Annotated in this window: 94 protein-coding genes and 5 pseudogenes (2 of these 99 running past the window's edge); 31 read left to right on the forward strand and 68 right to left on the reverse strand. The window is 72.8% G+C overall.

Annotation, left to right across the window (positions count from 1 at the left end; translation table 11 throughout):
• Positions 1 to 299, forward strand: the 3' portion of a protein-coding gene (locus ACFYMM_RS27955) for a GNAT family N-acetyltransferase (RefSeq protein ID WP_388391196.1). The gene continues 196 nt to the left of window position 1, outside the view; the window shows 299 of its 495 coding nt (coding positions 197–495); its start codon lies off the left edge, out of view; its stop codon occupies positions 297 to 299.
• A gap of 34 nt (positions 300 to 333) precedes the next feature.
• On the opposite strand, the gene ACFYMM_RS27960 is transcribed toward ACFYMM_RS27955, so the two are convergent.
• Positions 334 to 1,176, reverse strand: a complete 843-nt coding sequence (locus tag ACFYMM_RS27960) for a patatin-like phospholipase family protein (RefSeq protein WP_388391198.1) — start codon at positions 1,174 to 1,176, stop codon at positions 334 to 336.
• 261 nt (positions 1,177 to 1,437) lie between these two features.
• On the opposite strand from ACFYMM_RS27960, the gene ACFYMM_RS27965 reads away from it, so the two are divergent.
• Positions 1,438 to 2,409 (forward strand): asparaginase, encoded by a 972-nt coding sequence (locus ACFYMM_RS27965; RefSeq protein ID WP_388391200.1) that lies wholly within the window; start codon positions 1,438 to 1,440, stop codon positions 2,407 to 2,409.
• A gap of 52 nt (positions 2,410 to 2,461) precedes the next feature.
• On the opposite strand, the pseudogene ACFYMM_RS27970 reads toward ACFYMM_RS27965, so the two are convergent.
• Positions 2,462 to 2,554, reverse strand: a pseudogene (locus ACFYMM_RS27970).
• 326 nt (positions 2,555 to 2,880) lie between these two features.
• On the opposite strand from ACFYMM_RS27970, the gene ACFYMM_RS27975 reads away from it, so the two are divergent.
• Genes ACFYMM_RS27975 through hypE form a run of 7 tightly spaced genes read left to right on the forward strand, consistent with a single transcriptional unit; the run spans position 2,881 to position 10,897 of the window.
• Positions 2,881 to 4,584: an enoyl-CoA hydratase-related protein gene (locus ACFYMM_RS27975; RefSeq protein ID WP_388391202.1), complete on the forward strand. Its 1,704-nt coding sequence runs from the start codon at positions 2,881 to 2,883 to the stop codon at positions 4,582 to 4,584.
• A 33-nt stretch (positions 4,585 to 4,617) separates the two neighbouring features.
• A complete protein-coding gene (locus ACFYMM_RS27980) occupies positions 4,618 to 5,283 on the forward strand; it encodes a hydrogenase maturation protease (RefSeq protein ID WP_388391204.1) in 666 nt (221 codons plus the stop codon).
• Complete coding sequence (gene hypB / locus ACFYMM_RS27985) at positions 5,283 to 5,996, forward strand: hydrogenase nickel incorporation protein HypB (RefSeq protein WP_388391431.1); 714 nt, start codon at positions 5,283 to 5,285, stop codon at positions 5,994 to 5,996. Before ACFYMM_RS27980 ends, hypB begins: the two co-directional genes overlap by 1 nt.
• Positions 5,993 to 8,371: a carbamoyltransferase HypF gene (gene hypF, locus ACFYMM_RS27990; RefSeq protein ID WP_388391206.1), complete on the forward strand. Its 2,379-nt coding sequence runs from the start codon at positions 5,993 to 5,995 to the stop codon at positions 8,369 to 8,371. Before hypB ends, hypF begins: the two co-directional genes overlap by 4 nt.
• A 3-nt stretch (positions 8,372 to 8,374) precedes the next feature.
• Positions 8,375 to 8,698, forward strand: a complete 324-nt coding sequence (locus ACFYMM_RS27995) for a HypC/HybG/HupF family hydrogenase formation chaperone (protein ID WP_388391207.1) — start codon at positions 8,375 to 8,377, stop codon at positions 8,696 to 8,698.
• Positions 8,695 to 9,828: a hydrogenase formation protein HypD gene (gene hypD, locus ACFYMM_RS28000; RefSeq protein WP_388391209.1), complete on the forward strand. Its 1,134-nt coding sequence runs from the start codon at positions 8,695 to 8,697 to the stop codon at positions 9,826 to 9,828. The genes ACFYMM_RS27995 and hypD overlap by 4 nt, the downstream gene beginning before the upstream one ends.
• On the forward strand, positions 9,821 to 10,897 hold the full coding sequence (gene hypE / locus ACFYMM_RS28005; protein WP_388391211.1) for a hydrogenase expression/formation protein HypE: 1,077 nt from the start codon (positions 9,821 to 9,823) through the stop codon (positions 10,895 to 10,897). Before hypD ends, hypE begins: the two co-directional genes overlap by 8 nt.
• Before the next feature lie 3 nt (positions 10,898 to 10,900).
• Here hypE and hypA read toward each other — a convergent pair whose 3' ends face one another.
• From hypA to ACFYMM_RS28055, 10 genes are all read right to left on the reverse strand, one after another.
• Positions 10,901 to 11,257, reverse strand: coding sequence for a hydrogenase maturation nickel metallochaperone HypA (gene hypA / locus ACFYMM_RS28010; protein WP_388391213.1), 357 nt, complete (start codon positions 11,255 to 11,257; stop codon positions 10,901 to 10,903).
• A gap of 18 nt (positions 11,258 to 11,275) precedes the next feature.
• Positions 11,276 to 11,434, reverse strand: coding sequence for a hypothetical protein (locus tag ACFYMM_RS28015; protein WP_388391215.1), 159 nt, complete (start codon positions 11,432 to 11,434; stop codon positions 11,276 to 11,278).
• 16 nt (positions 11,435 to 11,450) lie between these two features.
• Positions 11,451 to 11,657, reverse strand: a complete 207-nt coding sequence (locus ACFYMM_RS28020) for a hypothetical protein (protein WP_388391217.1) — start codon at positions 11,655 to 11,657, stop codon at positions 11,451 to 11,453.
• A gap of 10 nt (positions 11,658 to 11,667) precedes the next feature.
• On the reverse strand, positions 11,668 to 12,285 hold the full coding sequence (locus ACFYMM_RS28025; protein ID WP_388391219.1) for a DUF5947 family protein: 618 nt from the start codon (positions 12,283 to 12,285) through the stop codon (positions 11,668 to 11,670).
• Positions 12,282 to 12,827, reverse strand: a complete 546-nt coding sequence (locus ACFYMM_RS28030; RefSeq protein WP_388391221.1) for a NifU family protein — start codon at positions 12,825 to 12,827, stop codon at positions 12,282 to 12,284. The genes ACFYMM_RS28025 and ACFYMM_RS28030 overlap by 4 nt, the downstream gene beginning before the upstream one ends.
• Entirely contained in the window at positions 12,820 to 14,622 is a 1,803-nt protein-coding gene (locus ACFYMM_RS28035) for a nickel-dependent hydrogenase large subunit (protein WP_388391223.1), read from the reverse strand. The genes ACFYMM_RS28030 and ACFYMM_RS28035 overlap by 8 nt, the downstream gene beginning before the upstream one ends.
• Positions 14,619 to 15,761: a hydrogenase expression protein HypE gene (locus tag ACFYMM_RS28040; RefSeq protein ID WP_388391225.1), complete on the reverse strand. Its 1,143-nt coding sequence runs from the start codon at positions 15,759 to 15,761 to the stop codon at positions 14,619 to 14,621. The genes ACFYMM_RS28035 and ACFYMM_RS28040 overlap by 4 nt, the downstream gene beginning before the upstream one ends.
• On the reverse strand, positions 15,758 to 16,303 hold the full coding sequence (locus ACFYMM_RS28045; protein ID WP_388391227.1) for a hemerythrin domain-containing protein: 546 nt from the start codon (positions 16,301 to 16,303) through the stop codon (positions 15,758 to 15,760). Before ACFYMM_RS28045 ends, ACFYMM_RS28040 begins: the two co-directional genes overlap by 4 nt.
• A complete protein-coding gene (locus tag ACFYMM_RS28050) occupies positions 16,290 to 17,759 on the reverse strand; it encodes a hypothetical protein (protein WP_388391229.1) in 1,470 nt (489 codons plus the stop codon). Before ACFYMM_RS28050 ends, ACFYMM_RS28045 begins: the two co-directional genes overlap by 14 nt.
• Positions 17,760 to 17,950: 191 nt before the next feature.
• Entirely contained in the window at positions 17,951 to 19,003 is a 1,053-nt protein-coding gene (locus ACFYMM_RS28055; protein ID WP_388391231.1) for a LacI family DNA-binding transcriptional regulator, read from the reverse strand.
• Between the two features lie 193 nt (positions 19,004 to 19,196).
• Here ACFYMM_RS28055 and ACFYMM_RS28060 point away from each other — a divergent pair, with 193 nt between their 5' ends.
• Positions 19,197 to 20,249, forward strand: coding sequence for a glycoside hydrolase family 5 protein (locus ACFYMM_RS28060; RefSeq protein WP_388391233.1), 1,053 nt, complete (start codon positions 19,197 to 19,199; stop codon positions 20,247 to 20,249).
• Between the two features lie 102 nt (positions 20,250 to 20,351).
• Complete coding sequence (locus ACFYMM_RS28065; protein ID WP_388391235.1) at positions 20,352 to 21,086, forward strand: hypothetical protein; 735 nt, start codon at positions 20,352 to 20,354, stop codon at positions 21,084 to 21,086.
• Positions 21,087 to 21,122: 36 nt separating this feature from the next.
• Here the strand turns inward: ACFYMM_RS28065 and ACFYMM_RS28070 are convergent, their stop codons facing one another.
• The 3 genes from ACFYMM_RS28070 to ACFYMM_RS28080 all read right to left on the reverse strand — a co-directional run bounded on the left by ACFYMM_RS28070 (position 21,123) and on the right by ACFYMM_RS28080 (position 24,975).
• Positions 21,123 to 22,769 carry an APC family permease gene (locus ACFYMM_RS28070; protein WP_388391237.1) on the reverse strand — a complete coding sequence of 549 codons (1,647 nt, stop codon included), beginning with the start codon at positions 22,767 to 22,769 and terminating at the stop codon, positions 21,123 to 21,125.
• 87 nt (positions 22,770 to 22,856) lie between these two features.
• Positions 22,857 to 24,086 carry a PP2C family protein-serine/threonine phosphatase gene (locus ACFYMM_RS28075; RefSeq protein WP_388391433.1) on the reverse strand — a complete coding sequence of 410 codons (1,230 nt, stop codon included), beginning with the start codon at positions 24,084 to 24,086 and terminating at the stop codon, positions 22,857 to 22,859.
• A gap of 94 nt (positions 24,087 to 24,180) precedes the next feature.
• Entirely contained in the window at positions 24,181 to 24,975 is a 795-nt protein-coding gene (locus ACFYMM_RS28080) for a polysaccharide deacetylase family protein (protein WP_388391239.1), read from the reverse strand.
• A 317-nt stretch (positions 24,976 to 25,292) separates the two neighbouring features.
• Between ACFYMM_RS28080 and ACFYMM_RS28085 the strand changes: the two are divergent.
• Together ACFYMM_RS28085 and ACFYMM_RS28090 are read left to right on the forward strand one after the other, a co-directional pair.
• Positions 25,293 to 25,937: pseudogene (locus ACFYMM_RS28085) on the forward strand (glycoside hydrolase family 11 protein); the annotation flags it as partial.
• A gap of 21 nt (positions 25,938 to 25,958) precedes the next feature.
• A pseudogene (locus tag ACFYMM_RS28090) lies at positions 25,959 to 26,627 on the forward strand (polysaccharide deacetylase family protein); the annotation flags it as partial.
• Between the two features lie 78 nt (positions 26,628 to 26,705).
• Here the strand turns inward: ACFYMM_RS28090 and ACFYMM_RS28095 are convergent.
• The 3 genes from ACFYMM_RS28095 to ACFYMM_RS28105 all read right to left on the reverse strand — a co-directional run bounded on the left by ACFYMM_RS28095 (position 26,706) and on the right by ACFYMM_RS28105 (position 30,278).
• Complete coding sequence (locus tag ACFYMM_RS28095; protein ID WP_388391435.1) at positions 26,706 to 27,821, reverse strand: PP2C family protein-serine/threonine phosphatase; 1,116 nt, start codon at positions 27,819 to 27,821, stop codon at positions 26,706 to 26,708.
• Positions 27,822 to 28,035: 214 nt separating this feature from the next.
• Complete coding sequence (locus tag ACFYMM_RS28100) at positions 28,036 to 29,634, reverse strand: glycerol-3-phosphate dehydrogenase/oxidase (RefSeq protein ID WP_388391241.1); 1,599 nt, start codon at positions 29,632 to 29,634, stop codon at positions 28,036 to 28,038.
• The gene (locus tag ACFYMM_RS28105) at positions 29,631 to 30,278 is read right to left on the reverse strand and encodes a TetR/AcrR family transcriptional regulator (RefSeq protein ID WP_388391243.1); all 648 of its coding nucleotides are present in this window, start codon (positions 30,276 to 30,278) and stop codon (positions 29,631 to 29,633) included. Before ACFYMM_RS28105 ends, ACFYMM_RS28100 begins: the two co-directional genes overlap by 4 nt.
• 47 nt (positions 30,279 to 30,325) lie before the next feature.
• Between ACFYMM_RS28105 and ACFYMM_RS28110 the strand changes: the two genes are divergently transcribed.
• Positions 30,326 to 31,921: an FAD-binding oxidoreductase gene (locus ACFYMM_RS28110; RefSeq protein WP_388391437.1), complete on the forward strand. Its 1,596-nt coding sequence runs from the start codon at positions 30,326 to 30,328 to the stop codon at positions 31,919 to 31,921.
• 93 nt (positions 31,922 to 32,014) lie between these two features.
• Positions 32,015 to 32,896, forward strand: coding sequence for a YegS/Rv2252/BmrU family lipid kinase (locus ACFYMM_RS28115; RefSeq protein WP_388391245.1), 882 nt, complete (start codon positions 32,015 to 32,017; stop codon positions 32,894 to 32,896).
• Between the two features lie 312 nt (positions 32,897 to 33,208).
• Here ACFYMM_RS28115 and ACFYMM_RS28120 read toward each other — a convergent pair whose 3' ends face one another.
• Complete coding sequence (locus tag ACFYMM_RS28120) at positions 33,209 to 33,355, reverse strand: alpha/beta hydrolase (protein ID WP_388391439.1); 147 nt, start codon at positions 33,353 to 33,355, stop codon at positions 33,209 to 33,211.
• Positions 33,356 to 33,995: 640 nt separating this feature from the next.
• Positions 33,996 to 34,382 (reverse strand): annotated as a pseudogene (locus ACFYMM_RS28125) (alpha/beta fold hydrolase); the annotation flags it as partial.
• 163 nt (positions 34,383 to 34,545) lie between these two features.
• On the opposite strand from ACFYMM_RS28125, the gene ACFYMM_RS28130 reads away from it, so the two are divergent.
• Entirely contained in the window at positions 34,546 to 35,400 is an 855-nt protein-coding gene (locus ACFYMM_RS28130) for a DUF6215 domain-containing protein (RefSeq protein WP_388391247.1), read from the forward strand.
• On the opposite strand, the gene ACFYMM_RS28135 is transcribed toward ACFYMM_RS28130, so the two are convergent.
• The 7 genes from ACFYMM_RS28135 to ACFYMM_RS28165 form a co-directional block, all read right to left on the reverse strand.
• Positions 35,315 to 36,133 (reverse strand): SAM-dependent methyltransferase, encoded by an 819-nt coding sequence (locus tag ACFYMM_RS28135; RefSeq protein ID WP_388391249.1) that lies wholly within the window; start codon positions 36,131 to 36,133, stop codon positions 35,315 to 35,317. The two genes, ACFYMM_RS28130 and ACFYMM_RS28135, sit on opposite strands and share 86 nt — an antisense overlap.
• Positions 36,134 to 36,295: 162 nt before the next feature.
• Entirely contained in the window at positions 36,296 to 37,222 is a 927-nt protein-coding gene (locus ACFYMM_RS28140) for an MBL fold metallo-hydrolase (protein ID WP_388391251.1), read from the reverse strand.
• Positions 37,223 to 37,354: 132 nt separating this feature from the next.
• A complete protein-coding gene (locus tag ACFYMM_RS28145; protein WP_388391441.1) occupies positions 37,355 to 37,810 on the reverse strand; it encodes a hypothetical protein in 456 nt (151 codons plus the stop codon).
• Between the two features lie 139 nt (positions 37,811 to 37,949).
• Positions 37,950 to 39,161, reverse strand: a complete 1,212-nt coding sequence (locus ACFYMM_RS28150; protein WP_388391253.1) for a serine hydrolase domain-containing protein — start codon at positions 39,159 to 39,161, stop codon at positions 37,950 to 37,952.
• A gap of 167 nt (positions 39,162 to 39,328) precedes the next feature.
• Positions 39,329 to 40,600, reverse strand: a complete 1,272-nt coding sequence (locus ACFYMM_RS28155) for a sugar ABC transporter permease (protein ID WP_388391255.1) — start codon at positions 40,598 to 40,600, stop codon at positions 39,329 to 39,331.
• A gap of 5 nt (positions 40,601 to 40,605) precedes the next feature.
• On the reverse strand, positions 40,606 to 41,379 hold the full coding sequence (locus tag ACFYMM_RS28160) for an ATP-binding cassette domain-containing protein (protein ID WP_388391257.1): 774 nt from the start codon (positions 41,377 to 41,379) through the stop codon (positions 40,606 to 40,608).
• A 42-nt stretch (positions 41,380 to 41,421) separates the two neighbouring features.
• Complete coding sequence (locus ACFYMM_RS28165) at positions 41,422 to 42,510, reverse strand: sugar ABC transporter substrate-binding protein (RefSeq protein ID WP_388391258.1); 1,089 nt, start codon at positions 42,508 to 42,510, stop codon at positions 41,422 to 41,424.
• Between the two features lie 320 nt (positions 42,511 to 42,830).
• Here ACFYMM_RS28165 and ACFYMM_RS28170 point away from each other — a divergent pair, with 320 nt between their 5' ends.
• The 3 genes from ACFYMM_RS28170 to ACFYMM_RS28180 all read left to right on the forward strand — a co-directional run bounded on the left by ACFYMM_RS28170 (position 42,831) and on the right by ACFYMM_RS28180 (position 46,941).
• The gene (locus tag ACFYMM_RS28170; RefSeq protein WP_388391260.1) at positions 42,831 to 45,365 is read left to right on the forward strand and encodes a SpoIIE family protein phosphatase; all 2,535 of its coding nucleotides are present in this window, start codon (positions 42,831 to 42,833) and stop codon (positions 45,363 to 45,365) included.
• Positions 45,362 to 46,444 (forward strand): sugar ABC transporter substrate-binding protein, encoded by a 1,083-nt coding sequence (locus tag ACFYMM_RS28175; protein WP_388391262.1) that lies wholly within the window; start codon positions 45,362 to 45,364, stop codon positions 46,442 to 46,444. Before ACFYMM_RS28170 ends, ACFYMM_RS28175 begins: the two co-directional genes overlap by 4 nt.
• Before the next feature lie 104 nt (positions 46,445 to 46,548).
• Positions 46,549 to 46,941 carry a hypothetical protein gene (locus ACFYMM_RS28180; RefSeq protein ID WP_388391264.1) on the forward strand — a complete coding sequence of 131 codons (393 nt, stop codon included), beginning with the start codon at positions 46,549 to 46,551 and terminating at the stop codon, positions 46,939 to 46,941.
• A gap of 37 nt (positions 46,942 to 46,978) precedes the next feature.
• Here ACFYMM_RS28180 and ACFYMM_RS28185 read toward each other — a convergent pair whose 3' ends face one another.
• Positions 46,979 to 47,926: a D-2-hydroxyacid dehydrogenase family protein gene (locus ACFYMM_RS28185; protein ID WP_388391443.1), complete on the reverse strand. Its 948-nt coding sequence runs from the start codon at positions 47,924 to 47,926 to the stop codon at positions 46,979 to 46,981.
• A gap of 108 nt (positions 47,927 to 48,034) precedes the next feature.
• Complete coding sequence (locus tag ACFYMM_RS28190; protein ID WP_388391266.1) at positions 48,035 to 48,892, reverse strand: CAP domain-containing protein; 858 nt, start codon at positions 48,890 to 48,892, stop codon at positions 48,035 to 48,037.
• Positions 48,893 to 49,352: 460 nt separating this feature from the next.
• Between ACFYMM_RS28190 and argG the strand changes: the two genes are divergently transcribed.
• Entirely contained in the window at positions 49,353 to 50,807 is a 1,455-nt protein-coding gene (argG, locus tag ACFYMM_RS28195; protein ID WP_388391268.1) for an argininosuccinate synthase, read from the forward strand.
• A 64-nt stretch (positions 50,808 to 50,871) separates the two neighbouring features.
• Here the strand turns inward: argG and ACFYMM_RS28200 are convergent, their stop codons facing one another.
• Both ACFYMM_RS28200 and ACFYMM_RS28205 read right to left on the reverse strand, forming a co-directional pair.
• Positions 50,872 to 51,735, reverse strand: a complete 864-nt coding sequence (locus tag ACFYMM_RS28200) for an ABC transporter permease (RefSeq protein ID WP_388391270.1) — start codon at positions 51,733 to 51,735, stop codon at positions 50,872 to 50,874.
• Positions 51,732 to 52,652: an ABC transporter ATP-binding protein gene (locus ACFYMM_RS28205; RefSeq protein ID WP_388391272.1), complete on the reverse strand. Its 921-nt coding sequence runs from the start codon at positions 52,650 to 52,652 to the stop codon at positions 51,732 to 51,734. Before ACFYMM_RS28205 ends, ACFYMM_RS28200 begins: the two co-directional genes overlap by 4 nt.
• Before the next feature lie 131 nt (positions 52,653 to 52,783).
• Here ACFYMM_RS28205 and ACFYMM_RS28210 point away from each other — a divergent pair, with 131 nt between their 5' ends.
• Both ACFYMM_RS28210 and ACFYMM_RS28215 read left to right on the forward strand, forming a co-directional pair.
• The gene (locus tag ACFYMM_RS28210) at positions 52,784 to 53,977 is read left to right on the forward strand and encodes a sensor histidine kinase (protein ID WP_388391274.1); all 1,194 of its coding nucleotides are present in this window, start codon (positions 52,784 to 52,786) and stop codon (positions 53,975 to 53,977) included.
• Positions 53,974 to 54,636: a response regulator gene (locus ACFYMM_RS28215; RefSeq protein ID WP_388391276.1), complete on the forward strand. Its 663-nt coding sequence runs from the start codon at positions 53,974 to 53,976 to the stop codon at positions 54,634 to 54,636. The genes ACFYMM_RS28210 and ACFYMM_RS28215 overlap by 4 nt, the downstream gene beginning before the upstream one ends.
• Before the next feature lie 48 nt (positions 54,637 to 54,684).
• Here ACFYMM_RS28215 and ACFYMM_RS28220 read toward each other — a convergent pair whose 3' ends face one another.
• The 6 genes from ACFYMM_RS28220 to ACFYMM_RS28245 all read right to left on the reverse strand — a co-directional run bounded on the left by ACFYMM_RS28220 (position 54,685) and on the right by ACFYMM_RS28245 (position 61,973).
• Positions 54,685 to 56,361, reverse strand: coding sequence for an alkaline phosphatase family protein (locus ACFYMM_RS28220; RefSeq protein ID WP_388391278.1), 1,677 nt, complete (start codon positions 56,359 to 56,361; stop codon positions 54,685 to 54,687).
• A 169-nt stretch (positions 56,362 to 56,530) separates the two neighbouring features.
• Complete coding sequence (locus tag ACFYMM_RS28225) at positions 56,531 to 56,731, reverse strand: hypothetical protein (protein WP_388391280.1); 201 nt, start codon at positions 56,729 to 56,731, stop codon at positions 56,531 to 56,533.
• 48 nt (positions 56,732 to 56,779) lie between these two features.
• Positions 56,780 to 57,217, reverse strand: a complete 438-nt coding sequence (locus ACFYMM_RS28230) for a pyridoxamine 5'-phosphate oxidase family protein (RefSeq protein ID WP_388391282.1) — start codon at positions 57,215 to 57,217, stop codon at positions 56,780 to 56,782.
• A 156-nt stretch (positions 57,218 to 57,373) separates the two neighbouring features.
• Positions 57,374 to 59,266: a phospholipase C gene (locus ACFYMM_RS28235; RefSeq protein ID WP_388391284.1), complete on the reverse strand. Its 1,893-nt coding sequence runs from the start codon at positions 59,264 to 59,266 to the stop codon at positions 57,374 to 57,376.
• 209 nt (positions 59,267 to 59,475) lie between these two features.
• On the reverse strand, positions 59,476 to 60,711 hold the full coding sequence (efeB, locus tag ACFYMM_RS28240) for an iron uptake transporter deferrochelatase/peroxidase subunit (RefSeq protein WP_388391286.1): 1,236 nt from the start codon (positions 60,709 to 60,711) through the stop codon (positions 59,476 to 59,478).
• Positions 60,708 to 61,973: an EfeM/EfeO family lipoprotein gene (locus ACFYMM_RS28245; protein ID WP_388391288.1), complete on the reverse strand. Its 1,266-nt coding sequence runs from the start codon at positions 61,971 to 61,973 to the stop codon at positions 60,708 to 60,710. The genes efeB and ACFYMM_RS28245 overlap by 4 nt, the downstream gene beginning before the upstream one ends.
• A gap of 271 nt (positions 61,974 to 62,244) precedes the next feature.
• Between ACFYMM_RS28245 and ACFYMM_RS28250 the strand changes: the two genes are divergently transcribed.
• Positions 62,245 to 63,453, forward strand: coding sequence for a CaiB/BaiF CoA transferase family protein (locus tag ACFYMM_RS28250; RefSeq protein WP_388391290.1), 1,209 nt, complete (start codon positions 62,245 to 62,247; stop codon positions 63,451 to 63,453).
• Between the two features lie 25 nt (positions 63,454 to 63,478).
• On the opposite strand, the gene sbnA is transcribed toward ACFYMM_RS28250, so the two are convergent.
• From sbnA to ACFYMM_RS28290, 8 genes are all read right to left on the reverse strand, one after another.
• On the reverse strand, positions 63,479 to 64,504 hold the full coding sequence (gene sbnA / locus ACFYMM_RS28255) for a 2,3-diaminopropionate biosynthesis protein SbnA (protein ID WP_388391292.1): 1,026 nt from the start codon (positions 64,502 to 64,504) through the stop codon (positions 63,479 to 63,481).
• 36 nt (positions 64,505 to 64,540) lie between these two features.
• Positions 64,541 to 65,611: a 2,3-diaminopropionate biosynthesis protein SbnB gene (gene sbnB, locus ACFYMM_RS28260; RefSeq protein ID WP_388391294.1), complete on the reverse strand. Its 1,071-nt coding sequence runs from the start codon at positions 65,609 to 65,611 to the stop codon at positions 64,541 to 64,543.
• Positions 65,608 to 66,615 carry a TauD/TfdA family dioxygenase gene (locus tag ACFYMM_RS28265; RefSeq protein WP_388391296.1) on the reverse strand — a complete coding sequence of 336 codons (1,008 nt, stop codon included), beginning with the start codon at positions 66,613 to 66,615 and terminating at the stop codon, positions 65,608 to 65,610. Before ACFYMM_RS28265 ends, sbnB begins: the two co-directional genes overlap by 4 nt.
• Before the next feature lie 42 nt (positions 66,616 to 66,657).
• The gene (locus ACFYMM_RS28270; RefSeq protein ID WP_388391298.1) at positions 66,658 to 69,909 is read right to left on the reverse strand and encodes an amino acid adenylation domain-containing protein; all 3,252 of its coding nucleotides are present in this window, start codon (positions 69,907 to 69,909) and stop codon (positions 66,658 to 66,660) included.
• Positions 69,910 to 69,922: 13 nt separating this feature from the next.
• Positions 69,923 to 72,580 carry a Pls/PosA family non-ribosomal peptide synthetase gene (locus ACFYMM_RS28275; protein ID WP_388391300.1) on the reverse strand — a complete coding sequence of 886 codons (2,658 nt, stop codon included), beginning with the start codon at positions 72,578 to 72,580 and terminating at the stop codon, positions 69,923 to 69,925.
• A 264-nt stretch (positions 72,581 to 72,844) separates the two neighbouring features.
• On the reverse strand, positions 72,845 to 73,261 hold the full coding sequence (locus ACFYMM_RS28280) for a hypothetical protein (protein ID WP_388391302.1): 417 nt from the start codon (positions 73,259 to 73,261) through the stop codon (positions 72,845 to 72,847).
• Between the two features lie 191 nt (positions 73,262 to 73,452).
• The gene (locus ACFYMM_RS28285) at positions 73,453 to 74,295 is read right to left on the reverse strand and encodes a tetratricopeptide repeat protein (protein ID WP_388391304.1); all 843 of its coding nucleotides are present in this window, start codon (positions 74,293 to 74,295) and stop codon (positions 73,453 to 73,455) included.
• Positions 74,296 to 74,453: 158 nt separating this feature from the next.
• A complete protein-coding gene (locus ACFYMM_RS28290; RefSeq protein WP_388391306.1) occupies positions 74,454 to 74,684 on the reverse strand; it encodes a hypothetical protein in 231 nt (76 codons plus the stop codon).
• A gap of 412 nt (positions 74,685 to 75,096) precedes the next feature.
• On the opposite strand from ACFYMM_RS28290, the gene ACFYMM_RS28295 reads away from it, so the two are divergent.
• Positions 75,097 to 77,289, forward strand: coding sequence for an MMPL family transporter (locus ACFYMM_RS28295; protein ID WP_388391308.1), 2,193 nt, complete (start codon positions 75,097 to 75,099; stop codon positions 77,287 to 77,289).
• Positions 77,290 to 77,563: 274 nt separating this feature from the next.
• Complete coding sequence (locus ACFYMM_RS28300; RefSeq protein ID WP_388391310.1) at positions 77,564 to 78,670, forward strand: NAD(P)/FAD-dependent oxidoreductase; 1,107 nt, start codon at positions 77,564 to 77,566, stop codon at positions 78,668 to 78,670.
• A 255-nt stretch (positions 78,671 to 78,925) separates the two neighbouring features.
• On the opposite strand, the gene ACFYMM_RS28305 is transcribed toward ACFYMM_RS28300, so the two are convergent.
• On the reverse strand, positions 78,926 to 79,294 hold the full coding sequence (locus ACFYMM_RS28305; RefSeq protein WP_388391445.1) for a winged helix-turn-helix transcriptional regulator: 369 nt from the start codon (positions 79,292 to 79,294) through the stop codon (positions 78,926 to 78,928).
• A 206-nt stretch (positions 79,295 to 79,500) separates the two neighbouring features.
• Positions 79,501 to 82,284, reverse strand: coding sequence for a LuxR C-terminal-related transcriptional regulator (locus ACFYMM_RS28310; protein ID WP_388391312.1), 2,784 nt, complete (start codon positions 82,282 to 82,284; stop codon positions 79,501 to 79,503).
• Positions 82,285 to 82,681: 397 nt separating this feature from the next.
• Between ACFYMM_RS28310 and ACFYMM_RS28315 the strand changes: the two genes are divergently transcribed.
• Together ACFYMM_RS28315 and ACFYMM_RS28320 are read left to right on the forward strand one after the other, a co-directional pair.
• Positions 82,682 to 83,911, forward strand: coding sequence for a hypothetical protein (locus ACFYMM_RS28315; protein WP_388391314.1), 1,230 nt, complete (start codon positions 82,682 to 82,684; stop codon positions 83,909 to 83,911).
• 70 nt (positions 83,912 to 83,981) lie between these two features.
• A complete protein-coding gene (locus tag ACFYMM_RS28320; protein WP_388391316.1) occupies positions 83,982 to 86,213 on the forward strand; it encodes a tetratricopeptide repeat protein in 2,232 nt (743 codons plus the stop codon).
• Positions 86,214 to 86,369: 156 nt separating this feature from the next.
• Here the strand turns inward: ACFYMM_RS28320 and lanKC are convergent, their stop codons facing one another.
• The 16 genes from lanKC to ACFYMM_RS28400 form a co-directional block, all read right to left on the reverse strand.
• A complete protein-coding gene (gene lanKC / locus ACFYMM_RS28325) occupies positions 86,370 to 89,009 on the reverse strand; it encodes a class III lanthionine synthetase LanKC (protein ID WP_388391318.1) in 2,640 nt (879 codons plus the stop codon).
• Positions 89,010 to 89,014: 5 nt separating this feature from the next.
• On the reverse strand, positions 89,015 to 91,981 hold the full coding sequence (locus tag ACFYMM_RS28330) for an AAA family ATPase (protein ID WP_388391320.1): 2,967 nt from the start codon (positions 91,979 to 91,981) through the stop codon (positions 89,015 to 89,017).
• Between the two features lie 187 nt (positions 91,982 to 92,168).
• The gene (locus ACFYMM_RS28335) at positions 92,169 to 92,759 is read right to left on the reverse strand and encodes a GAF domain-containing protein (protein WP_388391322.1); all 591 of its coding nucleotides are present in this window, start codon (positions 92,757 to 92,759) and stop codon (positions 92,169 to 92,171) included.
• Between the two features lie 14 nt (positions 92,760 to 92,773).
• Positions 92,774 to 93,580: a S8 family serine peptidase gene (locus ACFYMM_RS28340; RefSeq protein ID WP_388391324.1), complete on the reverse strand. Its 807-nt coding sequence runs from the start codon at positions 93,578 to 93,580 to the stop codon at positions 92,774 to 92,776.
• Positions 93,577 to 96,687 (reverse strand): adenylate/guanylate cyclase domain-containing protein, encoded by a 3,111-nt coding sequence (locus ACFYMM_RS28345; RefSeq protein WP_388391326.1) that lies wholly within the window; start codon positions 96,685 to 96,687, stop codon positions 93,577 to 93,579. Before ACFYMM_RS28345 ends, ACFYMM_RS28340 begins: the two co-directional genes overlap by 4 nt.
• A 29-nt stretch (positions 96,688 to 96,716) precedes the next feature.
• A complete protein-coding gene (locus ACFYMM_RS28350) occupies positions 96,717 to 96,917 on the reverse strand; it encodes an aroma-sacti cluster domain-containing protein (RefSeq protein WP_388391328.1) in 201 nt (66 codons plus the stop codon).
• Positions 96,914 to 97,609 carry an iron-containing redox enzyme family protein gene (locus ACFYMM_RS28355; protein ID WP_388391330.1) on the reverse strand — a complete coding sequence of 232 codons (696 nt, stop codon included), beginning with the start codon at positions 97,607 to 97,609 and terminating at the stop codon, positions 96,914 to 96,916. Before ACFYMM_RS28355 ends, ACFYMM_RS28350 begins: the two co-directional genes overlap by 4 nt.
• A complete protein-coding gene (locus ACFYMM_RS28360) occupies positions 97,606 to 98,685 on the reverse strand; it encodes a radical SAM protein (protein WP_388391332.1) in 1,080 nt (359 codons plus the stop codon). Before ACFYMM_RS28360 ends, ACFYMM_RS28355 begins: the two co-directional genes overlap by 4 nt.
• 11 nt (positions 98,686 to 98,696) lie before the next feature.
• Positions 98,697 to 100,040 (reverse strand): MFS transporter, encoded by a 1,344-nt coding sequence (locus tag ACFYMM_RS28365; protein ID WP_388391334.1) that lies wholly within the window; start codon positions 100,038 to 100,040, stop codon positions 98,697 to 98,699.
• Positions 100,041 to 100,139: 99 nt separating this feature from the next.
• A complete protein-coding gene (locus tag ACFYMM_RS28370; protein ID WP_388391336.1) occupies positions 100,140 to 100,952 on the reverse strand; it encodes a class I SAM-dependent methyltransferase in 813 nt (270 codons plus the stop codon).
• Between the two features lie 27 nt (positions 100,953 to 100,979).
• Positions 100,980 to 102,110: a glycosyltransferase gene (locus tag ACFYMM_RS28375; protein WP_388391338.1), complete on the reverse strand. Its 1,131-nt coding sequence runs from the start codon at positions 102,108 to 102,110 to the stop codon at positions 100,980 to 100,982.
• A complete protein-coding gene (locus ACFYMM_RS28380; RefSeq protein WP_388391340.1) occupies positions 102,107 to 103,294 on the reverse strand; it encodes a radical SAM protein in 1,188 nt (395 codons plus the stop codon). Before ACFYMM_RS28380 ends, ACFYMM_RS28375 begins: the two co-directional genes overlap by 4 nt.
• Before the next feature lie 124 nt (positions 103,295 to 103,418).
• Complete coding sequence (locus ACFYMM_RS28385) at positions 103,419 to 103,556, reverse strand: hypothetical protein (protein ID WP_388391342.1); 138 nt, start codon at positions 103,554 to 103,556, stop codon at positions 103,419 to 103,421.
• Between the two features lie 59 nt (positions 103,557 to 103,615).
• Positions 103,616 to 103,753: a hypothetical protein gene (locus tag ACFYMM_RS28390; RefSeq protein WP_388391344.1), complete on the reverse strand. Its 138-nt coding sequence runs from the start codon at positions 103,751 to 103,753 to the stop codon at positions 103,616 to 103,618.
• Positions 103,754 to 104,003: 250 nt separating this feature from the next.
• Complete coding sequence (locus ACFYMM_RS28395; protein ID WP_388391346.1) at positions 104,004 to 104,198, reverse strand: hypothetical protein; 195 nt, start codon at positions 104,196 to 104,198, stop codon at positions 104,004 to 104,006.
• 22 nt (positions 104,199 to 104,220) lie between these two features.
• Positions 104,221 to 104,364, reverse strand: a complete 144-nt coding sequence (locus tag ACFYMM_RS28400; RefSeq protein ID WP_388391348.1) for a hypothetical protein — start codon at positions 104,362 to 104,364, stop codon at positions 104,221 to 104,223.
• A gap of 198 nt (positions 104,365 to 104,562) precedes the next feature.
• On the opposite strand from ACFYMM_RS28400, the gene lanL reads away from it, so the two are divergent.
• On the forward strand, positions 104,563 to 107,400 hold the full coding sequence (gene lanL / locus ACFYMM_RS28405) for a class IV lanthionine synthetase LanL (protein ID WP_388391350.1): 2,838 nt from the start codon (positions 104,563 to 104,565) through the stop codon (positions 107,398 to 107,400).
• Here lanL and ACFYMM_RS28410 read toward each other — a convergent pair.
• The 4 genes and pseudogenes from ACFYMM_RS28410 to ACFYMM_RS28425 all read right to left on the reverse strand — a co-directional run bounded on the left by ACFYMM_RS28410 (position 107,341) and on the right by ACFYMM_RS28425 (position 110,843).
• A complete protein-coding gene (locus ACFYMM_RS28410; RefSeq protein WP_388391352.1) occupies positions 107,341 to 109,212 on the reverse strand; it encodes a BTAD domain-containing putative transcriptional regulator in 1,872 nt (623 codons plus the stop codon). The genes lanL and ACFYMM_RS28410 overlap by 60 nt on opposite strands.
• 188 nt (positions 109,213 to 109,400) lie before the next feature.
• Positions 109,401 to 109,535, reverse strand: a pseudogene (locus tag ACFYMM_RS28415) (glycoside hydrolase); the annotation flags it as partial.
• 173 nt (positions 109,536 to 109,708) lie between these two features.
• Positions 109,709 to 109,924 (reverse strand): hypothetical protein, encoded by a 216-nt coding sequence (locus ACFYMM_RS28420; RefSeq protein WP_388391354.1) that lies wholly within the window; start codon positions 109,922 to 109,924, stop codon positions 109,709 to 109,711.
• 109 nt (positions 109,925 to 110,033) lie between these two features.
• Complete coding sequence (locus tag ACFYMM_RS28425; protein WP_388391356.1) at positions 110,034 to 110,843, reverse strand: SGNH/GDSL hydrolase family protein; 810 nt, start codon at positions 110,841 to 110,843, stop codon at positions 110,034 to 110,036.
• A 307-nt stretch (positions 110,844 to 111,150) separates the two neighbouring features.
• Between ACFYMM_RS28425 and msrA the strand changes: the two genes are divergently transcribed.
• A complete protein-coding gene (gene msrA / locus ACFYMM_RS28430) occupies positions 111,151 to 111,654 on the forward strand; it encodes a peptide-methionine (S)-S-oxide reductase MsrA (protein ID WP_388391358.1) in 504 nt (167 codons plus the stop codon).
• Between the two features lie 81 nt (positions 111,655 to 111,735).
• On the opposite strand, the gene ACFYMM_RS28435 is transcribed toward msrA, so the two are convergent.
• Positions 111,736 to 112,206: a MarR family winged helix-turn-helix transcriptional regulator gene (locus ACFYMM_RS28435; RefSeq protein ID WP_388391360.1), complete on the reverse strand. Its 471-nt coding sequence runs from the start codon at positions 112,204 to 112,206 to the stop codon at positions 111,736 to 111,738.
• A 68-nt stretch (positions 112,207 to 112,274) separates the two neighbouring features.
• Here ACFYMM_RS28435 and ACFYMM_RS28440 point away from each other — a divergent pair, with 68 nt between their 5' ends.
• Positions 112,275 to 113,144 carry an MBL fold metallo-hydrolase gene (locus tag ACFYMM_RS28440; protein WP_388391362.1) on the forward strand — a complete coding sequence of 290 codons (870 nt, stop codon included), beginning with the start codon at positions 112,275 to 112,277 and terminating at the stop codon, positions 113,142 to 113,144.
• 41 nt (positions 113,145 to 113,185) lie between these two features.
• A protein-coding gene (locus ACFYMM_RS28445; protein WP_388391364.1) for a YbhB/YbcL family Raf kinase inhibitor-like protein crosses the window boundary here: on the forward strand, positions 113,186 to 113,756 show its 5' portion. Its footprint extends 2 nt past the window's final position; only the first 571 of its 573 coding nucleotides appear in the window; it begins with the start codon at positions 113,186 to 113,188; the stop codon is cut by the window's right edge — 1 of its three bases falls inside, at position 113,756.

Raw genomic sequence — 113,756 nt, forward strand, 5'->3', positions numbered from 1 at the left:
TGTGGTTCCCCCGTTTCTCGACCTGGACCGGCAACCGCGGCATCCACCTGGAGGACCTCTACATCCGGCCGCGGGGCAGGCGCGGGGGACACGGCAAAGCCCTGCTCGCCGCCCTGGCCGCGCACTGCGAGCGGAACGGCTACGACCGCTTCGAGTGGTGGGTGCTGTCCTGGAACGAGCCCGCCATCGACTTCTACAAGTCGCTCGGGGCGGAGTTCCTGGACGAGTGGCGGGTGTGCCGGCTCAGCGGCGCGTCCCTCGGTGAACTCGCCGCCCAGGCCGGGCCCCTCCTGCCCTGAACGGCCCGGCGCGCCGCCCTGCGGCCTTCGCGGATCAGGCGCGGGTCCACCGGAGGGTCAGTGCGCGGCCCTGGTCCCGGCCGGCCCCGGCGGCCGCCGCGCGGGTGCCCGGGTCGAGGGGGTTGGTGCCGACGGCGGCCACTGACGCCTCGTCCGGTACGACGAGCGCGACCTCGGCCCCCTGGGCGCGCAGTCCGTCCAGGGTCCGCTCCAGCGAGGTGTCGCCGGGGAAGGGATCGGTGTCGCCCATGGGCGCGACCACCAGGACGCGGGACGCGCCGGCGGCGTAGTCGGCGTTGACGCCGGAGCGGACGCCGCCGTCGACGTACCGGCGCCCCTGGATGGTCACGGGCGGCCAGACACCCGGAACGGCGCAGCTCGCGGCGACCGCGTCGACCAGGCCGACCCCGTCGGAGCCGTCGAACACGCGGGGCAGGCCGCTCTCGGCGTCCACCGCGACGATCTTCAGCGCCCGGGCGGGCCACGCGTGCGACGGCAGCCGCGACTCGATGACCGCACGGCGCTCCGGCTCCGTCACGGTGGCCGCGCGGAGCGCGACGTCCCCGAGCGCGCGTCGCATCTCCACGACGTCGTCGGACGGGCCCAGCGCCCGGCCCATCTCCCTGGCGAGGCCGTCCACGTCCATCTCCGCCATGATCTCCGCGGCCTGCAGAGCCGGGTCCACCTGACGGGCGTACAGCTCCTCCAGCGACAGTCCGCTGCCCAACTGGGCCGCCACGGCCGATCCGGCCGAGGTGCCCACGATCAGGTCGGTCTTCGTGACGTCCTGACCCGCGTCCGCAAGCCCCGCCAGCAGCCCGGTGATCCAGGCGATCCCGCCGACACCGCCACCGCCCAGTACCAATGCCTCTGTCATGCCGTTCCCTTGATCGCGCCCCGTCGTGGCGACCCTAGCCCGTGCGCGGGGCGGCGGTGGCCCGACGGGTCACGGCCCGGCCACCCCGGGCGGCACGGCCCGGGGTGGGCCGGCCGGCGCGCCCGCCGGTAGGTTGGCGCCCGGACGGGGCGGACCGCGGCGGGCCGTCCCGCGGGATCACGGTGGGCCGGGCCCGGAGAACATTGGCCGGATCGGCACTGCTGGACTCGGCACTGTGGGACACGGGGGAGGGGAACACGGATGCGGGTGGCGCTCTTCGCGCTCGGCGGGACCATCTCCGTCACCGGCGGCACGCCCCGGCTGACGGGTGAACAGATCGCCGCCGGCGTACCAGGGCTGGACGGGCTCGGTGTGCGGATCGACGTCCGGGACGTGGCGGCCCTGCCCAGCTCCGGCCTGACCTTCACAAGGGTCCTCGAGGTGGTGGACGCCGCCTCGCGCGCGGTCGCCGACGGTGCCGCCGGGGCGGTCGTCACCCAGGGCACGGACACGCTGGAGGAGACGGCGTTCCTGGCCGGGCTGGTGTGGCCGCACGACGAGCCTCTCGTCTTCACCGGCGCGATGCGCAACCCCACGCTGGCGGGCGCCGACGGCCCGGCGAACGTCCTGGCCGCCGTGCGGGTCGCCGTCGCGACCCCGGCTCGCGGCCTCGGGGTGCTGGTGGTCTTCAACGACCAGGTGCACGCGGCCCGTCGGGTGCGCAAGACGCACAGCACGAGTACCGCGGCCTTCGTCTCGCCCGACAGCGGGCCGCTCGGGCACGTCGTCGAGGACCGGGTGCGGATCCTGGCCGTGCCGCCGCGCCCCGGGCCGTTGCCCCACCGGCCGTCGCCCGAGCGGCTGGCCGCCACCCGGGTGGCCGTCTACACGGCGGTCCTGGACGACGACGGGACGCTCGTCGACGACCTCGCCCGGGACCGTCAGGGGCTGGTGGTCGCCGGGTTCGGCGTCGGTCACGTCGCGGGCGCCCTCGCGCCCCGGCTGGGAGCCGTGGCCGGCCGGATGCCGGTGGTGCTCGCCTCCCGGACGGGCGCCGGTCCGGTGCTGCGGGCCACCTACCGCTCGCCCGGTTCGGAGACGGACCTGCTGGGTCGCGGCCTGCTCGACGCGGGGATGCTCGATCCGTGGAAGGCGCGGGTCCTGCTGCGTCTCCTGCTGGCCGGCGGCGCGGGACGCGACGAGATCGCGTCGGTCTTCGCCGAGTGGGGCTGACCGGCCCGGCCGGCCTCGCGGACGACCGTGAGGCCGGCCGCACGGCGTCGGGCGGAGAGGGCAGGATTCGAACCTGCGTGGGCCCCGAAGGGCCCGACCGTGAGCTGTGCTCTGGTCCCCGATCAACCACTCCGGGCACCTCTCCCCGTGTCCGGCTCCCGGTCTCCCGCGCCGTTCACGAGAACAACAGTGCCAGGTGGCGCTGACACCCCACTGACGGGTCTGCGACCCGACCCGGCCGGTGGTGTGCCGGGCCGCCGGCGGAGTGCGGGAGCCGGGTGTGCGTCGCGGTGGCGCCCCGCATCCGTCCGGACGAACTTTCGGTATCGGCCCGTTGCGGTCCTTTCCCGCGGACGTGCTCGGGGTGATCCTGCTTGTCCGTCCCGCCAGGGCCTGTCCGGCGGACAGGCCCCAGGGGCCCCTGCCGTGTCACCGGCTCTCCGAACCGTCCGTCCGACAGCAAGGGACCGCATGGACATCCTCCTCGTCGCCAGTGCGTTCAACAGCCTCTGCCAGCGGATGGGCGTGGAACTCGCCGACCGTGGTCACCGCGTGGACGTCGTGCTCGCCTCGCACGGCGACGACGCGATCCGGGATGCGGTGCGCGGGTTCGAACCGGAGCTGATCATCGCTCCGATGCTCAAGACGGCCCTGCCGGAGGACGTGTGGCGGGAGCACACCTGCCTCATCGTGCACCCCGGCCCGCCCGGCGACCGGGGCCCGTCCTCCCTCGACTGGGCCATCGCCGACGGGGCCTGGCAGTGGGCGGTGACCGTGCTCCAGGCCGAGCGGTCGATGGACGCCGGTGACCTCTGGGCCTCGGTCCCCTTCCGGATGCCGGCCGTCGGCAAGAGCGACCTCTACCGCAACGAGGTCTCCGACGCCGCGACGGCCGCCGTCCTGCTGGCGGTGGAACGTTTCGCCGACAATTCGTTCAAACCCCAGCCGCAGACCGACCCGTCGATCCGGGTCACCTGGCGCGACGCCTTCCGGCAGGAGCAGCGGCGCATCGACTGGGAGGGCGACAGCACCGAGACGGTGCTGCGCAAACTGCGCGGCGCCGACTCCCAGCCCGGCGTCCTGGACGAACTGTGCGGCCAGGAACTCTTCCTGCACGGCGGCCATCCGGAGGACCGGTTGCGCGGGGACCCCGGGGAACTGCTCGCCACCCGCGCGGGCGCCGTGTGCCGGGCCACCAGCGACGGCGCGGTGTGGATTCCCGAACTGCGCCCGCGCCGGGGCTCCGGCGACCCCGCGCCCTTCCGGCGCCCCGCGACCGACGTCCTCGGCGACCGCCTCGGCCGGCTGCCGGAGGTCCCGGCGCCGCTGGAGCCCGCCGCCCACCGGCGCACCTGGACGGACATCCGCTACCGCCATCACGGCGACGTCGGCTTCCTGACCTTCGCCTTCCCGGGCGGCGCCATGAGCACGAGCCAGTGCCGCCGCCTGCTCGCCGCCTACCGGTACGCCCTCACCCGGAACACCTCCGTCCTCGTCCTCGGCGGCGCGCGCGACTTCTTCTCCAACGGCATCCACCTCAACGTCATCGAGGCGGCGCGCAGACCGGCCGAGGAGTCCTGGGCCAACCTCAACGCCATGAACGACCTGGTGGAGGCCGTGCTGCGGACCACCGACCGGCTGGTGGTCGCCGCGCTGGGCGGCAACGCCGCCGCGGGCGGGGTCATGCTGGCGCTGGCGGCGGACGAGGTCTGGTGCCGCACCGGGACCGTACTGAACCCGCACTACCGGCGCATGGGCCTGTACGGCTCCGAGTTCTGGACCTACAGCCTGCCCCGGCGCGTCGGGCCCGAGACGGCGGCCCGGCTGATCCAGGAGGCGGTGCCGGTCAGCGCCGCCACCGCCGCCCGCCTGGGCCTCATCGACCGCACGCTCCCCGTTTCCCCGTCCGTGTTCCCCGACGAGGTGACCCGCCTCGCGAGCGAACTCGCCGACTCGCCCGGCCTGCGCGACCGGATCGACTCCAAGGCGGCCTCCCGCGTCCGCGACGAGGCACGTCAGCCGCTCGACGCGTACCGGCAGGCCGAACTCGCCTGGATGCACCACATCTTCTTCGACCGTGACGCGCCCTACCACGCGCTGCGCTCGGCGTTCGTCCGCAAACAGCCGACCGGTTCGCCGCGGCCGCTCGACCCCGCTCTCGACATCACGCCCTGACCCGTCCCCGGCGCACCGTCAGGAGAGCCCGCCGTGACACCCACCCGCCTGCTCGTGGCCGGCATCGGCAACATCTTCCTCGCCGACGACGCCTTCGGCCCCGAAGTCGTCAAGGCCCTCGGCGGACGGCCGCTGCCCGGTGAGGTCCACGTACGGGACTTCGGCATTCGCGGCCTGGACCTCGCCTACCGGCTCCTGGACGGCTACGACGCCGCCGTCCTCGTCGACGCGGCGCCGCGCGGTCACCGCCCCGGCACCCTCTGCCTGATCGAGCCCGAGATCCCGCACGTCACGGACAGCGCCGGCCACGCCCCCGAGGCGCACGGCATGGACCCCGTGAAGGTGCTGGCCCTGGCGGCGCACCTGGGCGACGGCGCGCTGCCCCGCATCGTGGTCCTGGGCTGCGAACCGCAGACCCTGCCCAGCTGCGACGCGGATGTCGCCGTAGGCCTGAGCGCACCGGTCGGCGAGGCCGTCCAACGGGCCGTCACCCTGCTGCACACGGTGGTGCGGGCCCTGCTCCTGGACCCCGCCGCACCCCTGTCCTTCGGCCACACGGACGAATTCGGCGCCGCGCCCCCGGCCCGCCCCCCGGCCGACCCGGCCGGCGCGGACGAGGATCGGCGCACGGAACCCACCCCGCCACCCCGCGACGACGGGTGCCGGGCCCACCCCTCCGCCAGCAAGGAGCACGCATGATGTGCCGGTCCCTGGACGTCCGACAGGCGGTCATGGCGAAGAACGACGGCCTCGCCGACACCCTCCGCGCCGACCTGGGACGGCAGGGCGTCACCACGGTGAACCTGCTGTCCAGTCCGGGCAGCGGCAAGACGGAGCTGCTCGGGCAGGTCCTCGCCCTCGCCGTGCGGCGGCACGTCCCGGTCGCGGCGCTCACCGCCGACCTCGCCACCGAGAACGACGCACGGCGCCTGGCCCGTTCGGGCGCGCCCGTCAAACAGCTGCTGACCGGAGGGCTGTGCCATCTGGAGGCGCAGCAGGTGCGCGGCCATCTGGAGGGCTGGCTGCCGCCGGACACCGCGCTCCTGTTCGTCGAGAACGTCGGCAATCTCGTCTGCCCGGCGGCCTACGACCTCGGCGAGACGCTCCGCGTGGTCCTCATGGCCGTCACCGAGGGCGAGGACAAGCCGCTGAAGTACCCCACCGCCTTCGCCTCCGCCCATCTCGTGGTGGTCACCAAGACCGACCTGGCCGAGCCGGCCGGCTTCGACGAGGACACGTTCCGGGACAACGTCGACCAGGTCAACCCCGGCGTGGACGTCGTACGCACCAGCGCCCGGGACGGCGACGGCGCGGACACCCTCCTGGACCGGGTGCTCGCCGTCCGGGACGGCACGCCGGCGCACCGGCCGCCGCTGGCCGGCCGGCAGGCTCCGGGGCACCTGGCGTCATGACCGCCCCCAGTCCCGTCGCGGTACGGCGCCGGGTCAGCGTGCGGGGCGTGGTCCAGGGCGTCGGATTCCGGCCGTACGTGCACCGCCTCGCCACCGAGCAGGCGCTGACCGGCTTCGTCACCAACCATTCGGGCGGGGTCCTCATCGAGGTCGAGGGCCCGCCCGACGACATCGACCGGTTCTGCGACCGGCTCACCCGCGAGCAGCCCCGGCTCGCGGCGGTCACCGGCGTCGACTGGAGCGAGGTACCCGCCACCGGCGCCGCCTGCGACTTCGCCATCCGGCCCTCCGAGCGGGGCCACGGCCACACCGCGCTGCCCCCCGACACCGCGACCTGCGCCGACTGTCTGCGGGAGCTGGCCGACCCGGCCGACCGCCGTCACCGGCACCCGTTCATCACCTGCACCCACTGCGGTCCCCGCTTCACCATCGTCTCGGCGCTGCCCTACGACCGCGCGACCACCACGATGGACCCCTTTCCCATGTGCCGGGCGTGCGCCGCCGAGTACGGCGATCCCGCCGACCGGCGCTTCCACGCCCAGCCCGTGGCCTGCCCGGACTGCGGCCCCCGGCTGCGCCTCGTACCCGCATCCGGCAGCGGCATCCGGCCGGCCCTCGGCGCCGACGCCCTCGCGGCGGGCCGCCGGCTGCTGGCCGCCGGACGGATCGTCGCCGTCAAGGGCATCGGCGGCTACCACCTGGCCTGCGACGCGGCCGACCCGGACGCGGTGGCCGCGCTGCGCGCCCGCAAGGAACGCGGCGGCAAGCCCTTCGCGGTGATGTGCGCGGACCTGGCGACCGCCGAGGAGATCGCCCACGTCGGCGCGGCCGAGCGGGCGGTCCTCACGGACGCCCGGCGCCCGATCGTGCTGCTGCGCGGCCGGGGCCGCCTGCTGGCACCCTCGGTGTGCGCCGGGAGCCCGCACGTCGGCGTCATGCTCCCCTACACCCCGGTGCACACCCTGCTGTTCGGGCTGCCCGGCGACCCGCCCGGTCCCCGTGTCCTGGTGATGACCAGCGGCAACCGCTCCGGCGAGCCCATCGTCACCGACGACCGCGAGGCACTGACCCGGCTGGCGGGGCTGGCCGACGCCTGGCTGGCCCACGACCGGGGAATCCGGACGCCCTGCGACGACTCCGTGGTGCGCGTCCGCCCCGACGGCACCGAACAGGTCCTGCGCCGCTCGCGCGGACACGTGCCCCGCCCGCTGCACCTGCCGTTCGCGCTGCGCCCGGCGCTCGCGGTCGGCGGTGACCTGAAGAACGCCCCCTGCCTCGGGTCCGGCGAGCAGGCCTGGTTCGGCCCGCACATCGGTGACATGGGCGACCTGGCCACCCTCGACGCCCTCGGCAGGGCCGAGCGGCAACTGCGCGACCTGACCGGCGTCGAGCCCGCCCTGATCGCCGCCGACCGGCACCCGGGCTACCACTCGGCCCGCTGGGCCCGCCGGCACGCCGAGGGCCGGCCGCTCCACCTCGTCCAGCACCACCACGCCCACGTCGCCTCCGCCATGGCCGAGCACGGCGTGGCCCCCGGCGCACCGGTCATTGGCGTCGCCTTCGACGGCACCGGCTATGGCGACGACGGCACCGTCTGGGGCGGCGAGATCCTCCTCGCCGGCTACGACGGCTTCCGCCGCTTCGCCCACCTGGCCCCCGCGCCCCTGCCCGGCGGCGACGCGGGAGTGGCCAACCCCTGCCGGCTGGCGCTGGCCCGGCTGCGTGCCGCCGCGCTGCCGTGGGAGGACCACCTGCCCAGCGTGACCGCCTGCGCCACCGGTGAGCGCGCGGTCCTGGAACGGCAGTTGGCGCGGAACCTGGCGTGCGTGGCGACCTCCAGCATGGGCCGGCTCTTCGACGCCGTCTCGTCCCTGGCCGGTGTCTGCCACCGCGCCGGCTACGAGGCGCAGGCCGCACTGGAGCTGGAGGCGGCGGCCGCCGAGGCCTGGGACGCCGACTCCGGCGCGTACCCCTTCGGCATCCCGCCGGCCGCGGCCGCGGCCCCCCTCCTGTTCGACCCGGCCCCGGCGCTGCGCGCCCTCCTGGCCGACCTGCGCCGAGGCACCCCGGCACCGCTGCTCGCCGCCCGCTTCCACCGGGGCGTCGCCGCCACCGTCACCGAGGTGTGCCGTCGCGCCCGCCGGGCCACCGGCGTCGAGACGGTCGCCCTGACCGGCGGCGTGTTCGCCAACGCCCTGCTGGAGGACGCCTGCTGGACGCAGCTGGCGGCCGACGGCTTCACCGTGCTGCGGCACGGCCAGGTCCCGCCCGGCGACGGGGGACTGGCCCTCGGCCAGCTCGTGGTGGCGGCCCGCGAACGACCCGGCGAGCAATCCGCAACAGTCCCCCGGCACCACGGCGACCCCACGGAGTGACACATGTGTCTGGCAGTGCCCGGCCGCGTACTGGCCATCGAGGAAGACGCCGAACCCCTGACCGGCCTGATCGACTTCGGGGGCGTGCACAAACGCGTCTGCCTGGAGTACGTGCCCGACGTCGAGGTCGGCGAGTACGTGATCGTCCACGTCGGGTTCGCCCTGCAGCGACTGGACGAGGAGTCGGCGCAGGCCTCGCTGCGCCTCTTCGAGGAACTGGGGCTGCTGGAGGAGGAGTTCGGCGACCCCTGGGGACGGGCGGCGGCGGAGGCGGGGGAAGCGCCCGCCGCCACGGAGCCCCGCAAGGCCGAGGAAGGAGCCCTGTGAAGTACATCGACGAGTTCAACGACCCCGACCTGGCGCGGAAGCTGCTGGACGAGATCCACGCCACCGTCACCCGCCCCTGGGCCCTGATGGAGGTGTGCGGCGGCCAGACCCACTCGATCATCCGGCACGGAATCGACCAACTGCTGCCCGAACAGGTCGAGTTGATCCACGGACCGGGATGCCCGGTGTGTGTCACCCCGCTGGAGGTGATCGACAAGGCCCTGGAGATCGCCTCCCGGCCCGAGGTGATCTTCTGCTCCTTCGGCGACATGCTGCGCGTGCCCGGCACCGGGCGCGACCTGTTCCGGGTCAAGGGCGCGGGCGGCGACGTCCGCGTGGTCTACTCGCCCCTGGACGCCCTGGAGCTGGCCCGCCGGCACCCGGACCGTGAGGTGGTGTTCTTCGGGATCGGCTTCGAGACGACCGCTCCCGCCAACGCGATGGCGGTGCACCAGGCCCGCAGCCTCGGCATCACCAACTTCAGCCTCCTGGTGTCGCATGTGCGCGTGCCCCCGGCCATCGAGGCCATCATGACCGCGCCCGCCTGCCGGGTGCGGGGCTTCCTCGCCGCCGGGCACGTGTGCAGCGTGATGGGCACCGCCGAGTACCCCGACCTCGCCGAGCGGCACCGGGTCCCGGTCGTGGTCACCGGATTCGAACCGCTCGACATCCTGGAGGGCGTCCGGCGCGCCGTCCGCCAGCTGGAGCGCGGCGAACACCGCGTGGAGAACGCCTACCCCCGCGCCGTGCGCGAGGACGGCAACCCGGCCGCGCTGCGCATGATCGAGGAGGTCTTCGAGGTCACCGACCGCAACTGGCGCGGCATCGGCCGCATCCCCGACAGCGGCTGGCGGCTGTCCGACGCCTACCGCGCCCACGACGCCGAACACCGCTTCGACGTCACCGGCATCCGCACCGAGGAACCGCGCGTGTGCCGCAGTGGCGAGGTCCTGCAGGGCCTGATCAAGCCCACCGAGTGCGAGGCCTTCGGCACCACCTGCACCCCGCGCAATCCCCTCGGCGCCACGATGGTCTCCAGCGAGGGCGCCTGCGCCGCGTACTACCTCTACCGCCGCATGGACGCGGCCACCGCCTCCCCGGCGCGCAAGGAGATGAACCCCGTTGGCTGACACGACCGCCCCGGCACCACCCGTGGACCCCGCCGCCTGGACCTGCCCCGCCCCCCTGCGTGACCAGCCGGTCGTCGTCATGGGACACGGCGGCGGCGGCGCCCTGTCGGCGGAACTCGTCGAGCACGTCTTCGCCCCGGCCTACGGCAACCCCACCCTGGCCGCGCTGGCCGACTCCGCCGTGGTCGAACTCGGCGGCGCCCGCCTCGCCTTCTCCACCGACTCCCACGTCGTACGGCCGCTGTTCTTCCCCGGCGGCAGCATCGGCGACCTCGCCGTCAACGGCACCGTCAACGACCTGGCCATGAGCGGCGCCGTGCCCGCCTACCTGTCCACCGCCTTCGTCCTGGAGGAGGGCGTGGACATGGGCGTGGTCGACCGGGTCGCCCGGGCCGTCGGCGCGGCGGCGCGGGCGGCCGGCGTCACCGTCGCCACCGGGGACACCAAGGTCGTCGAGGCCGGGCACGGCGACGGCGTCTACATCACCACGGCCGGCATCGGAGTGGTCCCGGCCGGTGTCGACATCCGGCCGCAGCGGGCACGGCCGGGCGACGCCGTCCTCGTCAGCGGCCCCATCGGTCTGCACGGCGTGGCCATCATGAGCGTGCGCGAGGGCATCGAGTTCGGGGCCGAGGTCGCCAGCGACACCGCGCCGCTGGCCTCTCTGGTCGCGGCGATGCTGGAGGTGACCCCCGATCTGCACGCGCTGCGCGACCCCACCCGGGGCGGACTCGCCGCCTCCCTGCACGAGATCGCCCGCGCCTCGGGCACCGGCGTCCGGCTGACCGAGCGGGCCGTGCCCGTCCCGGACGCCGTCGCCAACGCCTGTGGATTCCTCGGCCTGGACCCGCTGTACGTCGCCAACGAGGGACGGCTGGTCGCCTTCGTGCCCCGGCAGGAGGCGGATGCGGTGCTGGCGGCGATGCGCGCCCATCCGCAGGGGACGGGCGCGGTGATCATCGGGGAGTGCGTCGCCGACCACCCGGGGATGGTCGTGGCGTCCACCGGCCTGGGCGGCACCCGGGTCGTCGACCTGCCGCTCGGGGAGCAGCTGCCCCGCATCTGCTGACGCTCAGCCGGCCGCCTCGGCGAGTTCCAGGCCGGTGATCTCCAGTTCCCGCCCGCTGCGCAGCCCCTCGCAGGGCCGGTCGCACAGCGGGCACCAGAAGAACGGGGGAACGCCGACCGGGAACTCGTGGGCGCACGGCCCGCAGTAGGCGCGGGCCGCGACCTCCTCGACCACCAGGTCCGCCGCCGCCAGGCTCGTACCGTCCCGGGCCACCTCGAAGGCGAACATCAGCGCCGCCGGGACCACGCCCGACAGCTCACCGACGCGCACCCTCACGGCGGCCACGGCCTCGGCGCCGTGCGCCCGCGCCGCCTCGTCGGCCTGTTCCACGATGGCGGTGGCGATCGACAACTCGTGCACGGGTGCCCTCCGGCCGGGTCAGCCGACGCGCCGGGCGCCGGAATGCGAACCGGCCATGCGCCAGATCCTCACCTCGCGCACCAGTCCCGGCAGCTCCCGGACCAGCAGGGCCAGCATCATGCCGCCCACCAGCACCGCCTCGGCCGTGAGCACGCGCCGGGCCGTCATCTGTACCATTTCAGCTCCTCGTGACTCAGCCGGGCGGAATGTTCGGCATGGTCTTCATGATCGCGTCATGCTTCTTCCAGTGGATGCCGGTGGAGCGGCGCGCGTCGGCGGTGCCGTCCTTGTGGTGCCCGGCCTGGTGCCCGGAGGGGCCCTTGTTGCCCTGGTGGAGGCCGAAGACGTGGCTGGGCGTGTCGGGCTTCACGTCCGGCCTGCCGACTTTGATGGTGCCCATCGCATGCTCCTTAGGGTCGTCCGGCCGGTTCCGACGGGTGTCGGGCGGCCAGCTCGGCGAAGAACCGTTCCAGCGCCGGCCACACCCGTTGCCCGCCGGACAGGCCCTCCCATTCCCGTCGTACCACCGCGACCATCCGGAAGCAGTCGTCGACGGGGACGATCCAGTGGTGGCTCAGGCCCCGTGCGGTGTTGACCAGCAGCGCCTCCACCTCGGGTGCCACGGTCGCCAGCTCCCCACACCCGGCGACGGCCTGGTGCCAGGCGGCGGCGTCCAGCTCCCACCGGGTGGCCCCCAGCGGGCTCGGGTAGTGGGCGGTCGCCGTGCCGTCGGCGTGCGGGACGAAGAAGGCCAGGCCCACCGGCACGCCCAGCGGCCCGGTGTCCACCGGTGGCAGCCGCAGGCGACGGCCCGGGATCAGCAGGTAGTGGCCCTCGCTCGCCTCCCGGTCGGTGAACAGCAGCGAGCAGGGCCGGCAGGCGCACAGCACCTCCTCCCGCGTGCCGTCGTACAAGTGGCGGTGCTCGTCCGGCACCGGGGCCGCGCACAGGTCGCACAGCTCCGCGTCCGCCGTACGCGGCCCGGCCGGCGCGCGGATCACGCGGGCGAGCGCGCCGCCGGCGGTCACGGGGCGCCCTGCGGCTGCGGGGAGCGGAGCGTGAGCGCGTCCAGGGGGACGAACGCGGGGGCGGCGGCCTCCTGCACCGGCTCCACCCGCTCCAGCTCCGGGGCCACCGCCAGCAGTGTCTCCTCCACGGCGGCGAGCACGCCGGCCGTCGACGAGCCGCAGCCCTTGGCCGACAGGCGCACCCGGGCCACCGCGCCGTCGATGCCCACCAGTTCCAGATCGCCGCCGCGCTCGCGCAGGTCCCGCCGCAGCCGTTCGACGGCCCGGTCGACCCGGGGACCCACCGGCTCGGGGTGGATGCCGTGCAGCACCAGCAGATGGCCGAGGAGTTCGTCGTCGGCCAGCGCACCGGCCAGCGCGGGGCCCGCCCGGTCCAGGGTCCGGGCCAGCGCCTCGCCGTACACCTCGGCCAGCGCCCGTACGGCCTCGACGGCCTCCCGGGCGGTCGGTCCCGGTGTGCGCTCCAGGCGCTCCAGCAGCTCGTCGACGAGAGTCAGCCGCTCGGCGACGGACGCCTCGTCGAGCCGGTCCCCGTCAGCCATGGCTCGCCGCTCCGTACGTCGGCGAGTGGTGGGTGGTCAGCGTGTTGCCCTTGCCGAGGTACATGTGCACACCGCACGGCAGACAGGGGTCGAAGCTGCGCACCGTGCGCATGATGTCGACGCCCTTGAAGTCGTCGGGCCCGTTCTCCTCGAAGATCGGCTGACCCTGTACGGCGTCCTCGTACGGGCCGGGCGTGCCGTAGCTGTCGCGCGGGCTGGCGTTCCACGGCGTCGGCGGGTACGGGTGGTAGTTGGCGATCTTCTTGTCCTTGATGACCAGGTGGTGGGAGAGGACCCCGCGCACCGCTTCGTGGAAGCCGCAGCCGATCGCCTCGTCCGGCACCTCGAAGTTCTCGAAGACCTTGGTCTCGCCGGCCCGGATCAGGCCCGTCGCCTCCTCCAGGAACTGGAAGGCCATCGCGGCGGCGTACGCGACGAAGTAGGGGCGCGCGCGGTCCCGTTCGATGGTGTTGCTCCACTGGGGGATCTTCCACTCCAGCGTCTGTTCGGGCAGCTTCGCGCTCTTGGGCAGCGTGATCCGCACACTGTGCCCGGTCGCCTTGATGTACGGCGTGTCGACGATGCCGTTGAGCGCCGTCGACCACAGCCGCGCGAGCGGGCCGCCGCCGGTGTCGAGGGCGAGGTGCTGGTCGGTGTTCCGGTCGTACCAGCGCGGGCTCATCACCCAGCTGTAGCGGTTGTCGAAGTCCCGTTTCTGCGGCACCGGGACGGTGGTCTGGTTCCACGGGTGGCGCATGTCGACCGGGTTGCCGAGCGGGTCGTGGGTGACGAAGGGCTCCTCGGCCGTCCAGTCCTCGTAGTAGGAGCTGCCGATGAGGATGCGCATGCCGAGGTTGATGTCGACCAGGTTGTTGGTGACGAGCTTGCCGTCGACGATGACGCCGGGGGTGACGTACATCGCCTTGCCCCACTCGTTCATGTTCTCGTACTTGTAGTCGACCACGTCGGGGTTCTGCCAGGCGCCCCAGCAGCCGAGCAGGATGCGGCGCTTGCCGACCTCCTCGTAGCCGGGCAGCGCCTCGTAGAAGAAGTCGAAGACGTCGTCGTTCATGGCGACGGCCTGCTTGACGAAGTCGAGGACGCTCAGCAGCCGGGAGAGGTAGTCGGTGAAGGCGGTCGGGGTCGGCATCGTGCCCACGCCGCCCGGGTACAGCGTCGACGGGTGGACATGGCGTCCCTCCATCAGACAGAACATCTCCCGGGTGACCCGGCTGACCTTCAGGGCCTCCTTGTAGACCTCGCCCTCGAAGGGGTTGAAGGCCCGCATGATGTCCGCGATCGTGCGGTAGCCGTGGACGTCACCGCGTGGCGCGGGGGTGTTCTCGGCCCGCGCCAGCACGCTCGGGTTCGTGGCCTTGACCATGGCCTCGCAGAAGTCCACGAACACCAGGTTGTCCTGGAAGATCGTGTGGTCGAAGATGTACTCGGCCGCCTCGCCCAGGTTGACGATGTGTTCCGCGAGCCGCGGCGGTTTGACGCCGTAGGCCATCTGCTGGGCGTAGTCCGAGCAGGTCGTGTGGTTGTCGCCGCAGATCCCGCAGATGCGGGAGGTGATGAAACCGGCGTCGCGCGGGTCCTTGCCCTTCATGAACACCGAGTAGCCGCGGAACAGCGACGAGGTGCTGTGGCACTCGACGACCTCCCGGTTGGCGAAGTCGATCTTCGTGTAGATGCCCAGGTTGCCGATGATCCGGGTGATCGGGTCCCAGGACATGTCCACGAGCTGCGGGGGTTTGCGCTCGCCCGTCCTGAGCCGGTCCTCGGTCTGTGTCATGTCGTCTTCCTGCCTCGGGTGCCGGCCGCGGTGGGGGTGCGGTGGGGGTGTCCGGGCCGCCAGTACGGGTTGTAACCGCTGGTCAGCTCCGGCTTGTTGTGACGCCACTTCGCCTCGTGGTTCACCATCGCGTTGGTGATGCCACGCATCCTGCGGACGAAGGACCCGTACGGTTTGACGAGCATGCTCGACAAGGTGCCGCCGGGAGGCTCGTCCATGAACGGCATGAACGCGTCGGGGAAGCCGGGCATGGTGCAGCCGATGCAGATCCCGCCCACGTTGGGGCAGCCGCCCACCCCGGCCATCCAGCCCCGCTTGGGCACGTTGCAGTTCACCACCGGACCCCAACAGCCCACCTTCACCTGGCACTTGGGGGCGTTGTAGTCCTTGGCGAAGTCGGCCTGCTCGTAGTACGCCGCCCGGTCGCAGCCCTCGTGCACCGTCTTGCCGAACAGCCACTGCGGACGCAGCATGTGGTCCAGCGGTGGGGGAGGGGCCGCCCCGGCGGCGTGCTGGAGCACCCACACCAGGGTCTCCATGAAGTTCTCGGGCTGGATCGGGCAGCCGGGCACGTTGACGATCGGCAGCGCGCCCTGGGTCTTGAAGTCCCAGCCCAGATAGTCCGACAGGCCCATCGAGCCGGTCGGGTTGCCCGCCATCGCGTGGATGCCGCCGTACGTCGCACAGGTACCGGCCGCGACGATCGCCCAGGCCTTGGGCGCCAGTTGGTCGATCCACCAGTTGAGGGTGTGCGGCTCGCCGGTGACCGGGTCGTTGCCGAAGGAGGTCCAGTAGCCCTCGCCCTCGATGATGTTCTGGTTCGGGATCGAGCCCTCGATCACCAGGATGAACGGCGCGAGTTCGCCACGGGCCGCGGCCCGGTAGGGGGCGAGGAAGTCCTCGCCGCCCAGACTCGGCGAGAGCACCTTGTTGTACAGGTTCACCTTGGGCAGGCCCGGCACGAGGCCCAGGACGACGTCCTCGATCGAGGGCTGGCCGGCCGCGGTGAGCGAGACGGTGTCGCCGTCGCAGCTCATGCCCTCGGAGATCCAGAGGATGTGGATCTCGTCGAAGCCTTCGCGCTCCTCGGACCGGGAGGGGTCCTGGCTGACTTCGGTGGTGCCGCTCTGGGTGGTCATGTCCTCGGCCTCCGCTGCAGTCGGTCCCTGAACCGGTCGTACGCCGCGGCCACCGGCGCGGCGAGGGCGAGCGCGGGCGGCTCCTCCGGGGCCAGGGGGTGGGGACGGGTCGGTGCGCTCTGCCTGGCCTTCGCCAGCAGCTGCCCCAGCTCGTCGAGATCCTGCTGGGGGACGGCCTCGCGCAGGCGGGGCATGAACTCCTCCTCCTCTTCGCGCACGTGCTCGGTCACTTCCTGCCTCAGCCGTGCCACGAGGTCGTCGGTCCTCGCGTCCCCCTCGGACAGCTTGTCCAGGGCGAGGAGCGTTCTCTTGACCGCCAGGTGCTCCTGGAGGTGGTCGTCGATCTCTTCGACAGCGTCGTCGAGGACCTTCTTGGCCAGCGGGTAGATCATCAGCTCTTCCAGGGCCGCGTGCTTGGACAGCTCCCGCACCAGCAGTTCGACGACGCCGCGCCGCTGCCGGTCGGAGGCGGCCGCGTGATAGTCGCGGAACAGCTGTTCCACCATGCGGTGGTCATGGGTCAGTGCCTCAAGGGCGTCCATCGCACCCTCCCTCCGCGGCGGTGGCGGTCGCGGTCGCGGTCAGTGGCTGCAGTTCGTGGGGGCGGAAGTAGAAGTAGCGGCCGTACCAGCTGTTGAGTTCTGCGGCGGGGTCGTCGTCGAGCGTGACGGCGAGGTGGGTGCCGCCGTCCACGTCCTGGAAGACGGCCGCCACCCGGGCGGTGCGGCCGGCCAGGAACATGTCCTGCGCGTCCGCGCCCCGGCCCGCCGGGCGCAGCCGTACCGCGCTGCCGGCCGCCACCGGCACGTCGCCGACGAGCACGCTGTCGGTCGTCGGGGACAGCCCGTCGGTGCGCCGCTCGTGCCACCAGGGAACCGAGGCGCGCGGCGCCGCGCGAGCGGGGGAGCGCACCTCGGACGGGACCGGGTCCAGTGAGCGGATGGCCCCGTGCAGCCGCGAGACGACCTCCCTCGGCAGGGACTCGACCCGGTCGAGGATGTCGGCCGCGCGCTGGTCGGTGGCCCGGGCCTCGCGCTTCTCCTCGTCCGTGAGCAGCAGGGTGCGCAGGGTGAGGATCTCGTCGATCTCGGCGGCGTCGTGCAGGTCGCCCGGGCTCTCGGGAGCCACCTGGGGATGGTCGGACAGGATGATCGGGGCGGAGAGGACGGCCCGGGCACCGCCGAGAACCGGGAAGGTGTGCAGGTTCCGGCACTCGCGGGCGTGCCGCTCGTACGCCTCCGGGGGGTCGATCAGCGACAGGAACTCGACGCCGTCGCCCTCGATCAGGGTGTGGGTGGCCATGAGCGAGTGACGCAGGGCCTGCGCCCGGGAGACCGTGGTGGCCGGCGAGGGGCCGGTGTTCTCGGTGCGCACCCGCAGCCGGTAGGCGGGCGGACCCGCCGCCCCGCCCTCCACCCGCTCGGCGCGCAGGACCGTCACCGCCTCCACCGGATCCCGTCGGCGCACCACCAGCCCGGCGCCGTCACCGACCGCCTCGGTGCTCTCACCGGCGGGAGATCCCACCGCCGTACGGTGCTCCGCCTCCAGCAGCCGCGCCAGCGGCACCTCGACGAGCGCCTCGCACGGCACCGCCTCGTCGAAGGTCAGATGGACGGTGTCGCCGGTCCGCAGGGACTCCACCGGACGACGGCCGCCGTCGGGCTCCAGCCGCTCCACCTGCTTGCGCTGCAGCTGCAGATAGCGCACACCGACCCGTACGACCGCCTCCGGGGACGCCAGCAGCAGGCACTCCGTCTGCTGGTACCAGGAGTCGACGGAACCGGAGACCCCCGGGGTGACCGGACCGTCCCGTTCGGCCCACTCGCGGGGAGTGAGGACACCGAACTGCCAGCGCACCCGGTTCTTCGGGGACGACCGGCGGTACGGGTACAGGAGATAGCCCTCGTAGAGGACGGCGTCGGCCACCGCGCGCAGCTGTCCCACGGCGTCGTCGCCGGGCGCCACCGAGGCGGGTCCGCGCTGCGCGGTCCGCTCCACCTCTCACCTCCGATCACGGCGCGGCCCCCGGGAAGGACACCCGACGGCACACGTCCGCCATGCCTTCCACCAGGCTCACACCGCTCACACCAGGTGTCCTCCGGTCGCGCAGCGGGCTACGGCACTCGGGTGACGCGACCGCTCCGGCCGCCCCGACCGGACGGGCGCGTGGCGGCCACGGCGATGCCGCCTCAGCCGCGCCGGGTCGGCGCCGCCGTGCTGCGCCTGATCACCAGGCTGGTCGGGACGAGATCGGTGCCGGGCCGGGAGCCGCCCCGGGTGCGGATCTGCTCCAGCACCCCTCGCACGCAGCGCCGGCCCACCTCGGCGAAGTCCTGGTGGACGGTGGTGAGGGGCGGCACGAAGAAGGCCGCGTCGGGGATGTCGTCGAAGCCCACCACGCTGATGTCCGCGGGGACGGACAGACCGCGCTCGTGCAAGGCCCGCAGCAGGCCCAGGGCCATCTGGTCGTTGGCCGCGAACACGGCCGTGCAGTCCGGCTCCGCGGCGAGCGCCAGCCCCGCCGCGTAGCCCGACTCGGCCGACCAGTCGCCGTGCAGCGGCGGCGGCACCGGGCGGCCGGCCTCCTCCAGTGCCGCACGCCAGGCCTGGGTCCGGCGCTGGCCGGCGTACGACGCCTCGGGCCCGGTGACGTGCCACACGGTGCGGTGGCCCAGGTCGAGCAGATGCCGTACGGCCTTGCGGGTGCCGTCGGCCTGGTCGGTGTCGACCACGCTGTAGCGGTCGCCGGCGTCCGAGTCGACGACCACGACATGGACGCCGGGCGGCAGTTGGACCGTTCCGGTGTCCAGGAGATGGATCTCCATGATGACGACGACCGCGTCCACGGCCAGCTCGCCCATGCGGGTGAAGGCGCCGAGCACATTGTCCTGGGTCGGCACGTCGATGGGGATCAAAGTGATCGCGTACCCCTCGGCCGCCGCGTGCGTCGCGATCGCCTCGACCGTACGGCTGTTGCCCGTCGAGGAAAGGCTGAACAGGATCACGCCGATGGTGTTGAACCGGCCGTAACGCAGGGCGCGCGCCGCGCTGTTGGGGCGGTAGCCCAGCTCCCGCATCGCGGCCAGCACCTGCTCCCGGGTCGAACTGATCACCCCGGGGTGGCCGTTGGAGACCCGCGAGACCGTCTGTGACGAGACACCGGCGACCTTGGCGACGTCGGCCATGGACACCCGCTGCTTGCGGCGTCCGCCGGGCACGCCGGAACCGCCCCGTTCCACCACTGGTGCCTCCTTCGACCCGCGCCCGGGACCCGCCGCATGACGCACCGGATGTTACGCGTGAGAAACCTTGACTGCCGCTGGAGCTGATGCCACGATTCCGGCGCCGCCGAGTTTACGTAAACATCCGAGCCGACGGTATGCGATGTTTACGTAAACATGCGGGCGCCGAGCCACCTCTTGAAAGGGCACGTCGATGCGCAAGACCCCCGCCAGTAACCGCCTCACCTCCCGGCTGCGCGCCACCTGTGTGGCGGTCGCGATCGCCGCGGTCAGCGGCGCGACCCTGGCCGGCAGCCCCGCCTCCGCCGCGCCGACCGGCACGACCCAGTTCAAGGGGGTCAACTGGGCGGACCCGCGCGACAACTACGCCGACGACTACCTCCAGCTGTCCGGCCTGTCGACCTCCGACAGCTACGCCCGGACGTACGCCAAGGCGAGCCGGATCATCTCGGCGTTCCGCGCCAACCTCGGGGCCAACACCGTCCGGCTGCCCATCAACCCGTACACGGTCAACGGCGCGTACTGGAAGTCGTACCGCGGGGTCATCGACGCGGCCTCGGACCGCGGCTTCAAGGTCATCCTGTCCTACTGGGAGGGCACCGGCGCCCAGAAGGACGGCTTCATCGACGACGAGTCGACCTACTGGCCCATGTGGAAGACCGTGGTCACGGCCTACAAGCACGACCCGAAGGTCTACTTCGAGCCGATGAACGAGCCGCACGGCTACACCGACGCCCAGTGGGCCGACATCGCCGCCAAGTGGCTCGCCACCTACCCCTCCGTGCCTCGCGACCGCGTCTTCGTCAGCGGCGCCGGCTACAACGACCACGTCACCTCGGTCTGCGCCGACCCGCGCCTGAAGGGCACCTACCTGTCGCTGCACCACTACGGCTTCTGGAAGGACTACGCGACCTACGACCAGTGGGTGGCCGACCTCAAGGTGCGCATCGGCGACTGCGCGAGCCGCACGGTCGCGGACGAGTTCGGCGCCCCGATGACCACGGGCCTGAACTACGACGTCCCCACCCCCGACAACAACTCCATCAACTTCATCCAGGCCGACACCGACACCTTCCGCAAGCTCGGGATGGGCTCCGTGTACTGGCCCGGCCTGCGCACCGACGACACGTACTCGATCCAGAAGCTGACCGGCGACACCGCGCGGCCGTGGCTGACCACCACCAACCAGTCCGGCGCCGACCGGCTCGCCTGGGGCTGGGGACGCGGCAGGCCCGTCCGTCCCTGACCGGTCCCGGACCCGACCGCCGGCCGGCCGCCGCGCCCGTGCGCCGCGGCCGGCCGGACCCCGTTACCGCCCCCGAGGCGCGGACCGGCGACAATCGTCGTCATGAGCGAGGGTACGGACGACGCCGAGAGCCGTCTGGGCAGGATCGAGCGGCTGCTGGAGACCGGCGAGCGTGAGGCGGCACCGGCGTGGCGCCGGGCGACGCGTGGCGAGCCGCGCTGGGCGGTGACCGCGGTCATCCTGGTGGCGGTCGCCCTCCAGTTGATGCTGCCGCACCGGCTCGCCCTCCAGCCGTTCTGGCTGCTGCCGGCGCTGGAGCTGGCACTGCTGGCCGGCCTCACCGCCGCGAACCCCCGGCGGGTCGAGCCGCGCACCCGGTGGCTGCGGCTGCTCGGCCTGGCCCTGATATGCCTGGTCAGCCTGGCCAACGGCTGGTCGGCGGCGCGGCTGGTGGTGGGCCTGGTGGACGGCACCGAGGGCACGGACGCCGGACCGCTGCTGCTGACCGGCGGCGGCATCTGGCTGACGAACGTCATCGTGTTCGCCCTCTGGTACTGGGAGTGGGACCGCGGCGGACCGATGGCGAGGGCCTGCGGGCACCAGCAGTTCGCCGACTTCCTCTTCGTCCAGATGCAGAGCCCGGAGGTCGCGCCGCCGGACTGGGAGCCGAGGTTCCTCGACTACCTGTACCTCTCCTTCACCAACTCCACCGCCTTCAGCCCGACCGACGTGATGCCGCTGTCGCGCTGGGCCAAGATGCTGATGATGCTGCAGTCCTCGGTCTCCTTGGTGACGGTGGTGCTGGTCGTCGCCCGGGCCGTCAACATCCTGCACTGACGCCGGGCCCGCGTTCGTGGGGTGAGCGGGGGCGGGTCAGTGGAGGTCGGCTTCCTCGGGTACGACGACCTGGTCGATCATCCGCTGGATCTGCTCGGCGGGCAGCGCCACCGCCATCGCCCAGTAGTAGATGACGAGGCTGAACACCGCGACCGCGACCATGTCCCACCACAGCGGGAACCAGGGGTGCTTGAGCGGCCCGAAGTCGCTGAGGTAGACGATGAGGCCCATGCCGATCAGGTAGACCGGCAGCCACTGGGCGGCGCGCAGATCGAGCTGCGGGGTGATCGGGTTCATCTTGAAGACCCGGTTGGCGACCAGGATGACGTAGCCGATGAGGATGGCGACGCCCAGCTTCCAGTCGGTGGCCCAGCCCGACCACAGGATCAGGAGGTTGGCGACCACGAAGGCCAGCGGAGACATCCAGCTCCCGCCGGGCAGCCGGTAGGGGCGGTCGGCGTTCGGCAGACGGTCGCGGAAGACGCCGAAGGACAGCGGCGCACCCGCGTACATCAGCACGCTGGCGCTGGTGATCAGGCCGACCAGTGACTGCCAGCTGGGGAACGGCAGGAAGCAGACGCAGCCGGTCACGAAGGCGGCGATGAGGCCGGGCCAGGGGACACCGGTGCGGTTGGTCTTCTCGAAGACCGAGGGCACGTAGCCGTTGCGGCTGAGGCCGTACGACACCCGGGAGGACCCGGTGATGTAGATCAGGGCCGTACCGCCGGGGGAGACCACCGCGTCGAGGTAGAGGATCGCGGCCAGCCAGCCCAGGCTGAGGAGCGTGGCGAGCTGGGCGAACGGACCGGTCAGGGTGTTGAACGCGGCAGTGGTCCAGGTGCCGTGGAGCTGTGAGGCGGGCAGTGCGCCGAGGAAGGCGACCTGCAGCAGGATGTAGATGATCGCGCCGATCACGATGGAGCCGATCACCGCCCGCGGGATGTCGCGCTTCGGGTTCGCGCTCTCCCCGGCGAGTTGGTCGGCCTGTTCGAAGCCCAGCAGCGCGAAGATGATGCCGCTCGTGGAGACCGCGGTCAGGATGCCCTTCGCGCCGTAGGGGTTGAAGCCGTCGGCGGCGGTGAAGTTGCTGGTGTGGAACTGGGCGATGGCCAGCACGAAGATCGTCAGCAGCGGGATGCCGACCTTCCACCAGGTCGCCGCGCTGTTGGTCCGGGCCAGCAGCCGGATGCTGAGGAAGTTGACGGCGGTGACGACGGCCATCAGCCCGACCGCCACGGCGATCCCGGAACCGGTCAGGACGTCCTGGCCGCCCTTGATGGCGAGCCAGCCCTTGGCCCAGGAGTAGTGCTGGCCGTACGTGATCATCGCCAGCACCTCGATCGGCGCCACCGTGGCCGCCTGCAGCCAGGAGAACCAGCCGAAGGACGCCCCGGCGGCTCCGCCGAAGGCGTAGTGCGGGAACCGGGCGGTTCCGCCGGAGACCGGGTACATCCCGCCCAGCTCGGCATGGACCAGCGCCAGGATCAGGATCGCGACGCTGCCGATCACCCAGGAGATGATCGCGGCGGGGCCGGCCACACCCAGCGCCTTCTGGGCGCCGAACAGCCAGCCGGACCCGATGATCGACCCTTCCGAAGCCCAGATCAGGCCGACGAAGCCGACCTCTCGCCTCAGGCCGGGCCGGTGCGCGTCCGCGGCAGAGGATGCTTCGGAGACGTCCATGGTCCACACACCTTCACTCAAAGGTGAGGTACATCACAGATCGTATCGCGGGTGGCAGGTGTGCGCCCCGCGCCGTGCGCCACCGCGTCAGAGCCGGATGATGACCAGGGCGGTGTCGTCGGTGGCGCCGCTGAGGGGGAGCAGGTCGAGGAGGAGGGCGTCGGCGAGCTTCTCCGGGTCGGACCGGCGGTGGCGGGTCAGGGCGGCTGCGAGGCGGTCGAGACCGGTGTCGATGTCCTCGCGCCGCCGTTCGACGAGCCCGTCGGTGTACAGGACCAGGGTGTCGCCCTCGGCGAAGGGGACGACGGCCTGGGGGCGGGGTGTGTGCTCGGGGCGCGCTCCGAGCGGCGGGTCGGTGGCCCGGTCGAGGAAGGTGACCGTACCGTCGGCACACAGCAGCGCCGGCGGGAGGTGTCCGGCGCTGCTGTAGGCGATCGTGTGGCTGTCCCAGTCGACGCAGGTCTGCACGACCGTGGTGTTCTCGGCGCCGTCGACCGAGCGGGCGTACAGGCCGAGCACCTCCAGGGCCCGGGCGGGCCCGTCCGCGACCCGGGAGGCGGCGCTCAGGGCGCTGCGCAACTGCCCCATCACACCGGCGGCGGCCAGCCCGTGTCCGACGACGTCACCGACGGCGACCCCCATCCGGTCGCCGCCGGGCAGGTCGACGATGTCGTACCAGTCGCCGCACACGTTCAGGGCGCCGGTGGCCGGCTGGTAGCGCACCGCCGCCTGGTGGTGCCGGACCGGGCTGGGGGCGGGCAGCATCGCCTGCTGCAGCGCGAGGGCGACCTCGCGCTCGCGGGCGTGGGCCTCGCGCAGGCGCTCGTTGACCTCCTGCAGTTCCCGGGCGCGGGTGTACAGCTCGGCTTCCAGGACCCGGTCCCGGTCACCGGGGGGACGGCTGCGGGCGTGGATCAGCTCGGTGACCTCCTCCACCCGGTTGACCAGCAGCACCACCTGCCCGTCCGGGTCCAGGACCGGGGCGTTGACCGGGCTCCAGTACCGTTCCTCCCACTCGCCCGGCCGCACCGCCGACTGGACGTCGTACCGCTGGAGTGCCATGGCGTCGCGTTCGCCGGTACGCGCCACCCGGGTGAGCGAGGCCGCCAGGTTCCGCATGCCGCTGGCGGCCGGATCGTTCGGGTTGTCGGGGAAGACGTCGAACAGGTACCGGCCCACGACCTGTTCACGGGTGCGGCCCGACATCCGCAGGAACTCCTCGTTCGCGTCCGCGTACACCAGGTCCGGGGTGAGCAGGGCCACCATGCCGGGCAGCGCGCGGAACACACCGCCGTAGTCGATCACCGCATCCGCCATGGTCGCCGCCTCAGCGTCCGTCACCCGTGCGCCCTCAAGCTTATGAGCCCGGCCCTGGTCACGTCGGGAAGCGGAGAGCGGGGGACGGGCCGGGTCAGCGCACCGGGAACCCGAAGGTGTACCCCTGCTGCTTCAGCCACGGCAGGACCTCGCGCAGCGCGGCCACCGTCTGGGAGCGGTCTCCCCCGGCGTCGTGGAAGAGGAGGGTGGGACCGTTGGGGATCTCCCTCTTCACGGTGGCGACGACGGCGGCGGTGCCGGGGCGCTCGAAGTCCTTGGAGTCCACGTTCCAGCCCAGCGGCCGCATTCCGTGCGAGGCGGCGAGCTGCCTGCTGTACGGGGTGAAGGCGCCGCCCGGAGCCCGGTAGTACTGCGGCCGGACACCTCCCGAAGCCTTCGTGATCATGCGCTCCGCGTCCAGGATCTCCCGCGACTGATACGCCTCGGGCTTGTGGTCCATGGTGGTGTCGTGGGACACCGTGTGGTCGCACAGCCGGTGCCCGGCCGCCACCACGGCCTTGACCAGAGCGGGATGGGCCCGGGCCTGCGGACCGATCATGCAGAACGTCGCCTTCACGCCGTTCTCCCGCAGGACCTGGAGCACCTGCGGCGTCCAGACCGGGTCGGGGCCGTCGTCGATGGTGATGTTGACGCCCCGCGGGCCACGGTCCGAGGCGTGGGCTATGTCCACGGACACGGTGGTCTTCGCGGGGTTCTCCGCTCCGGAGCCCGAGGCGGCGCCGTGCGCCGAGGTGTCCGTGCGCGCGTGTCCCCCGCCGACCGAACCGGCCTGCGCCGTCCATACGGAGGTGGCGGCGGCCACCGCCGTCACCCCGACCGCCGCCGCGAGCACCCGGCCGTACCATCCCCGCCCGCCATGCCGTGCCATGTCCGCCCCGTTCCTCGTCCCTCTGCTGGTCTGCCTGCAACTGTCAGGACGAGGAAGGCAGGCTACGGGATCCGTCCGTTACGGATCACGGACAATTCCGTAAGCAAGATTCGGATAGATCATCGAAAGTTTCGCTCGCATTACCGGTGGTGAGGAACGCCTTTGGCCTCGCAACCCTCTGGCTAGGAGTCGCCCCGAGGCCTATTTACGGCCCCGAACCGGCCGCCGAACGTTTCGGGATCATCGTCGAAACTGTTGACAGTTGACAGGGGCAGACCAACACTGTTCGCCGTCCCCACCGGAGAGGAAGCACGGGCATGAAAACCTTCGTCAGAGCTGTCTGCGCCCTCGCGCTCGCCGTCGTGGCCGCGCTGGCCCTGCCGGGCAACGCCGGCGCCGCCACGGTCATCACGACGAACCAGACCGGCACCAACAACGGCTACTACTACTCGTTCTGGACCGACGGCGGCGGCTCGGTGTCCATGAGTCTGGGAGGAGGCGGAAACTACGGCACCTCGTGGAACAACGTCGGCAACTTCGTCGCGGGCAAGGGCTGGAGCACCGGCGGACGCCGGAGCGTGAACTACTCGGGCAGCTTCAACCCGTCCGGCAACGCCTATCTTTCACTCTACGGGTGGACCACCAACCCGCTCGTCGAGTACTACGTCGTCGACAACTGGGGTACCTACCGGCCCACCGGAACGTACAAGGGAACCGTCACCAGTGACGGCGGCACGTACGACATCTACGAGACGACGCGCTACAACGCCCCCTCCATCGAGGGCATCCGGACCTTCAACCAGTACTGGAGCGTCCGGCAGTCGAAGCGGACGGGCGGAACCGTCACCACCGGGAACCACTTCGACGCCTGGGCCCGCCACGGAATGAACCTGGGCGCCTTCAACTACATGATCCTCGCGACGGAGGGTTACCGGAGCAGCGGAAGTTCCAACATCACCGTCGGGTGACCCAGGAGGACTCGCATGTCGTTACGTTCCCCCGCCGTCGGCCTGGCCGTCCTGGCGATGGCCGTGACCGGTACGGCCGCCGTCCACGCCGCCCCGGCCCGGGCGGCCGGCTGCGCCGGCTACGTCGGGCTCACCTTCGACGACGGCCCGTCCGCCGGCCACACGCCGAGCCTGCTCGCCGCGCTCCGGCAGAACGGGCTGCGGGCCACCATGTTCAACGAGGGCCAGTACGCCGCCGCCTACCCCGCCCAGGTCCGGGCCGAGGCGGACGCCGGGATGTGGATCGGCAACCACAGCTACACCCACCCCCACCTCACCGGGCTGAGCCAGGCGCAGATGGACTCGGAGATCTCCCGGACCCAGCAGGCCGTCGCGAACGCGGGCGGCGGCACACCGAAGCTGTTCCGGCCGCCGTACGGGGAGACCGACTCGACGCTGCGCGCGGTCGAGGCCAAGTACGGACTGACCGAGATCATCTGGGACGTGGACTCGCAGGACTGGAACGGGGCGAGCACCGACGCCATCGTGCAGGCCGTCTCCCGGCTCACCAACGGGCAGGTCGTCCTGATGCACGAGTGGCCCGCCAACACCCTCGCCGCCATTCCCCGCATCGCCCGCACCCTGGCCGCCAAGGGCCTGTGCCCGGGCCGGATCTCACCGCAGACCGGTCGAGCTGTAGCCCCCTGAGACCACGTGAACGCCGTTGGGCCCTGTCGTCACATTCCCGCCTGTCCGGCGACGACAGGACCCAGGGGGCGGCGTTCACGTGACGGCCACGTCCTCCTCGTCGTCGGCCTCGTCGTCGGCCTCCCGGCCGGGCAGCAGACAGGCGGTGAGCGCGGCGGTGTCGTCCCGCAGCCGGTTGCCGCTGAAGGCCAGCAGATCGTGGTGGAGCCGCTCCAGGAGTTCCTGGGGCGGGAGCGGAGCCCAGGAACGCAGGCGTTCGACCAGGGGATAGAAGGCGCCGTCCGGGTCGCGGGTCTCCGTGATGCCGTCGGTGTACAGCAGCAGTTGGTCACCCGGGCGGAAGGGATAGACGTCCAGGGGGTACGGCTCGCCGACGAGCATGCCCAGGTTCAGCGGCGGGGCCGACCGTCCGCTGTCCAGTTCGCGCACCTCGCCGTGGCGGATGCGCAGCGGTGGCGGATGGCCGCAGTTGACGACCCGGACGGCGTGTTCGTCGGCCCGGATCTCGGCGAAGACGGCGGTGACGAACCGTTCGCCCACCTCGCTTCCGGCGAGTTGCTCGGCCCTGCGGTTCATGCTCGTCTCCACCCGGTCCGCCAGGGTGGGCAGGTCGGACTCGTCGTGCGCGGCCTCGCGGAACGCGCCGAGCAGGGCCGCCGCGGTCTCCACGGCCAGCAGCCCCTTGCCGCGGACGTCCCCGATGAGCAGCCGCACCCCGTGCGCGGTGGGGACGGCCTCGTAGAGGTCGCCGCCGATACGGGCCTCGGCGTCCGCCGACAGGTAGAAGCTGTCCACCAGGAGGTTCCCGATGCGCTGCGGCACCGGTCTGAGCAGGACGCGCTGAGCGATCTCCGCGACGAAACGCACGTCGGCGAGGGTGCGTTCACGCCGGGTGCGGTGCGCGGCCAGGATCGTGCCGAGGGCGCCCACCAGGGCCGTACACACATAGTCGGCCACGTAGTGCCGGTCCCACAGATAGCCGACCGAACGTCCCGCGCAGCACGGGGTGCCGGCCAGGACGCCCTCGAAGACCACGGCGAACACGGACGCGCCGGCGACGACGGCGGGGCCGTGGGCGAAGGCGGTGACCAGGGGCAGGGCGACCAGGAGGAAGCTGATCGGCCACTCCACCGGTGTGATGGGTTCCAGCAGCAGCACGCCCGCCACGTACAGGACCGGAAGCCAGCGCAGCCACCGGGGAGGCGCCGGCAGCTGGGTCCGTGCCGAGTTGCCCGCCGGGATGCCGGGGGGAGGACCCGCCGGACGGCTGGACCTGTGCAGCCTGAACACACGGAACTCCTGGCACACGATGCCGACAAGAGGTCCAGCCTGCTGCCCCGGGGTGCGGCACACCGGCGATTGCTCCACTCAACGGCATGTTCGGCCGCAACGGCGCGGGGTGTGTTCAGGCCTGCTCCGCGAGGGCCGCGCCGAGGATCTCGCGGGCGGCCGGCAGCGCCTCGGCGCGGTCCGCGGGGACCAGGCCGATCCGGGTGCGCCGGTCGAGCAGGTCGGCGGCGTCGAGCGCGCCCTCGTGACGTACCGCCCACAGCAGCTCGGCCCGGGTCACCGGGTGGCCGGGCAGAACCGGTTCGCCCATCCGGCGGTCGTCCTCGGCCAGGGCGCGGACGGCCACGGCCTCGGTCCCGTGGCGCCGGACCAGGCGCCGCGGAGCGGGCAGGGCGGCGAGCCGGGCCGGCGCGGCGGCGCCGACCAGCGGAAGCGCGGCGGTGGGGGAGGGGCCGGCGGGCAGACGGCGGCCCAGGACCGCGGCGTCCACGGCGTCCTCGGCCATGCGCCGGTAGGTGGTGAGCTTGCCGCCGACCACGGTCACCACACCGTCCGGCGAGGTCAGCACCGCGTGCCGGCGTGAGATGTCGGAGGTGCGGGCCGGCTCCCCGGGGCCGGCCGGCGCGGTGTCCAGCAGCGGGCGCAGCCCGGCGAAGGCGCCCACGACGTCGGCGCGGTGGACCGGGACCTCCAGGACGGAGGCGAGGACGTCGAGCAGGAAGCCGATGTCCGTCTCCGGTACCTCGGGCACATCGGGGACCGGGCCGTCCACTGGTTCGTCGGTGAGGCCGACGTACACCCGGCCGTCGCCCTGCGGCAGGACGAGGACGAAACGGTTGGTCTCGCCGGGGACCGGGATGTGCAGTCCGGCCGGCAGGGCGCCCAGCCGCTCGGCGCGCAGGACCAGATGGGTCCCCCGGGAGGGCCTGATGCGGATGCCGTCGACCAGGTCGCCGGCCCAGACCCCGGAGGCGTTGATCACCGCCCGGGCCCGGATGCCGCCCTCCTCGCCGGTGAGTTCGTCGCGCACCCGGGCGCCCGTACCGGACAGCTCCAGGGCCCTGACCCGGGTGAGGATCCGGGCGCCGTGCGCGGCCGCCGTACGGGCGAGGGCGGTCACCAGGCGGGCGTCGTCGGTGAGCCGGCCGTCCCAGGAGAGCAGGCCCCCGCGCAGGCCGTCGCCGCGCAGGGCCGGGGCCAGCCGGCGGGTCTCCACCGGGGACAGCCGGCGCGGGCCGGGCAGGGTGGCGCGGGCCGTCCGGGCGGCCAGCCGCAGCGTGTCGCCCGCCCGGAAGCCGGCCCGGGCGAGGGCCGCCTGGCCACGCGAGACCAGCGGGGTCAGGGGCAGCACGAACGGCTGCGCGGACACGAGGTGGGGCGCGGTGCGCTCCATCAGCACCCCGCGTTCCACGGCGCTCTCGTGGGCCACGTCGAACTGCCCCGAGGCGAGATAGCGCAGTCCGCCGTGGACCAGTTTCGAGCTCCAGCGCGAGGTGCCGAAGGCCAGGTCGTGGGCGTCGACGGCGACGACCGACAGCCCCCGTGCCGCCGCGTCCAGGGCGGCTCCTGCGCCGGTGGCGCCGAGCCCGACCACCAGGACGTCCACGACCGGTCCGCCGACGGACTCGGCCAGTTCACGCGAGCGGCGGGCGGCGGACAGCGAGGAGCCGGGGACCGGTACGGTCGCGCCCGCCGGACTGCTGGTGGGGCTCATGGGGTGAGGGTCCTCTCCAGGATGGTCCGCAGCTCCCCGAGGAAGGCGGCGGAGGTCAGGTCCGGGTCGTCCTCGTCGGTCATGGTGCGCAGCGACAGCGTGAACGACTGGACGATCAGCAGCAGGGACCGCGCCTGCAGAGCGGCGGGGCGCACCCGCACCGACCCGTCGGCGTGGCCGTCGGCGAGACCGGCGGCCAGCAGCTCCAGCAGGGCCTCCTGGCTCGCCCCCCGGCGGTCGAGCACATAGGGAAGGAGCAGTTCGGGATCCACGTCGACGATCTTGCGGAAGAGCGGGTGGGCGCGGAACGCCTCGACCCCGGCCACGAGTCCGTCGACGACGAGAGCGCGCGCCGGTTCCCCCGGCCGGGGCCCGGGCATGGCACGCGTCGCCGCGTCGACCCACTCACGCGTCATCAGGTCGCCGACCAGGGTGCGGACGTCGGGCCAGCGCCGGTAGAGCGTCATGCGCGAGACGCCCGCGCGGCGGGCCACGTCGGTCAGGGTCGTGCGGCGGACACCGACGGCCAGGACGCAGTCCCGCACCGCGTCGAGGACCGCGTCGCCGTCGCTCTGCCGGCTGCCGTCCCGCCGGCCGCCGCCACGCGGGCCGCCGTCCTGCTGGTTGTGACGAATAGGCGTCATGTGTAACAGTGTAACGCCCCCTGGAGCTACCGATGAGGACGACCGTCATGGACATGTTGTGGAGCGGCTGGGGCGACCCCGCCAAGGCGGCACCGCTGCCCGAGACGGTGACCGGGCTGCTGCGTGACCTGCTGGGAGTCAAGCCACGCGGTACCGAACGGCTCGGGCTGGACGACGTGCCCGTCCCCGCCTCACCCCTCGACGCCGCCGCGCTCCGGGCCCTGTCCGCCGCCGTGGGCGGCGACCCGCACGTCCGTACGGACGCGGAGGCCCGCATCCGGCACACCCGCGGCAAGTCCACCCCCGACCTGCTGCGGATCAGGGCCGGAGACCTCAGCGACGTGCCCGCCGCCGTCGTCCTGCCGGCCGGGCACGACGACGTACTCGCCGTGCTGCGGGTGTGCGCCGAACACCGGCTGGCCGCCGTGCCGTTCGGCGGCGGCACCTCCGTCGTCGGGGGCCTCGCCCCCGCCCGGCGCGGCCCCTTCGTCGCCGTCGACCTGCGCCGCATGGACCGGCTGACCGCCGTCGACCCGGTCTCCCGCACCGCCACCCTGCAGCCCGGTCTGCGCGCCCCCGACGCGGAACGGCTCCTGGCCGAACACGGGTTCACCCTCGGCCACTTCCCGCAGTCCTTCGAGTGGGCCACCATCGGCGGCTTCGCCGCGGCCCGCTCCAGCGGACAGGCCTCCGCCGGTTACGGGCGCTTCGACGACATGGTGCTCGGCCTCACCCTGGCCACCCCCGAGGGCACGGTCGAGGTCGGCCGCGCACCACGCTCCGCCGCCGGCCCGGACCTGCGCCAGCTGATCCTCGGCTCGGAGGGCGCGTTCGGCGTGATCACCTCCGTCACCGTCCGCGTGCGACCGCGGCCCCGCGTCCGCCGCTACGAGGGCTGGCACTTCGCCTCCTTCGAGGAGGGCGGCGCCGCCCTGCGCCGGCTCGCCCAGGACGGCCCCCGGCCCACCGTGCTGCGCCTGTCCGACGAGACCGAGACACTGATCGGACTCGCCCAGCCCGACGCGATCGGAGCCGACGGCCCGCGGCAGAACGCCGGATGCCTCGCCATCGTCGGCCACGAGGGCACCGAGGAGGACACCGCCCACCGCGCCGAGCGGGCCGGCGCCGTCCTGCGCGACGCGGGCGGCACCTACGCCGGGACGGAGCCGGGCGAGCGCTGGGCGCACGGCCGCTACTCGGCGCCGTACCTGCGCGACGCCCTGCTGGACGCCGGGGCCTTCGCCGAGACACTGGAGACGGCCGCGTTCTGGTCGCGGATCCCGCGGCTGTACGCCTCCGTCCGCGACGCGCTGACCACGGCCCTCACCGAGGCCGGCACCCCACCCCTGGTCATGTGCCACATATCCCACGTCTACGAGAACGGCGCCTCGCTGTACTTCACCGTGGTCAGCGCCCAGGGGGACGACCCCGTCGCACACTGGACCCCGGCCAAGGAGGCGGCCAACGAGGCGATCCTCGCCGCGGGCGGCACCATCAGCCACCACCACGGGGTGGGCACCGACCACCGCGACTGGTACGTCCGGGAAGCCGGCCCCCTCGCGGTGGAAGCCCTCCGGGCCGTCAAACGGCGGCTGGACCCGGACCACCTCCTCAACCCGGGTGTCCTCCTGCCCACCGACTGACCCCCTCCCCTCCCCAGCCCGCTCCCTCCCTCCCCGCCCGTCCCGTCCGATCCCGCTCACCGGTTCCCGCACCCCCGCCCCGGAGGCTCACCCATGCGACAGTTCACCGCCGTCGTCAACCCCGCCGCGGGCGGATCCACCGCGGCGGCCGCCCTGCTCCGGGTGGCCCGGGTGCTGCGCGAGGCCGGGGCCACGCTGGAGACGGAGTACAGCCGCAGCCTCGCCCACGCCCAGGACATCGCACGCGGCGCCGGGGAGCGCGGACGGGTGGTCCTCGCCGTCGGCGGCGACGGCATCGCCGGCGGCATCGGCGGGGCGCTGAGCGGCACCGACACCGTCCTCGGCCTCGTCCCGGCCGGCCGGGGCAACGACTTCGCCCGGGCCCTGGACCTGCCCGCCGAGCCCGCCGCCCTGGCCCGGATCCTGCTCGACGCGAAACCGCGCCCGGTCGACACCGTCGAGGTGTGCTCCGCCGTCCACGACCGGACGGTCGTCCTCGGCAGCGTGTACGCGGGCGTCGACGCGCTGGCCAACCGCCACGCCAACCAGGCCCGGCTGCTGCGCGGCGCCGCCTCCTACTACGCGGGCGGCCTGCGCGCCGTCACCACCTGGCGCCCGGCCGTCTACCGGGTCACCGTCGACGGACGCGAGCACACCCACCGCGGCTACACCGTCGTGGCCGCCAACTCCCCCTACTACGGCTCCGGCCGCATGATCGCCCCAGGGGCCCGCGTCGACGACGGCCTCCTGGAGGTCGTGATGATCCGCGAGGCCCCGCGCCGCCTGTTCTTCACCCTGATGAACGAGCTGAGGTCGGGCGCGCACGTCGAGCGGCCCGAGGTCACGATCGTGCGGGGCCGCGAGATCCGCGTCGAGGCCGACCGCCCGGTGCCCTACGGCGCCGACGGCGAGGTGGAGGCGACGCTGCCGGTGACCGTCAGGGTCCTGCCGGGCGCGCTGAGGATGCTGCGCTGACGGCGCCGGCCAAGGCGGTGGCGTCCTGGTACTGCCGGCGGACGTGGCGTCCGGCACCGCCGAGGCACCACCGCCCGGGGGCGAGGCGGCATGCCGTGCCGCCTCGCCCCCGGTCCCCCGCCCCCCCCGGCCGCCGACCCTGGCCCCGTCGCACAGTCGGTCGGCGGCCCCCGGCCACCAGCAGGGCCACCCAGCTCCCCCGCACACCGCCGGTGTTGCCTCTCACCCGGTCCTTCGACCCGTTCACGTCCTTCGGATCCACGACCGTAGGGGTTGGCGGCCGAAGGGGCCTCGGTGAAAACACGTAGCCCGCTACGGATTCCGCACCGGCCGCTCGCAGGTGACGTCGGCGGCCGGCAGGCGGCCGGTGGCGAGGTAGGCGACGACCGTGGTGTCGACACAGGAGCTGCCGAAGACACCGAACACGGCGTGCTGGTCCGCGCCGCGCAGGGTGACCAGGCGGGAGGAGGGCCACCGGCGGTGCGTCGCCCGCCCGCGCGCCCCGGTAGGTGGTGCGCGGGTCGCCGGTCGCGTTGACGAGCAGGGCCGACAGGTCGTCCCGGATCATGGTCGGGCGCTCGCGCGGCGGGTCCCAGAACGCGCACGGTCCGATGTCGTCGGCCACGGGAGCGAACAACGGGTCCTCGGCCCGGGAGCGTTGCACGTCCCGCCAGTAGACGTCCGGGTCGCGCGGCGCGGCCCGGTCGCCGTACAGGATCGACGTCTGCGCACTGCCGTAGGAGGAGTCGGAGCCGGTCAGCAGGAAGCCGAGGGAGTCGGCCAGCCAGGGCGACGGGGTGACGGGGTGGCCGTCCGCCGCGCGGCGCATGTCGCGCACCGCCCGCGCGAGATCGCCGTAGGCCGCGTCGTTGTCCTGCGAGAGGCCGTTGAAGACGAGCACCGGCACGATCCGGTCGTCCACCCGGTACCCGCCGAGCCGCAGCGGCGTGTGCCCGGCGGCCACCCGCACTTGGTCGACGGCCGCCAGCACCGCGCCGCGGGTGCGGCCCAGCCCGTACGTCGCGTCGCGGGCGGCGGCCCACGCGGCCCAGTCACCGAGCGCGTGCCGGTTGGCCGCTTCCGTGCCGTGCAGCAGCCGGGGGCCGTAGCGGTCGGGGTCGATCACACCGTCGAGGACGACCCGGCCGGTACGCTCCGGGAACATGGTGGCGTACACCTCGCCGAGGTAACTGCCGTACGAGTAGCCGAGATAGGAGATGCGGCGCTCGCCGAGCGCGGCCCGGACGACGTCCATGTCCCGCGCGGTGTTCCGGGTGGTGGCGTACGGCAGCAGGTCGCCCGCGTAGGCGCGGCAGCGGCGGGCCAGGTCCTCGGCGAAGGCGGTCGTACGGTCGAAGGCGGCCCGGTCGCGGCCCGCGCCGCGGAACGCGGAGCCGGTGGGCCAGTGGCAGTTCAGCGGGGTGCTGCGGCCGACGAAGCGCGGGTCCACGCCCACCACGTCGTAGCGTCCGCCGGTGTCCCGCATGGCCTCAGCCCCCGTGGCGAGGTGGTGGGTCCCCCCTCCCGACGCCGACGTCCCTCGCCGCAGGGCCGCGCCGGGCACGAACCCGATTCCCGCTGTGCCGCGAACCGATCACCGGTTACGCTCCCTCCGCGCGCAGGCGGCGCGCAGGGTCGGGGTGGGGGAGATGGTCGACGGTTTCGCCGAATCCGGGCAGGGCACGAAGGCCTGGGCCCAGGCGGTCGCGGCGGTGGTACTGGTCGGAGGACTGGCGGGGGTCTTCTGGGCCCTGCAGAAGGCCGACCGGCAGAAGGCCGCCGAACCCGCTGTCTGTTCGAGCACGCATGACAGGACCGTGCCGGCGCGGTACGTCTCGGGAGCCCGGCTGTGCGAGGCGCTGAACCGCGCCGACCTGCCCGTGCTGCTCGGCACGCCGCTGGAGCACGCGGAGACCGCCGACGGCAGCGAGAGCTGGACCACGCTCGCCGGTGGCACCAAGTACGCCACGCCCGAGGCCGACGTCACGCTCAAGACGTACTCGGTCAGGCTCTCGGCGTCCTACGACGACCTCCCGGTGGCCGACGCGGCCCGACTGCTCGGCGGTTCCGCCCAGAGGAGGACGGTCCTGGGGCACCCGGCGGTCCTGTACTCGGACCGGACCATCGCCCTGTCCTTCCACGACGGCAAGGCCGACTCGGGCCCCGGCGGCATCGCGCGCGGTGTGCTGGTCTCCAGGGACACGAAGGACGGCGGGGGTTGTTTCGAGGTGGTCATCTGGCGCCAGGACGATGTGCCGCCCGACGACACGGCGCTGCTGCGGCTGGCCGAGCGGGTGCTGCCGACGATCCCCGGCTGGACCGGCGGCGAGCGGCCCCCGGCGGGCGGCCAGGACTCCCGGAAGGGAACCTCGGCCGCCTGGACCAGGGCACTCGCCGCCGGCGGGCCGCCGCGGCCGTTCAGGCGTCCTTGCGGGCCACCCCGCCGTAGATGCCGATCGGCGGGGTGCCCCGCGGCGCGGGCTGCTCCGGGCGCCAGTCCGTGACCTTGACCAGGCCGGGGTCGACCAGCGTGAAGTCGCCGAAGAAGTCCAGTACCTCGGCGTGGGTGCGGAGGTTCAGACTGGCGGTGGCGGCGTTGTACACGGCCGCCGCGTCCTCGCGGTGGTCGTCGTGGACGTCCCCCGTCGCATGCGACAGGACCAGGTAGGAGCCGGCCGGCAGCGCGTCGCGCAGGGTGGCGACGACCGCGTACGGGTCGTCGCCGGCGGCGAGGAAGTGCACGACGGCCACCAGCAGCACGGCCACCGGCCGGCCGAAGTCGATGGCCCGGCGCACCTCGGGGTGGTCGAGGACGGCCCGGGGGTCCCGAAGGTCGGCCAGGACCACGGAGGTGTCGGCACGGTCCATCAGGGCCATCGAGTGGGAGCTGACGATCGGATCGTTGTCGACGTAGACGACGCGGGTCTCGGGAGCGATGGCGTGCGCGATCTGGTGCACGTTGGGCTCGGTGGGCAGGCCCGTGCCCACGTCGAGGATCTGCCGCACGCCGCCCTCGGCGACCACGTGCCGGACGGCCCGGTGCATGAAGTGCCGGTTGGCCCGGACGCCGGCCCGCACCTCGGGGGCCACCTTGATGAACTGCTCGGCGGCCTCCCGGTCGACCGGGTAGTTGTCCTTCCCGCCGAGGAAGTAGTCGTACATCCGGGCCGGGTGCGGCTTGCTGGTGTCGATCCGGTACGGGTGAGCGCCGCTGCCGTCGCTGCTGGGGGAGGTCATGATGCCTGGCTCCGTCCTGGACTCGTCCCGCGACCGGATGAACCGCAGTGACTGACTGTCGAACATCATCTTGGCATGTCCGGGAGGCGGCCCCCGCCCCCGGCATAGCCCCAAGTGGGCGCGTGTGCCCGGTAGTTCGCGGCTCGGCAGCGGCGGCTCCCGTCACGCCCCGCAGCGCAGCGGACCCCCGTTGAAGGTCACCGCGTCGGTGAGCGCCGCCACCAGGTCAGGCTCCTTGCCGTCGGCGTCGGCGTAGGCCCGGTGCAGGTTGAGCACGATCCGCTCGGCGTCCGGCCAGGCGGCGAACTCGCCCAGGTCGCAGGTGCGGGCTGCTTCCAGCGGGCTGAGGCCCTCGCGCCGGCCGTGCCTCGCGGTGTCCTCGACCAGGCGGTAGTAGCGGGCGTGCGCGTCCAGCACGCCGTCGATCAGGTCACCGGTCACCAGCGGCCCGTGTCCTGGCACGAGGTGCTCGGCCCCGAAGTCCGCCATCCAGTCCAGCGACCGCAGCGCCCCCTCCAGCGAGCCCATGAGGATCATCGGGGTGACCTGGTGGAAGACCAGGTCGCCGGTGAACAGCACGCGTTCCTCCGGCAGCCAGGCCACGAGATCACCGGCCGTGTGCGCGGGGTGGCCGGGGTGGCGGACCACCACCCGGCGGTCCCCGGTGTGCAGCGTGAGGTCGCCGTCCGGGACCACCGTCGGCGCCCGGTGCTCCCGGATGCCCCACACGGGGGTGGGCGCCCAGACCGGCGGGGTGGCGGTGAGGAGCGTGTCGGCGAGAATGCCCCGCCTGGTCTCCTCGTGCCCGACGATCAGCGTGGTCTCGGGCAGCAGGGCGTTGCCGTGCGTGTGGTCCCCGTGCAGATGGGTGTTGACCGCGGCCCGGATCGGCGCCCCGCCGCTCGCCTTCTCCACGGCGGACAGGAACGCGGTGGTGCGCTCCGCCGTGGCACAGGTGTCGACCAGGATGGTCCCCTCGTCACCGGTGACCGCTCCGGCGTTGTTGATCCACCAGGTGCCGTCCTCCTGGATCCAGGCGTGGACCCCGTCCACGACGGTGACGAGCCGTCCCTCGAGTGCGTCGGCCACAGCGGTTGCGTCCTTCCGGATCGGGCTTGGTGAAACGGGAGTTGCGCGAGGTGAGGAGCTTACGTGACGTCCCGCTCCCTCCGGGCACCCGTCCCTCCGGGCACCCGTCCCGCCGCCGCGCGGGCCGCCGCGCTACGAGGCGCTCGGGGCCGGGACAGGACCCATGCCCCGGAGCTGACGGACGGTCCCGCCGAGCCTGGGCCGGAAACGCTCCAGCATCTCCGGCCGGGCGCCGACCACCCAGCGGGAACCCACCAGGTACGTGCCGCCGTACCCGCCGGCGGCGTCGAGCCAGGTCTCCTTCAACCGCTCCTCGGGGAACGTGGTGATGACATAGTCCCCCTCCCTCGTACGGCAGACGCCCTCGCGCAGCTCCCGCGCCGAGAAGCGGATCCTGGGCTCGCAGCCGGTCAGGGCGGCGATCACCTCGACCTTCGCCGGTGCCACGACCCCCGCCTCGGGCGCGGCGGTCACCGAGGTCACCGCCGGCCTCTTCCGGTCCTCGGCCTCGCTCTCCCCGTCCCCCGCGCCGCACGCCGTGGCCAGGGGAAGGAGAACCAGACTGCCGGTCACCGCGGCGCCGCGCATCAGACGGGCGGGGTATTGGGTGCGACCGGTGCGTCCTCGTGATGACTGCTGGGGCACGTTCGACTCCGAATCCGCGTGGTTCCGCCCGCGCCGGCGGACAGACGTACGACAGGCCATACGGGCGCCCCCCTACGCGCGTTCAGCCCACTCGGCTTTCCTTCACACCGTCTCCCGTCACGCCGTCCGCCTTCACACCGGTTCGGTCACCGGTCGTTTCCGTCACCGCTTCCATCACCTTCTCGATCAGCAGGCCGTTCTCCTGGTCCGCGGCTCCCTGCACCGAGAACCGGCTGCGGACGTACGCGTAGGCGAGGCCGTGGGCCGGGCTGGCGAAGGCGAGGGCTCCGGCCGCCCCCGCGTGGCCGAACGCGTCGGGGCCGAGCGGCGGATAGCGGCCGTCGAAGGTCTGGAACCCCAGGGCGAAGCCGCTCTCGACCTCGCCGACCAGGTCGAGGCCCGCCGAGTGCGGCCGGGCGAACTCCGCCATCGTGTCCGGGGTGAGCAGTGGCGGTGTCCCGTCGAGTCCGCTGACGACCGCCGCGTACGCACCGGCCGCGCCGCGCGCGGAGGCCACCCCGCCCGCCGATCCCTGGCCGAGGGCCCGGGTGCGCCGGAAGTTGGGGAAGACGGACAGGTCCGGCATGTGCCGGGTGCTGAAGGCGATGGCGAGCAGCTTCCCGGGTTCCGGGGCGTCGCCGGCCGGTCCGGGCTCCGGAGGCGCCGGCTGGACCGGCAGATACCGGGCTTCCAGCGGCTCGGGCAGCCCGAGATAGAAGTCGAGCCCGTGCGGGCGGCGCACCCGCCGCTCCCACCAGTCCCGCAGGGTCCGCCCGGTGGCGCTGCGCACGACCTCCCCGGTCAGGGCGGCGATCACCAGCCCGTGGTAGCCGAAGGCGGTGCCGGGTTCCCAGTACGGGGCCTGCGCCGCGAGGCGTGCGGCGAGCAGGCTGTCGTCGGCCAGCTCGTCGATCGTGAACTGCTCCTCCACGCCGACGACGCCGGCCTGGTGTGACAGCAGCTGTCGTAACGTGATCGCGGACTTCCCGGCCTGCCCGAACTCGGGCCAGTACGACGCCACCGGCCGGTCGAGTTCGAGTACGCCGTCCTGGACGAGCAGTGCCACGACGAGGTGTGCCGCGCCCTTGCTCACGGAGAAGACGCCGGTGAGCGTGTCCGCGCGCACCCCCTGCCCGGCCCACAGGTCCACCACCCGCCGGCCGTCCCGGTAGACCGCCAGCTGCTGTCCGCACGGCAGGGGCTGGGATCCCACCACCTGGAGGAAGGCGTCACGCACCCCTTCGTAGCCGGCGTCCACGTGCCCCCGCGCGAGCCGCGCGCTCCCACCAGTCATCCTGACCCTCCTCTGGACAGCGGAGAAAGGGCTTGCCCCCTCTCCGGCGGTGATCCGTCTCCAGCGGAGATCCTCGCGCGTTCCGGGCGCCGCCGCTGGGCGATCCGTGAAGACGTGCGCGCGCACGGCGGCTCGCGTCGGACGGCCGGGCGCTCGACCGGACGAGGTCAGGCCCTCCCGTGCGCCTCCTGGGAGCGCCGGGACAGCGAGTCGATGACCACGGCGGCGAAGAGGACCCCGCCCGTGATCACGAACTGGACGGCGGTGGGGGTGTCCGTGAGCGCCATGCCCGAGGCGATCGACTGGATGACCAGCATGCCGAGCACCGCCGACCAGGTCGTACCGCGTCCGCCGAAGAGGCTGGTGCCGCCGATGACCGCCGCCGCGATGGCGTTGAGCAGCAGCACGCCCGAGCCCGAGGTCTGGCTCACCGAGGTGATGCGGGAGGCCAGGAACAGCCCGCCGATCGCGGCCATGGTGCCCGAGACCGCGAGCACCGCCGTCTGGACCCGGGTGACGCTGAGGCTGGCGCGGCGGGCGGCCTCGACACCGCCGCCCAGGGCGTAGACCTGCCGCCCGTAGTGCGTGCGGCGCAGCACGACGTCGAGGCCGGCCACCACCACGAGGAAGATCAGGAGGGCCAGCGGCAGCCCCTGGAACCGGTTGAGCAGATACGCGGCGGCGAACGCGACCACCGCGAGCACTCCCGTGCGGACCGCGATCTCCCGCGGTGAGCGGTACGGCATGCCGACCGCCCTGCGGCGCCTCGTGCCCAGGTAGGACACGAGGAAGACCATGCCCGTGGCGAGGGCGGCGAGGCCGTAGGCGGCGGCGTCGTCGGTGAAGTAGTAGCTGGTCAGGTTGGCGACGAGCCCGTTCTCGTCGAGATTGACGGTGCCGCTGTCCCCGAGGATGTAGAGCATGAGGCCGTTCCAGGTGAGCAGTCCGGCGAGGGTGACGACGAAGGCGGGCACACGGGTCCTGGCGAAGGAGAACCCCTGCATGGCCCCGGTCACGGTGCCGGTGAGCACGGCGAGGACGAGGGCGAGCCATTCCGGCATTCCGTCGTTCACGTTCAGCACGGCGAAGACCGCCGCCGCGAGGCCGCTGATCGAGCCGACCGACAGGTCCAGCTCACCGAGGAGCAGTACGAAGACGATGCCGACCGCGATCAGGCCGGTGCCCACGATGTCCACGCTGAGGTTGGACAGGTTCCGGGGCGAGAGGAAGTTGTCGTTGAGGGACTGGAAGATGATCCAGACCGTGGCGAGCACCAGGACGACGGGCAGCGAGCCCAGTTCCCCGGCGCTGAGCCGGTGCCGGAAGGCGCCGAGCCAGCCCTCCACGGTACGGGCGGCCGCCCTTCCCCGGTGGGGCCGGCGGGACCGGGCGGGGGTGGTGTCCGGTTCGGTCCGGGTGTTGTCCGCCATGTCGCGCATCCCTTTCACCAGCCCTGCTCGCGGTGTGCCATCCGGCGAGGGGCGTTCTGCGTGGCGCCGGTGATGGAGGAGATGATCTGTTCGTGGGACGTGGTGTTCACGTCGAAGAAGCCGTTGTTGCGGCCGAGCCGCAGTACGGCGGCCCGGTCCGCGAGCGCCTTGACATCGCCCATGTTGTGGCTGATGAGCAGCACGGCCAGACCGCGGTCGCGCAGTTCGTCGACGAGGTCCAGGACCTCGGCGGTCTGTTCGAAGCCCAGCGCGGCGGTCGGCTCGTCCAGCAGGACCACCCGTGGGTCGCCGAGGAGCGAGCGGGCGATGGCGACCGTCTGGCGCTGACCGCTGGACAGTGAGACGACCGGGCCCCGCAGATCCGGGATGTTCCTGGTCAGCCGTCCGAGCAGCTGCCTGGTGCGGCGCTCCATCTCCACCTCGTCCAGGAACCCGAACCTGCGGATCTCCCGGCCGAGGAACAGGTTGCCGACGACGTCGAGGTTCCCGCACAGCGCGAGGTCCTGGTAGACGGTGGCGATGCCCAGGTCCCGGGCGTCGTGCGGGCGCCTGATGTGGACGGTACGGCCCTCCCACTCGATGACGCCACGGTCCGCCGGGGAGACCCCGGAGATCACTTTGATCAGGGTGGACTTGCCGGCCCCGTTGTCGCCCAGCAGGGCGACCACCTGGCCGGCGTGGAGCTCCAGCTCGATGTCCTTGAGGACCTCGACGATTCCGTAGCGCTTGCACACGCCGTGCAGCGCCAGCAGGGGAGGAGTCGGCACGGCAACTGTCTCCTTCCGGGCCCCGAGGGCGGGACCGGCCTGTCAGGTCAGCCCGGCCTTCCTGCAGGCGTCCCCGAGCTGCGGGGTGCAGATCTGCCGGGTGGTGTAGACACCTTCCTTCACCAGGGTGTCCTCGACGTTGGCGGCGGTCACCGACACCGGGGTCAGCAGGACGGCCGGAACCGTCCTTCCGTCGCGGGGTGTCACCTTGCCCGTGGCGAACCGGGCGAGGCTCTGGCCACGGGCCGCGGCCACCGCCATGGCGCCGCCCGCCGAGGCTTCGGGCTTGAAGGACTTGTACACGGTCATGTACTGATCACCGGCGATGATCCGCCGTACGGCCGCGAGTTCCGCGTCCTGCCCCGTCACCGGGGGCAGCGGGTGGACCTTGTTCGCCTTGAGGGCGGCGATGCTGCCGGCGGCGAGGCCGTCGTTGGCGGCGTACACCCCGTCGATGTGGTCGACGCCGAGGGCGGAGATGGCGCCGGACATGTTCGTGTTGGCGGTCTCCGCCCGCCACTGCAGGGTGTCGTAGGACTCGCCGATCCTCACCTTCCCGCTCAGCACGGACAGCGCGCCCTGCTTGAACGCCACCGCGTTGGGGTCGCTGGGGTCGCCGTTCATCATGACGATCTGGGGTGTGTGTCCCCTGGTGCCCATCGCCTGCAGCAGGGCCGTGCCCTGCAGCCGGCCGACCTCCTGGCCGTCGAAGGAGACGTAGCCCGAGATGGGCCCCTCGGCGAGGCGGTCGTAGGCGATGACCGGGATGTGGGCGTTGTCCGCCTTCCTGACCGCGGTACCCAGTGAGCGGGCGTCCACGGCCACGAGCACGATGGCGCTGACCCGTTTGGTGATCAACGAGTCCATCTGCTCCTGCTGGACGGCCACGTCACCCTTGGCGTTGGCGTGCTCGACCGTGCACTCGTGGCAGAGCTCCCTGATCTTCTTCTCCAGCAGCGGCCGGTCCTGTGTCTCCCAGCGGGCCGTGGTGGCGTCGGGCAGCAGCAGACCGATCTCCGGCGCGTTCCCGCCGCCGGAGGGGCTCTGCCCGCCCTGACCGCAGGCCGCGAGAGCGAGGGCCGTCGAGACCGCGGTCAGCGCGAGGGCCGCGTCCCGTGTCCAGGCCTCCATGCGTCAGACCTCCCTCGTCCTTGCCCTGCGTCGCCAAGGGGGCGCTCACGCGACCGGCTCAGGGAGGATCGTGTGCGGGACGGCCGGGTCAGGTCCTGCGGGCCGGGGTGACGCGGCGCGACCGTGAAGGCCGCGTGAGCCAGGCGGCCACGTCGTCAGTGTGGCACCGGCCACGGTGATCCGCGAACCCGGCGGCACCCCGGCCACCGAGGGCGATCGAGCGCATCTGTCGGGTTTGTCCGCATATGCGATTCTGGTAGGGGAATGCGGCTATCCCAACCTGTCGGCACCCACGGCTCGGACGGGAGGTAGCAGCGGACATGCCTCATGACGGCCGGTCCCCGGCAGCGGTCTCGGAGCCGTGGGCCTCCGGGGCCGGCGCCGCCCGCACCGGTTCACCGCCTCCGGCGCCCCTGGCCGCCGCGATCGACCGGGCCCTGACGTTCGCCGGAGCGGCCCTGGCGGCGGTCTACGTGCCGGGCGCGGGCGACGAGGAGCTCCGGCTGGTGGAGAGCGCCGGCCCCGCCACCGCCGACCGCACACCGCCGGCGCGACTGCCCCTGTCCGGCGGCTCACCGGCCGCGCAGGCCTTCCGCACCGGCCGGCCCCTGTGGCTCGGTCCCACGGCGCTCGTCTCCCGCCCCGAGGACGGCCTCACCCCGCCGGGAGCCGAGGGCTCGCTCGGTGCGCTGCCCCTCGCGACGGAGGGCAGGAGGCTCGGCTGCCTGGTCGTCGCGGGCCCCGCCGAGGACGGTTTCGAGGCCGAGCAACGACGCTTCCTGGAGCGTTACGCCGACGCGGTCGCCGGCCTGCTCAAGGCGGCGGCCGGCCGGGCCGCGCCGTCCTCGCTGCTGGGCACCGCCCTGCGCGGCCTGCGGATGGGCTCGTTCGTCCTGGTACCGGACACCGGGCTCGTCGAGGCGGACGACACACTGCTCGACCTGGTCGGCATCGCCCCCGGCGACTTCGACGGCAAGGCGGACACCCTGCTCGCGCACGCGGCTCCGGAGGACATGCACGCGCTGATGTCGGTCCTGGAACCGTCCGCCCAGCCGTTCGAGCGGCGCGAACTGGAGTTCCGGGTGCGCCGCCCCACGGGCGAGATGCGCTGGCTGAGCCTGAGCTGCTGTGCCGTCGTCGGCGCAGGCGGCCGCACCGAGCAGGTGCTGGGCGTGGTGACGGCGCTGTCGGTGCTGCGCCGCGGCACCGACGACGTGTCCCGGATCCAGTGGCTGACGGCCGCGCTCGACGACGCCGCGACCGTCTCCGACGTCGTCCGGGTGGCGGTCACCGCGCTGCGCGAGCCGCTGGACGCCGACCGGGTGGCGCTCGCCGAGGTGCAGGACGACCGGCTCATGGTCACCGTCCTCGATCCCCCGCAGCACGACGCCTGGCCCCAGGCGTGGCGGTCCGAGTGGCGTTCGGAATGGCCCGAGACACCACTCGCCGACCTGCCCACCCTGCAGATGGCCCTGGCGGACGGACACATGGACCTGTGGCCCGCCGGCACGGCCTTCGAATCGCCGCTCGCCGGAATGGGCGGGGGCGGCCTGGCCGTCCTTCCGCTGCCCGGCAAGGGCCAGGACGCCGGCGTGTGCCTGATCGGCTGGGACCAGCCGCACGAGTTCACCCCCGAGGAACGGTCCCTGCTGACAGCCACCGCCGCCCTGGTCGGCCAGGCCCTCGGACGGGCCCACGCACACGACGCCGAGCAGGAACTCGCGACGATGCTGCAGCGCAGCCTGCTGCCCCGGCGCCTGCCCGAACTGCCCGGCGGCACCGCCGTCGCCCGCTATCTGCCCGCCCGGCGGGGGCTGCAGGTGGGCGGTGACTGGTACGACGTCATCGCCCTCTCCGAGGACCGGGTGGCGCTGGTCATCGGCGACGTCCAGGGACACAGCGCGGGAGCCGCGACCATCATGGGGCAGATGCGCACCGCGGTCCGCGCCTACGCGGTCGAGGGACACCCGCCCGACGTGGTCGTCTCGCACGCCAACCGCCTCCTGGTCGGCATGGAGACCGATCTGTTCGCCACCTGCTGCTATGCCGAACTGGACATGGAGGAGGGCAACGTCCTGTTCGTCCGGGCCGGGCACCTGGCACCGCTGGTCCGCGATCCCGACGGCACCACGGCGGAACTGCAGGTCGAGGGCGGACTCCCGCTGGGCATCTCCCCGGACGCGGAGTTCCCCATGACCGCGGTCGCCCTGACCCCCGGCACGGTGCTCGTCCTGGTCACCGACGGCCTGGTCGAGGCCGCGGACCTGCCCCTGGACGAGGGCATGCGCCGCACGCGCGACGCGCTCGCCGCCGCCGATCCGGCGGACCCCGGGCGGATGGCCGACGAACTGCTCGGTGACGCAGGCCGCCGCGAGGACGACGTGGCACTGCTGTTGTTGCGCTACGACGGCATGAAGACCCGGCCGATACGGGCCGGCTGGGTGGTGTGGCGGCTGCCCGACGCCGTGATGCACGCCCGCCGCTTCACCGCCCGCACCCTGCGCCGGTGGGCGGTCGAGGAAGCGGCCGACGGGGTGCTGCTGGTCGTCTCCGAACTCGTCACCAACGCCCTGGTGCACACCCAGGGGCCGGTCCGTCTCGACCTGGTGCTCCGCGGCGACCGGGTGCGGGTCAGCGTCAGCGACTCGTCGCCGCGGGCCCCCGCCAAGCCGGTGATCGTGGACTGGGAGGCGACCGGCGGCCGTGGACTGCTCCTGGTCGAGGCCACGTCGGAGGCCTTCGGCACGGTGCCGGTGGCCGGCGGCAAACAGGTGTGGAGCGAGATCGCCGTGCCACGGCCCGGTCCCGCCCCGGCCGCCCGCCCGTCACGGGCCCCCCGGGCGGGCCGGCCATGAGGACCCGCGTCCGGCACGTGATCGCGGCGCTCGTCGCGGGACTCATGGCCGCGCCGCTGGCCGCCTGCGGCGGAACCGACGGCGCGAGCACGGACAGTTTCGCCGTCGGCCTGCTGCTGCCGAGCCGCTCGCTGCCCCGCTGGGAGCTGTCCGACCGACCGCTGATCGGGCAACGGCTGAAGAAGCTGTGCCCCCACTGCACCCTGGAGTACGCCAACGCCGAGAACGACGCGGTACGCCAGCGCCAACAACTGGTCTCCATGATCACCAAGGGGGTCAGGGTACTGATCGTCGACGCCGCCGACACCAGGGCGCTGCGCTCCTCCATCCAGGAGGCGCACACGGCGGGCGTCCCGGTCATCGCCTACGACCGGCTCGCCGAGGGCCCGGTCTCGGGCTTCGTCAGTTTCGACGGCGCCCAGGTCGGCAGGCTCCAGGGCGAGGCGCTCCTGAAGGCCATGGGCGACCGGCCGGACAGCCGGAACGTGGTCATGCTGAACGGCGACCCCACCAGCCCCAACGCGGCCTGGTTCCGGGACGGGGCGCTGTCCGTCCTCACCGGCAAGGTCAAGATCGCCCGGTCCTACGACACCCCCGGCTGGAGCACCGAGAACGCCAACGCCAACATGTCCGCGGCCATCGCGGACCTGGGCCCGAACCGGATCGGCGGTGTCCTCTCGGCCAACGACGCCATGGCCGCCGGCGTCGTCTCCGCGTTCAAGAGCGCGGGGGCAAACCACATCCCTCCCGTCACCGGCCAGGACGCCGAACTCGCCGCCGTCCGGCGGATCCTCAAGGGCGAGCAGTACATGACGGTGTACAAACCCTTCGAGGAGGAGGCCGCCGCGGCGGCCACCATGGCCGTGGCCCTGGGCCGTGGCGAGAACCCCGAGAACATCGCCACCACCACGATCGACAGCCCCACCACCAGGCACATCCCCGCGGTGCTGCTCACTCCCCGCCCGGTGACCGCCGGTGACATCAGGCAGACCCTCGTGGAGAACGGCGTCTACACCGTCGCCCAGATCTGCACCCCGGCACTGCGTCAGGCCTGCGCCAGGGCCGGGATCGGCCGGTAGCGACCCCGATCGGCGACCACTCATACGGGCCGCGCCCGCACACCGTCCCCCTGATGCCCCCGCCGTGCCGCGCGGCACGGTCCGCCCACTCCGTGGAGTCCCCCATGCGCCGATCCCACCGTGCCGTCACGGCACTGGCCGCCACCGTGCTGACCGCCGCCGGCACCCTGGCGGCCGCCGCCCCGCAGGCCGCCGCGGCAAACCAGTACTACCGCACCTGGGCCACCCATGTGAACGTCCGGGTCAGCAACGCCGACCCCGACGGCTGCGGACGCTATCCGTCCGTCGCGACCTGCCCGGACGTCCGGGGCCAGGTGGAACCGGGCACCGACTTCTACGTCTACTGCCAGGGCCACGGCCAGACCGTGGGCGGTAACCCGTACTGGCTGATGATCGGAACGGAGACCATGACCGGCTGGATGGCCAGCTACTACGTCGACTACCCGAGCAACCGCCTGCCCGACGTCCCCGACTGCCCCGGACAGGCGGCCCCCTGAGGGATCCGCCAAAAGCCGTGCCGCCGCTTTCCGCGTCTCAGCCGGCTCGTAGTACGCGGACCGGTTCTCCGGCGAGGAAAGCGGTGATGTCCTCCACCGCTTCGCCGTAGTAGGTGCGGTAGTTCGTCTCGCTGACATAGCCGAGGTGGGGTGTGGCCAGGACGTTCGGCAGCGAGCGCAGGGGGTCGTCGGCCGGCAGCGGCTCGGTGTCGAACACGTCGAGGCCGGCCCCGGCGATCCAGCCCTCGCGCAGCGCGCTCAGCAGCGCGGCCCGGTCGACGATGCCCGCGCGGGAGGTGTTGACCAGGTAGGCGCTCGGCTTCATGGCCCGCAGCTCCGCCTCGCCGAGCAGACCGCGCGTGCGCTCGGACAACACGAGGTGGACCGACACGAAGTCGCTGCGCCCTAGCAGGTCCTCCTTGCTCCCGGCCAGTCGCGCGCCCTCCGCGGCGGCGCGTTCGGCGGTGAGGTGCTCGCTCCAGGCGACGACCTCCATCCCGAAGGCCGCGCCGACGCGCGCCATCCGGCTGCCGATCTTGCCGAGGCCGAGCAGTCCCAGCGTCCGGCCGTGCAGGTCCTGTCCCACCGTGGACTGCCACGGCCCGCCGTCCCGCATCGACCGGCTCTCCACCGTCAACTGCCGGGCCAGGCCCAGGATCAGCGCCCAGGTCAGCTCCATCGGCGCGGTGCTGGTGCTGGCCGTGCCGCAGACGGTCACCCCGGCGGCAGCGGCTGCCGCGAGGTCGATGGAGGCGTTGCGCATGCCCGTGGTGACGAGCAGCCGCAGGCGCGGCAGACGACGCAGCAGGTCGGCGTCGAACGGTGTCCGCTCCCGCATGACGACGACGATCTCGCAGTCGGCGACGGCGTCGACCAGCTTCTCCCGGTCCGTGAAGTGCTCCCGCACGACCCGTACGTCCACCCTGCCCGCGAGGGGCGACCAGTCCGCGTAGGCGAGCGCGGCGCCCTGGTAGTCGTCGAGCACGGCGCACCGCGGGCGAGGGGGGGCTGGGGAGTCGCTGCTCACGCGCTTCAGGTCCTCTGCTCGGCCGCTTCGTCGGTCGATGGTAACCAGTCCGGCGGCCGGCCCGGTCTACCGAGTGGCCCCGAAGTCCTGGGTCCAGTAGGCGTTGGGCTGGGCGAAACCGACGCCGATCTCCTTGAACGCGCAGTCGAGGATGTTGGCCTTGTGCCCGGGGCTGGCCATCCAGGCCGCCATGACCTGCTCGGGGGTGGCGTACCCGTAGGCGACGTTCTCGCCGTAGGTGCTCCAGTCGTAGCCGGCCCGGGTGATCCGGTCGCCCGGGGAGGACCCGTCGGACCCGGTGTGCGACATGTTCTGGTGGGCCGCCATGTCGTCGCTGTGCGCCTGTGCCGCCTTGGTCAGGTCCGCGTTCAGGGTCAGGTCCTGGCAACCGACCTTGGCGCGTTCGGCGTTGACGAGTTGCAGGACGCGGGCCACGACACCGGAGGCCGTGGCCGTGGCCGTCGGGATGGGCGGCGCCGGCGGGGTGACGGTGGGCCTGGGCGTGGGCTTGAGCGTGGGTGTCGGAGCCACGGAGGTGGGAGTGGGGACGGGGGTGGGGGTCGCCACGGTGCGGGGCGGTGGGGTGGTCCGGTGCGTCGGCGCGGTGGCCCTGTGGGTCGGCGCGGCGGACCTGTGCCCCGGCGCGGTGGTCTTCGGGGTGGCGGTCGGGGTCGGCGTCGGTGCCGGGGTGGGCTCGTCGGCCCAGGCGGAGTGCCAGTGGCGGTACCAGCCGGGGTCGTTCCACGACCTCTTGGTCGGGTTCGCCGCAGGGGCGGCGTCTGCGCCGGCGGCCGAGTGGTGGGCCGCGCCGTCCCGCCAGTCGACGCAGGCCATGGCGACGGACGGCACCCCCACCACGCCCACGGCGACGGCGGCGATGACTATCCGCCGGTAGTGCGGTTGCTTGCTGCGGTGGTTCCCCATGCCTGACCTCACTCGGTGGCCGCCGAGCTGCCCCCGCCCGGTCGGCTCGGTGCGGTCTCCGCCCCTGAGCTGCGGAGACTTCCTGAGGTCGTCATTCTTAGGACTCCTTTACAGGGTGTGCAAAGGGCCCTCGTACTACCTCGCTTCGTAGGCCTGGACCGGCCCTTGCCCCGGCGCGGGGAGCGTGCTGTTCACGCTTGCGAAGCCCTGCGGGGTTGCTGTCGCTCCCTCAGAAACCGTTCCACCCCTGGGGATGGACGCGGACTGCCGAGCGGGAGTGAGGCCGCCGTGCGTGACGCCGAGCGGCCGTACGGCAAGACGGACAAATCCCATATTGTCGCCAGCGGGGCATCTACTAACCGGCACGCCCAACCCTCGCAGTCGTGTGAGGCATGTCACGGAACCGGCTCGGCAGACAGACCCCTTTGCATGGTCATGCGTCATCATGCATAATCTTTCCATGTCCAAGGTCCTCACCTCCCTTCCCGCCGGCGAGCGCGTCGGCATCGCCTTCTCCGGCGGGCTCGACACCTCGGTCGCGGTCGCGTGGATGCGCGACAAGGGCGCCGTCCCGTGCACCTACACCGCCGACATCGGCCAGTACGACGAGCCCGACATCGCCTCCGTGCCCGGCCGTGCGAAGACCTACGGCGCCGAGATCGCCCGCCTGGTCGACTGCCGAGCGGCCCTCGTGGAGGAGGGCCTGGCCGCGCTCACCTGCGGGGCGTTCCACATCCGCTCGGGCGGCCGTGCCTACTTCAACACGACGCCGCTCGGCCGCGCCGTCACCGGCACCCTCCTGGTCCGGGCCATGCTGGAGGACGACGTACAGATCTGGGGCGACGGCTCCACCTTCAAGGGCAACGACATCGAGCGGTTCTACCGCTACGGCCTGCTCGCCAACCCGCACCTGCGGATCTACAAGCCCTGGCTGGACGCGGACTTCGTGACCGAGCTGGGCGGCCGCAAGGAAATGTCGGAGTGGCTGCTCGCCCACGGCCTGCCCTACCGGGACAGCACGGAGAAGGCGTACTCCACCGACGCCAACATCTGGGGCGCCACCCACGAGGCCAAGACCCTGGAACACCTGGACACCGGCGTCGAGACCGTCGAGCCCATCATGGGCGTCCGGTTCTGGGACCCGTCCGTCGACGTCGCCACCGAGGACGTGACGATCGGCTTCGACCAGGGCCGCCCCGTGAAGATCAACGGCAAGGAGTTCGCCTCCGCCGTCGACCTGGTGATGGAGGCCAACGCCATCGGCGGCCGCCACGGGCTGGGCATGTCGGACCAGATCGAGAACCGGATCATCGAGGCCAAGAGCCGTGGCATCTACGAGGCCCCCGGCATGGCCCTGCTGCACGCGGCCTACGAGCGCCTCGTCAACGCGATCCACAACGAGGACACCCTCGCGCAGTACCACACCGAGGGTCGGCGCCTGGGCCGGCTGATGTACGAGGGCCGCTGGCTGGACCCGCAGGCCCTGATGATCCGCGAGTCGCTGCAGCGCTGGGTCGGCTCGGCGGTCACCGGCGAGGTCACCCTGCGGCTGCGGCGCGGCGAGGACTACTCGATCCTCGACACCACGGGCCCGGCGTTCAGCTACCACCCGGACAAGCTGTCGATGGAGCGCACCGAGGACTCCGCGTTCGGCCCGGTGGACCGCATCGGCCAGCTCACCATGCGCAACCTCGACATCGCCGACTCGCGCGCCAAGCTGGAGCAGTACGTCGGTCTCGGCCTGATCGGCACCGGCAGCCCCGCCATGGGCGCCGCCCAGGCGGCCGCGACCGGTCTGATCGGCACCATGCCGGAGATGCCCCGGGGCGGTGCGGAGGCGATCGCCTCCCGTGGCGAGGTCTCCGAGGAGGACCAGCTGCTGGACCGCGCCGCGATGGAGTCCGGCACGGACTGACCGGAGCGAGGACAGAGCGGGCGGACCGGCCCGGCGCCCCGTGGCGCCGGGCCGGCCGCGCCGCTCACACGTCGCGGCGGCGTACGACGAGTACGGCGAGTACGACTGCGATCAGCGGCCAGAGCAGGTACACGGTCCAGGAGCCGTGGACCGTCGCGCTGAGCCTCAGGGACCCGGGATCCGGTCCCCAGTTCTGGACGAGGCGCCGCCAGGCGATGATGACCATCGCGTGGTTGACGTGGGCGGGCCAGGGCTTGGTGTCCGGGAAGAGCTCGGGCAGCATCAGCAGCGTGAAGATGCTGGTGACCATCGTGGCGGCGCTGTGCCGGACCAGGACGCCGATGCCCAGGCCGATCAGCGCGCAGACGGGCGCCGACAGCGCGGATGCCAGCAGGGCTCGGGCCACCCCCGGATGGGTGATCGAGACCCCGGCGTGCCGGCCGTCGAGGACGGCCTGGGCGACCAGGAAGGAACCGGTGGCGACGACCGTGCCGACCACGGTCCACAGGGCCGCGGTGACGACCGCCTTGGCCAGCACCACCGAGCCGCGGGCGGGGACCGCCACGGTGGTGGTGCGGATCAGACCGCTGCTGTACTCGCTCACCACCGTGAGGGCGCCGATGGTGCCGGCGACCAGCATCAGCGTCCAGTAGCCGGCCGGCGGATACGAGTCGAAGGGCCGGAAGCCGACCGGCTGCCGTGCGCTCGGGCCGGAGCCGGCGAGGTTGTTGTAGTCCGCCAGCGCGGCCATGGCGGCGGACCCGATGACGAACAGGGTGATGAGCGCGATCGTCCAGGTGGTGGAACGCAGTGACCGCGTCTTGATCCACTCGGCGGCGAGCAGATCGCGGAAGCGGGCGGGCGGCTCGGCGGCCGACGCCGCGGATGAGCCGGAGACGGTCGCGGGGGCGGAGACGAGAGGGGTCATCGGGGCTGTCCTGCCAGGTACTCGACGCTGTCGGCGGTGAGTTCCATGAAGGCCTCCTCCAGTGAGGCGGTCCGGGTGGTCAGCTGGTTCAGCGGTATCCGGTTCTCCAGGGCGAGTGCTCCGATCCGGTCCGCCGGCAGCCCGGCCACGGCGAGCCGGCCGGCGCCCGCCGGGCCGTCCGGCCGGACGGTCGCGCCGGCCGCGGTCAGCACCGCCGTCAGCTCCGCGGCCCGCGGTGTCCCCACCAGGACGCCGAGGCGGGTGCCACGGGCGGCGAAGTCCCGCACGGACTCGGCCGTGATGAGCCGTCCCCGGCCGATGACGACCAGCTGGTCGGCGGTGTTCTCCATCTCCGACATCAGATGGCTGGAGAGGAAGACCGTCCGGCCCTCGGCCGCCAGACGCCGGAAGAGGCGGCGCGCCCACAGCACGCCCTCCGGGTCCATCCCGTTGACCGGCTCGTCGAACACCAGCACGGGCGGGTCGCCGAGCAGGGCCGTGGCGATCCCGAGCCGCTGCTTCATACCGAGCGAGAACCCGCCGATGCGCCGGGACGCGGCCTCGGTCAGCCCCACCTCCCGCAGCACCTCGTCCACCCGGCGCGGCGGGATGCCGTTGCTGCGGGCCAGGGCCGACAGGTGGGCGGTGGCGCTGCGTCCGCCGTGGACCTGGTGGGCGTCGAGCAGGGCGCCGACATGCCGCAGCCCGCGTGGACGGCTGCCGAAGGCGACGCCGTCGACGGTGGCCGTGCCGGCGGTGGGCGCGTCCAGGCCGAGGAGCACCCTGAGGGTGGTGGTCTTGCCGGCTCCGTTGGGGCCGAGGAAGCCGGTGACCTGGCCCGGCTGCACGGTGAAGGACAGATGGTCGACGGCGGTCTTGCCGCCGTATCGCTTGGTGAGTTCGTTGACCTCGATCACAGGGACAACCCTGCCGGGGGGTTCGCCCGCTGACATGGGGCCCAGGGCGGCACATCGCGCGGCCGCCTCGGCCCCCGGGCGTACATCCCCGGGCCGATGCCGGGCGGGCGGCGGCTGGTTACTCTCCCGGCATGGACGCGACACCACGGACGGGGAGAACGACGGTCATGGCCTGGGCGGGGGGTGTCCTGTACCTCTTCCTGCTGGCCGTGCTGGTGGGGGCCGCGCACCGGGCTTCCGGCACGGTCCACGCGGTCGGGTCGCTGCTGGCGGTGAGCCTGCTCGTCGGTGTGCTGCGACGGGCGCCGCTGACCGCCCTGGCCCTGACACTCCTGGGAGCCGCCCTCGTGGTGGCCTGCACTCCCAGCTCCGGCCGAGCGAGCCTGGTGGTGTCGTACCAGGGTCAGTTCCTGTCGTACCTGGCCGTGGACCTCGTCCTCGGGTACGTCGTCGCCACCGGCACGCGACGCGCCTCCATCGGTGCAGTGGCGGTGTCCTCCACCGTGCAGACCCTGCTCGTCGGAGCCTTCGCGCACGGGGACAACATGATCTCCGTCGGGGTGATCGCGCTCCTGGCGATGGTCGCCTCCTGCATGGTCGGACTGCTCAGCCGGGAGCGCCGTGAGCACGCGGTGGCGCTGCGCTCGCAGGAGGTGGCCGAGGCCGTGACCGCCGAACGGCTGCGGATCGCAAGGGAGTTGCACGACATGGTCGCGCACAGCATCGGCATCATCGCCATCCAGGCCGGAATGGGCAGCCGGGTCATCCGGACCCAGCCGGCGGAGGCCCGCGAGGCACTGCGCGCCATCGAGGCCACCAGCAGGGAGACCCTGTCCGGGCTGCGGCGCACGCTGGTGGCGCTCCGGCAGGCCGAACCGGGCGGCGCGGACCCGGCACCGGCGTCGCTCGCGCCCTCGCCGGGGCTCGCCGACCTCGAACAGCTGGCGGCGGCGACCGCGGACGCCGGGGTACGCGTCGACGTGTGCCGCGCGGGGGAGCCGCGCCCCCTGCCCGCCGACATCGACCTGTCCGCCTACCGCATCGTGCAGGAGGCGCTGACCAACGTGGTCCGCCACGCGGGCACCGGGCACTGCCGGGTGCTCGTCGACCAGGGGCAGCAGGAACTGTCCGTGGAGGTCGTCGACGACGGGCGCGGCGCCCCCGGGGACGGCCCGGCACAAGGTTTCGGCCTCGTGGGCATGCGGGAGCGGGTCGGCCTGCTGCACGGCCACCTCAGTGCGGGCCCGCGCCCCGGGGGCGGCTTCCGGGTGGCGGCCCGGCTGCCGCTGCCCGAGCCCGTCCGAGTGCCGGTGGAGGCCCGATGACCGTGCGGATCGTGCTCGCCGACGACCAGCCCCTGATGCGGTCCGGGCTGCGCGTGCTCATGGCCGACCACCCCGATCTGGAGGTCGTCGGCGAGGCCGCCACCGGCGTCGAGGCGGTCCAGCTGGTCCGGGACACCAGCCCCGACGTCGTGGTGATGGACATCCGGATGCCCGGCATGGACGGTATCGAGGCCACCCGTCTGATCACGGCCGGTCCGACCGCCACCCGCGTCCTCGTCCTGACCACCTTCGACGAGGACGAGCACGTCTACGGCGCACTCCGGGCGGGTGCGAGCGGCTTCGCCGTCAAGGACATGGCGCTGGACGACATCCTCGCGGCGGTCCGGGTGGTCGCGGCCGGCGACGCGCTGATCGCGCCGGCGGTGACGCGCCGGCTGATCGCGGACTTCGTCGGGCGCCCCCACAGTGCCCCGCCGTCCCCTCCCCGGCCGGTCGAGGGCATCACCGAGCGGGAACGGGAGGTGCTGACCCTGGTGGGACGCGGCCGGTCGAACACCGAGATCGCGGAGGACCTCTTCATCACCGTGGCCACCGCCAAGTCGCACGTGTCCCGGCTGTTCACCAAACTCGGCGCCCGGGACCGGGTACAACTCGTGATCACCGCCTATGAGACGGGGCTGGTCACACCGTCCCGGTGAGGGCGGCGGGAACCGGTGCCGCCCCAGACGGGGCGGCACCGGCGGGCGTCAGCGCACCGGGAGTGCCCGGGTGCGCTCGACGCGGACCGCGTCCAGGGCCCGCGGGTCCAGGCCCAGCAGCCGCAGGATGGTCGGGGCGATCTGCGTGGTGCGCACCGCTCCGCCGACCCGGACGCCGTGCGGAGTGGCGGCGCCGGAGACCACCAGGGGCACGTCGAGGTCGTCGGCGTGGGCGCCGCCGTGCTCGGCGATCTTGCCCTTGCCGCCGGTGTAGACGACGCCCTCGCGGGTGACGCCGACCAGGTCGGGCACCCGGGAGTCGCCCGGCGCCGCGTGGAAGTACCGGGCGGCGCCCGCACCCGCGTACAGGGCCGTCAGACCGCTCGCCGTGAACGGCCTGGCCTGGCCGTCGATGCCGTTGCCGGTGCCCGACCGGGCGAGCAGGTACGTGCGGGCGAAGTCGGCGGCGGCCTGCGAGCGGTCGGTGAGCCAGAGCAGCATGGCGTCGTCGTCCACGGCGTGCGCGACCAGGTCCCCGGAGCCCGGGTGGGCGGCCTTCCAGGCGGCGTTGAGGCCGTCCAGCAGGGGACCGTCGTCGATGCGGGTCAGCGCCTTGGGATCGATGGGCGACTGGCCGTGCTTGGCGGAGAGGATGACCGTGGTGCTGGAGTCGAGGTGGCGCCTGCGCAGCTCGGTGAGGAACGCACCGACCTGCCGGTCGACGAAGGCGAGGTTCTTCGCCAGCAGCGGGCCGGGCACGCCCTTGGTCCGGTAACCGCCCGCCAGACCGTCGGAGGAGGGAAGCTTCTGCGCCGTAGAGACCGACTGGAAGTTCATGCCGAAGACGGCGGGGGTGCCGACCCGGTGGCTGCCGCTGTGGTCGTAGCCGTCGATCTGGTTGAGGACCGCCCGCACCTTGTAGCCGTCGTACTGCTCGGTGGCCGCGTTGTCCTTCGTCCAGTCGTCGCCCGCGGGGTAGCCGAGGGCCGTGCTGTTGATCTCGGGTGTGAACAGGTCCTGGATGCCGTCGCCGGAGTGGCCGTCGAGGATCTCGTAGGCCGCGTGCTTGTCGGACCAGGCGGTGCGCAGTCCCGCCTTGCGGGCCACGTCGAAGACCGTGTTCACCTTCAGATACGCGTGCGGGTAGACCGGCTTGCAGGTCCTCGGGTCGACCGGCAGCTTCGACGGGTCGATGAGGCGCGCCGGGTCGCCGGTCATCTTCAGGATGCTGCCGGGGAGGCCGCTCAGACCCTGGCCCGCGTCCAGGGAGTCCTTGTTCCGGTCGAGGTCCTCGGTGAGGTCGACCTCGGCGCCCGGCCTGGCGCCGGCGCACTTGGTGGTGCCGGCCGGCAGCAGCGCGGAGCTGTAGGCGTCGTCGTAGTAGACGCCCGTGGTGCCCGGGTTGCCGCCGGTGAGCTGGCCGACCATGCCCGGGAAGGAGTCCGAGGGGTTGGTGGTTCTCGCGTGGGTGTACTCCACACCGCCGGCGGCGAGCCGGGCGAGGGCCGAGTGCGGATTGCGGGCCGTGTACCAGGCCAGATCGGACTGGTGCAGGCCGTCGATGGACAGCAGCAGGACATGCCGGGCGGCCCGGTGCGGCTGTGCGGGCACCCGCGGGGAGACGGGTGCGGCGCTCGCGGCGGTCGCGGTGAGCGCGCCGACGGCGGCGAGTGCGGCCGCAGCGGCCGTGACGGTACGGACCGGGCGGACGGGGCGTCGGGACAAGGGTTGCTCCTCGGGCTGAACTGAGCAGGCGAGGCCTGCGAACCGTGCACCCACATCCGAGGCGGACGACATGTACGGAAGCGGACTTTCACACCGGGTCCAGCCCAAGAAACGCAACGGCGCGGGCAAAGAGGCCTGCGCGGCCCAGCGCTTGGCCCACGGCCGTCCGTCAAGCGGCGTCGACGTGCCGACCGGGCGGTCCGGTCGGACGACGCTCCGTCCCGCCGTCACCGCCGCCGACCAGTCGCAGATGGCGGCGACGCGAAGAGCGTGGCGCCGACGGTCCGCCGGACAGCAGGTCCTCGACCCGGTCCAGCGCGTACAGCATCAGTCCCAGCACGGGCAGCAGCAGTACGGCGACGATGATCATCACACGGCCCCTTCCGAGCGGCGGCACGCGCCGGGTGCCCAGCGTGGTTCAGATCACCGCCCGATCCTGTGAAGGTCCGGTGAGACGGCGGCCGGTGATCATCTCCGACGCGATGCGGACGAGTACGCTCTCGGGAACCGGCACCGCCGCCCGGGGATCCGGGCCGCTCGCCGCCGGACGCTCCGGGGTCTCGGAGTCGGTCACGACCGTGGCCCGGCCGGTCACCACCACGCTCCAGCCGCAGCGGGTCGCCGCGTCGAACTCGTCCGCCTCGAAGGCCACCACGGCACCGTCGACCGCGCGCACCAGGCCGGCGTCCGCCGAGGTGCGCAGCAGCACGCAGGAGTCGGTGTCCAGGCGGAAGCTGACCGGGAGCACGGCCGGGAGCACCTGCTCGGTGTAGACGACACGGCCGACCGGCACTCCGGCGAGCAGGCGCAGACACGCCCGCCTGTCGAGCGCGTGGATGCCGCTGTTCCGGAGCATCCTGCCGTGGTCCCCGGTGGCAGCCGGGCGGAGGTAGGGCCGGTCGGCCTCTGCCGGGGCCGGACGGCCCACCGGGTTCGAGTCGCGCACGAGCGGACGGCCCCGGTCCTGCCGGGACCGGGGCCGTCGAGAGTGCGCTGGGGCGGGGAGGGGCGGTCAGCCCGCCGCGGCCGGGCTCTTGGCGCGGTTCCTGCGGCGGTGCAGGGCGAACGCGGTGGCCGCCGTGCCGGCCGTCAGGGCACCGGCGGCCAGGGCTATCGGCAGCGCCGGGGAGGCCGGGCTGCTGGCCGCCACGTTCTGCGCCTTGAGGTCCTCGACGTACGGGGCATAGGGCGTCCCGGCGGAGGCGGCGGAGGCGGTCCGGTCGTAGTGCGGGATCCGCTTGACCGACTTGACCGAGCCGTCCGCGTTCAGCAGCACCTGCTTGTCGTTCGGGTGGCTGAAGTCGAACATGCCGTTCAGGCTGCCGGCCCGCCGGTCGAAGGAGGCGTCGCCGATCCGGCCGGTGTGCCAGTTGTTCTCGATGAACTTGGTGACCGACGTCTGCTCGGTGGCGGTGTGGTCGACCTTGTTGACCTTGCTGTAGGGAGAGATGACCAGCAGCGGCTGCCGGGTGCCGGGGCCGCAGCGGTCCGCGTAGCCGCCCGCGGCGGCCGGGCCCGACTGGCAGGCGGGGCCGTCCAGGGCCTTGCCGTTGGAGCCGATCGTGGAGTCCTTGGAACCGTTCAGCACCTTCGACGTGACGTGGTCGTACCAGCCGTCGGAGTCGTCGTAGGCGACCACGACCGCGGTGGACCTCCACTCCGGCGACTGCTGCAGCGCGTTGATCTCCTTGACCAGGAAGTGCTGCTCGTCGAGCGGGTCGGAGTAACCCGCGTGGCCGTCCTGGTACTCGGCGGCCTTCAGGAAGCTGACGGCCGGCAGGTTGCCGGCCTTGAGGGCGGCGTCGAAGTCGGTCAGGTCGTAGTTGTGGTTGGCCCGGCCGTTGTGCCCGATCTCCGCGATGCTCTTCGGGGCGAGGTGGTGCGGGTTGGACGTCGACTTGTAGTACTGGAACGGGGAGTGGTGCGGGCTGTAGTCGACGGCCGCCGCCCCGCCGGTGTTGGTGTGCGTGCTGTCGCACTTCGCGTAGTCGCCCTGCTTGCCGTCCCACGCGGTGCTCGGGCGGAAGCCGCCCTGGAACCAGCCCCAGCTCACGCCCTTGGCGTTGAGCAGGTCACCGATGTTCCTCCCCTGCATCGACGCGAGCGCGTTGGTGCTGGTGTGGTCCTTGCCCGAGCAGTCGTCGAAGGCCGGGTCCGGGTCGTTGACGAGCGTGCCGACACCCTTGGCGTCCGGGGACAGCACGGTGTACGGGTCCGGTGTCTTCGTCTGCTTCGGGTTCTCCGTACCGGTGGCCGGGTCGACGGAGACCACACCGTGGGTCTGACCGGAGATCAGTTCGAGCGCGCCAGGGGTGGAGGGGCCGTAGGTCGAACCGAAGGAGTGGTCCGCCAGGGCGTACTGCTGGGCGTAGTTCCACAGGCCGGTGACGGTGTTGCCGTCGTAGTAGTCCATCACCAGCCCGGGCTCGCCGAACAGCCCGCTGCACTTGCTGACTTCGGTGTTCTCGACGTACTTGTCGGCCTTGCCGCCGTCGGCCGCGTACTGCTCGGGGCCGTAGGAATGGTTCTGGTCGCAGGTCATGGCCTGCGCGCTGCTCAGCCGCTTGGGCGCGTACAGGTTGGGGTTCTTCGTCAGCAGCCCGGAGTTGAGCAGGTTGTCGGCCTTCGGGGTGTGCGCGGCGGCCTCGAACCGGGTGCCGTCGGTGTTCGCGGCCTGCGGGTAGGTGGCGAAGTAGTGGTCGAACGACACGTTCTCGTCGTAGATCACCACCACATGCTTGATCGGCGTCGCGGTGTGGGTGCCGGGGTGGCCGTGACCGCCGGGCGACGAGCCCGCGAAGGCGGGGACGGCCCCGCCCGCGCTCGCGAGGGCGGCCGCGCCGAGCAGCGCGCCCACCCTCGTCAGCCGGCGCCGCGCGCCTGGGGTTCTTCCTGTGCCGATCATGCTGTCTCGCCTTCCGGGAGCACTGACTTCCACTGCCACGACATCCATGGCCATGGCATCACCATGACGTCCATGGTCATGACATCCACGGCCGGATCCTGCGCAATGGTGACGGCGGAGCGGGGGAGCGGCAATGACGTGCGAGCGAATGTTCGGTCAGGAAATACTCATGGTGTCTTGGGGTCCTCTTGACCGGCCCGGCGGTCGGCTCAGGACAGCAACGCGCGTCCCAGCCAGTCGGACCGGTCCCGTACGCCGGGCAGGGCGAAGAAGTAGCCGCCGCCGAACGGGGTGACGTAGTCGACGAGCGGTTCCCCGGCCAGCCGCTTCTGCACGGTCTCGAACTGCCGGGCGAGGTCCTGCTGGTAGCAGCAGAACAGCAGGCCCAGATCGAGGTTGCCGTTGGCGTCCATGCCCCGGTCGTAGTTGTAGCCGCGGCGCAGCAGACGCTGGCCGGCGGTGGCGCCGGTGCGCGGGTTGGCGAGCCGGATGTGACTGTTCAGCGGAATGATGTCGCCCTTGGGGTCGTCGGCGTAGCGGGGCGCGTCCTTCTCGTGACGTCCGTCCAGGGGCGCGCCGGTGTCCCGGGCGCGGCCGAACATGCGTTCCTGCTCGGTGAGGGAGACCCGGTCCCAGAACTCCACCAGCATCCGGATGAGCCGTACGACCTGGTAGCTGCCGCCCGTCGCCCAGTCCGGCTCGCCGCCGCCGGCGCCCACCCACACCAGGCGGTCCATCGCGCGGGCGTCGCCGACGTCGGGGTTGGCGATGCCGTCCTTGAAGCCCAGGTGGTTGCGCGGGGTGCCGGAGGGTCGGGGCGGGCTGACGAACCCGTCCATCCGCCAGCGCACCTGCATCCCGCCCCGGGTGTGCCGGGCGACGTCGCGCAGGGCGTGCAGCACCGCGTCCGGGTCGGCGGCGCAGAACTGCACGCTCAGGTCCCCGTGGCACCAGGCCGCGTCCAGGTCGTCGTCGGGGAACGACGGCATGGCGGTCAGTCGGCGGGGCCGGCGGCCCGCGAGACCGTAGCGCTCGTCGAACAGGGAGGCACCGACGCCGACCGTGACCGTCAGCCGGTCGGCCGGCACGTCGGGGCCGAGCGTGCCGGAGTCGGCGGGCGGGGCCGTGATGCCCGGTTCGTCCGGGCTGCCGCCGGCGGTGAGGAAACGCGCCCGGTCCGTGAGCGTGCGCAGCAGGTCGGCCAGTTCACCGCGGTCCCGCGCGGTCAGGTCGAAGGACACGAACGCCGTGGCGCGCTGCGGCGGGGTGGTGATGCCGGCCTGGTGGGGGCCGTGGAAGGGTACGACCGCGCTCGCGGCGGGCTGCCCGTCGCCGGGCGGCGCGGCCAGGGCGGCACCGTGGTCGGCGGCCACCAGCCCCGCGCCCGCCATGGCCGCCGCGCCGGTCAGAAAGCCCCGCCGGCCGACCCTGCTCGTGGGGTTCACGAGGTCCTCCGTACATCCGTGAGGGTCGCCACGTCGGCCAGCCGCTCGACCAGTTCGCCCAGATCCGCGTCGACCCTCTCCCGCTGGGCGCGGCCCAGGCCGGTCAGCGGCGTCCAGCGGCCGTCGCGGTCCAGGGCGTCGAGCGTGTGCCCGGCACGGTCCAGCCATGCGTCGACACCGCGCAGACCGGTGTCGCGGGTCGTCAGCAGCGGGCGGAGGAACCCGAGCAGCGCCCGGGTGCCGTCGAGGTTGGCGCGGGCGGTGGCCAGGTTGCTGCCGCTGCCGTAGTCGGTGCGGCCCGTCAGCTCGAACTGCACGGTGTTCTCCAGGATTTCATGGGCGCGCAGGCCCACGTCGGCCGGGTCCATCCGCTCGCCGGGCCAACGGTCGCGCAGGGCCCGGACGGCTCCGGCGAGCCGGTCGGCCGGACCCCGCAGCGCGCTCGCGGACTCCCCGTGCCACAGGCCGTACTCCACCCGGTGGAAGCCGGTGAAGCCCGGGTCGCGCACGCCGCCGGAGAGCCCCGCCGTGGTGCCGTTGATCACCTTGTCGGCGTCGCCGAAGGTGCCGTAGGCGGCGCCCATCCGTTCGTACACCAGGTGCGCGGGCAGCCAGGCGGCGCGGGCCGCCGCGAGGTCCCCGCGGTCCACCGCGTCCCGCAACGCGTCGGTCAGGCCCACCAGTTCGGCCGTGCGCGCCCCGATCCACTTCTGGTAGGCGAGCGTGGGCGGGATGAGGTCCTGCTGGGTCACCGGGACGGCCGCGGGGCCGCTCCTGGCCGCTCCGCCCCCGGTGATCCGGACGGTGGGGCCGGTGACGGCGTCCGCGTCGTCGGGCAGGCACTTGAAGGCGTACGAGCCGTCGCCCAGCGTCACCCGGAGCGGGCGGTCGGTGCCCGGGGCGAGACCGTCGACCTCGCCGTAGACCGCGCCCGTCCTGGCGTCGGTCAGATACACCTCGGCCGCCGTGCTGGAGGTGTTGCGCAGGTCGAAGACCTGGCGACCGGACCGCGGATGCGTCCAGCCGCGCCCGCAGCCGGCGGGCGTCACCTCCACGGTGACGCGCCGCGGGCCGACCGTGTCCTGCGCCGTGTGCCCGCCCGTGCCCGGGCCGCCGACCGCCAGCACGGCCGCGGCGACGGCCGCGGCGGCGACCAGGGCGCCGCCCGCGAGCAGCGCGGTGCGCCACCGGCCGGCGGGGCCGGGGGGCGGGGGCGGTATGGCGCCGGGCGCGGCCGCTGCGCCGACTGCGGCTTCGGGCATGCCGGGCCTCCTGGGAGTCGTACGAACGAGGCGGCGCTGGTGATCATAGGCCGACCACCGCGCCGGGACCGCGTTCCTGACCGGCTCCTGACCGGAGGGAAAGCCAGAATTCGCCCGGGGTTCACCTGTCCGCCCGCCGGAGGCACGCCCAGCGGCTCGGACCGTACACGGATCGGCCCGGCGGGCACGGCGGGCGGCCGCCCGGGGACGCTCCCGCACGGGCGGGGGATGATGCTGCTCCCGACGGGACCACACCCCTGGAGCTGTCCTCATGACCGAGCCGCCCGCAGCACGCCCTCTCGAGGGCATCACCGTCGTCAGCGTCGAACAGGCGGTGGCCGCGCCCTTCGCCACCCGCCAGCTGGCCGACCTCGGTGCCCGGGTCATCAAGGTCGAGCGGCCGGGCGGAGGCGACTTCGCCCGCCGATACGACACCACGGTGCACGGCGAGTCCAGCTATTTCGTGTGGCTCAACCGTTCCAAGGAGTCCGTGACACTCGACCTGAAGTCCCCGGCCGGCCGGTCCGTCCTGGAGCGGCTGCTCGCCCGCGCCGACGTGTTCGTGCAGAACCTGGCGCCCGGCGCGGCGGCGCGGATGGGTCTGGGCGCCGAGGCCCTCGCCGAGCGCCACCCCTCCCTGATCTCCTGCTCCGTCTCCGGCTACGGGACCACCGGCCCCTGGGCCGACCGCAAGTCGTACGACCTGCTGGTGCAGTGCCAGACGGGGCTGGTCTCACTGACCGGCAACGAGCACGGCTCCGCCCGGGTCGGGGTGTCGGTCGCCGACATCGCCGCCGGCATGTACGCCTACTCCGGCATCCTGACCGCCCTGTTCACCCGGGCCACCACCGGCGTCGCCCGGGCGGTGGAGGTCTCGCTGTTCGAGGCGCTGGCCGAGTGGATGGGCCAGCCCGCCTACTACACCCGCTTCGGCGGCACCCAGCCCCCGCGCCTGGGCACCCAGCACGCCACGATCGCCCCGTACGGCGCGTACAGGGCCGCCGACGGCAAGGACGTCCTGTTCTCCATCCAGAACGAACGTGAATGGGTGTCCCTGTGCGAACGGTTCCTGGGCCTGCCGGAACTCGTCACGGATCCGCGGTTCGCCACCGGCTCGGACCGGGTGGCCCACCGCGCGGAGCTGAACACGATCGTGGCCGGGCGGTTCGGCGAGCTGGACAGCGCCGAGGCGACACGGCTGCTGGACGCGGCGGGCATCGCCAACGCCGGCGTGAACGACGTGGACGACTTCCTGGCCCACCCGGTCCTCGCCGAGCGGGGCCGCTGGCGGGACGTACCGATCCCCGGCGGAGCGACGGTGCCCGCGCTGCTGCCCCCGGCGGACCTGGCCGGCACGTCCCCGCGCATGGACGCGGTCCCCGCCGTCGGCGAGCACACCGACAGCGTCCTGGCCGAGCTGGGCTACGGCGCCTCCGACATCGCCGCCCTGCGGGTCGACGGCGTGATCCAGGCCGGGTGAGAGCGCCGTCGCCATGAGCGTCCTCCTACGATCTTCGCCGCTCGCCGGGCGCCTGAGACACGGACTTGACGCGACGTGAGGGCGTGCTCACCTGCTCGGGGTCGAATATGTGGTCGCCGTACAGATCCTGCAGCCAGTTGGTCTGGTAGACGGTGTCGAGATAGCGCTCGCCGAGGTCGGGCGCGATCGCCACCGCGGTCATGTCCCGGGTGCCGTTGCGCGCCAGCCAGTCCGTCGCGCCGCTGACCACCGTGCCCGTGGAGCCGCCGAACAGGAAGCCGTGTCTGGCCATCCGGTGGCAGGTACGGATGGTGTCCGCCTCCTCCACCTGGATCACCTCGTCCACATAGGACTCGTCGAGCAGCGGCGGGCGCATGCTCATGCCCAGCCCGGGGATCATCCGGCGGCCCGGCTTCCCGCCGAAGGCCACCGAGCCCACGCTGTCCACCGCGACGACGCGCACCGGCCGGTGCCACTCGCGGAAGTAGCGCGCGCAGCCCATCAGGGTGCCGGTGGTGCCCGCTCCGACGAAGAGCACGTCCAGTTCCGGGAACTGGTCGGCGATCTCCGGCGCCGTCGTACGGTGGTGCGCCCGCCAGTTGCCCGCGTTGGTGTACTGACTGAGCCAGACGTAGCGGTCGTCGGACGCACACAGCGCGCGGACGTACTCGATCCGGGTGCCCAGGAATCCGCCGTTGGAGTCCTGGTCGGCCACGACGTGGACCTGGCTGCCGAGCGCCTCCATCAGCAGTCTGGTCGAGAGGTTGCAACGGGAGTCCGTCACACACAGGAACCGGTAGCCCTTGCTGGCGGCGATCATGCTGAGCGCCACGCCCAGGTTCCCGGACGAGGACTCCACGAGGATGGAACCCCGCTTCAGGACCCCGTCCCGCTCGGCGCTCTCCACCATCTCGTTCGCGGCCTTCAACTTGATGGAGCCGGCGAAGTTGAAGCCCTCGCACTTGAGGTAGAGGGGGCATTCGAGAATCGACTTGAGGTCGACGAAGAGACGGCCTTCGTTGAAGTCGTAAGGAGTGGAGATGACGGGCACGGCGGGCCTCCTGATACCAGGGCCGGGATGACGGCCTCAGCCGTACCGGCGCAGGTCGTGGAAGAAGTCGTCGATGAGGCGGAGGTCCCCCGCCCGGGTTGCTTCGTCGTAGACGTACTTGCCCACGGCGAGGTCCAGGACGCCGAGCCCGAAGGGCGAGAAGATCACCGGTCGGTCGGCCGGCGGGGCGGCCCGTCCGGTCATCACGTCGTCGAGGGTCCCGTTCAGGAAACCGCGGTCGCCGGTCAGCTGCTCGACGAGGTGCGGGGACGTGTCCGCCTTGAGGCAGTGCTCGACGTCGTCGACGAAGTTCGCCGAGGCCAGCAGGACCTCGGGGGCGAGGTCGCGCAGGGACACGTGCAGGACCAGGGGGTTGTGGCTGAACCAGGCCGGGTCTGCGACGTGCGGCCGGCCGGCGACGGTGGCGAAGACGACGAGGTCGCTGGAGCGGACGAGGTCCTCGGCGCTGTCGTGGACGGTGACCCGGGCCGGGGTGCCGGCCTGCCGCAGGTAGCCGGAGAAGCCGGCGGCGCTGTCGGCCGACACGTCGTGCACACCGATCGTGTCGAACGCCCAGCCGGTGCCGGCCAGGAAGGTGTGGATGTAGCGGGCGATCAGACCCGTACCGAAGAATCCGACCCTGGTGGGGCGGGTCCGGGTGCGGCTGAGCCAGTCGGCCGCCAGGGCCGCCGAGGCCGCCGTCCTGGTCGCGCTGATGATGGAGCTTTCCAGACAGGCGAACGGGTAACCCGTCTCCGGGTCGTTGAGGATGAGGACCGCGGACGCCCGGGGCAGCCCGTCGCGCACGTTGTCCGGGAAGCTGGAGATCCACTTCAGGCCGTCCACGTGCACCGACCCGCCGATGGAGGCTGGCAGCGCGATGATCCGCGCCGTGGGCCGGTCGGGAAAGCGCAGGAAGTACGACGGCGGGTTGACCGAGTCGCCGGAGCCGTGCAGCCGGTAGGTGGCCTCGACCAGCTCCACGATCTGCTTCTCGCGCCCGCTGAGCGCTCGCTGCACCTGCTCGCCGGAGATCACCGCGAACGTGGGCGCCGAGCCCGGCCGCAACGTGCCCGACCCGGTGTCGGTCGGCAAAGGAGTGGTCATCGTCGGCTCGCCTCCGGGGTCGGGCAGCCGTCGGCCAGACGGCGGGGCTCGGCCATGCCTACCAGCACGCGCCGCTCCCCGGTGAAGGCCTCCCTGCTGTGCGCGGTGCGGATGTTGTCGACGAGCATCAGATCGCCGGCCTGCCAGGGCTCGCGCCGGGTGTGCTCCTCGTACGTGCTGTTGAGCAACTGGACCACGTCCTCGCCGATCGGGGTGCCGTCGCCGTAGCGGGTGTTGAACGGCAGCCCGTCCTCGCCGTACAGATCCAGCAGGTACTCGCGCACCTCCGGATCCAGCGTCCACTCGTTGAGGAAGGCGATCTGGTTGAACCAGCAGCGCCGGCCCGTGAGGGGATGCCGGACCACGGCGCTGCGCAGCTGCTCGGTGTACAGGGAACCGTCGGCCCGCCAGGTGAAGTCGATGGCGTGCGCCCGGCAGTAGCGCTCGATCTCGGTGCGGTCGTCGGTGCCGAACGACTCCGGCAGGGACGCCCCGATCTCGTCGTTGTAGGTGCGGGTCAGCAGCCAGCCCTCCCGCTCGAACCGCTCCGTCAGCGCGGTCGGCAGCGACTGGAGCACCTGTTCGGCGTCGGCCACCGCCGTCGCGCCGCCCCCGTCGGGCGCGCTCAGACAGGCGAACAGCAGCAGACCGGGCACCTCCAGCAGATAACTCAGCTCGTGGTGCATGCACATCGGCTGGTTCGCCGGCCAGGGCATGGACGAGTACAGCCCTGCCGGACCCTCGGCCGCACGGGGGGCGAAGGCCTCCCTCTCTCGTACGAGGTCACCGGCGAGCCCGGCGAAGACGGCACCGGCCTGGTCCGCCTCCCGCAGCCCCAGGCCGCGGACGACCAGCGCCCCGTGCTCGGTGACCCGCGCCCGCAGCGCCTCGCGGTACTGCGCCGCCCAGCCCGGCGCGTCCCCGGGGGACTCGACGTGCACGATCGCGGGTCTGTCCGGCCGTAGCTCCACGTCCAGTGGTGGTGCCAGGGATGAGGACGACATCTCGGTTTCCTTTCGGTTGCCCGTCCTGAGGCGCTGCGCGACTCAGGAGGAGGCCAGTGGTACGACGGCGCCCAGGACGGCCCGCGCCGCCTCGGCCGGACGGGTACGGGGGAAGTAGTGGCCCCCGTCCGCGAGTTCGTACAGATCGACGTGCTCGGCCAGCAGCAGCCAGTCCCGGTGCCGGTGGGTGTGGCCGGTCGTGTGCGGGTCGTCGGCGGCGACGACCACCGAGACCGGCGCGGACAGCTTCACGGGCGGCGGGGAGTCCAGGGCATCGAGGAAGTAGCGGTGTGCGGACAGGCAGTCGTGCCGGTAGGCGGCACCGATGTGGGCGGCGTGCCGCTCGTTCAGTTCCGCGAGTTCGGTGTAGCCGCTGTCGCCGGCCAGCCGCGCGGCGGTCTCGGCGTCGCCCCGGCCCGTCAGGTCGCCGATGGCGGCGCGCCGCTCGTCGGCGGTGCCGAGCAGTTGCGCGCCGAGGAACACCCGGATCACGTGCACACCGCGTTCCTGGAGCCTCCTGGCCGTCTCCACGGCGGGCGCGGCGCCCGACGAGTGGCCCCAGAGCATGACCCGGGTCAGGCCCCGTGCGCTGATCTCGGCCACGACCTGTTCCGCCACCCGGGTGATCGGCGCGAACGGCTCGTGACGCGCGGCCAGGTCGTGACCGGGCAGGTCCACCGCGAGGACCGTCAGGCCGCTGCCGGCCAGCTCGCCGGCCATCGGCCGGTAGTTGACCGCGTTGCCGCCCGCGTAGGGGAAGCACACCAGGGCGCACTCCGCCGCCCCGTCCGCCGCGGTCAGCGGCTGGAGCAGCTCCGGGTGCTGCCGGGCCGTGCCGTCCAGGAGGGCGGCCAGGTCGGCGAGTACCGGGTGCCGGGTGATGTCCTTGAGGGACACCGCGCGGTCGAGGGCGACGGTGAGTCTGACCGCGGTCAGCGAGGTGCCACCGGAGTCGAAGAAGTGGTCCTCCGGGCCGATCCGGTGCTCGGGTACGCCCAGCAACTCGGCCCAGACGGCGGCCAGTTTCCGTTCGGCCGGGGTGAGCGGGGCGCGGGATTTCTCGCCCGGCGGGGACTCGGCCGCCTGCTCGGCCAGGGCGGTCAGGGCCTTCCTGTCGATCTTGCCGTTGGCGGTCAGCGGCAGTTCGGCACGCCAGTGGAAGGCCGAGGGGACCATGTAGCCGGGCAGTACGGCGCCCAGCGCCTCGCGCACCTCGTCCGCCGGCAGGTGCCGGCCCGTGTGGAAGGCGATCAGGTGCTTGCTCCGCCCTGCGAGGTCGGCGACGACCACCGCGCCGTCGCGTACCCCGGGCACCCGCAGCAGGGTGTTCTCGATCTCGCCGATCTCGATCCGGAACCCGCGGATCTTGACCTGGTTGTCCCGGCGGCCGAGGAACTCCAGCTTGCCGCCGGGGTGCCAGCGGCCCCAGTCACCGCCCAGGTAGAGCCGCTCACCGGGGCGGTAGGGGTCGCTCCGGTACGCCTCACGGGTCCGCTCGGGATCGTTGACGTACCCGCGGCCCACACAGACTCCGGAGAACGCGATCAGTCCCGGCGCGCCGAGCGGCACCAGCGACAGGTGCTCGTCCACGACATGGACGCGCACGTTGTTCACCGGCCGCCCCAGCAGCACCCGCTCCGGCACCGTGTCCATGACCTCGTGGTTGGTGTCGTCGGAGGTCTCGGTCAGCCCGTAGGCGTTGACCAGCCTGATCCCCGGCTGGACCGCGAACCAGCGCTGGACCAGCTCCCGTTTCAACGCCTCGCCGGTCACCGACACACACCGCAGGTCCGGCAGGGGACGGGGGTGCTGCTCCAGATACGAGACCACCACCTCCAGATAGGAGGGCACGACCTGCGCCACCCCGGCCCGGCCGTCGACCAGGGTGTCGAGGAACCGTGTCACGTCCACGATCACGTCCTGCTCGACCAGCAGTGTCCGCCCGCCCACCAGCAGCGCCGACACCAGCTGCCACAGCGAGATGTCGAAGCACTGCGGAGCGGTCTGCGCCACCACGCAGTCCTCGTCGATCCCCAGGTCGTCGATCTTGGCGTAGAGGTGGTTGAGCATGCCGGCGTGCTCGCACATCGCGCCCTTGGGCTCTCCGGTGGAGCCGGACGTGAAGTAGACGTAGGCCAGCTGACCGGCGTCGACCCGGACTCCGGGATCCTCCTCGGAGTGCGGTTCCGCGTACGCCGTCTCGATCAGCACCTTCTCTGCCTCCGGCACGGTGGCCAGCGCCTCGTCGAGGGTGTGTGTGCTACCGGACTCGGTCAGGACCAGCCGGCACCCGGCCCGCGACAACGTTGCCGCGATACGGCCGGCCGGGAAGTGCGGCTCGATCGGCAGGTAGGCGCCGCCCGCCTTGAACACCGCCAGGGTGGCGGCCAGCCAGTCGAGACGGCGTTCGGTGACCACGGCGACCACGTCTTCCGGGCCCAGGCCCCGGGCCAGCAGCGCCCGCGCCAGCCGGTTCGCGCGGCCGTTGAGTTCCGCGTACGTCCACTGCCGTTCGCCGTGCACGGCGGCCACCGCCCGCGGACACGCCCGCGCACGCTGTTCGAACAGTTCGTGGGCCCGGGCGTCCGGCAGCGGCCGGCGGGGCCCGGCCAGTCCCTCCAACTGCTCACGGACCTCGTCGGCCGACAGCAGGCTCTGCCGTGCGTGCTCGGCGTCCACGTCGGCCGTCATCAGCCCGAGCGCCGTCAGGTGGTAGCCCGCGATACGCGCAGCGGACACGGCGTCCAGTACGTCCGTGCGGTACCCGAGCCGCAGCGTCAGCCGTCCGTCCCGCTCGGACCAGCGAACATCCAGCACCCCCTCGCCGAGGAGGGGTTCCACGGCTCCGAGGGGGCCGAACACGACCTCGTACGACGGCTCGGCCACTCCCAGTTCGCGTCGCAGTTCCGCCACCGGGAACTCCCGGTGCGCCAGCACGTCCGCCTCGGCGCGCCGGGCGGCCGACACCAGGTCCCGCCAGGTTCCCGGGGGAATGGTCAGCCGGCAGGGCAGGGGTCCGCCCCGCGCTCCGGCGGCGTACCCCGTCACCACCTCCCGCTCGCCGGACAACGAGGCGAGCACCCTGGCGTGGCCGGCCAACAGCAGTGCGGTGAACGGCACTTCGAGCCGTTCGGCCAGCTCACGGACCGCTTCGGTCAGGTCGTCGGGCGCCGGCACCTCGTGCTCGGCCGTACCCGGCACCGGCTCCCCGGTCCAGCGCGGCACGGTGGTGATGCCACCGGCGGTCAGCGCACGGCTCCAGAACTCCCGGCCGGCTTCCACACGCGTTCCCATCGAATGGCCTTCCTCAACTCACGGTCGCCGCGGGGGCGTCGGCGGAAAACGGTGGTGCTGCCCGGCCGACGCCACCGCCCTGCTCGGCGGTGTCCGGCATCTCCTCGGCGGGGTTGCCGCCCCAGCGCGCGTGCGCGGGGACCTCCTCGCCCTTCATGAGGAAGGAGTCGGGCGCCAGCACCGCACCGTCGCCCATCGTCACGCCGTAGTGCACATGGGCGCCGACGCCCAGCGTGCAGCCGGTACCGAGCGTGATGTGGTCGGACTTGAAGGTGCCGTCCTCCTGGGAGTGGCACTGGATCTTGCTCCCGACGTTGAGCGTGCACTCGTCTCCGATGGCGGCGAGGGTCCGCTCCGTCAGGTAGCAGCCGTCGTCGAAGACCCTGCGGCCGACGCGGACGCCCAGCAGCCGCCACACGAGGCTCTTGAAGGGCGTTCCGTTGAAGAGGTTGAGGTAGTGGTCCGGTACCTTCCACAGGCGCTCGTGCCACCAGAAGTACGGGTCGTAGATGGAGCACAGCCGGGGGCTGAGCGCACGGAACGACGTGATGCAGCGCTCCAGCAGCACGTAGTAGAGGGTGGAGAAGGCGAGTGTGAACGCCAGGTATCCGGCGATCACCACATGGCCGACCACGCCGTACAGATCGACCGAGGCGAGTCCGAACACCGTGAGGGCGAACGTGTGCAGCCACCTCACGACCAGCATGCCCGCCATGGACCGGAGGTTGTAACGGTTCTTCGCGGCGAGACTGCGGCGCAGTTCGGCGCCGGTCCTGAGATGGTCGAACCGGGTGTCGCGCTCCACCGAGCGGGGGATCTCGAAGCACGGTGAGCCGAGGAGTCCGACGCCTTCGCGGATCTCGCCGTCCAGCGGGACCATCACCTTCGTGGCCAGCAGGCAGTTCTCCCCTGTCCTGCCGCCCGAGGGATAGGCGATGTTGTTCCCGAGGAAGTTGCGCGGCCCGATGGATGCCCGAGACACCTTGAAGGACGTGCTGGAGTAGTCCGCGTTGATGAGCGACAGTCCGTCGGCCACCATCGTCCCGCTGCCGACCGTCACCAGCAGGGGGGTCTCGTGCTGGACTTCGGTGCCGAAGTTCGAGCCGGTCTGTTCGACGCGGGACAGGTCGTATCCGAGGCCGCGCAGGTAGTGCACGATGTAGGAGCTGTCGCCGAAGAGCCAGGCGAAGAACCTGATGTTCGTCAGGCCGGCCGTCGCCCGGTGCATCGCGTAGTGGAATCCGTAGAGCGGGTAGACCCGGTCGGGTTCGAGGGCCAGGTGCAGCAGCCGCGGGACGGTGAACAGGACGACGAGTCCGACGGCGACGAAGCCGAAGAACAGGACGAGGGAGAGGACCAGCGCGTCGGAGAGGAGTTCCGCCGGGGTCAGTGTGAGCGTCTGCGGGTCGAGCCGCTTGCCGATCGCCGGTACCTCGGTGCACAGCATGTACATCCCGCCGACGGCCAGCGGAATGTACAGGAAGAACAGCTGGACCAGTGTGAGCAGCCCGAACCAGGCCCGGCGCGCGGTACCGCACCTGGCCGGCGCGACCCGCACGTAGTCGATCCGGGTGGGCTGTGCCGGGGACCCGTGCCAGCGCTCGCCCGCCGGGACCGCCTGGCCGCGGTGCAGGGCGGAGGCGTGTCCGAGCTGTGCGCCGTCGCCCATCGACGTGTCGATGTCCAGGACGGTCTTCTCGCCGATGAACACGTCACGGCCGAGGGTGATGCGGCCGGTCTGGATGCGCCCGGCGTGCGCCCGGTAGCCGAGGAGGAACGCGTCCTTGCGGATCACCGCACCGGAGCCGATCGTCAGCAGGTCGGTGCAGACCGGAACGGAGTGGGAGAGGATCGTGACGCCCTTGCCGATCCGCGCGCCCAGTGCCCGCAGGTACAGCACGTACAGCGGGTTCCCGGCGAAGAGCACCATCGGATTCGCGTGCAGCAGTACCTTGACGAGCCAGAAGCGCAGATAGGCCAGACCCCAGACGGGGAACTCGCCCGGTCTCCAGCGGCCGACCAGAAGCCATTTGGCGATGACCGGGAACATGCACATGGCGATGAAACCGACCCCGCCGAACAGCAGCGACCGCAGATAGACATCGGCCAGCCCTGACCCGGTGGCGGTCCACTCGTAACCCCTGGCGGTCACGAAACCGGCGACAAGGGAGTATCCCAGGAAGGCCAGCAACTGAATTGTTCCGCAGAGGACATGATTCAGCCTGTTCGTACGCGTCACGGGATCCGGCGGTTTCGGCGGCACCGACGCCGAGGCTGCGGTCGTCGGGCCGGCCGACGGGTCTGTCGACGGGCCGGCCGACGGGTCTGTCGACGGGTCGGTCGGCGGGGCTGTCGGCCGGGGAGCCGTCTCCAGGAGGGCTGCCGCCAGGCCCCGGACCGTGGGGTACCGGTAGATGTCCTTGATGGACGGGGACGGCAGGTCCGGGTTCTTTCTGACCCGCGCACAGAAGCGGGCCATCACCAGGGAGTTGGCGCCGAGGTCGTCGAAGAAGTGGCTGTCGACCGGAACGTGCTCGGCGCCCACGACGTCGGCCAGGGCTTCCGCGAGTTTCCGCTCGGTGTCCGTCCTCTCCGGGCCGGGGTCACGGCTTCCGCTGACGGCGCCCGTGTCCCGCCCGGATATGGAAACTTCGGAGGACTGCTCCACCATTCGATCTCCTGGAGGACGTTTGAATCACCAAGGGTCATTCCTGATCACGAACCGCCAGCTTCAGTTTGGGCAGGCCATCGTGAGGTTGCCACTTCTGATCGGTCGCGCGGGGCGGGGGAAATGCCCGACGGGCCCGTTTTCCTTTGGTTACCGCCGGACCGGCCTCCGTCACGGATCACCCGATTGGCTGGTCACCTGGTCCGCCCCATGTCTCGACGCACCGTCTCAGTGCACCGTCTCAGTGCACCGTCTCGGCGCACCGTCTCAGCTCACCTCGATGGTCGCCTTCCACGGCACGACGACCATGGGACACAGACGTCCGGGGTCGGGGCGGCACCGCCGCAGCGCGGAGACGGTGCTGGTACCCGGTCGTTCCGCGTGCAGGACCGCGTACGCGTCACCGGTCGGTGCCGTGCCGCCGACGGTCCGGCCCAGGACGCGGCTGTCGCCGGCCGCCGGCATGCTCCAGGTGTACGTCAGGCCGTCCGCGCGGTAGGCCGTCAGCCGGATCTCGGTGTCGTCACCGACCGACCGGGCCACGCTGTGGCCGCTGTCCGCGTTGGTGAGAACGACACGGTCGGCCGCGGCGGAGCGCGGCGCGGCGGAAGCGGGCGTGGTGACCATGGTGGTGGTCACCGCCAGCCCCAGCGCCAACCCGGTCGCGAACTTCGCGGCTTTCACTGGTACCTCCACAGGGCAGATGACGGACGCGCTGAATCAACGCTCCGCACGCCCCCAGGAAACGCCCTGCCCCCAGAACCACCTGATCTGCCGAACGGTCCGCGCGGCCGCCCGCCGCCGACAGCGAGCGCGACCTGCGGGAACGGTCTGCCGGTAGGCCCTCGGCGAGGAATGCCGCGACTCGCGCGGCGTCAACGCGGCGAAGCGGCGCCGTCGATACGTTCGAGCAGTGTCCGTGCCTCGACGGTGCGGCGGTGGTGCGGGCCGAAGGCGGCCAGACAGGCGTCATGTGCGGCCACGGCAGCGGGACGCGCCTCGGCGGGGCGGTCGAGGCCCAACAGGGCGTTGGCGAAGGCCAGTTCGACGGCGCCGGTCTCCGGACGGCCCTGCTCCTCGGACAGGCCGCGGCGCACTTCGTCGGCGCGCTCGGCCTCGGCGAGGGCCTCGGCGTGGCGGCCCTGGCCGACCAGGCTCCGGGCCAGACCGAGCCGCAGGACCAGGGTGAGCCGGTCCACCGTGCTATGGTCGGCGAGGGCCTTGAGGGCGAGTGCCTCGGCCTCCGGGTGGCGGCCCTGCGCGTTGAGGGCGTAGATCTGTCCGTTGCGGGCGGCCGCCTCCATGAGGGGCATCTCCGGTGCCGCGCCCCGGGCCGCGACCGCGGCGACGGCCGCGCACTCCGCCTCGCATTCGGCGTGCCGGTCCAGCGCGGTCAGCGTCTGGGCACGGTCCGAGCGCAGTTTGAGCGTCTGCAGGTGCTCGGCGCCGAACGTCCTGCCGAAGACCGGCAGCACGGCGTCGTAGGCGGCGAGGGCCTCGGCGTGGCGGCCCTGGGCGCCCGTCGCGCTCGCGGCGAGGCTCAGCGCCAGCGGCGCGTACATGTCGTTGTGCAGGACGGACCGGGCCTCGGCCACGGCACGGGCCTCGGCCTCCGCCTCGGCATAGCGTCCGGCCCGGTACAGGGCCGTGGCCCGGGCCAGCGGAGATCTCGTCGTCTGCGCGCCGGCGTTTCGGCCGCGCGACCGGAAGATTGTCATGCGCGGAGCATAGGGATACGGCCCGCAGCGGGCGCAGCCAGGTACGCACGGGAGCGGCGGAGCAGGGACCGCGTGGGCGTACCGCCCTCCTGCTCCGCCTGATCCCGGTCTCGCGGCGGGTGACCGTCGGTTCGGGTGGTCGCCGGTTCGGATATGGGTCAGTTGCAGAGGAGGACGATGAGACCCTCGCAGCCTCCGTCCTCGTCGCCCCCGCCGTGGTGCGGGAGGCCGGTCGGTCTGTACTGGGCGGCCGTGGCCTTCTCCGTCACGGGGGACGCGGCGGATGCGGCCGTAGCAGGCCCGATGGCGAGAGCGACGCCAAGGGCGGCGCCGACCGCGAGGGCTCGGGACATGGTCTTCTGAGGGCGAGTCGCCTGTATTGCGTTCATGTGACTCACCATGCATGCCTCTTGGGAGGATTTCGCCCCGGGAGCGGCCAATGGCATGAATCGCCCCTGGCGGCGGATCTCCCGAGCGGCTCCCGGCCGCCCGGCGAGCTTTCCGGCACGGCGGCAACTCGCCCGCATTCGTCACCACTTGGAGAGTCGGCGACAGCGTGCGGCAGCCCCCGTGAGCCGGTCCCTCACCACGCGCTCGACCCGTGTCGCAACATTGGCCGAAATTCAACGGCTCGTCACGCGCGAGGCCCACGGCGGCGCTGACCCCGCCCCGCCGGTCACTACGATCAGACCTCAAGACAACCGTACGACCGGCTCGTTGGGAGTGCGCCGGTCGGGGTCGCCGATGCCGGGGTCCGCTCCCCGGGCTGCGGTGATCTTCCTGCCCAGGAGGACCTTCCGCATGTTCCGAAGTATTGGCAACGCTGTCGTCCGACACCCCGTCTGGACGATCGTGGCGTGGCTCATCGCGGCGGTGGCGATCGTCGCCACCGCTCCGGGCCTGCCGTCGAACAGTGATGAAAGCAGTTTCCTACCCAAGAGTTATGAGTCGATCAAAGCGGCGGATCTCCAGGCGAAGGCGTTCCCCAGCGCCTTCACCCCGTCCGCGATAGCGCTGTACCAGCGCACCGACGGCGGCAGGCTGACCGCCGCCGACCTGCAGGATGTCGCCCGGATCACCTCCGAACTGGGCAAGAAGCACATCGACCAGGTGCAGAAGGTCGTCCCCGGCCAGCCGTCCAAGGACGGCAGGTACACCATGACCCTGGTCCAGATGGACAGCAAGAACGCCGGCCAGCCCAAACAGTCGGACGCGGCCAAGGTGTTGCGTGACGACGTCAAGAAGCTGACTCAGGGCACGCATCTCGACGTGAAGCTCGGCGGTTCCGCCGCGCAGGCCCTGGACCAGCAGGATTCGTCCCAACGCGGCCAGGCGCTCATCGGCATCGGCACGTTCGTGATCATCCTGGTCACTCTGCTGATCATTTTCCGGGCGCCGATCCTCGCCATACTGCCCCTGATCCTGATCGGTCTGGTGTCCGCGGTCGCCAACGGGCTGATCGCGTACGCCACGAAGCTGTTCGACCTGCAGGCCAACAGTTCCATCTCGTCGATCCTGATCGTCGTGCTCTTCGGCGTGGGGACGGACTACTTCCTGTTCCTGATGTTCCGGTACCGCGAACGCCTGCGCGCGGGCGACGAGCCCAAGCAGGCCATGATCAACGCGGTCGGACGGGTCGGCGAGGCCATCGCCTCGGCCGCCGGGGCGGTCATCATCGCCTTCCTGGCGCTGGTGCTGTCCACGCTCGGATTCCTCAAGCAGATGGGACCGGCGCTCGCCATCGCGGTCGGCGCCACCCTGATCGCGGGCCTGACCCTGATCCCCGCGGTGGTCTCGCTCATCGGACCGAAGGTCTTCTGGCCGTCCAAGTCCTGGCAGAAGGAGCCGGAGAACGCCCGTTTCGCCGCCCTCGGCCGGGGCATGCAGCGCCGGCCGGCCCTGGCCGCCGTGGCGTCCGGCCTCGTCCTGATCGCGCTGTCGCTCGGCACGCTCGGCTACAAGGCCACGTTCGACCTGGCGTCGGGCTCCATGCCCAAGACCAAGGAATCCATGGTCGTCCAGGACCAGATGCAGAAGGCGTACTCGGCGGGCGCCGCGGCCCCCACCGACGTGTACCTGTCCAGCACCGACGGCAAGCCGCTGGACACGTCCGCCTTCGACGCGTACGCGAAGAAGCTCGGCGCCGTGGACGGCGTGGCCTCCGCGCGCATGAACCAGGTGAACAAGGCGGGGACCACCGCGGACTTCACCGTCACGCTCAAGTACGAGGCGTCGACGGACAAGGCGATCGAGACCGTGGGCAAGGTGCGCGACGTCGCGCACGCCGGCGCACCCGCCGGCACCGATGCCCTGGTCGGCGGCATGTCCTCGATCTTCAAGGACATCAACGCCGCGGTGAACCACGACTACCGGACGGTCTTCCCGGTCGCCGCCCTGCTGATCATGGTGATCCTGGGGCTGCTGCTGCGCAGTGTGGTCGCCCCCTGGTATCTGATGGCCTCGGTGGGTCTCGGCTTCGGCGCCACTCTCGGCGCCACGGTCTGGATCTTCCAGAAGGGCCAGGGACACTCGGGCCTGATGTTCATGCTCCCGGTGATCATGTACCTCTTCGTGGTCGCCATCGGCACCGACTACAACATCCTCATGATCGCCCGGCTTCGTGAGGAGGCCCGGGAGGGCCGCGAGCCGCGTGAGGCGGCCGGCATGGCGTTGCGGCACGCCGGGCCGACCGTCGCCGCGGCGGGCTTCATCCTGGCGGCGACCTTCGCCACGATGATGCTGGCCGGCAACGCGCTGCTCACGGAGATGGGATTCGCCGTCTCCTTCGGCATCGCGGTCGCCGCCTTCGTGATGGCGATGTTCTTCACTCCCAGCCTGACCGCGCTGATCGGCCACGCCGCGTGGTGGCCGGGGCACGGGGACCGGGCGCAGGAGGCGACAGCGGGCGCCGGCGGAGCATCCCACGGTCACGGCCCGGCCGCCGGCCAGACCCGGGACGCGGTCGCGCCCGACCCGTCGGGACGCCGTAACTAGGGCGGCCCTTCTGGGCAGGTCGCCGAAGCCCTCCCGGCGGGCGGCGCCCAGGGCGAGTCGACGGCCGGACGCCTCGGCGTCCGGCCGTGGCGGCCCCGGGCGCCGTCGCGTCCGTTCCGGGCCGGCGCCGCACCCCTGCTCCATCGCTTCACAGAACGCCCACAGGGCTCCACATCAACTTTAAACTTCAAGCGCTACGCTCGGTGCCCCTTGGAGTGGCCGGGGGAGCCCACGTGGTGTGCCACTCGCTCCCCCCACCAGCAGGAGATCCGCGGTGTGTGACGGTGACGTAGTGGTGATCGGCGGCGGCTATGCGGGCGTCCGTCTGGCGAAACGACTGGACGCGGTGGCGCGCGTCACGCTGGTGGACCGCAAGGAGGTCTTCTTCCACCGCATAGCCGCCCTGCGCGCCGGCGTGCGCCCGGAGTGGTCGGCGACCCCCTTCATCCCGTACGACCGGCTGCTGCGCCACGGCCGGGTGATCACCGGCAAGGTGGTCCGCGTCGACTCCGCCGAGCGGCAGGTCGTCCTGGCGACGGGGGAGCGGATCCGGTACGACGTCCTGGTGATCGCCACCGGCGCGGACTACCCCGAGCCGGCCCGCTTCACCGGGACCACCACGGAAGAGGCCTGCAAGTCGTTCGCCGAGCACCAGCGGTCCATCGCCACCGCCGGGCACATCCTCGTCGTCGGCGGCGGACCCTCCGGCGTCGAGCTGAGCGCCGAGATACGCCTGGCCCGGCCGGAGGCCCGGGTCACGCTCGCGCACTCCGGGGCGGCGCTGCTCAGTTCCACGGGCAGCGAGCGGGCCGGGCGCCGGGCGTTGACCTGGCTGGAGTCCCACGACGTGGAGGTGCGCCTCGACTCGTTCATGTCCCCCGGCAACGACTTCGGCACCTACCGGGACCGTCACGGCGATCTCATCGAGGCCGACCTCTCCTACTGGGCGACGGGCACCACACCGAACACGCTCTGGCTGCGGCTGGCCGGGCACGGCGACTGGCTGAACGCGACCGGACACGTCAAGGTCGACCGGACGCTCAGGGTCGAAGGGATGCCGGAGGTGTTCGCGGTCGGCGACGTGAACGACGCCGCCGAACTCAAGACCACCCCTGCCGCGCTCGCCCAGGCCGACCTCGCCGCCCACAACGTCCGCGTCCAGCTGCGGAGTTCCGGCAGGCACCGCAGGGACCCCCGCTCCTACCGGCCGGGCCGGCGGACCCCCTTCATCGTGCCCTTCGGCTCGGCCGACGGACTGACCGTCCTTCCCGTGCCGGGCGGCGAGAGCGCGGTCCTCGGCAGCCGCACCGCGGTACTGGCCAAGGCGAAGACCCTCATGACCCCGTACATGAGGCGCCAACTCGGCTACACCGCCGCCTAGTGGTGCGACCGGAAGGGTTCACCGGCTCGCGGCGCCCGGCACGGCGCTCCCCCAGCCTTCGGCCGGGGGTACCCCCACGCCGCGTTGTCGCAGCACCCGAGTACGTCCAGTACGCGGGCGACGCTCCGCCTTGCGATGTTCCCCCACTGCCTGAACGGCGTGGGAGGTGCCCCCAGCACCGGACGCCGCGAGCTTCTCGGCAAACCTCTCCGGCCACAGCACCAGCCGCCCACTCGCGGCGGATGTCACGGACCTTCACGCCTTCGCCGCGTCGTACCGGGCACGTGCCTTCTGGATCGCCGCCAGCCGCTGTTCCGTCCACAGGGCGAGGCCGCGGACCTGTTCGGCGGCCTCCCGGCCGAGGTCGGTGAGGGAGTAGTCCACGCGCGGCGGGATCACGGGCTTGGCGTCGCGGTGGACCAGCCCGTCCCGCTCCAGGGTCTGCAGCGTCTGGGTCAGCATCTTCTCGCTGACCCGGCCGATCGCCCTGCGCAGTTCGCCGAACCGGTAGGAGCGGTCCAGCAGCGCGATCAGGACCAGGGTGCCCCAGCGGCTGGTGACGTGCTCCATGGCCAGGCGCTGGGGGCACACGGCGGCGCCGTCCGTCATCCGCACGCGGTCCATGAGCGTCTCGTCACTTGCTTCCACACCAGTACCTTACGTCCGGGAATTTTCTCGGCGACGTGTCGATCGGCGGGGCTCCCGTTCCAGCGCGAACGCGCCCTCCCCGGCGGTTCGGTGGAGATCGTCCACTCCTGCCGGGGCAGCCGCAGGGACGTCGTGAGCGAGCCGTCGGACGCCTCGGGCTCCGCGCCGCCTGTACGCCGCCTTCAGGAGGCGTCGGGCGGGCCGCCGCTGCCCAGCATGGCGCGGGTCAGGCTCGCCCGGTTGGACACACCGAGTTTGCGATATATCTGACCCAGATGGCTCTCGATCGTCCGCACACTGAGGAAGAGCGCCTCGGCGATCTCACGGTTGGTCATTCCGGTGCTGACCAGTCTGGTGATCTCCCGCTCCCGCGCGGTGAGGGGAGCCAGCGCGCCGAGGGCGCCGGCCGTACCGGCGCGGGCGGCGAGCCTGCCGCGCAGGTGGGCCGCCTCGTCGGCCAGCCGCGCCGCACCGCACTGGCCGGCCAGGACGGCCGCCCGGTTCAGCCAGTCGGCCACGGCGCCGGTCCGGCCGGCGTCCAGGCAGAGCGCGGCGGCTGCCAGCAGCGTGCGGCACACCTCGATGCGCTCCCCGGCGGCGGAGAAGTCCGCGACCGCTTCCTGCGCGCTGCCCATCGCCCGCTCGATGTCCCCGCGGGCGGTGTGGGCCCGCATCCGCGCGCGCAGGGCGAAACCGTGCCGGCCGGTGGAGGGGAGCTCCTGAAGGCAGGCCTCGGCGACTTCCGCCCAGTGCTCGACCGCCGCGTGGTCGCCTTCGGCGAGCGCCGCCTCCGCCAGGACATCGCACCAGCGGGGTTTGCGCCAGGTGGTCAGACCCGGCAGACCGGTTCCGCCGCCGGCGTCCAGCATGAGCCATCTGGCCCGCGGGGCGTCGCCGGTGAACATGACGAACTCGGCGTGGAAGCAGCGGATGCTGACCGCCCACGCGGTCGGTGTGGTGCCGGCGATCGCCGCGGCGCGTTCGGCCGTCGCGACCGCTTCCGGCAGATCGCCGGGCCCGTTGCGCCAGAACAGCGCGTCGGCCCGCACCATCGCGATGACCGCCGCCGTCGCGGGATTGCCGACCCGCTCGACGTGCTGGGCGGTCTCGTCGAGGGTCTCCAGGGTACGGGCCAGCTTCCCCGACCTCAGCTGGGAGTTGGCCAGGACCGTGAGAATCTGCGGCTCGATGTAGGTCTGCCCGGTACTCCGGGACAGGGCCGCGCCGCGCAGGAGATGGCGTTCGGAGTCGACCAGCCGCCCCAGCATCCCCTCCGTCATACCCAGCTGGAACACGGCCTCCAGATTGGTCACGAGGGTGGCGTCGGAGGCGGCGTCGATGAGTTCGGCCGCGCTGGTCGCCATGGCCCGGGCCGTGGCCTGGTCCCCGGTGAACAGGTGCGCGAGGGCCGCCTGGCCCAGGGCGTTGGCCTCCCCGACCCGGTCCTGGCAGCCGCGCGCGATCTCCGCCGCCGTACAGGCGTGGTCCCGGGACGCCTCGTAGTCCTGGAGGTCGTAGGCGTAGTCGGCCAGTTCGGTGTGCAGCGCGGCGGCGGTCGCCGTGTCGTGGTCGGCCAGCGCCGCGAGCGCCGTACGGGCGAGGGCGCCGGCTTCGGCGTACCGGCCGAGCCGCCGTTCGATCCGGCTGGAGTCGGCGAGCGCGGCCACGTCACCGGACTCCCCGCCGGACAGGGCGCTGCGCAGGGCGTCGAGCAGGGCCCGGCTCTCGGACGCGTCCCCGGTCAGCAGGCGCGTACGGGCGAGCAGGACCTGTGCCTCGTGCCAGTGCGCCTCGCCCTCCCGCAGCAGTTCCAGCGCCGCCCGCAGATGGCCCGCCGCGACGGCGGGAGAGGTGAAGAGGATGCCGCGGGCCGCGGCGATCAGGGTCGTGACGTGCTCCGGCCGGCTCGGGTCGGCGGCCCGGGCGACATGGTGGGCGCGCCGTACGATCGGCGCCCGCTGCTCGGCCAGCACCCTCTCCGCACGCTGGTGCAGGGTCATGCGCAGGCTCGGTTCGAGCCGCCGGTACACGACCTCGCCCACCGCTCGATGGCGCAGCTCCAGGTGCGGGGCGGCCTCGCTCGGCCGCACCAGGTCGAGGCCGCTGAGCGTGTCCAGCGCCGCCATGGCGGCGGGCGTCTCCAGGCCGGCGACCGCCGCCAGCAGTTCGGGGTGGAACCGCTCGCCGAGGACGGCCGCGGCCCGGACCGCGGCGAGCGAGGCCGGATCGAGTCCGGCCAGCTCGCCCAGGATCGCCGTGCCGGCGTCGGTGCTGCCCGCGGCGTGGGCGGCGATCACCTTCAGGTACTGGGGGTTTCCCATGGCCTCCCGGTGGATCTCGTCGGCGTCGGGGTGGCCGCCGAGGAGTTCCCTGGCCTGCTCCGGGGAGAGCGGCTGGAGGTCCCACACCTCCAGCAGGCCCGCGGACACCGCGCGGGAGAGGGCCGCCGCGAGCGCGGGTGAGAGCTGGCGCTGCCGGTAGGCCAGCAGACACAGCACCGGACCGGTTGCCGTCGCCTCCAACAACCGCTCCAGGCTCGCGATCTGGTCGGCCGCGAGATGGTGCAGGTCGTCCACGGCCGCCAGCACGGCAGCCCCCCGGGTCGTGTGCGCCGCCACGTCGTGCACGCCCACGGCCGCGGGAGCGCTGGGCAGTTGGGCCGCGGCCGTGCCCCGGCCGTCCGCCGCGAACACCGGGACACCGGTGGCCCGGGCATGCGCCGCCACCGCTCCCATCAGCGTGCTCTTGCCGATGCCCGGCTCTCCGACCAGCGCGATCGCCCGGCCCGTTCCCGACGCGAGGCCGGCCAGCGCCGCGAACAGCGCCTCGACTTCGGTGTCCCGCCCGAACAGCCGGCGCGCACCGGCATCCGACCCTGTCGGCGCCGACGGGCCGGCCGCCCGTCCGACCCGGCCCACCAGGGCAGCCTTGGGAAGTGGGCCGCCCTCCCGGAGATCACCAGCCATAAGCGGAACAGTAACCGTATCCACCGACAAACGGCTCAACCCCTACTCGGAAGACCCGCGGTACATCGCTTTTCCGCCGCACGCGCCGTGCTTCGGCCACCCTGCCGCAGAACGGTCGATCGGGACACGATGTGGGGTCGCCGTTCGACGGCCCCCAATGTTAGGGGCCGTCATCTCCCGCAGACTCCTGTCCCCGACGAAGGGAGGTGTCCGCCATGAAGAAGATCGTCGTCCGCAAGGCCGGTCCGGTGCGTCTGACCAGCACTGCCACCCCGCTGTATTCCGACCCTCTGTGCGGCTGGAGGCCCTTCTGACGCCTCCGGTCGGGGCCGGCCGGGACATCCCGTCCGGCCCCGACCCCGTCCGTCCCAGAACCCCGTGTCCAGGAGGAGTGCGCGTGCCTGTCTCCGTCGACGGCGGCCCGGCCGGCCCCGATCCCGACCTCGACCGGCCGGTGGCGCTGCGTCCGCTGGTCTACCTGGAGGAGGGCGACGAGGTGACCATCGGCAGCCCGGACGTGGACTCCTACGCCGTGTTCCCCGCCGACGGCGCCGAGTTGGTGCGGATGCTCGCCGACGGAGCCAGCCCGCGGCAGGCCGCCGATCACCATGAGAAGGCGCATGGGGAGAGCGTCGACATGCCCGACCTGCTCCGCGTGCTCGCGGATCTCGGCTTCGTCCAGGACCAGGACGGCACCGGCGTCGCCGCCGAACCGGCGGCGGTGCGCGGACAGCGGCTGGGGCGGCTGCTGTTCAGCAAACCCGCCTGGCTGTGCTACGCGCTGGTGACCTCGCTCTCGCTCCTGGAGATGGCCCGCCACCCCGACCTGGCCCCCCACCGTGGCGCCCTGTTCTTCACCTCCTCCTACACCGCGATCAGCCTGGTGCTCTTCCTCGGGCAGATTCCCTTCCTGGCCCTGCACGAGGGGTTCCACGCACTCGCCGGGCGGCGGCTCGGCCTGCGGTCCGGCTTCTCGGTGGGACGGCGTCTGATCTACGTGGTGTTCGAGACGACACTGCCCGGCCTGGTCGCCGTACCCCGCCGGCAGCGCTGTCTGCCGATCCTCGCCGGGATGGTCGCCGACGTCCTGGCCACGGCCGTCCTCACTTTGGCGGCGGCCGTCCTTCGCGCGCCGGGCGGCGCCCTGCCCCTGGCGGGCCGCGTCTGCGTCGCCCTCGCCTTCGCGATCGTGCTCCGCCTCCTGTGGCAGTTCTTCTTCTACCTGCGGACCGACCTGTACGTCCTGCTCACCACCGCGCTGGGATGCGCGGACCTGCACGGCGCGTCCGCGACCGTGCTGCGCAACGCCGTCCGACGCCGTACCGGCAGGCCCGCGCTCGACCTGTCCGGATACGGCGCGGCCGACCGCCGAGTGGCCCGCTGGTACGCCTGGCTCCTGCCGGTGGGCTACGCGCTCACCCTCCTGTCGTTCGCCGCCGTGGTGGTGCCGTCGGCCTACCGGCTGCTGTCCGGCCTGTTCGGACGGCTGAGGGCCGGCGCGCCCATGACCGGCATCCTGGACTCCGCGACCCTGCTCGCCCTCCTCCTCGCCCAGTTGCTCGTGGTCGCCGTCCTGGCACTCAGGGACCGCCGCGCCCGACGAGCCGGCGCCCGCCGGCCGGTCTGACCGCCCCGGCCGCCCCCGGGACCCCGTGAGTCCCACCGCACCCCGAGCCCGCACGAAAGGCAGCTCCGCCATGACCGCTCCACGCCACCTCTGGATCCGGGCACCCCACCGTGCGGACCGGGTCGCCGCCCCGGACCGCCTGGAGCTGCCCCCGCTGCTCGCCGCGGCCGACGCCCACCGCCGGCTGCGCGGGCCCTACACCGCGGTGGGCACCCTGCTGCGCACGGTCGTCCCCGACGCACTGCGGCGCTGCCCGCAGGCCGTCGCCCGGCACGATGTCGAGATCCTGTCCACCACGCCCGAGCTGCGCACCCTTGTCCCCGCCTCGCGGGAGACCCTCACCTCGCTCGCCGTGCCCAGGGAACGCACCCGTTTCTACTCCAAGGTGCGGACCCTGCGCATAGCCAACGGTCTCGTCGGCTTCCTGGACGAGTATCTGCGGGCGCTCGGCGACCAGCCCCGCACCCTGGTCGTGCACGACGCCCACCGGGCCGACCCCACCGACGGCGAGTTCCTGGCCGTACTGCTGCGCAGGATCGCCCCGGAGCGCCTGACGGTGGTCGTGACGACGACGGGCGAGGCCCTCGACATCCCGGCCGGATCCCCCGCGCAGAACCTCGCCCTCGCCCTGCCCGCCCACTGCACCCCGCTGGACGTCCCCGCGAGCGCCCCGGACCTCACGACAGCCGAGGAGGCACTCGCCTCCCGCTTCGTCGACAGCGACGGGACCAGCGACGACGCGCGGGAGAAGGCCGCCTATCTGCGGCTCGCGCGGGCCGACCGCCAGGCGCTGCACGACCGGCGCCGCCACGCGCTGCAGGCGGCGGGTGAGCCCTCCCTCGCGCTCGGGGCGGTCGCCTGGCACGCGGAGAGGGGCAGCGACCCGGCGGGAGCCGGAGCCGACGCCCTGCGGCACGCCCTCGACCACTGCATGGATCTCGGCTTCTACCACGCGGTCCTCGACTACGGCGTACGCGGGCGCGAGCTGGTGACCTACGAGAGCAACCCCGAACACTGGTGGGCCTTCACCACCAAAATGACCACCTCGCTGGCCGCCCTCGGCCTCGCCGAGGAGGCCCTGCCGCTGTACGAGGAGGCCCGGGAACTCAGTACCTCACCGTCGGTCCACATGCAGGCCGCCTACGCCACCGCGATGATCCACACACGCCACCTCGCCGAGGAACGGCGCGACCACGCATGCGCCCGCCGCTGGATCAACCAGGCCATCGCGTACGCCACGCAGCTGCCCGAGCCGAAGGACCGGGAGACGCGCACCGCCTTCTACCGCAACGGCCTGGCCCTCATCGAGGTCCACCGCGGCGACCCCACGGCCGCGCTGGCCCTCGTGGACGACTGTCTGGCCCGCCTCGACGCCGCCCTGGAGCCGGACGAACAGGCCCTGCACCGCTCGGTGCTGCGGCACAACCGGGCCCAGGTCCGCGCCGCTCTCGGCCGCCTCGACGAGGCCTACGACGACTACACCGCGGTGATCGCCCGCGACCCCAACTACGCCGAGTACCACCTCGACCGGGGGATCCTCCTGCACCGGCAGGGCCGCCTGGCCGAAGCACTGGCGGACTACGACCAGGCCATCCGGCTCTCGCCGCCGTTCCCCGAGGCGTACTACAACCGTGCCGAGGCACGCGCCGAAGCCGGCGACGCCGAGGGCGCGCTGGCCGATTTCGGGTACGTCCTGGAACTGGACCCCGGTATGACCGACGCCCACATCAACCGCAGCGCGCTGCTGGCCGAGCTGGCGCAGGACGGCGACCCGCACGCCGTCCGTCTCGCCCGGCGAAGCGTCGAGCGCGGCCTGGAGGCCGCCGCCGACAGCCCCGAACTGCTGTGTCTGAAAGGCCAGTTGCACGAACTCGCCGAGGATCCGCGGGACGCGGCCGCGGCGTACTCGGCGGCGCTGGCCGCCGCCCCCGACTGCGCCGAGGCATGGGCGCTGCGCGGCGCGCTGGCACACCGGGCCGGTGACCTGGCCCAGGCCGTCGCCGACCTCGAACGGGCCCACGCCCTGTCCGACGACCCGGGGATCCGCTTCAACCTCGCGGTCGCCTACCACGACGCCACCCGTCACGACCTGGCCGTGGGGCTTCTGGACACGGTGGTCACCGAGACCGGGGACCTCGACGCCAGGCTGCAGCGCGCCAGGAGCCTCATCGGGCTGGGCCGGGTGACGGACGCCGAGAACGATCTACGGATCTGTCTCGACGCCGATCCGGCGTACCTGACCGAGGTGCGCGAACTCCTCCCCGAGGCGCACGAGTTCCTCCCCGAGGCGACGCGCTCCTGAACCAGTCGCACGGACGGGCGCGACCGGTGGCACCGGTCGCGCCCGTCCGCTCGCCCGGCTACGCGGTCATGTGGCTCCACTCGCTCCACGAGGCGCTGAGGCAGAAGTAGCCGGTCTCCGGTTCGGCGTCGAGTTCCTGGAGGGCGAGGATCTGGGTCATGCGCGATCACCTGCTCTTTCCGTAATCGGGGAATCGTCCGGTCGGACATCTCGGTGGCCGGCGGCGGGCCGGGGGTGGTCCAGGGTGAACAGCTCGTCGCCCGGACCGTGCAGGACGCGGTGCAGCGCCAGCAGCACCCCGGCCCCGCCGCTGGCCAGGTCGGCGCTGAAACGGAGCTGGCCGGCGCCGAGGAAGCGGACGCCACGGCGGTGCGGGACGGCGTACTTCAGCAGACCGGTGGCGATCCGCACGGCGTCCTGGCGGTCCGCCCCGCTGCCGGACAGTTCGGCGTGGTCCGCGAGGAAGTAGGCCACTCCGGCCACCCCGGGGTAAAGGCCCGGCTCCATCGCGCAGGACATGCGGGTGCCCGCGACGATCCCGGGCAGCGCCGCGGCGCACCGCTCGTCCGGTGAGGTGGCGACGTAGCGGGCCAGGACCGTCCCCACGCCGGCCGCGCCGACGGCCAGATAGGGCAGGGCACGCCGGATCACGGCGTTGTCGGAGAACGAGCGGGTGCCGTCGTCCAGCAGGATCGCGCGGTCCAGTTCCTCGTGGAGCAGCCGGCGCCCCGCCTCGCGGTAGCGGTCGTCGCCGGTGTCCCGGGCCAGGTAGTGGAGGAAGAGGGCCGGCCCGGAGCGGCCGTGGAACAGCCCGCGGGCATCGTGCTCGCCGAGCGTCGCGGCCAGGTCGGCGGTCCCCAGGATCGCGTCGCCCGCGGCGGCGGCCCGCTCCAGATGGCCCGGGTCTCCGGTCCGGTGGTGCAGGGCGAGCCAGGTCAGACCGACCCCGGCCCGTCCGCCCGCCAGGGTGGTGCACGACCCGGTGAGCGGATGGCTGTCCGCCGTCCGCGCAAGGTCGAGCGCCTCGTCCAGGTGGCCGAGTGCGGCCAGGACCCGGGCGATGCCGGCCGAGCCCACGTTCAGCCCGGGCGGCAGCCGGTCCCGCCCGGCCAGGGCGTCCTGAAGCAGCCGCTTCTCGACGGCCTCCGGGACGGGCCGGCCCGCGCGGTGCAGCGCGTGCACGACTCCGGCGGTTCCGTAGGCCACGCACACGGTGTTGGTGCGGAACGCCTCCGGAGACGGCGGGAACACCGGGTCCCGCCCGCTGGTGTCCGCCATGTCCAGCAGCCCCGCGGTCACCTGGTCGGCGAGCCGGGCGAGGCAGCCCAGGGGATCGGCGTCGACTTCGGCGGGGGTGGGCCGGCCGGCGGAACCGTCCCGGCCGGACCGGTGGAACACCGTCGCCCGCGCCCACAGATCGGCCGGCGGCGCGGCGCCCATGGCCGTCAGATCACGCCGTAGGAGGTTGAGGTTGGCCGGTGCGCGCTGGGCGACGCCGTGGAAGGGCGCGAGCAGTGCGAGGGCGACGGCGCTCATGCCGTACCGGTCCCACAGCAGCGGGTCGTCGGCGCCGGCGACCAGCTCGGGGGGCGGGGTGAATCCCGCGGTTCCCATGACGGCGGGAGGCCCGCTGAGCGCCGACACGGACTCGAAGTCGACGAGCCTGGCGTCTCCGTTCGGGGTGACGAGGACATTTCCGAGGCTGACGTCCCCGAACCGGTACCCCAGCCGGTGCAGCCGGTCGAGTGCCCCTTCCAGGTGCCCGAGGATCAGCCGGCAGTCGTCGAAGTACCCGGCGAAGTCCTCGGCCGTCCGGCCGGCTCTGACGATCGGTGACGTCCGGCTGATCCAGCCGCGCAGCGAGTCGCCGGGCACGAACTCGGTGACGAGGAAGTCGTGTTCCCACTCCGTGAAGTGGTCGAGGGGTTCGGGGCACAGTCCCGGCGCCGCCCGGTGCACGAGGGCGAGAACCTCGTGTTCGTGGCGCAGTCGCTCCCGCGCGCTTCTGCCGTCCCAGGTCAGGCCGTTGTGGGCGCGTGCCTCCTTGATGAAGACGGTACGGCCCGTGCGGGTGTCCCGCGCCGTGTACGTGCCTCCGGCGTTGCTCGGCTGCAGCACCTTGAGGATCTCGTAGTCACGGATGAGGATCGGGCCCTGGTGCCCCGCCGGCCGCTCGGTGACGAACGGGTCGGTGATGCCGTCGGGAAGCAGGAAGGCGGGCCTGCGCAGGTCGGCGACCTCGCGTCCGGAACCGTCGCGGACGAGCCCTTCCCTGGTGCCGTCGGGCAGCAGCCGGCTCCGGCCGCTGAAGGCGCCGTAGCGGTAGTGGACGGTCCGTGAGTCCCGGTAGCGGCGGTCGGAGAGGACGTAGGGTCCCTCTTCGCCGTGCAGCGCCTCGGAAAGGAGGTCGAGGAGCCGTCGCGCCGTCTCGGTGTCGGGCGGATAGACCGCGCAGAACTTGCCCGACTGCGCCCGGTGGGCGTGCTTGTGGTGCAGGACGAGGAAGAAGAACCGGGCGGCGACATGCTTGAACGGGACGTCCTCGGCGAAGCAGATGTCCGCGACCACGTCCAGCACGTGCTGGGCGCGTTCCAGCGGGGCCGACACATGGATCTTCCAGCCCTGGTCGGCGCCCGGGGGCCGCCCGGTGTCCCAGACCTTCCAGATGTCCTGGTCCCGCGCCTGCCGGCCGGGTGGTACCCGGGCGGGCAGGAAGAGCGGCCCGGGGTCGGCGATGGTGGCGAGCGGCGCGTAGTACCGCTCGTCCGCGAACGCCTCGCTGACGGTGTCGAGCACGGGGATCACCCGGCCTTTCGCTGGATGTCCGGCGCCGACGGGTCCGCGAGGACGCTGATCAGCGCGGCGCGCGAACTCACGTCGAGCTTGCGGAAAACGCGGGTGAGATGGGCCTCGACCGTCTTGACCGACACGAACAGACTCGACGCGATGGCACGGTTCGACAGCCCGCCGGCCACCATCCGCGTGATGCGGCGCTCCTGTTCGGAGAGCGTGCCGAAGCGCGTGCCGTGCTGGGCCGACCGGGGCCGGCGGGCGCCGATCTGACGTTGGGCGTTGACGGCGAGGGCACTCAGGTGTCCCGCGCCGTGGGCGTCGGCGATCTGCTTCGCGCGTCCCACGGCGGTGACGGCGTCGTCCAGCAGATGGGCGCCGGCGAGCGCCCGCCCGAGCAGCAGCCGGGCGCGGCTCTCCGCCAGCACCAGCCCGCCGGCCGCGAAGGACTCGGCGGCGGTGGAGAACAGCTCGGCGGCGGCGCACGGATCGTCGTCCCTGGTGACGGCGAGGGCGAGAGCGGCGTGTCCCGACTGCCCCGGCAGCCCCACCGCGTCGGCGGCGTGGACGGCGTGCTTCGCCCAGTCACGGGCCGCCGCCGCGTCACCGCGGGCCATCTCGGCCTGCGCCGCGGTGGAGTACCACAGGGCTCTGAGCGCGTACGTCGTCGCCGACCGGTCGGTGCCGGTGATGGTCCGCAGCAACTCCATGCAGTCGTCGGGCCGTCCCTGGTCGAGGCGGACGGTGGCGAGCACCGCGGCGGACAGCTCCCACAGCCGGCCGCGGCGGCCGGCCGAGCGCAGGGCGCCCTCGGCCGCGTCGGCGGCCGCGGCCGGCCCGTCCCGCAGCGCCGTGGCCGAGGCACGCAGCGTCAGCGCGTAGCCGATGAGGTCCGGCCGGTCGAGCAGGTGGGCCATCTCCTCGGCGCTCGCCGCCGACGCCACGGCGCCGCCGATGTCTCCGGTCGCCTGTTGCGCGTAGGACTGGCACAGCAGCAGGTACGGCATCAGATAGCTCTGCCCGGTCAGCCGGGCGACCCGGATGCCGCGGGTCATGTGCCGGATGGCGTCGTGGTGCCGCTCGGCCAGTGCCTCCGCCCAGCCGAGCTGGCCGGTCTCGTCGAGGAAGGCGGCCAGCTCCTCGTCGTCCATGAGGTCGATCGAGGCCGCGGCTTCGGCGGCGAACGTCCGCAGCGGACCGGTCCGGCCGCTGTACGCGGCGCCCAGGGCGCGGCAGGCCGCCACGGCGGTGAGCGTCCCGCGCCCGACCGGCGCGGGCGTGCGGGCGAGGAGGGCGTCGAGGTGACCGGCCGCCTCGTCGAAGTCGCCTTGCGCCATGCCCACGGTGGCCAGCTGAAGCCGCAGCGGATTCGCCCTCGGATCGGTCTTCGGCCAGCGGCTCAGTTCGTCGGTGAGGGCCAGCTTCGCCGCCCGGGTGCTGCCGAGGATCCGCTCGATGACCGCGCGCAGCGCCACGATGGGAATGCGCTGCTCGGGCCGGTCGGGCGGTACGAGGTCCACGGCCTCGGCGAGGGCGTCACGGCAGCCGGTGAGGTCACCGGTCATCCCGCAGGCCTTGGCCAGGCCGGTCAGCATCCCGGTCCGGCGCCGGGCCGCCTCCTCGGAGCGGTCCGGGCCGGCCAACTGCAGCGCGGCGCGCAGCCAGGCGGCGGCGGTGGCCGGCATGGAGTGGGTGGTGAGGGAGGCCGCCTCGGTGAGGACCCGTACGGCCTCGAGGTCGCCGGCCTGCGCCGAGCGGGCGACGTAGGGTGCCCGCTCCACCGGGCTCGCCCCGCTGCGCCGCAGTGTCTCGTCGGCCCGGGCGTTCGCCGCGAGCCACCAGCCGGGCGGGGTGTCCCGCGACACCACCTCGCGCAGCAGCGGATGACGGAACTGCAGCAGCTGGCGCAGGTCCTGCCGGGGGCCGGCCGGGCCGGCGGACCGGATGAGGTCCATGCCGGCCAGGACGTCCAGCGCCGCCAGGGCCTGCCCAGTGGTCAGACCGGCGACCGGGCCCAGCAGCATGGGGTCGAAGGGGTCGCCCAGGACGGCCGCGGCGCGCAGCGCGGTGAGTTCGGCCTCGGTCAGCAGGGCGATGTCGCGGGCCAGCGCGGCCCGCAGGGTGTCCGGCAGGGCCGCCAGCCCGTCCGCCGCATGGGCGCCGTCCGTGCTGAGTTCGGCGAGCAGTTCCAGGTAGAGCGGGTTGCCGCCGCTGACGGCGCAGAGCCGGTCGCGGTGGGCCGGGGGGTGGGTGGTGCCGAGCAGGTGCTCGCAGGCCTGCCGGTCCAGCGGCGACAGCGGGACCCGTTCGACGCGGTAGCCGGTGACGGCGTGCTGGAAGGACGCCAGCAGTTTGGCCGGCGCCTGCCGGGGGCGGTGTCCGCAGGCGAGGATCAGCGGGGTGGCGGGCGGCTGGCGCAGGAGGAAGTGGAGCAGTCCCATGGCGCCCTCGTCGGCCCAGTGCAGGTCGTCGAGACAGAGCAGCAGCCCGCGCTCGCCGCCGACGTCCGCCAGGAGCCGGCCGACCGCGTGGTGGAGCCGGTAGTGCTCGACGGCGAGGAAGGACGGGTGCCCGGCCGGGGAGGCCTCGCCGTGGGGCAGGACCAGGTCCCGCAGCAGTGACGCCTCCTCGCCGAGCGGTCCGTGTCCGGCCCCCGTCAGCTGCCCCAGGCACCAGCGGATGGGGTCGGCGAACACGCCGAAGGAACGCTGCTGTTCGAACTCCGAGGCCCGGCCGGACAGGACCGTCAGGCCCTCGGCCCGCGCCAGGGCGCCCAGTTCGGACAGCAGCCTGGTCTTGCCGAGTCCGGGATCGCCGGTGATCTCGATGACGGTGGAGACGCCGTCCGCGCAGGCGGTGACGGCGGACCGTAACAGGGCCATCTCCTGTTCGCGTCCGACCAGCGTCCTCGGCGGTGCTCCGCGCAGCGCGCCCCGTGCCGTTCCCGTTCCGGCTTGCTGTGGACTTTCCTTGGTCATGGGATTCCTCAGCTCTGGCTCCAGTTGCCGCGGTTCGCTTCGCGACGCCGGCATCCCTGCGGACAGAACCGATGTTCGTACAGCCCGTGACCCCCCTGCCTCCGTACAACTACGGAGATTCCCCACTGAGTCGGCGGTCCGGCGCGGATTTCCCCGGCGACCGGGTGCCCTCACCGTTCGGATGCGGTCAGCGATCGGGTGCCTCCAGCAGGAGGTGTTCCAGTTCGCGGATCAGCCGGGTCGCCGCGGCCCGCCGGCGCGGCGGCAGACCCGTCGTCGCGGGGTCCGCGTCGGCCTGCCGGGAGCCGGCCAGGCGCAGAGCGGTGGCGGCCTGCCGGGCGAAGAGCGACAACAGGTCCAGCTCGGGCAGGCTGGAGCGGGCCTGCTCGGCCGGGTCGAGGACCTCCAGCACGCCCAGCACCCGGTCGCCGTGGATCAGCGGGGCCGCCATCAGGGCGTCGGGCACGTACTCGGTGGACCGGGCCAGGGAGCGGTCGAAGGACTGGTTGGCGGTCAGGTCGTCGACCACGATCGGTTCACCGGAGACGGCCACCCAGCCGGCGATGCCCCGGCCCGCCGGGAAGCGCCGCCCGACGAGGAAGTCCTCGCCCCGGCCGGAGACCGCCTGGAAGACCAGTTCCCCCGCCTCCTCGTCGAGCAGGAACACCGAACTGGCCTGGGCGCCGAAGATGGCGCGGGCCACGTCGACGACGGACTGGAGCAGTTCGAGGGCCAGCGGGTCGTGGGACGTGCTCGTGGGCTGTACGTCGAGGGACACGGGCGGCACCTTTGCTAGTGGACGTTGGCGGCGGACGCGTAGAGCGCGCTCTTCAGCTGGAACGGGGTCATACGGGGACCGGTCGACAGGACGCGGGCGCACAGCCCGGTGATGAAGGGCGTGGCGAAGCTGTTGCCCGTGGTGCGGATGGTCGTGCCGCCGAGCCAGGCCACCTCCACGTTCTGGCCCGGTGCGAAGAACTCCACCGGGGGCCGCGGGTTGTACAGGTACAGCTCCGGGTCGTCCTCCTGGTGGCTGCCCACCGAGATCACCGACGCGAACCGCCAGGGGTAGCTCTCCACCGGGGTGTTGTGCGCCGACGCGACGATCACCGTGCCCTGGAAGTACGCCTCGTCGGCCAGGGCGTGCAGTGCCTCGGCGAAGCGCGTCCTGGTGGTCGACAGGCTGAGGTTCACCACGTCGAACCCCTGCCGGACGGCCCAGCGCAGTCCCTCCAGCAGCACCTCCCCGGTGCCGGAGAACCGCTCACCCAGCACCCGTACGCTGTACAGCTCGCAGTCCGGCGCGACCCGGCGGACGATGCCCGCGCAGGCCGTGCCGTGCCCGCAGGTGTCCCCGGTGCCGGTCTCCTCGACCCGCAGGCCCGCCTCGTCCTTGACGACCACCCAGGAGCCGTGCACCCGTCCGACGGCCGGGTGGTCCCGTTCCACGCCGGAGTCGACGACGCACACCCGCACGCCGTGTCCGGTGGCTCCCTCGGTCGCGGCGCCCACCGTGTCGGCGGCCACCGGAATGTCCTCGGGACGTCTGCCCCGCAGGCTCCAGGTGAGCCCGCCGGACCGCGCCGTGCTGGTGGTCATCCGTGCTCGTTCCGTTCTTGGGGCAGGAGATCGTGGGGCAGGAGATCGTGGGGCGGGGGTTCGTGGGCGGCCCGTTCGGCCCAGCGCACGCCGGGCCGATGGCCCTTGGCGGCGAACACCGCCCGCGCGTCGGCCGCCCGGGCCGCCGCCCGGTCGTCGCGGCCGAGCAGCCGGAAGGTGTGCGCCTGGTCCAGTGCGGCCAGGGCCCGTACCACCGGGGAGTCCGTACGGCCGGCCGCGTCCACGGCGCGGGCGGCGAGCCGTAGCGCTTCGTCGGGGCGCCCGCGGGCGGCGGCGAGCCGGCCCGACAGTCCGTCGAACTCCGCCGCCTCCGCCCGCGAGCGTCCGCTGTCCCACCCGAGCCGCCCCAGCACGTCGGCCGCCGCCGGCCAGGCACCGCGGTCCGTGAGGAGCCGGGCGGTCTCCAGGCCGATGCTGTCCAGCAGGGTGGCCGCGCCGAGCCGCCGGGCGCGGCGGGCGGCTCGGTCGAGCAGGCCGAGGGCCCGGTCGCCGTGGTCCGCCAGCGCCTCGACCATCGCGGTGAACAGGGGGAGGACGACCTCGGTCTCGGCGTACCCGAGCTCCTCGGCCAGCCGACCGGCCTGCGCCAGGCACTCGCGCGCGCTCGTCCACTGGTCGTCGAGGGCGTGCAGGACGGCCAGCGGGCAGTTCAGGGTCATCCGGACGGTACGCCGTCCGGGGCCGTGCTCGGCCAGCAGCGCCCGGCAGCGGGCCACCGCCGCCGGTACCGGTTCCGGGCCGCGCCACAGGGAGATGCCGATCGCGCCGAGCGCGGCGGCCCGTTCGGGTTCCTGGTCGGCGGCCACCGCGTGGGCCAGCGCCCGGGTGAGACGGCGGTCCGCCTCCCGGTGCCGGCCCCGTGACTGGCACCGCTGGGCCAGCCGCAGACAGGCCTGGGCCTGGCCCAGTTCGTCGTGGGCCGCTTCGAACACCGGCAGGACCGCCTCGGCCGCCTCGACGGGAGACTCGCCGTCGTGGCCCAGCGCCGCCAGTGCCAGCCGGGCGTGGGCGCTCTCCACCGGGTCGGCGGCCGTCAGCGCCCGCAGGAGCAGGGCGCGGCCCTCGTCGCCGCGGCCCAGCGCCGAGCGGACCTGGCCGAGCCGACGGGTGGCGGCGGTGCCGTCCGGCTCGCCCGGCCCGCGCAGCGCCACGGACCGGGCCAGCAGGTCCTCGGCCCAGGGGAGGTCGGAGCGGGCCAGTGCCTGGGCCCCCGCCCGGCCGAGCGCGTCGGCGGCCCGCAGACGCAGCGCTTCGGTCGCCGCGTCCCCCTGCCCGAGGTCGGTGCGGTAGCCGTACGCCCGTTCCAGGTGTCCGCCCACCGCGGCCTGCCCGGCGCCGAGCACGGACGGCAGGGCGGCGGCCTTCTCGTGCCCCTCGGCCCTGGCCCGCTTCGCCATGCTCTGGTACGTCACCTCCTGGACCAGGCCGCTGCTGAACCGGAAGGCCCCCCGGGGGCCCGGCTCCACGAGGCGCCGCCGGCTCAGCCGCGCGAGGGCCGGTCCCACGCCGTCGCGCGTGCCGCACAGCCCGGCCAGCTCACCGGGCGCGAACTCCCGGCCGATCACCGACGCCAGATCCAGGGCGGCCCGCTCCGGTGGATCCAGGGCGTCGATCCGCGCGCCCAGCAATGCCTGCACGGTGGGCGGGAGTTCGTCCTGGGAGCCGGTCTCGGCGGCCGCCGCCAGCAGCTGTTCGAGGTGCAGGGGATTGCCGTTCGCCCGCTCCAGCAGCCGGGCCGGGGTGCTGTCCCAGTGGGCGCCGACATCCGTCAACCCGGCCGCCAGGAGCACGGATTCGTCGTACGGCAGTCCACGCAGCGGCACCACCCGCGCCGGCGGCTCCGCCATGCCGGGCCGGGTGTCCAGCAGTTCCGGCCTCGACAGGCAGACGACCAGGACGGCCGCCCGGTCCAGATCCCGCGTCAGCCGGTCCAGGACGTCCAGGAGCAGCGCCCCGGACCAGTGGCAGTCGTCGATCACCAGCACCACCGGCCGCCGTGCGCAGAGCGTGCCCAGGACCCGGACGAGGGCCGCGCAGGTGTCCTCCACCGTCGGGTTGGGCGTGCCGTCGAGCAGCAGGCCGCCCGCCAGGATGCGCAGCGCCTCCGCGTCGCGCTCAGCGTCGCCCTCCGCGTCGCCCTGCGCCACGCCCCGCTCGGCCGTGAGCAGGGAGGCCACCGCGTCGGCCAGCGGGCTCAGACTGCCGTGGTCGCCGTACTGCCGGCACCGCCCGACGCCGCAGCGGACCGTGCGCGTCTCCAGCCACTCCCTGAGCAGCCGGGTCTTTCCCTGCCCCGCCTCGCCGTGCACCAGGACACGCAGGGCGCCGTAGCCGCCCGCCGCGAGGGCCAGCGCGGCGTCCAGAGCGGCCAGTTCGGACCGTCGCCCGATGAACGGCACGTCGAAGCGGCGCAGCAGCTCCGGGTCGTCCTCGCCGAGCCCGAGCAGCCGGTACGCCCGCACCGGCTCGGCCTTGCCCTTGAGGGACAGCGGTCCGACGGGCTCCGAGCGTACGGCGGCCCCGGCGGAGCGCAGGGTGTCGGGGCCGATCAGGATCTGACCGGCCCCGGCGTTCTGCTCCAGACGCGCGGCGACGTTGACGGTCTCGCCCGAGACGAGCGCCTGCCGGGCCGAGGCGTCCGAACCGGACACCACCTGGCCGGTGTTGACACCGATCCGGACGTCGAGCCGCACACCCAGCGTCGCGTCGAGCTCGGTGTTGAGGCCGTCCAGGGCGGCGAGCATGCCGAGGGCCGCGGCCAGCGCCCGGCGGGCGTCGTCCTCGTGCACCGCCGGAACGCCGAAGACCGCCATCACCGCGTCCCCGATGAACTTCTCCACCGTGCCGCCGTGGAACTCGATCTGCCGTCGCATCAGCTCGAAGTAGCGCAGCGTCACCGACCGCAGCGTCTCCGGGTCGAGACCGCCGGACAGCGCGGTGGAGCCGACCAGATCGCAGAAGAGCACGGTCACGACCTTGCGCGACTCGGTGCCGCGCGGTGCGGCGGGGGACTCGTGCGGCGCGCCGCACGACGAGCAGAAGCGGGCTGCGGGCGGCAGCGCGTCACCGCAGACGGAGCAGGGCATGGTTCGGCTCCTTCCAGGTCGTACACGGCTCAGAAGAGCGCGCCGCCGGCGATCTCGCTGTGGGCCTGCACCTCGGGCCCCACCTCGTCCAGCCGGGCCTTGATGTCCACCAGGACCGCCAGTTCGTCCGGGCTGAGGGAGTCGAGCACCGCCCGCTGCTCCGTGGTGAGCGCGTCGACGGCGAACCCCGCCCTGTACAGACGGTCGAGGGGTGTGGGGTCGTCAGTCATACCGGGCCTCCTGAGGGGTCGGACGAAGCGGTCGCGAGCCGCCGGAACAGACGGGTGATCCCGTCGGCCGTGCACAGGGCACTGACCCCGACCGCGGACTGCAGCGCGGGGGTCAGGGGGAGCGTGTCGAGAAGGCCGTCGAGCGCGGCGACGTGCCCGCGGTCCAGCTCCGCGTGCTCGCGCAGGGTGCGGAACGCCGCCGCGGGCAGACCGGTCCCGGCCGCGAGCCGGTCGGCCAGCCAGGGGGCCGGGGCGTTCTCCTCCAGCACCAGGATGTAGCCGAGCAGGGCCACCGGGTGATGGTGCTCGATCCAGTAGTACTGCGCCCCCGCGAGGTCCGCGACGACCGGTGGCGGCAGCCGGTCGAGCGCGGCGGCGGGATCGGCTCCCGTCACGGCGAGATCCTCCAACAGCCACCGGTCGTGCCCGCGCTCGTCCCGCGCGTGCCCCCGCAGATACCGCCCGAGCGGACCGGCCACCGGATCGCCCGGGGCCAGCTCGGCGCAGCGCCGCGCGGCCCGCTCCATGAGCGGCACCGAGGCCCGGATCAGCGCGTGCATCGCGTACAGGTACTCCACGTACCGGGGCCCCAGCCCGGCCGGCCGCCACAGCGCGGCCGTGGCGGACCGCAGCGCGGGCGCGGCCAGGCCCAGCTTGACGCGCAGCGCGACGGAGACGCTCGACGAGTTCACCGGCTGCCTCGCGGGACGGACGGCAGTGCCACCAGCTCGGCGTACGGCGCACAGCCGTACCGTCGCAGCAGCCGGACGGGGCCGGCGTCGGCCTGCGTTCGGGCGGCCTCCTGGTCGAGCAGTTCGCCGACCGGTCCGGATGCCTCGCGGACGGCGCCGGCGACCACGTCGGGCTGCTCGGACAGGCCGCGGCAGCCGGCGCAGTACCCGGCCGTGCCGCCCTGGGCCAGATACCGGTCGCGCAGAGCGGACGGTCCGACCGCCCGGATCATGCGCAGCATCGGCGAGGCCAGACAGCGGCGGCGCACGGTCGCCCAGTCGTCCTCGGCGACATGGCCGAGACGCAGGTGGGCGGGGACGGGCCGCAGGTCCACGGTGCGCTGGTTGCAGCAGGCCAGCACGGCGCCGTCGAAGGCCACCACCGGCCACGCGGCCATCGCACAGGGCAGCGAGCGGCCCTCGTCCGGGCGGTGCGCGCCGGCGGCGGCCCACGCTGCCGCCCGGCCCACCGGGCGCACCTCGTTGACGAGCATCGGCACCCGGTCGGCGAACTCCCGCCGGATCGCGGCGGTCACGTCCTGGAGGTAGGGGTCCCGCGGGCCGGTACCGGTGAGGTGGAAACTGACCGGGACGCCCGAGTCGAGGACCTGCCGCACGCTCCGGAAGACGTCGGCGCGGGGCACCTCCCGCTCGTGGAAGGCGTCGAGGCTCGCGGAGAAGTGGTCGACGGCGCTGACGGCCCGCATGACCGGCGGCGGTATCCGGCCGCTCCGGGCGAAGAACATCCCGCTCAGCAGCACGCTGCGGGAGCCGCGTGCCTTGACCAGGGCGGCCAGTTCACGCACCAGGCCGGGAAGCAGCAGCGGTTCGCCGCCCGTCAGCATCACGGCCTCGGGACGGTCCTCGGGCAGGAACGAGCCGACGAACCGCAGCAGGTGCGCGGCGACGGGTTCCTCACCGGCCATGGTGGAGGACGTCGAGCAGTGCGCACAGCCCAGCGGGCAGCGACGGGTGAGGGTGAGCAGCAGTCCGGCGCAGGGGACGGGCCGCAATCCGATGAACTCGGCCAGTTCCATGAGGTTTCCCGTCACTCGATGGTGTGCCGCTCGGTCGCGGCCACCGCCTCCCCAGTGTCGGGAGGGTCCGTACGGTTCCGGTTTGGCGACGGCTCACGGCCGGTATGTCCGGGCCCGGTGTCGTCGCCGTGACTCAGTGAGTCCAGCAGGGCCCGCAGCCGTGGACTGCCGGCCAGCACGCCGAGCGCCAGCAGCAGCGGGGCGGCGAGCAGGAGCGCGGCCACCGGTGCGCCGTAGGCACTGATCAGGAAGCCGGTGACGCCTGGGCCCAGCCAGGCGATGCTGATGGCCAGCAAGGTCATGGAGGTGCTCACCCGCCCCTGCAGTTCACTGGGCGCGTCGGCCATGACGGTGAGCGAGGCCAGCGAACCGACGAGGGGGAGTCCCAGCACGAGGAGGAAGACGGCGACCAGGGTCACCAGCTTGCTCCCGGTCGCGGTCAACGGGATGACCACCAGCCACTCGGCGGTGACCCAGGTGAGGATCAGGCTGGGACGCACCCGCCGCAGCACCCAGCCGACGCACATCCCGCCCACGATGCCGCCGCAGCCCGCCGCGGTGAGCACCACACCGGCGGCGGCCGGGTGGCTGCCCACGTCGGAGGAGTCGACGGCGGCGAGCAGTTCCACGGCCCGGCCGAGGAGATTGATGTAGACGACCAGCGCGATCAGCGCCAGCAGCGCCCGGCGGCTCAGCACCCACCGGATGCCGAGGCTGAGTTCGACGCAGAGGTCGCGCAGCCCGCCCACGGCGGAGGGCCGGACGGTGGGGGAGTGCCCGGAGGCCCCGGACGGTCCGCCGCGATGGGTGACACGGGACAGCAGGGCGAGCGAGAGCAGGTAGGAGAAGGCGTCGAGGACGAACGCCACCGGCGCGCCCAGGGTGAGCAGGACGCCACCGATGGGCGGCCCGACCGCGATGGCCACATTGGACCGGACGATGTTGCGGGTGAGCAGCTCCCTGCGCCGGTCGGCCGGGACGATCTGCCGGACCAGGCCGCCCTCGGCCGGGCTGAACAGGCTCGACAGCACGGCGGTCGCGGCGGCGGCGACGACCGCGACCGTGGTGGTGAAGCGCCCGGTGACCAGGGTGAACGCGAGGAACAGGGCGATCAGCGCCCGTCCGGCGTCGCACACCATCATCAGCCGCCGGCGATCGACCAGGTCCGCGACCAGCCCGCTGGGCAGCCTGGCCGCGAGCTGCGCCACGCCCACGGCGGTGGCCACCAGGCCCGCGTCGACGGCCGAGCGGGTCGTGGCCAGGACGGCGAGCGGGAGGGCGAGGGAGGTCATCTCGCTGGCGAGGTCGGACAGTGCCTGACCGGTCCAGACGAGCGTGAAATCCCTGTTGATCATGGACCCGCGGAACCCGCGGATCCCCCCACGGATCCCTCGAACCCCCTGGCCGGGCACGGCTGTCGGCGGGGAAGGCCGCTGTCGGAACACGGCGGTGCCTCAGCCGTCCGACTCACGGACGGCGACGTACAGCCCCTTGGTGTGCTCCTTCTCGTCGAGGCTGTCCGCCACCGTGCCGGAGATGTGCAGTCCGTGGCTGCCGACGAGGCGCAGGCCGGCCGCCGCGAGCAGCCGGGCGAACCGGTCGGGGCTGTGATGGGCCTGGAGGTGTTCGACGGTACTGCGCGTCCACAGGTCCGGATGTCCACGGTCGGCGGGGACGGTCCGGAAGGCGTCGATGGCCAGCCGGAACCGATGGGCCTCGCCCTGGACGTCGTGCCGGCCCCGCAGGGTCACGAAGGCCTGGTCGGTCTCGATGAAGTGCGGTGACGTCATCAGGTCGTAGCCGTGCGGGGTGTTGGCGTCGAAGACGAGGACACCACCGGGGTTCAGCGCCGCCGCGACGCTCCTGAACGCCTCGGCCAGGTCGGCCGGTTCCAGGAGGTAGTTGACGATGTCGCTCATGCACAGGACGACGTCGTAGGGGCCGTGCGCGACCGGCTCGCGGACGTCGTGCACATGGAAGTCGATGCCGCTCCCGGCATGCCTGCGGCGGGCCGTCTCGATCATGGCGGGACTGATGTCCGTCCCGGTGACCCGGTAGCCGAGGCCGGCGAAGAGCACGCTGCTGCGGCCGTTGCCGCAACCGGCGTCGAGGAGCCTGCGACCGGGGGGCGAGGCGCGCCTGATGAGCCCGTCGAGGATGCCGGAGAAGGCGGCGTAGTCGTCGAACTGCGTGAGGATGTCGTAGAACGGCGCGGTGGCGTCGTAGGTCACGGCGGCGTGATCCGGGCGCACGGTGGGCGTGGTCATGGAGACGTTCCTTCCTGGGGGAGGGGATCAGCGGCAGGCGTCCTCGACGGCGTCGGCGGCCAGGCTCTCGCTCTTGGTCTGCCGCAGGGCGTCGGCCAGTTGTCCGGCGCGGGCATGGAGTGCCCTGTCACGCGCGACCGCGTGCAGGGACGCGGCGCCGGTCGTGCGGGAGAGCGCGGCGGCCACGCCGGCGTTCCGGCAGGCGGCGGCGAGGACCTTCTGTTCGCCGCCGTCGGGCGAGACGAGCAGCGGGCGGCCGTGCAGCAGCGCGGCGAGGACGGGGGCGGAGGTGCCGCTGCTGACGACCAGGTCCGCTCGCTCCAGCAGTGGCCCGAGCCAGGGCAGGCGTACTGTCAGCACGTCCGGCGCGGACGCCTGGCTGGGCCGGCTCCGGCCCAGCTCCACGAGAGCCTGGAAGTCACCCGAGGAGAAGGCGGACTCGATCCACGGCCACAGGCCCTCCTCGTGGAAGGCCCGGGCGAGGTGGACGTACACCAAAGGCTTGCCCGTCCGCTCGATCGAGGCCCGCAGGGGTTCGAGGACCGCCGGGTCCGCGGGCGGCTCCCACCAGCAGGGGCCGACGTGCCGTACCTGTTCCGGCAGCAGCGAGCCCGGGGTCTCCAGACCGGGATGGCCGCGCAGCAGGAACACCGTGCCGAGCAGCGCCCGTTCGTCTTCCGGCACCTGGTGTGCGGCGAGACCGGCCTGTTCGCGCGCCCTGTGGTAGGGGTCGAGGCACTCCCTGAGCCGCCACGCCCGCTGGGCGGAGTCCTCGGCGACGGCTCCGCCCGGGAGATACGGCCACAGGTGGCAGGCCAGTCCGATCACGACGACCGGCAGGCCGAGGGCGGCGGCGGCGAGCAGCGGTCCGAGGCAGAGCACCGACGTCACCAGGACGTCGGGACGTGCGGCCCGTACGGCGTCCCTGACCCAGCGGTACTGGTCGGCCCCCGCCTGGAACCAGCGGTGGACCCGGAACAGGTCCGGCACGGGCAGGGCGGCGGCCGGCCGCAGGCCGATCCCCGCGGCCCCGGCGGCGGCCGCGGGACCGTCGGTCAGCAGGGTCACCGAGTGGCCGCGCCGCTGGAGTTCGAGGGCCACCGAGGTCGCCGGGTAGAGGTAGCCCGGGTCGGTGAACGGGCACATGAGGACCTTCACACGGGCGCCTTCCCCTCCGCGTGGCCGGCGGGCACTTGGCGGGGGCGCGGCCCGCGGGAGCGCAGCATCTCCAGCAGGCCGACGGTCAGCGCCCGGTCGAACGCCTCGTACACCGGCTCGGTGGTCTGGTGGACCGCGAACTCGCCGCAACTGACCCACACGGCCGGGTCGTAGTCGTGGTAGCCGGAGTCGATCGACCCCACTTCGTAGCCCGGTTTGCCGATCGTCTCCCAGCAGCTGTAGAGGGTGCCGTCGGCGTTGACGACCGCTCCGGTGGCCCCGTCGCGTTCCGTGCAGAAGCCGCAGGACTTCGCGCTGGGCCAGCCGACCTGGAAACCCTCGTCCAGGGCGGTGGCGTAGGACCGCAGAATGGTGGCCACGTCGCTCGCGGAACGGTCGAGCACGGAATCGAACATGGCGGCGTAGTTCAGCACCGGCGCGATGTCGATGGCGCAGCGGGAGGCGTCGACCCGGGTGGCGAGGTCGTGGATCAGCTCTTCCAGGAAGGGCAGTGCCTCGGGGGTCGTGTTGATCCGGAAGTTGAACGTCAGTGCGGTGTTCTGCTGGGCCGCGGCGATGTTGTCCACGATCCGGTCGAACGTCGGCCGGCCCGCCCGGGTGGCCCGTAGCCGGTCGTGCAGTGCCGCCGGGCCGTCCAGGGTGATCTGCGCGGAACGCAGTCCGGCCGCTTCCAGATCCACCGCCGACCTGGCGTGCAGCAGTACGCCGTTGGTGACCATGGACGCCGACACCGGGGCGAGCCGCCCGAGGCGGACCAGAAGGTCCAGACAGGCCGCGGGGTTGAGCAGCGGTTCACCCCCGAAGAGCAGCACGAACAGTCCGTTCACCCCGGCGGCGCGCATACGCGACCTGGCGAAGCCCGCGATGCGCTCGATCGTGCCGCTGTCGAGCACCAGCTTCTCGATCCGTGGCGGGTCGAAGCGTCCGGGGGCCGCGCTGCCGGTGTTCTGGAAGCAGTACGGGCACCCCAGGTTGCAGTTGGTGGCGGTCACGACGGTGAGGCTGTACCGGTCGGCCGGGCGTTTACGGTCGATTCCCACCCGTCGTACCTCTGCTTGTCCCTCCGGGGTGAGCCGTCCGGCCTCGGCGAAGGCCGGCGGGAGAAGGGCGACGCCGCCCGGCCCCAGGCACCAGATCCCGGACTTTCCCTCAAGAACCTTCAACGTCGCCTCGATTCCAGCCGTGTTGGGTGCGGCCGTCGCCGACCGGTGTGCGCGGCCGTGGGTGACGGCCGGGGCCGGGAGGGTGCTCGGGCACCGGTCCCGGCCCCGGCGCACTACCCAGGCGTCAGCGGGTCGCGGGGTCGTAGATGCCGCAGACGAGTTCGGTCGACTCCTCGAAGACCTCGGTCTCCGAGGCGGCGGCCTCGCTGTGCGCCTCGACCTCGGCCTCGGCGTCGGTCGTGGGCTCGGTGATGTCGGCCATGGTGATCCCCTCTCGTAACGGAACAGGTCCAGGCGTGCTCGGAAGCGGTACGGCCCCGGTCAGTTCGGCTTGGGGTCGTAGATTCCGCAGACCAGCTCGGACGCGCTGTCGAAGACCTCGGTCTTCGGCGCGGTGGGCTCGCTGTGCGCCTCGACCTCCGCGTCGTCGGCGGTGGTGGGCTCGGCGTTGTCAGCCATGGGGGGCCTCCTCTCGGGAAGTGATGGGCTGTGGGTGGGCGTCATCAAGCTAGGCGGGCGGAGTTCGGCAACGGTCAACGCCGGGTATGGAACGGCCATTTCGGCAGGCTGCCCGGTGTGCGGGCGCGTCCAATTCCCGCGAGGCCACCGCTTTCCGGCCCGGTGACATGCGAACGCGGCTCCAGATCGTGGCCTCCCTTCGGAAGGCGGGAAGACCTGAAGCCGCGTTCAGTGTTTTTCCGGGTGGAAATCAGAACAGCTCGGGGCCGGAATAGACGGCGCAGAACCAGACACCGGTGGAATCCTCGAAGACCTCCGTCCCGCGGATCCCGGCGGCGCCGTGCGCCTCGACCTCGGCCCCGACCTCGACCCCGGTCTCGGCCCCGACCTCGGTCTCGGCCCCGTCGTCGTGCAGGGGACCCGTGTCCTCGGTGCCGTCGTGCATGAGCGATCTCCTTCCGCGCCGGTCAGATGGGCCGAGGGTCGTAGACACTGCAGACCCAGCCGGCGCCGACGTCGATGACCTCGGCCGCGGGGAGCATGTCGAGCGAGCCGTGTACCTCGACCTCCGCGTCGGTCTCGACGGGGTCGGGGTGTGTGGTGTCGGGCATGGATGATCTCCTTCCACAGAGGGGCAGGACCGGATGAGCGGAGCCACGCTAGGCGAGCGCGCTTAAACAGCTGCCTGCCGGCGGTATGGAAATGCGTCCGGCCGGCTCGGCAATGGCATGCGCCGGGTCCGCCGCGTCCCGTACGGTCCCGAACCGCTGTTTCACCGTTTCCGAACCTCTCCCGTCTACCTTCCGGGAATGGCGTACGACGAAAGGCCCCAGGAAGCGCCGCGGCCGGTCCGCTTCGGTCGTGAGTTGCTCCGCGATGTCGTGGAGGCGGCTCGCGCGAGGACGGGCGCGGAGGCCTGGCGCAGCCAGGCCGGGCGGAAGTGGCACCACCTGGTGCCGCCACAGGGTCAGGACCGGGTCCAGGGCTGGAAACTGCATGTGTCGGCGACCCCGCTGTCCGCACCCCTCGTGCTGGCGCAGACCGCGCCGGTGCTGCTGCGGCACGGCTGCGCGTTCAAGTTCGCCGCGACCCTGGACCAGGTGGTGGAACTGACCGACGGCCGGTGCGAGCGCGGGCGGGGAGGCAAGTTCCTGACCGCCTACCCGGACGACGACGAGCAGTTCAGGGCGCTCGCGGAGGCCCTCGACCGGGCCACATCGGGTCTGCCCGGGCCGCCCGTGCTCTCCGACCGCCCTTACCGGCCGGGCAGTGTCGTGTCCTACCGATTCGGAGCCTTCCGTGGCGTGGAGGTCCTCACCGACGACGGGTCGTCGGAGGTGCGGCTGCGGGCACCGGACGGTACGACGGAGCACGACCGCCGCCAGGCGTGGTTCTCGCCGCCCCCCTGGGCCGACCCCCCGTTCGCCGAGACCGGCCGGCCCGAGGACGACGCGCCCGGGGGCGGCGCACGGCGCGCCGCCGGATCGGGGACGCGGATCGGGGGGCGCTTCACGGTACGCAGGGCGCTGCGGCACGCCTACCGGGGCGGGGTCTTCGTGGCGCTCGACGCCGAGACGGGTACCGAGGTCGTCCTCAAGCAGGCGAGGCCCCATGTCGGCTCCTGGTTCACCGGGCAGGACCTCAGGGACGCCCTCCGTCATGAGGCACGGGTGCTGGCCCTGCTCCCGGGTGTGGCCCCGCGGCCCATCGGCCTGTTCGAGCACGAGGCAGGCCTGTTCCTCGCCGAGGAGTTCATCCCCGGACAGACCCTGGGTTCCTGGGTGACGCGACGGCGTCGTGCCGACGGCAGCCTCGGCGCGCCCGTACCCGAGGTGAACGGGATGGTGGGCGGGCTGGTCGACCTGCTCGCGGCGGTGCACGCGCAGGGGCTGGTGTGCAGGGACTTCAACCCGAACAACGTCATGGTCACCCCGGAAGGCTCACTCCGCCTGATCGACCTGGAACACGCGGTCGTTCCCGGCGCCCCGGCCCAGGGGATCATGACTCCCGGATACGCGGCGCCGGAACAGCACCGCGGCCGTTCGCCACGGCCCGCGCCGACACCCGCCGCCGACCTGTACAGCCTGGGCGCCGTCCTCTTCTACCTGCTGACCGGTACGCACCCGCTGCTGCTGCCCGACGAGCCCGCGGACCGTACCCCCGGCGGGCGGCTTGGCCAGTTGCTCGGTGAGGCGGGTTACGAGGAGCCGGCCGCCGAACGGTTCACGACGCTCTTCGCGGCACTGACCGCCCGGTCACCCCATGAGCGCTGGTCCCTGGGTCAGGTACGGGACCTTCTCGCAACGAGCGCCGAAGCGGGTACCGAGCACGTGGCACCCGCCCCCATACGGCCCGCCGCGCTCCCGGCCGGGGCGGCACGACGACGGCTGCTGGGGCGCGCCCTCGAAGACGGGCTGGCCCATCTGTCGCACACGGCGACCCCGCGGGCGGACCGTCTGTGGCCGGCCACGGGCACCTCCGAGGCCACGGATCCGTGCAACGCGGGACACGGCGCCGCAGGCGTACTCGGTGTGCTGGTCAGGGCCGCCGCGCTGCCCGGGGGCACCGTGACCACCGACACCGTCCGCAGCACGGCGGACTGGATCCGCGAGCGGCTCCCGCTCCTCGGACGCACCCTGCCCGGGCTGTTCTCCGGGCGGGCGGGCACGGCCTGGGCACTGCTCTCGGCCGCCCACCTGCTCGGCGACGAGGCGATGGAGCGGCGGGCGGTGGACCTGGCCCTCTCCCTTCCGGTCGTCTGGCCCCGTCCCGGCGTCTGGCACGGGACGGCCGGGGCGGGGCTGGCCCTGGTCCACATGTGGCGGGCGACCGGTGATCCCCGCATCGCGACACAGGCCCATGCGTGCGCGGACGCGGCGCTGACGGCGGCCGGACACACTGGACCCGACGGACCCGACGGACCCGGCCCGGACCTCCTGGGAACGGCCGGATACGGCTTCGCGCACGGCGTCGCGGGTGTGGGTGCCTTTCTGCTGGCGATGGCCGGCGCCCTCGGACGCGCCGACTGTCTGGAAGGAGCCGCCCGGGCCGGGCGCACACTCGTCGACGCGATGGAGGAAGCCGGTACCGCCGGGCACCGGCCGACGTGGCCCGACGCCGGCGACCCGACCAGAACACCGCGGTCCTGGTGCGAGGGCACCGCCGGTACCGGGGCCTTCCTGATCCGCCTGTGGCAGGTGACCGGGGACGCGTCCGCGCTGCGCTGTGCGCGGCGGGCCGGTGCGCTGGCGTGGCGCGACCGCCTGAACCCCTCGGGATCGGTGTGCCATGGCGCCCCCGGCAGCGGGGAACTGCTGCTCGACCTGGCGCAGGCCACCGGAGAGCAGCGCTACCTGGACCAGGCCGAGGCACTGGCGGCATGCCTGCTGAGCCGTCACGGACTGCGCGGCGCGAGGATGCTGCCCGCGGACGAGACAGGGCTGGACGTCTCCCCGGGATACGCCACGGGACTCGCGGGAACGCTGGGCTTCCTCGCGCGGATCCGGGACGAAGGTCCAAGGCTCTGGATGCCCGACCCGGCGCGCCTCCCGTCAGTGAGCGGCTCGCCGCACGGGACGAAGCGAGCGCTAAGGCGTGTCGGCGACGGCCGTCTCCCGGGCGTACAGGTGGACGAGACGTGGCAGTGAGTAGGACGCCGTGTGGGCCGTCACCTCACAGGGGGGCGAGGTGAGAACCCCCTGCTCGATCAGCAGCTCCAGCTCACGCTGCGCCCGGTCCGGGCCCCAGCCCAGGGACTGCGCGGCCTCCGCCACGGTGAACGTCCGCGCCGGCGGCAGCGCCGCCAGCTTCCGCACGGCCGACCGGTGCGAGGCGTCCAACTGCCGCCAGGCGTCGGCCAGATGCGAGCGTACGTCGATGTCGCCCGCCACCAGTCCGTCCAGCACCGTCCGCTCGTCGGCCAGCCGGGCCGCGTACTCATGGAGCGGCAGATGACGCAGGACGGCCAGTTTGAGGCCCGCCGCCCGCACCGCCAGCGGCAGATGCCCGCACGCCGAGACGATCCGCTCGGCCGCCGCCCGGTCACCGAACACCCGGTCCGGGCCGATCAGCCGGCCGAGCAGTTCCAGCGCGTCGGTGCTGGTCAGCGGCGGCACCTGGACGCGGTGCGCCGGGGCGAGCCCGGCGAGCTGGGTGCGGGAGGTGACGAGGACGGCACTCGGTCCGGTGTCGGGCAGCAACGGCCGGACATGGGTTTCGTCAGGGGCGTCGTCGAGCAGGAGCAGCACCTTGCGGTCCGTCAGCCAGGCACGCCAGAGCGTGGCGAGGCGCTCGGCGTGTTCGGCGCCCTTGGGCGCGGGCTCGGACGGGTTCACGCAGGCGAGCAGTTCGGACGCCACCGCCGCCAGAGAGCGGGGCGTTCCGTCCCCCTCCCGGAGCCGCACGCAGACGCGTCCGTCCGGGAACCGGTCCGCCAGCCGGTGCGCGGCGCGTCCGGCCAGCGCGGTCTTCCCCGCACCCGCCGCCCCCGCGACGACGGTGGTCGCCGCGCCGGGTGCCGTCACCTCCAGCAACTGCCGCAACTGGTCGCCGCGGCCGGTGAAGTCGGCGACGTCCGGGGGCAGCACCGCCGGTGTGCCGCGCCGCCGGGCCTCGACGGGGTGGACGGGGCGCCGTACGGGAGCCGCCTGCTCCTCGGCGAGGACCGAGCGGTACACGGACTCCAGCGCCGGACTCGGCGACAGCCCCAGCTCCCTGGACAGGCCCTGGCGCAGTTCGTCGTACGCCGACAGGGCCTCGGCCCGCCGGCCCGAGCGGCACAGGGCCGTCATCTGCGCGGAGCGCAGCCGTTCCCGCAGCGGATGCGCCTCCGCCAGGGCGCCGGTGATCTCGGCGACCTCGCGGAAGCGGCCTGCCTCCAGCGCCGCCTCCGACCAGTCCTCGCAGAGTGTCACATAACGGGCCGTCAGGCGGGCGACCTCGGCCCGTACCGCCTCCGAGCACGCCAGCTCCCGCAGCGGGAGACCGGTCCACAGGTCGCGGGCCCGCCCCAGCAGCCGGGCGGCCTCCTCGAAGTCACCCCGGTCGGCCGCCTCACGTCCGGCCCGGGCCGCCGTCCGGAACAGCAGGGCGTCCAGCTCGGAGTCGGCCAGTTCCAGCAGATAGCCTCCCGGGCGGCTGACCAGCCGGTCACCGGCACCGGCCCCGGCCAGGATCTTGCGCAGCGCGGAGACGTAGACCTGGAGGTTCTTGCGCGCGGTTCGCGGAGGCTCGTCGTTCCACACCGCGTCCGTCAGCACGTCGACCGGGACCACGGTGTTCGGACGGCAGAGCAGCATCGCCAGGACCAGCCGCTGCTTGAGGGGACCGAGCGGGAGCGCGCACCCCCGCGCTTCGGCGCGCAGCGGCCCGAGGACGGAGAACCGCAACGTGCCCTCGCGGGCTTCCTGGACATCGGCGTCGGTGGTCGCTGGAAGGTGCTCGATCACGGGGAGGTACACGTGCGCTCCTGTGTCACGGGAACGGAGGCGACCGAGGCCTGCGGTTCGGGCTCACCGCGCTCATCGGACGCATCGGGCCAGGACGACAGTGCCGTGGACCGCGCTCCCCAGCATTGGGGAAACCCCCAAGCGTGGGGAAATCCCCGAGCGTTGGGGAAACCCGCACGCGGGGAAACCGCCGCGTCGGCTCATCCGCCGCCGTCGAGGTCGGTGCGCTGGCGGAGCACCCGTAGCTCGTCACCGGCGAGACCCATCCCGTACAGCTTCCCGCGCGCGTTCTCGAAGGGGCGGTGAAGGATCATCATCAGGCGGCCGTCGCTGGTCTGCGGCCATCCAGGGCTGTTCGGACGGATCGACGTAGAGCGTTCCGTCGCGGGTCATGGGGTGCTCGGGCGGAGTGGGGCGTGCCGGATGGCTCGCGACCCGGAACGGCGTGCCCCACTGGGTGCGCGGACGAAGTCCGGCGCGGGTGCGCGCGGCCGACCGTGGGCAGAACCTAGCCGGCTTCGCGGTCCAGGACGCGGCGGGCCGCCTCCGCCTCCGCCGCCGGCGGGGACAGCTCGTCGAGGGTGTCGAGTTCGTCGTCGGACTCCAGCTCCCTTTCCCAGGCCGCCGCGAGCCGTTCCCTCTCCTCGCGCGGCTTCGCGCCGACGGCCTCGCGGTGATCCGGGTCCAGAGCCGCCAGGAATCGTTCGACCGGGTCTGTCGCCATGGCGTGCTCCTTGTCGCCGGAACGGGTGCCCACGTCGGCCAAGCATGCCAAGCGGACCCGGGCCGGCCGTCCGACACAGCCGGGGAGCACCCGGATGGACCCGGTTCGTTCAGCCCGCGCCGGTCAGCACGGGGAGATAGCCCAGTGACTGCCCCGGGGCCGTCGGGTGGTACGACTCGGCGAGATCGAGCCAGTCGACGCTGTGCAGCCAGGGGGCGGCCGAACAGATCTCGTGCCCGGTGAAGGCCGCGCGGACGTCGGCGAAGCGGAACCCGTGACCGGCGGCGCGTGCGGAGATCACGCTGTCGAGACGGTCCACGGCACCGTCGAGCGCGGACCGTTCCGCCTCGTCCAGGCCCCCCTTGCAGGTGCCGTGGGGCCGGTAGAGGCGGGGGTAGCCGAGGACCACGACACGGGCGGCGGGCGCCTTGCGGCGGATGGCCGCGTAGAGACGGTCGAGATTGCCCGGGAGGGTGCCGTCCATGAAGGAGCGTGCGCGGGCCACGGCGGACAGGCAGGCGTCATGGCCTTGCAGCACGCAGATCTCCATGACGTGGGAGAAACCCGAGTCGCTGCCGCCGACCGTGAGGGTCACCAGGCCGGTGCGGGAGTTGAGGGGGCCGAGCTGATGTGCGAGGACGTCGCTGGTGCGGGCGCGGTCGCACGCGGTGAAGCTGAAGGACGACGGCGCGTGGGCCGATGCCCACAGGGCCGGGAACGCCAGGCCGCTGCGCAGGCAGTCCGCGCCGGAGGCGAGGTAGGCGCCGGCTCCCACCCCGGCCGAGTAGGAGTCACCGAGGGCCACGTAGCCCGTGGCCGCTGTGCTGGGCACCGCTTCCGTGGCCACGGGGCCCGCGAGGGTGCAGGCGGCCGCGAGGAGGAGCGACGACCCACCGGAGGCTATTCGGGACTGTTTCATGACTCTCCTCTATCGCGCCCCGGCCGCGCCCACCCGCCCTGACCGTCCTCCCCGCCCTGCCGTGTTGACAGGGGGCCGCGTCGCTGCGGGCTGCCCGAGCGCCCCTCCGCCGCGGGGCCGGCGCCTGCAGTGCGGAGCGCGGTCCGGCGCCGTCCGCCCGGCGGGGTTCACCCGCTGAGCCGTCACCCGTTCGGCGGTGACCAGAGCCCGGACCCGGCCGCTCGGAGGTCGTAATAAGCTGGGTGAACGTGAGATCCGGCAGGACGACGGCCGCGCCGAACCGCAGCTTGAGTGCGAGGAGTAACCGATGACAGTGGGAACCGAGCGAGCCGTACTCGCGGGCGGTTGCTTCTGGGGCATGCAGGACCTGGTACGCAGGCAGCCGGGCGTAGTGTCCACGCGTGTCGGGTACAGCGGCGGTGACACGCCGAACGCCACCTACCGCCACCACGGTGATCACGCGGAGGCCATCGAGATCCTCTTCGATCCCGCGGTCACCAGCTACCGTGACCTCCTGGAGTTCTTCTTCCAGATCCACGACCCGACCACCAGGGACCGCCAGGGCAACGACATCGGGCGCAGCTACCGGTCCGCCATCTACTACACCGGCGAGGAGCAGCGCCGGGTGGCCGTGGACACGATCGCGGACGTCGAGGCGAGCGGACTGTGGCCGGGGAAGGTGGTCACGGAGGTGGAGCCGGTCGGTGACTTCTGGGAAGCCGAGCCCGAGCACCAGGACTACCTGGAGCGGTACCCCGACGGCTACACCTGCCACTTCCCGCGGCCCGGCTGGAAGCTGCCCCGCCGCTAGGTCCTGTCGTCACATTCCCGTCGTCCGCCCGGAGGGCGGGTCAGGCGTCGCCGGACAGGCGGGAATGTGACGACAGGGCCTCTAGGGGGTGAGGCGGTCGACCTCCTCGACAGTGCTCTCGTAACTGGCGCGGAGGAAGGCGTGGATCGCCGCCAGCTGCTCGTCCGAGAAGGCGGCCATCAGGTGGCGGCTCCGCGCGTCGAGCCCTTCGTAGAACGAGGCGATCCGTGCGAGTCCCGGAGCCGAGGCCTCGACGAGCACCCGGCGGCGGTCCTGCGGGTCCGGTCGCCGTCGGACGTATCCCGCCTTCTCCAGGCGGTCGAGCATGTGCGTGACGGCGCCGGTGGTGCGCCCGAGCCGGGAACTCAGCGCTCCGGCCGTGCAGGCTCCGGCGCGGTCGAGCACGTGCAGACAGAGCAGATCGGTCTGCGCGATGCCCAGGCGCTGGGCGATCAGGTCCTTCAACCGTCCCAGGGCCCCGGCGAGGTCCGTCAGGGACGTGATGATCCGGTCAGCCAGTTCGTCCTGGTCGTCCGGTGGTTTGACGGGCATCGGGCCATCCATTTATCTTCATGGTTAAGATACTTAGCAGTGCAGCTACTGTATCAAGGAGGGCCGCCATGGACGGCTGGTACGTGGACGAGCGCTGCATCAACTGCGATGCCGCCCGGCAGCTCGCGCCCGGCCTGATCGGCGAGGCCGGCGGGAAATCGCGCATCCTGCGCCCGCCCGTCGACGAGGCGGAGACGCGGCGGCTGCACGCGGCCGTCTTCGCCTGCCCCACCCGCTCCATCCGCCCGGCGTCCGGACAGCCGGACCGGGCGCTGGACCCCTTTCCGATGGCCCTGGACAGCGGCGTACTGATGTGCGGGCACAACTCCCGGCGCACCGCCGGGGCCCATGCGTACCTGCTGCTGCGGCCGTCCGGCACGGTCATGATGATCGACACCCCGCGCTGGAGCCCCCAACTCGCCGCCCGCTTCACGGCATCCGGCCCGGTCACCGATGTGCTGCTCACCCACCGGGACCACGCCGCACACGGCCGCCGCTACGCCGACCACTTCGGCGCCCGGCTGTGGATCCACGAGGGCGACCTGGACGCGGCGCCGGAAGCGGACCGGGTGATCCGGGGTCTTGAACCGCTCCGGATCGCCGACGGCGTCACCGCCCACCCCCTGCCCGGTCACACCCGGGGCAGCGTGCTCTACCTCGCCGACGACCGGTACTGCTTCAGCGGGGACAGCTTCTACTGGTCACGCACCACCGGTGACCTGGAAGTCGCGGAGTCCGTGACCTGGTACTCCATCGAGGAGTTGGCCCGTTCCCTGGCCAGGACGGCCGGGCGGCTGCGCTTCGAATGGGTCCTGCCGGGCCATGGCGGCCGCCACCGGCTCCCCGCCGACGACATGTCCCGGCGGCTGCGGTCCCTGGCGGAACGCACCCGGCAACTCAGGCCCAGGCCGGTCGACTTCACCGCCCTGCGCTGGTAAATCACCAGACCCGCCCACCTGTGCGACAGACAAGGAAACCCGTGACGATCCTCGGAACGCTGCTCAAGAACAAGCGGGCCGGCCAAGCCGGTCTGGCCTGGCACCTGCCCGCCCTGGCCGGACCCGAGACTCTGGGCCTGCACAGCACCGACTTCGCGCCCGAGGCCGACATACCGCGGGTCCACGCGGGCAAGCGCGCCGGCGGCGAGAACCGCTCTCCCGGGCTGGCCTGGAGCGGCACCCCCGCGGGCACCGCCCAACTGCTGCTGGTCGTCGAGGACGTCGACTCGCCGACCCGCACCCCGTTCGTCCACTGTGTCGCCCTGCTCGAACCCGGCCTCCTCGCCCTGCCCGCCGGGGCCCTGAACGCGGGGAGCACGGCCGACGGGGTGCGGGTCCTCCGCTCCGGGATGGGCCGCGGCTACCTGGGTCCCGAACCGATCAAGGGACACGGCCCGCACCGGTACGTCTTCCAGTTGTTCGCCCTGCCCACCGCCGTCACCACGGCGGAGGGCGGCGCGACGCTGGAGGCGGCCAAGCCCAGGTCGGTGCTCGCCGCCGTGAGCGGCCCGGTCCTGGCCCGTGGCCGCCTCGACGGTCTGTACACCCGCT

This window comes from Streptomyces sp. NPDC006739 (genome assembly GCF_042869815.1).
Lineage (GTDB): Bacteria > Actinomycetota > Actinomycetes > Streptomycetales > Streptomycetaceae > Streptomyces.

Coding starts and splice junctions, on each gene's coding strand:
- ACFYMM_RS27960 (WP_388391198.1), bottom strand. CDS start 1,176: ATGACAGAGGCATTGGTACTGGGCGGTGGCGGTGTCGGCGGGATCGCC.
- ACFYMM_RS27965 (WP_388391200.1), top strand. CDS start 1,438: ATGCGGGTGGCGCTCTTCGCGCTCGGCGGGACCATCTCCGTCACCGGC.
- ACFYMM_RS27975 (WP_388391202.1), top strand. CDS start 2,881: ATGGACATCCTCCTCGTCGCCAGTGCGTTCAACAGCCTCTGCCAGCGG.
- hypB (WP_388391431.1), top strand. CDS start 5,283: ATGTGCCGGTCCCTGGACGTCCGACAGGCGGTCATGGCGAAGAACGAC.
- hypF (WP_388391206.1), top strand. CDS start 5,993: ATGACCGCCCCCAGTCCCGTCGCGGTACGGCGCCGGGTCAGCGTGCGG.
- ACFYMM_RS27995 (WP_388391207.1), top strand. CDS start 8,375: ATGTGTCTGGCAGTGCCCGGCCGCGTACTGGCCATCGAGGAAGACGCC.
- ACFYMM_RS28015 (WP_388391215.1), bottom strand. CDS start 11,434: ATGGTACAGATGACGGCCCGGCGCGTGCTCACGGCCGAGGCGGTGCTG.
- ACFYMM_RS28020 (WP_388391217.1), bottom strand. CDS start 11,657: ATGGGCACCATCAAAGTCGGCAGGCCGGACGTGAAGCCCGACACGCCC.
- ACFYMM_RS28030 (WP_388391221.1), bottom strand. CDS start 12,827: ATGGCTGACGGGGACCGGCTCGACGAGGCGTCCGTCGCCGAGCGGCTG.
- ACFYMM_RS28035 (WP_388391223.1), bottom strand. CDS start 14,622: ATGACACAGACCGAGGACCGGCTCAGGACGGGCGAGCGCAAACCCCCG.
- ACFYMM_RS28040 (WP_388391225.1), bottom strand. CDS start 15,761: ATGACCACCCAGAGCGGCACCACCGAAGTCAGCCAGGACCCCTCCCGG.
- ACFYMM_RS28045 (WP_388391227.1), bottom strand. CDS start 16,303: ATGGACGCCCTTGAGGCACTGACCCATGACCACCGCATGGTGGAACAG.
- ACFYMM_RS28060 (WP_388391233.1), top strand. CDS start 19,197: ATGCGCAAGACCCCCGCCAGTAACCGCCTCACCTCCCGGCTGCGCGCC.
- ACFYMM_RS28065 (WP_388391235.1), top strand. CDS start 20,352: ATGAGCGAGGGTACGGACGACGCCGAGAGCCGTCTGGGCAGGATCGAG.
- ACFYMM_RS28070 (WP_388391237.1), bottom strand. CDS start 22,769: ATGGACGTCTCCGAAGCATCCTCTGCCGCGGACGCGCACCGGCCCGGC.
- ACFYMM_RS28075 (WP_388391433.1), bottom strand. CDS start 24,086: ATGGCGGATGCGGTGATCGACTACGGCGGTGTGTTCCGCGCGCTGCCC.
- ACFYMM_RS28080 (WP_388391239.1), bottom strand. CDS start 24,975: ATGGCACGGCATGGCGGGCGGGGATGGTACGGCCGGGTGCTCGCGGCG.
- ACFYMM_RS28100 (WP_388391241.1), bottom strand. CDS start 29,634: ATGAGCCCCACCAGCAGTCCGGCGGGCGCGACCGTACCGGTCCCCGGC.
- ACFYMM_RS28105 (WP_388391243.1), bottom strand. CDS start 30,278: ATGACGCCTATTCGTCACAACCAGCAGGACGGCGGCCCGCGTGGCGGC.
- ACFYMM_RS28110 (WP_388391437.1), top strand. CDS start 30,326: ATGGACATGTTGTGGAGCGGCTGGGGCGACCCCGCCAAGGCGGCACCG.
- ACFYMM_RS28115 (WP_388391245.1), top strand. CDS start 32,015: ATGCGACAGTTCACCGCCGTCGTCAACCCCGCCGCGGGCGGATCCACC.
- ACFYMM_RS28130 (WP_388391247.1), top strand. CDS start 34,546: ATGGTCGACGGTTTCGCCGAATCCGGGCAGGGCACGAAGGCCTGGGCC.
- ACFYMM_RS28135 (WP_388391249.1), bottom strand. CDS start 36,133: ATGACCTCCCCCAGCAGCGACGGCAGCGGCGCTCACCCGTACCGGATC.
- ACFYMM_RS28145 (WP_388391441.1), bottom strand. CDS start 37,810: ATGCGCGGCGCCGCGGTGACCGGCAGTCTGGTTCTCCTTCCCCTGGCC.
- ACFYMM_RS28150 (WP_388391253.1), bottom strand. CDS start 39,161: ATGACTGGTGGGAGCGCGCGGCTCGCGCGGGGGCACGTGGACGCCGGC.
- ACFYMM_RS28155 (WP_388391255.1), bottom strand. CDS start 40,600: ATGCGCGACATGGCGGACAACACCCGGACCGAACCGGACACCACCCCC.
- ACFYMM_RS28165 (WP_388391258.1), bottom strand. CDS start 42,510: ATGGAGGCCTGGACACGGGACGCGGCCCTCGCGCTGACCGCGGTCTCG.
- ACFYMM_RS28170 (WP_388391260.1), top strand. CDS start 42,831: ATGCCTCATGACGGCCGGTCCCCGGCAGCGGTCTCGGAGCCGTGGGCC.
- ACFYMM_RS28175 (WP_388391262.1), top strand. CDS start 45,362: ATGAGGACCCGCGTCCGGCACGTGATCGCGGCGCTCGTCGCGGGACTC.
- ACFYMM_RS28180 (WP_388391264.1), top strand. CDS start 46,549: ATGCGCCGATCCCACCGTGCCGTCACGGCACTGGCCGCCACCGTGCTG.
- ACFYMM_RS28190 (WP_388391266.1), bottom strand. CDS start 48,892: ATGGGGAACCACCGCAGCAAGCAACCGCACTACCGGCGGATAGTCATC.
- argG (WP_388391268.1), top strand. CDS start 49,353: ATGTCCAAGGTCCTCACCTCCCTTCCCGCCGGCGAGCGCGTCGGCATC.
- ACFYMM_RS28200 (WP_388391270.1), bottom strand. CDS start 51,735: ATGACCCCTCTCGTCTCCGCCCCCGCGACCGTCTCCGGCTCATCCGCG.
- ACFYMM_RS28210 (WP_388391274.1), top strand. CDS start 52,784: ATGGACGCGACACCACGGACGGGGAGAACGACGGTCATGGCCTGGGCG.
- ACFYMM_RS28215 (WP_388391276.1), top strand. CDS start 53,974: ATGACCGTGCGGATCGTGCTCGCCGACGACCAGCCCCTGATGCGGTCC.
- ACFYMM_RS28225 (WP_388391280.1), bottom strand. CDS start 56,731: ATGATCATCGTCGCCGTACTGCTGCTGCCCGTGCTGGGACTGATGCTG.
- ACFYMM_RS28230 (WP_388391282.1), bottom strand. CDS start 57,217: ATGCTCCGGAACAGCGGCATCCACGCGCTCGACAGGCGGGCGTGTCTG.
- ACFYMM_RS28235 (WP_388391284.1), bottom strand. CDS start 59,266: ATGATCGGCACAGGAAGAACCCCAGGCGCGCGGCGCCGGCTGACGAGG.
- ACFYMM_RS28245 (WP_388391288.1), bottom strand. CDS start 61,973: ATGCCCGAAGCCGCAGTCGGCGCAGCGGCCGCGCCCGGCGCCATACCG.
- ACFYMM_RS28250 (WP_388391290.1), top strand. CDS start 62,245: ATGACCGAGCCGCCCGCAGCACGCCCTCTCGAGGGCATCACCGTCGTC.
- sbnB (WP_388391294.1), bottom strand. CDS start 65,611: ATGACCACTCCTTTGCCGACCGACACCGGGTCGGGCACGTTGCGGCCG.
- ACFYMM_RS28265 (WP_388391296.1), bottom strand. CDS start 66,615: ATGTCGTCCTCATCCCTGGCACCACCACTGGACGTGGAGCTACGGCCG.
- ACFYMM_RS28270 (WP_388391298.1), bottom strand. CDS start 69,909: ATGGGAACGCGTGTGGAAGCCGGCCGGGAGTTCTGGAGCCGTGCGCTG.
- ACFYMM_RS28275 (WP_388391300.1), bottom strand. CDS start 72,580: ATGGTGGAGCAGTCCTCCGAAGTTTCCATATCCGGGCGGGACACGGGC.
- ACFYMM_RS28285 (WP_388391304.1), bottom strand. CDS start 74,295: ATGACAATCTTCCGGTCGCGCGGCCGAAACGCCGGCGCGCAGACGACG.
- ACFYMM_RS28290 (WP_388391306.1), bottom strand. CDS start 74,684: ATGAACGCAATACAGGCGACTCGCCCTCAGAAGACCATGTCCCGAGCC.
- ACFYMM_RS28295 (WP_388391308.1), top strand. CDS start 75,097: ATGTTCCGAAGTATTGGCAACGCTGTCGTCCGACACCCCGTCTGGACG.
- ACFYMM_RS28305 (WP_388391445.1), bottom strand. CDS start 79,294: ATGGACCGCGTGCGGATGACGGACGGCGCCGCCGTGTGCCCCCAGCGC.
- ACFYMM_RS28310 (WP_388391312.1), bottom strand. CDS start 82,284: ATGGCTGGTGATCTCCGGGAGGGCGGCCCACTTCCCAAGGCTGCCCTG.
- ACFYMM_RS28320 (WP_388391316.1), top strand. CDS start 83,982: ATGACCGCTCCACGCCACCTCTGGATCCGGGCACCCCACCGTGCGGAC.
- ACFYMM_RS28330 (WP_388391320.1), bottom strand. CDS start 91,981: ATGACCAAGGAAAGTCCACAGCAAGCCGGAACGGGAACGGCACGGGGC.
- ACFYMM_RS28340 (WP_388391324.1), bottom strand. CDS start 93,580: ATGACCACCAGCACGGCGCGGTCCGGCGGGCTCACCTGGAGCCTGCGG.
- ACFYMM_RS28345 (WP_388391326.1), bottom strand. CDS start 96,687: ATGCCCTGCTCCGTCTGCGGTGACGCGCTGCCGCCCGCAGCCCGCTTC.
- ACFYMM_RS28350 (WP_388391328.1), bottom strand. CDS start 96,917: ATGACTGACGACCCCACACCCCTCGACCGTCTGTACAGGGCGGGGTTC.
- ACFYMM_RS28360 (WP_388391332.1), bottom strand. CDS start 98,685: ATGGAACTGGCCGAGTTCATCGGATTGCGGCCCGTCCCCTGCGCCGGA.
- ACFYMM_RS28365 (WP_388391334.1), bottom strand. CDS start 100,040: ATGATCAACAGGGATTTCACGCTCGTCTGGACCGGTCAGGCACTGTCC.
- ACFYMM_RS28370 (WP_388391336.1), bottom strand. CDS start 100,952: ATGACCACGCCCACCGTGCGCCCGGATCACGCCGCCGTGACCTACGAC.
- ACFYMM_RS28385 (WP_388391342.1), bottom strand. CDS start 103,556: ATGGCCGACATCACCGAGCCCACGACCGACGCCGAGGCCGAGGTCGAG.
- ACFYMM_RS28390 (WP_388391344.1), bottom strand. CDS start 103,753: ATGGCTGACAACGCCGAGCCCACCACCGCCGACGACGCGGAGGTCGAG.
- ACFYMM_RS28395 (WP_388391346.1), bottom strand. CDS start 104,198: ATGCACGACGGCACCGAGGACACGGGTCCCCTGCACGACGACGGGGCC.
- ACFYMM_RS28400 (WP_388391348.1), bottom strand. CDS start 104,364: ATGCCCGACACCACACACCCCGACCCCGTCGAGACCGACGCGGAGGTC.
- lanL (WP_388391350.1), top strand. CDS start 104,563: ATGGCGTACGACGAAAGGCCCCAGGAAGCGCCGCGGCCGGTCCGCTTC.
- ACFYMM_RS28420 (WP_388391354.1), bottom strand. CDS start 109,924: ATGGCGACAGACCCGGTCGAACGATTCCTGGCGGCTCTGGACCCGGAT.
- ACFYMM_RS28425 (WP_388391356.1), bottom strand. CDS start 110,843: ATGAAACAGTCCCGAATAGCCTCCGGTGGGTCGTCGCTCCTCCTCGCG.
- msrA (WP_388391358.1), top strand. CDS start 111,151: ATGACAGTGGGAACCGAGCGAGCCGTACTCGCGGGCGGTTGCTTCTGG.
- ACFYMM_RS28435 (WP_388391360.1), bottom strand. CDS start 112,206: ATGCCCGTCAAACCACCGGACGACCAGGACGAACTGGCTGACCGGATC.
- ACFYMM_RS28440 (WP_388391362.1), top strand. CDS start 112,275: ATGGACGGCTGGTACGTGGACGAGCGCTGCATCAACTGCGATGCCGCC.